Annotated in this window: 104 protein-coding genes, 1 tRNA gene and 4 pseudogenes (1 of these 109 only partly in view); 36 read left to right on the forward strand and 73 right to left on the reverse strand. The window is 61.9% G+C overall.

Features of this window, described 5'->3' with window-relative positions:
* Positions 1-1,360, forward strand: partial view of a threonine--tRNA ligase gene (gene thrS / locus E0E29_RS03365; RefSeq protein ID WP_130848631.1) — the 3' portion only. The gene continues 401 nt to the left of window position 1, outside the view; 1,360 of the gene's 1,761 nt are visible here — the last part of the coding sequence; the start codon falls outside the window, past its left edge; the stop codon is at positions 1,358-1,360.
* An 83-nt stretch (positions 1,361-1,443) separates the two neighbouring features.
* Positions 1,444-2,385 carry a CPBP family intramembrane glutamic endopeptidase gene (locus tag E0E29_RS03370; protein ID WP_130848632.1) on the forward strand — a complete coding sequence of 314 codons (942 nt, stop codon included), beginning with the start codon at positions 1,444-1,446 and terminating at the stop codon, positions 2,383-2,385.
* Between the two features lie 54 nt (positions 2,386-2,439).
* On the opposite strand, the gene E0E29_RS03375 is transcribed toward E0E29_RS03370, so the two are convergent.
* The 8 genes from E0E29_RS03375 to tnpA form a co-directional block, all read right to left on the reverse strand.
* Positions 2,440-3,123, reverse strand: a complete 684-nt coding sequence (locus tag E0E29_RS03375; protein WP_130848633.1) for an LrgB family protein — start codon at positions 3,121-3,123, stop codon at positions 2,440-2,442.
* Positions 3,123-3,482, reverse strand: a complete 360-nt coding sequence (locus E0E29_RS03380) for a CidA/LrgA family protein (RefSeq protein WP_130848634.1) — start codon at positions 3,480-3,482, stop codon at positions 3,123-3,125. The genes E0E29_RS03375 and E0E29_RS03380 overlap by 1 nt, the downstream gene beginning before the upstream one ends.
* Before the next feature lie 247 nt (positions 3,483-3,729).
* Complete coding sequence (locus E0E29_RS03385; RefSeq protein WP_130848635.1) at positions 3,730-4,872, reverse strand: acyl-CoA dehydrogenase family protein; 1,143 nt, start codon at positions 4,870-4,872, stop codon at positions 3,730-3,732.
* 250 nt (positions 4,873-5,122) lie between these two features.
* Positions 5,123-6,469 (reverse strand): GntP family permease, encoded by a 1,347-nt coding sequence (locus E0E29_RS03390; protein WP_130848636.1) that lies wholly within the window; start codon positions 6,467-6,469, stop codon positions 5,123-5,125.
* A gap of 108 nt (positions 6,470-6,577) precedes the next feature.
* Complete coding sequence (locus E0E29_RS03395) at positions 6,578-8,134, reverse strand: acyl CoA:acetate/3-ketoacid CoA transferase (protein ID WP_130848637.1); 1,557 nt, start codon at positions 8,132-8,134, stop codon at positions 6,578-6,580.
* Between the two features lie 245 nt (positions 8,135-8,379).
* Complete coding sequence (locus tag E0E29_RS03400) at positions 8,380-9,159, reverse strand: enoyl-CoA hydratase-related protein (RefSeq protein WP_130848638.1); 780 nt, start codon at positions 9,157-9,159, stop codon at positions 8,380-8,382.
* A 278-nt stretch (positions 9,160-9,437) separates the two neighbouring features.
* Positions 9,438-10,319: a MaoC/PaaZ C-terminal domain-containing protein gene (locus E0E29_RS03405; protein ID WP_130848639.1), complete on the reverse strand. Its 882-nt coding sequence runs from the start codon at positions 10,317-10,319 to the stop codon at positions 9,438-9,440.
* A gap of 246 nt (positions 10,320-10,565) precedes the next feature.
* Positions 10,566-10,718, reverse strand: a complete 153-nt coding sequence (gene tnpA, locus E0E29_RS19180) for an IS66 family insertion sequence element accessory protein TnpA (protein ID WP_423202428.1) — start codon at positions 10,716-10,718, stop codon at positions 10,566-10,568.
* A gap of 302 nt (positions 10,719-11,020) precedes the next feature.
* On the opposite strand from tnpA, the gene E0E29_RS03410 reads away from it, so the two are divergent.
* The 4 genes from E0E29_RS03410 to E0E29_RS03425 all read left to right on the forward strand — a co-directional run bounded on the left by E0E29_RS03410 (position 11,021) and on the right by E0E29_RS03425 (position 14,723).
* Positions 11,021-12,076, forward strand: a complete 1,056-nt coding sequence (locus tag E0E29_RS03410) for an IS30 family transposase (protein WP_130848640.1) — start codon at positions 11,021-11,023, stop codon at positions 12,074-12,076.
* Positions 12,077-12,299: 223 nt separating this feature from the next.
* Positions 12,300-13,382 (forward strand): PfkB family carbohydrate kinase, encoded by a 1,083-nt coding sequence (locus E0E29_RS03415; protein WP_130848641.1) that lies wholly within the window; start codon positions 12,300-12,302, stop codon positions 13,380-13,382.
* A 46-nt stretch (positions 13,383-13,428) separates the two neighbouring features.
* On the forward strand, positions 13,429-14,349 hold the full coding sequence (locus tag E0E29_RS03420; protein WP_130848642.1) for a pseudouridine-5'-phosphate glycosidase: 921 nt from the start codon (positions 13,429-13,431) through the stop codon (positions 14,347-14,349).
* Positions 14,350-14,456: 107 nt separating this feature from the next.
* Positions 14,457-14,723, forward strand: a complete 267-nt coding sequence (locus E0E29_RS03425) for a hypothetical protein (protein WP_130848643.1) — start codon at positions 14,457-14,459, stop codon at positions 14,721-14,723.
* A 207-nt stretch (positions 14,724-14,930) separates the two neighbouring features.
* Here E0E29_RS03425 and E0E29_RS03430 read toward each other — a convergent pair.
* The 4 genes and pseudogenes from E0E29_RS03430 to E0E29_RS17975 form a co-directional block, all read right to left on the reverse strand.
* Positions 14,931-15,578 (reverse strand): annotated as a pseudogene (locus E0E29_RS03430) (L-fucose/L-arabinose isomerase family protein); the annotation flags it as partial.
* A gap of 85 nt (positions 15,579-15,663) precedes the next feature.
* Entirely contained in the window at positions 15,664-16,428 is a 765-nt protein-coding gene (locus tag E0E29_RS03435; RefSeq protein WP_130848644.1) for an IS5 family transposase, read from the reverse strand.
* 52 nt (positions 16,429-16,480) lie between these two features.
* Positions 16,481-16,633 (reverse strand): annotated as a pseudogene (locus E0E29_RS19185) (ATP-binding cassette domain-containing protein); the annotation flags it as partial.
* Positions 16,634-17,170: 537 nt separating this feature from the next.
* Positions 17,171-17,986, reverse strand: a complete 816-nt coding sequence (locus E0E29_RS17975; protein ID WP_165449747.1) for a hypothetical protein — start codon at positions 17,984-17,986, stop codon at positions 17,171-17,173.
* Positions 17,987-18,271: 285 nt separating this feature from the next.
* Here E0E29_RS17975 and E0E29_RS03455 point away from each other — a divergent pair, with 285 nt between their 5' ends.
* The 3 genes from E0E29_RS03455 to E0E29_RS03465 are packed head-to-tail and all read left to right on the forward strand — an operon-like array spanning position 18,272 to position 21,122.
* Positions 18,272-19,369: a hypothetical protein gene (locus E0E29_RS03455; RefSeq protein ID WP_130848646.1), complete on the forward strand. Its 1,098-nt coding sequence runs from the start codon at positions 18,272-18,274 to the stop codon at positions 19,367-19,369.
* A gap of 12 nt (positions 19,370-19,381) precedes the next feature.
* Positions 19,382-20,653: a PrgI family protein gene (locus E0E29_RS03460; RefSeq protein ID WP_130848647.1), complete on the forward strand. Its 1,272-nt coding sequence runs from the start codon at positions 19,382-19,384 to the stop codon at positions 20,651-20,653.
* On the forward strand, positions 20,592-21,122 hold the full coding sequence (locus E0E29_RS03465; RefSeq protein WP_130848648.1) for an anthrax toxin lethal factor-related metalloendopeptidase: 531 nt from the start codon (positions 20,592-20,594) through the stop codon (positions 21,120-21,122). Before E0E29_RS03460 ends, E0E29_RS03465 begins: the two co-directional genes overlap by 62 nt.
* Before the next feature lie 376 nt (positions 21,123-21,498).
* Here the strand turns inward: E0E29_RS03465 and E0E29_RS17980 are convergent, their stop codons facing one another.
* Positions 21,499-21,636 carry a hypothetical protein gene (locus E0E29_RS17980; RefSeq protein WP_165449775.1) on the reverse strand — a complete coding sequence of 46 codons (138 nt, stop codon included), beginning with the start codon at positions 21,634-21,636 and terminating at the stop codon, positions 21,499-21,501.
* A gap of 280 nt (positions 21,637-21,916) precedes the next feature.
* Here E0E29_RS17980 and E0E29_RS03470 point away from each other — a divergent pair, with 280 nt between their 5' ends.
* Positions 21,917-22,990 (forward strand): C39 family peptidase, encoded by a 1,074-nt coding sequence (locus tag E0E29_RS03470; protein WP_130848649.1) that lies wholly within the window; start codon positions 21,917-21,919, stop codon positions 22,988-22,990.
* Between the two features lie 75 nt (positions 22,991-23,065).
* Here the strand turns inward: E0E29_RS03470 and E0E29_RS03475 are convergent, their stop codons facing one another.
* Entirely contained in the window at positions 23,066-23,386 is a 321-nt protein-coding gene (locus E0E29_RS03475; protein ID WP_130848650.1) for a type II toxin-antitoxin system RelB/DinJ family antitoxin, read from the reverse strand.
* Positions 23,387-23,775: 389 nt separating this feature from the next.
* Between E0E29_RS03475 and E0E29_RS03480 the strand changes: the two genes are divergently transcribed.
* The 4 genes from E0E29_RS03480 (at position 23,776) to E0E29_RS03495 (ending at position 27,007) form a co-directional block, all read left to right on the forward strand.
* Positions 23,776-23,961 carry a hypothetical protein gene (locus tag E0E29_RS03480; RefSeq protein ID WP_130848651.1) on the forward strand — a complete coding sequence of 62 codons (186 nt, stop codon included), beginning with the start codon at positions 23,776-23,778 and terminating at the stop codon, positions 23,959-23,961.
* 89 nt (positions 23,962-24,050) lie between these two features.
* Entirely contained in the window at positions 24,051-25,133 is a 1,083-nt protein-coding gene (locus E0E29_RS03485; RefSeq protein WP_130848652.1) for an S-layer homology domain-containing protein, read from the forward strand.
* Positions 25,134-25,358: 225 nt separating this feature from the next.
* The gene (locus E0E29_RS03490; RefSeq protein ID WP_130848653.1) at positions 25,359-25,925 is read left to right on the forward strand and encodes a Crp/Fnr family transcriptional regulator; all 567 of its coding nucleotides are present in this window, start codon (positions 25,359-25,361) and stop codon (positions 25,923-25,925) included.
* A 41-nt stretch (positions 25,926-25,966) separates the two neighbouring features.
* Entirely contained in the window at positions 25,967-27,007 is a 1,041-nt protein-coding gene (locus E0E29_RS03495; RefSeq protein WP_130848654.1) for a carbohydrate-binding domain-containing protein, read from the forward strand.
* A gap of 62 nt (positions 27,008-27,069) precedes the next feature.
* Here E0E29_RS03495 and E0E29_RS03500 read toward each other — a convergent pair whose 3' ends face one another.
* The 6 genes from E0E29_RS03500 to E0E29_RS03520 form a co-directional block, all read right to left on the reverse strand.
* The gene (locus E0E29_RS03500; protein ID WP_130848655.1) at positions 27,070-28,092 is read right to left on the reverse strand and encodes a D-cysteine desulfhydrase family protein; all 1,023 of its coding nucleotides are present in this window, start codon (positions 28,090-28,092) and stop codon (positions 27,070-27,072) included.
* Positions 28,093-28,119: 27 nt separating this feature from the next.
* The gene (gene lepB / locus E0E29_RS03505; protein ID WP_130849066.1) at positions 28,120-28,665 is read right to left on the reverse strand and encodes a signal peptidase I; all 546 of its coding nucleotides are present in this window, start codon (positions 28,663-28,665) and stop codon (positions 28,120-28,122) included.
* 164 nt (positions 28,666-28,829) lie between these two features.
* The gene (locus E0E29_RS18580; RefSeq protein ID WP_242622354.1) at positions 28,830-29,174 is read right to left on the reverse strand and encodes an ATP-binding protein; all 345 of its coding nucleotides are present in this window, start codon (positions 29,172-29,174) and stop codon (positions 28,830-28,832) included.
* Between the two features lie 104 nt (positions 29,175-29,278).
* A complete protein-coding gene (locus tag E0E29_RS18965) occupies positions 29,279-31,030 on the reverse strand; it encodes an AAA family ATPase (protein WP_278045143.1) in 1,752 nt (583 codons plus the stop codon).
* Entirely contained in the window at positions 31,027-32,127 is a 1,101-nt protein-coding gene (locus E0E29_RS03515) for a metallophosphoesterase family protein (RefSeq protein ID WP_130848656.1), read from the reverse strand. Before E0E29_RS03515 ends, E0E29_RS18965 begins: the two co-directional genes overlap by 4 nt.
* Before the next feature lie 17 nt (positions 32,128-32,144).
* On the reverse strand, positions 32,145-32,936 hold the full coding sequence (locus E0E29_RS03520; RefSeq protein WP_130848657.1) for a TIGR00282 family metallophosphoesterase: 792 nt from the start codon (positions 32,934-32,936) through the stop codon (positions 32,145-32,147).
* Between the two features lie 172 nt (positions 32,937-33,108).
* Between E0E29_RS03520 and E0E29_RS03525 the strand changes: the two genes are divergently transcribed.
* Positions 33,109-33,843 (forward strand): hypothetical protein, encoded by a 735-nt coding sequence (locus E0E29_RS03525; protein ID WP_130848658.1) that lies wholly within the window; start codon positions 33,109-33,111, stop codon positions 33,841-33,843.
* A 518-nt stretch (positions 33,844-34,361) separates the two neighbouring features.
* Here the strand turns inward: E0E29_RS03525 and E0E29_RS03530 are convergent.
* The 15 genes and pseudogenes from E0E29_RS03530 to E0E29_RS18970 all read right to left on the reverse strand — a co-directional run.
* A complete protein-coding gene (locus E0E29_RS03530) occupies positions 34,362-35,150 on the reverse strand; it encodes a DUF4358 domain-containing protein (protein WP_165449776.1) in 789 nt (262 codons plus the stop codon).
* Positions 35,151-35,226: 76 nt separating this feature from the next.
* Entirely contained in the window at positions 35,227-35,775 is a 549-nt protein-coding gene (lepB, locus tag E0E29_RS03535; RefSeq protein WP_130848660.1) for a signal peptidase I, read from the reverse strand.
* Between the two features lie 56 nt (positions 35,776-35,831).
* Positions 35,832-37,367, reverse strand: a complete 1,536-nt coding sequence (gene rny, locus E0E29_RS03540; RefSeq protein WP_242622355.1) for a ribonuclease Y — start codon at positions 37,365-37,367, stop codon at positions 35,832-35,834.
* Between the two features lie 320 nt (positions 37,368-37,687).
* A complete protein-coding gene (locus E0E29_RS03545; RefSeq protein ID WP_130848662.1) occupies positions 37,688-38,215 on the reverse strand; it encodes a deoxycytidylate deaminase in 528 nt (175 codons plus the stop codon).
* A gap of 78 nt (positions 38,216-38,293) precedes the next feature.
* The gene (locus tag E0E29_RS03550) at positions 38,294-39,721 is read right to left on the reverse strand and encodes a sigma-54 interaction domain-containing protein (RefSeq protein WP_130848663.1); all 1,428 of its coding nucleotides are present in this window, start codon (positions 39,719-39,721) and stop codon (positions 38,294-38,296) included.
* A gap of 139 nt (positions 39,722-39,860) precedes the next feature.
* Positions 39,861-41,231 (reverse strand): acyl-CoA dehydrogenase family protein, encoded by a 1,371-nt coding sequence (locus E0E29_RS18590; protein ID WP_242622356.1) that lies wholly within the window; start codon positions 41,229-41,231, stop codon positions 39,861-39,863.
* Positions 41,232-41,254: 23 nt separating this feature from the next.
* Positions 41,255-42,493, reverse strand: a complete 1,239-nt coding sequence (locus E0E29_RS03560; RefSeq protein ID WP_130848664.1) for a CaiB/BaiF CoA transferase family protein — start codon at positions 42,491-42,493, stop codon at positions 41,255-41,257.
* A 114-nt stretch (positions 42,494-42,607) separates the two neighbouring features.
* A complete protein-coding gene (locus tag E0E29_RS03565; RefSeq protein WP_242622357.1) occupies positions 42,608-43,924 on the reverse strand; it encodes a GntP family permease in 1,317 nt (438 codons plus the stop codon).
* 52 nt (positions 43,925-43,976) lie between these two features.
* On the reverse strand, positions 43,977-44,759 hold the full coding sequence (locus E0E29_RS03570) for an enoyl-CoA hydratase-related protein (RefSeq protein WP_130849068.1): 783 nt from the start codon (positions 44,757-44,759) through the stop codon (positions 43,977-43,979).
* 615 nt (positions 44,760-45,374) lie between these two features.
* Positions 45,375-46,478, reverse strand: coding sequence for a tyrosine-type recombinase/integrase (locus E0E29_RS03575; RefSeq protein ID WP_165449777.1), 1,104 nt, complete (start codon positions 46,476-46,478; stop codon positions 45,375-45,377).
* A gap of 145 nt (positions 46,479-46,623) precedes the next feature.
* Positions 46,624-46,866, reverse strand: coding sequence for a hypothetical protein (locus tag E0E29_RS03580; protein ID WP_130848667.1), 243 nt, complete (start codon positions 46,864-46,866; stop codon positions 46,624-46,626).
* Positions 46,859-47,953 (reverse strand): ADP-ribosylglycohydrolase family protein, encoded by a 1,095-nt coding sequence (locus tag E0E29_RS03585; protein ID WP_242622358.1) that lies wholly within the window; start codon positions 47,951-47,953, stop codon positions 46,859-46,861. Before E0E29_RS03585 ends, E0E29_RS03580 begins: the two co-directional genes overlap by 8 nt.
* Positions 47,954-48,108: 155 nt before the next feature.
* Positions 48,109-49,128, reverse strand: coding sequence for a hypothetical protein (locus E0E29_RS03590; RefSeq protein ID WP_130848668.1), 1,020 nt, complete (start codon positions 49,126-49,128; stop codon positions 48,109-48,111).
* A gap of 265 nt (positions 49,129-49,393) precedes the next feature.
* Entirely contained in the window at positions 49,394-49,582 is a 189-nt protein-coding gene (locus tag E0E29_RS18595; protein ID WP_242622404.1) for a hypothetical protein, read from the reverse strand.
* Positions 49,583-49,597: 15 nt separating this feature from the next.
* Positions 49,598-49,777: pseudogene (locus tag E0E29_RS18970) on the reverse strand (helix-turn-helix transcriptional regulator); the annotation flags it as partial.
* 163 nt (positions 49,778-49,940) lie between these two features.
* Between E0E29_RS18970 and E0E29_RS17985 the strand changes: the two are divergent.
* From E0E29_RS17985 to E0E29_RS03610, 3 genes are all read left to right on the forward strand, one after another.
* Positions 49,941-50,084 (forward strand): hypothetical protein, encoded by a 144-nt coding sequence (locus tag E0E29_RS17985; RefSeq protein WP_165449778.1) that lies wholly within the window; start codon positions 49,941-49,943, stop codon positions 50,082-50,084.
* A 346-nt stretch (positions 50,085-50,430) separates the two neighbouring features.
* Positions 50,431-51,450: a DNA polymerase gene (locus E0E29_RS03600; protein WP_130848670.1), complete on the forward strand. Its 1,020-nt coding sequence runs from the start codon at positions 50,431-50,433 to the stop codon at positions 51,448-51,450.
* Between the two features lie 2,672 nt (positions 51,451-54,122).
* On the forward strand, positions 54,123-54,512 hold the full coding sequence (locus E0E29_RS03610) for a hypothetical protein (RefSeq protein WP_130848671.1): 390 nt from the start codon (positions 54,123-54,125) through the stop codon (positions 54,510-54,512).
* A 40-nt stretch (positions 54,513-54,552) separates the two neighbouring features.
* Here the strand turns inward: E0E29_RS03610 and ggt are convergent, their stop codons facing one another.
* The 7 genes from ggt to E0E29_RS03645 form a co-directional block, all read right to left on the reverse strand.
* Positions 54,553-56,181: a gamma-glutamyltransferase gene (ggt, locus tag E0E29_RS03615; protein ID WP_130848672.1), complete on the reverse strand. Its 1,629-nt coding sequence runs from the start codon at positions 56,179-56,181 to the stop codon at positions 54,553-54,555.
* 344 nt (positions 56,182-56,525) lie between these two features.
* Positions 56,526-58,103, reverse strand: coding sequence for an oligopeptide/dipeptide ABC transporter ATP-binding protein (locus tag E0E29_RS03620; protein WP_130848673.1), 1,578 nt, complete (start codon positions 58,101-58,103; stop codon positions 56,526-56,528).
* Positions 58,100-59,077 (reverse strand): ABC transporter ATP-binding protein, encoded by a 978-nt coding sequence (locus E0E29_RS03625; RefSeq protein ID WP_130848674.1) that lies wholly within the window; start codon positions 59,075-59,077, stop codon positions 58,100-58,102. The genes E0E29_RS03620 and E0E29_RS03625 overlap by 4 nt, the downstream gene beginning before the upstream one ends.
* Positions 59,078-59,222: 145 nt before the next feature.
* Entirely contained in the window at positions 59,223-60,824 is a 1,602-nt protein-coding gene (locus tag E0E29_RS03630; protein WP_130848675.1) for an ABC transporter substrate-binding protein, read from the reverse strand.
* A 207-nt stretch (positions 60,825-61,031) separates the two neighbouring features.
* Entirely contained in the window at positions 61,032-62,633 is a 1,602-nt protein-coding gene (locus E0E29_RS03635; RefSeq protein WP_130848676.1) for an ABC transporter substrate-binding protein, read from the reverse strand.
* A gap of 63 nt (positions 62,634-62,696) precedes the next feature.
* Positions 62,697-63,614 (reverse strand): ABC transporter permease, encoded by a 918-nt coding sequence (locus tag E0E29_RS03640; RefSeq protein ID WP_130848677.1) that lies wholly within the window; start codon positions 63,612-63,614, stop codon positions 62,697-62,699.
* Between the two features lie 15 nt (positions 63,615-63,629).
* Positions 63,630-64,571: an ABC transporter permease gene (locus E0E29_RS03645; protein WP_130848678.1), complete on the reverse strand. Its 942-nt coding sequence runs from the start codon at positions 64,569-64,571 to the stop codon at positions 63,630-63,632.
* A 343-nt stretch (positions 64,572-64,914) separates the two neighbouring features.
* Here E0E29_RS03645 and E0E29_RS03650 point away from each other — a divergent pair, with 343 nt between their 5' ends.
* The 3 genes from E0E29_RS03650 (at position 64,915) to E0E29_RS03660 (ending at position 68,667) form a co-directional block, all read left to right on the forward strand.
* Positions 64,915-67,299, forward strand: coding sequence for a diguanylate cyclase domain-containing protein (locus E0E29_RS03650; RefSeq protein WP_130848679.1), 2,385 nt, complete (start codon positions 64,915-64,917; stop codon positions 67,297-67,299).
* 91 nt (positions 67,300-67,390) lie between these two features.
* Positions 67,391-67,828, forward strand: coding sequence for a LytTR family DNA-binding domain-containing protein (locus E0E29_RS03655; RefSeq protein ID WP_130848680.1), 438 nt, complete (start codon positions 67,391-67,393; stop codon positions 67,826-67,828).
* Positions 67,829-67,842: 14 nt separating this feature from the next.
* Complete coding sequence (locus tag E0E29_RS03660) at positions 67,843-68,667, forward strand: DUF3021 family protein (RefSeq protein ID WP_130848681.1); 825 nt, start codon at positions 67,843-67,845, stop codon at positions 68,665-68,667.
* 202 nt (positions 68,668-68,869) lie between these two features.
* On the opposite strand, the gene mnmE is transcribed toward E0E29_RS03660, so the two are convergent.
* The 11 genes from mnmE to E0E29_RS03715 form a co-directional block, all read right to left on the reverse strand.
* The gene (gene mnmE, locus E0E29_RS03665) at positions 68,870-70,264 is read right to left on the reverse strand and encodes a tRNA uridine-5-carboxymethylaminomethyl(34) synthesis GTPase MnmE (protein ID WP_130848682.1); all 1,395 of its coding nucleotides are present in this window, start codon (positions 70,262-70,264) and stop codon (positions 68,870-68,872) included.
* Between the two features lie 501 nt (positions 70,265-70,765).
* On the reverse strand, positions 70,766-72,166 hold the full coding sequence (locus E0E29_RS03670) for an NAD(P)/FAD-dependent oxidoreductase (protein WP_130848683.1): 1,401 nt from the start codon (positions 72,164-72,166) through the stop codon (positions 70,766-70,768).
* 163 nt (positions 72,167-72,329) lie between these two features.
* Positions 72,330-73,148, reverse strand: a complete 819-nt coding sequence (locus E0E29_RS03675) for a C40 family peptidase (RefSeq protein ID WP_130848684.1) — start codon at positions 73,146-73,148, stop codon at positions 72,330-72,332.
* 6 nt (positions 73,149-73,154) lie between these two features.
* On the reverse strand, positions 73,155-73,976 hold the full coding sequence (locus tag E0E29_RS03680) for a serine hydrolase (RefSeq protein WP_130848685.1): 822 nt from the start codon (positions 73,974-73,976) through the stop codon (positions 73,155-73,157).
* On the reverse strand, positions 73,973-74,896 hold the full coding sequence (locus E0E29_RS03685) for a S66 peptidase family protein (RefSeq protein ID WP_130848686.1): 924 nt from the start codon (positions 74,894-74,896) through the stop codon (positions 73,973-73,975). Before E0E29_RS03685 ends, E0E29_RS03680 begins: the two co-directional genes overlap by 4 nt.
* A 36-nt stretch (positions 74,897-74,932) precedes the next feature.
* Positions 74,933-75,871, reverse strand: coding sequence for an ATP-binding cassette domain-containing protein (locus tag E0E29_RS03690; protein WP_130848687.1), 939 nt, complete (start codon positions 75,869-75,871; stop codon positions 74,933-74,935).
* On the reverse strand, positions 75,858-76,919 hold the full coding sequence (locus tag E0E29_RS03695; RefSeq protein WP_130848688.1) for an ABC transporter ATP-binding protein: 1,062 nt from the start codon (positions 76,917-76,919) through the stop codon (positions 75,858-75,860). Before E0E29_RS03695 ends, E0E29_RS03690 begins: the two co-directional genes overlap by 14 nt.
* A 12-nt stretch (positions 76,920-76,931) precedes the next feature.
* On the reverse strand, positions 76,932-77,975 hold the full coding sequence (locus tag E0E29_RS03700) for an ABC transporter permease (RefSeq protein WP_130848689.1): 1,044 nt from the start codon (positions 77,973-77,975) through the stop codon (positions 76,932-76,934).
* Positions 77,976-78,917 (reverse strand): ABC transporter permease, encoded by a 942-nt coding sequence (locus E0E29_RS03705; RefSeq protein WP_130848690.1) that lies wholly within the window; start codon positions 78,915-78,917, stop codon positions 77,976-77,978. It abuts the gene before it with no gap.
* 134 nt (positions 78,918-79,051) lie between these two features.
* A complete protein-coding gene (locus tag E0E29_RS03710) occupies positions 79,052-80,977 on the reverse strand; it encodes a peptide ABC transporter substrate-binding protein (protein ID WP_130848691.1) in 1,926 nt (641 codons plus the stop codon).
* A 110-nt stretch (positions 80,978-81,087) separates the two neighbouring features.
* Entirely contained in the window at positions 81,088-82,176 is a 1,089-nt protein-coding gene (locus E0E29_RS03715; protein ID WP_130848692.1) for a dipeptide epimerase, read from the reverse strand.
* A 302-nt stretch (positions 82,177-82,478) separates the two neighbouring features.
* Here E0E29_RS03715 and E0E29_RS03720 point away from each other — a divergent pair, with 302 nt between their 5' ends.
* Complete coding sequence (locus tag E0E29_RS03720; protein ID WP_130848693.1) at positions 82,479-83,471, forward strand: helix-turn-helix transcriptional regulator; 993 nt, start codon at positions 82,479-82,481, stop codon at positions 83,469-83,471.
* Positions 83,472-83,763: 292 nt separating this feature from the next.
* On the opposite strand, the gene E0E29_RS03725 is transcribed toward E0E29_RS03720, so the two are convergent.
* The 5 genes from E0E29_RS03725 to E0E29_RS03745 all read right to left on the reverse strand — a co-directional run bounded on the left by E0E29_RS03725 (position 83,764) and on the right by E0E29_RS03745 (position 88,242).
* Positions 83,764-83,967, reverse strand: a complete 204-nt coding sequence (locus tag E0E29_RS03725) for a hypothetical protein (protein WP_130848694.1) — start codon at positions 83,965-83,967, stop codon at positions 83,764-83,766.
* 144 nt (positions 83,968-84,111) lie between these two features.
* Positions 84,112-85,098, reverse strand: a complete 987-nt coding sequence (locus tag E0E29_RS03730; RefSeq protein WP_165449779.1) for a PepSY domain-containing protein — start codon at positions 85,096-85,098, stop codon at positions 84,112-84,114.
* A 698-nt stretch (positions 85,099-85,796) separates the two neighbouring features.
* Positions 85,797-87,191, reverse strand: a complete 1,395-nt coding sequence (gene asnS, locus E0E29_RS03735) for an asparagine--tRNA ligase (RefSeq protein ID WP_130848696.1) — start codon at positions 87,189-87,191, stop codon at positions 85,797-85,799.
* A 343-nt stretch (positions 87,192-87,534) separates the two neighbouring features.
* A tRNA-Arg gene (locus tag E0E29_RS03740) sits at positions 87,535-87,611 on the reverse strand.
* A gap of 109 nt (positions 87,612-87,720) precedes the next feature.
* Complete coding sequence (locus E0E29_RS03745; protein WP_130848697.1) at positions 87,721-88,242, reverse strand: DUF6512 family protein; 522 nt, start codon at positions 88,240-88,242, stop codon at positions 87,721-87,723.
* Between the two features lie 293 nt (positions 88,243-88,535).
* Here E0E29_RS03745 and spoIVB point away from each other — a divergent pair, with 293 nt between their 5' ends.
* Positions 88,536-89,627, forward strand: a complete 1,092-nt coding sequence (gene spoIVB / locus E0E29_RS03750) for a SpoIVB peptidase (RefSeq protein ID WP_130848698.1) — start codon at positions 88,536-88,538, stop codon at positions 89,625-89,627.
* Positions 89,628-89,841: 214 nt separating this feature from the next.
* Entirely contained in the window at positions 89,842-90,609 is a 768-nt protein-coding gene (spo0A, locus tag E0E29_RS03755) for a sporulation transcription factor Spo0A (RefSeq protein ID WP_130848699.1), read from the forward strand.
* An 87-nt stretch (positions 90,610-90,696) separates the two neighbouring features.
* Here the strand turns inward: spo0A and E0E29_RS18605 are convergent.
* Positions 90,697-90,855 (reverse strand): annotated as a pseudogene (locus E0E29_RS18605) (helix-turn-helix domain-containing protein); the annotation flags it as partial.
* Positions 90,856-91,068: 213 nt separating this feature from the next.
* Between E0E29_RS18605 and E0E29_RS03765 the strand changes: the two are divergent.
* The gene (locus E0E29_RS03765; protein WP_130848700.1) at positions 91,069-91,302 is read left to right on the forward strand and encodes a hypothetical protein; all 234 of its coding nucleotides are present in this window, start codon (positions 91,069-91,071) and stop codon (positions 91,300-91,302) included.
* A 126-nt stretch (positions 91,303-91,428) separates the two neighbouring features.
* On the opposite strand, the gene E0E29_RS17990 is transcribed toward E0E29_RS03765, so the two are convergent.
* A complete protein-coding gene (locus tag E0E29_RS17990) occupies positions 91,429-91,575 on the reverse strand; it encodes a hypothetical protein (RefSeq protein WP_165449780.1) in 147 nt (48 codons plus the stop codon).
* Positions 91,576-91,702: 127 nt separating this feature from the next.
* On the opposite strand from E0E29_RS17990, the gene E0E29_RS03770 reads away from it, so the two are divergent.
* From E0E29_RS03770 to E0E29_RS03780, 3 genes are all read left to right on the forward strand, one after another.
* Positions 91,703-92,584, forward strand: coding sequence for a LysR family transcriptional regulator (locus E0E29_RS03770; RefSeq protein ID WP_242622359.1), 882 nt, complete (start codon positions 91,703-91,705; stop codon positions 92,582-92,584).
* 54 nt (positions 92,585-92,638) lie between these two features.
* On the forward strand, positions 92,639-92,881 hold the full coding sequence (locus tag E0E29_RS03775; protein WP_130848702.1) for a TIGR03905 family TSCPD domain-containing protein: 243 nt from the start codon (positions 92,639-92,641) through the stop codon (positions 92,879-92,881).
* Positions 92,882-93,015: 134 nt separating this feature from the next.
* A complete protein-coding gene (locus E0E29_RS03780; RefSeq protein ID WP_130848703.1) occupies positions 93,016-94,035 on the forward strand; it encodes a hypothetical protein in 1,020 nt (339 codons plus the stop codon).
* A 57-nt stretch (positions 94,036-94,092) separates the two neighbouring features.
* On the opposite strand, the gene E0E29_RS03785 is transcribed toward E0E29_RS03780, so the two are convergent.
* The gene (locus E0E29_RS03785) at positions 94,093-95,559 is read right to left on the reverse strand and encodes a D-alanyl-D-alanine carboxypeptidase family protein (RefSeq protein ID WP_242622360.1); all 1,467 of its coding nucleotides are present in this window, start codon (positions 95,557-95,559) and stop codon (positions 94,093-94,095) included.
* 147 nt (positions 95,560-95,706) lie between these two features.
* On the opposite strand from E0E29_RS03785, the gene E0E29_RS03790 reads away from it, so the two are divergent.
* The 5 genes from E0E29_RS03790 to E0E29_RS03810 all read left to right on the forward strand — a co-directional run bounded on the left by E0E29_RS03790 (position 95,707) and on the right by E0E29_RS03810 (position 100,522).
* Positions 95,707-96,066 carry a ComEA family DNA-binding protein gene (locus E0E29_RS03790; RefSeq protein ID WP_242622361.1) on the forward strand — a complete coding sequence of 120 codons (360 nt, stop codon included), beginning with the start codon at positions 95,707-95,709 and terminating at the stop codon, positions 96,064-96,066.
* Positions 96,067-96,093: 27 nt separating this feature from the next.
* Positions 96,094-96,780 carry a response regulator transcription factor gene (locus E0E29_RS03795; protein WP_130848704.1) on the forward strand — a complete coding sequence of 229 codons (687 nt, stop codon included), beginning with the start codon at positions 96,094-96,096 and terminating at the stop codon, positions 96,778-96,780.
* 19 nt (positions 96,781-96,799) lie between these two features.
* Positions 96,800-98,245 carry a sensor histidine kinase gene (locus E0E29_RS03800; protein ID WP_130848705.1) on the forward strand — a complete coding sequence of 482 codons (1,446 nt, stop codon included), beginning with the start codon at positions 96,800-96,802 and terminating at the stop codon, positions 98,243-98,245.
* Entirely contained in the window at positions 98,242-99,165 is a 924-nt protein-coding gene (locus E0E29_RS03805) for a GerMN domain-containing protein (protein ID WP_130848706.1), read from the forward strand. Before E0E29_RS03800 ends, E0E29_RS03805 begins: the two co-directional genes overlap by 4 nt.
* Before the next feature lie 73 nt (positions 99,166-99,238).
* Positions 99,239-100,522 carry an O-acetylhomoserine aminocarboxypropyltransferase/cysteine synthase family protein gene (locus E0E29_RS03810; RefSeq protein ID WP_130848707.1) on the forward strand — a complete coding sequence of 428 codons (1,284 nt, stop codon included), beginning with the start codon at positions 99,239-99,241 and terminating at the stop codon, positions 100,520-100,522.
* 67 nt (positions 100,523-100,589) lie between these two features.
* Here E0E29_RS03810 and E0E29_RS03815 read toward each other — a convergent pair whose 3' ends face one another.
* From E0E29_RS03815 to E0E29_RS03845, 8 genes are all read right to left on the reverse strand, one after another.
* Positions 100,590-101,108, reverse strand: coding sequence for an O-acetyl-ADP-ribose deacetylase (locus E0E29_RS03815; RefSeq protein ID WP_242622362.1), 519 nt, complete (start codon positions 101,106-101,108; stop codon positions 100,590-100,592).
* On the reverse strand, positions 101,101-102,996 hold the full coding sequence (ftsH, locus tag E0E29_RS03820; RefSeq protein ID WP_207303561.1) for an ATP-dependent zinc metalloprotease FtsH: 1,896 nt from the start codon (positions 102,994-102,996) through the stop codon (positions 101,101-101,103). The genes E0E29_RS03815 and ftsH overlap by 8 nt, the downstream gene beginning before the upstream one ends.
* A gap of 36 nt (positions 102,997-103,032) precedes the next feature.
* The gene (gene hpt / locus E0E29_RS03825; protein WP_130848708.1) at positions 103,033-103,578 is read right to left on the reverse strand and encodes a hypoxanthine phosphoribosyltransferase; all 546 of its coding nucleotides are present in this window, start codon (positions 103,576-103,578) and stop codon (positions 103,033-103,035) included.
* Between the two features lie 4 nt (positions 103,579-103,582).
* Complete coding sequence (gene tilS, locus E0E29_RS03830) at positions 103,583-105,004, reverse strand: tRNA lysidine(34) synthetase TilS (protein ID WP_130848709.1); 1,422 nt, start codon at positions 105,002-105,004, stop codon at positions 103,583-103,585.
* Positions 105,005-105,006: 2 nt separating this feature from the next.
* Positions 105,007-106,356 carry a replicative DNA helicase gene (gene dnaB / locus E0E29_RS03835; RefSeq protein WP_130848710.1) on the reverse strand — a complete coding sequence of 450 codons (1,350 nt, stop codon included), beginning with the start codon at positions 106,354-106,356 and terminating at the stop codon, positions 105,007-105,009.
* A gap of 36 nt (positions 106,357-106,392) precedes the next feature.
* A complete protein-coding gene (gene rplI / locus E0E29_RS03840) occupies positions 106,393-106,842 on the reverse strand; it encodes a 50S ribosomal protein L9 (protein ID WP_130848711.1) in 450 nt (149 codons plus the stop codon).
* A gap of 58 nt (positions 106,843-106,900) precedes the next feature.
* Positions 106,901-107,044, reverse strand: coding sequence for a hypothetical protein (locus tag E0E29_RS17995; protein ID WP_165449781.1), 144 nt, complete (start codon positions 107,042-107,044; stop codon positions 106,901-106,903).
* A 77-nt stretch (positions 107,045-107,121) separates the two neighbouring features.
* Positions 107,122-109,098, reverse strand: coding sequence for a DHH family phosphoesterase (locus tag E0E29_RS03845; RefSeq protein WP_479723850.1), 1,977 nt, complete (start codon positions 109,096-109,098; stop codon positions 107,122-107,124).
* A gap of 422 nt (positions 109,099-109,520) precedes the next feature.
* On the opposite strand from E0E29_RS03845, the gene E0E29_RS03850 reads away from it, so the two are divergent.
* Positions 109,521-110,585: a branched-chain amino acid aminotransferase gene (locus E0E29_RS03850; RefSeq protein WP_130848713.1), complete on the forward strand. Its 1,065-nt coding sequence runs from the start codon at positions 109,521-109,523 to the stop codon at positions 110,583-110,585.
* An 87-nt stretch (positions 110,586-110,672) separates the two neighbouring features.
* Here the strand turns inward: E0E29_RS03850 and E0E29_RS03855 are convergent, their stop codons facing one another.
* From E0E29_RS03855 to E0E29_RS03870, 4 genes are all read right to left on the reverse strand, one after another.
* On the reverse strand, positions 110,673-111,530 hold the full coding sequence (locus tag E0E29_RS03855) for an IS3 family transposase (protein WP_130848714.1): 858 nt from the start codon (positions 111,528-111,530) through the stop codon (positions 110,673-110,675).
* Positions 111,527-111,799: a hypothetical protein gene (locus E0E29_RS03860; protein WP_080907005.1), complete on the reverse strand. Its 273-nt coding sequence runs from the start codon at positions 111,797-111,799 to the stop codon at positions 111,527-111,529. Before E0E29_RS03860 ends, E0E29_RS03855 begins: the two co-directional genes overlap by 4 nt.
* 173 nt (positions 111,800-111,972) lie before the next feature.
* The gene (locus E0E29_RS03865; RefSeq protein WP_130848715.1) at positions 111,973-112,479 is read right to left on the reverse strand and encodes a GNAT family N-acetyltransferase; all 507 of its coding nucleotides are present in this window, start codon (positions 112,477-112,479) and stop codon (positions 111,973-111,975) included.
* A gap of 36 nt (positions 112,480-112,515) precedes the next feature.
* The gene (locus E0E29_RS03870; protein WP_130848716.1) at positions 112,516-113,409 is read right to left on the reverse strand and encodes a diacylglycerol/lipid kinase family protein; all 894 of its coding nucleotides are present in this window, start codon (positions 113,407-113,409) and stop codon (positions 112,516-112,518) included.
* A gap of 214 nt (positions 113,410-113,623) precedes the next feature.
* Here E0E29_RS03870 and E0E29_RS03875 point away from each other — a divergent pair, with 214 nt between their 5' ends.
* A complete protein-coding gene (locus E0E29_RS03875) occupies positions 113,624-114,334 on the forward strand; it encodes an AzlC family ABC transporter permease (protein ID WP_130848717.1) in 711 nt (236 codons plus the stop codon).
* 1 nt (position 114,335) lies between these two features.
* Positions 114,336-114,686 carry a branched-chain amino acid transporter permease gene (locus E0E29_RS03880; RefSeq protein ID WP_130848718.1) on the forward strand — a complete coding sequence of 117 codons (351 nt, stop codon included), beginning with the start codon at positions 114,336-114,338 and terminating at the stop codon, positions 114,684-114,686.
* Positions 114,687-114,808 lie beyond the last annotated feature (122 nt).

A 114,808-nucleotide genomic window follows, 5' to 3' on the forward strand; every position in this document is an offset into this window, starting at 1 on the left:
GGATTCCACCGGCCGGGTGAAGGGCAACGCCCTGAAGCTGACCGCCTGCAACGCCGCCTACTGGCGGGGCGACTCCGACCGGGAGACTCTCCAGCGCATCTACGGCATCGCCTTCCCCAAGAAGGACGAGCTGGACGAGTATCTGGCCCGGATCGAAGAGGCCAAGAAGCGGGATCACCGCAAGCTGGGCAAGGAGCTGGGTCTCTTCATGCTCCGGGATGAGGGTCCCGGCTTCCCCTTCTTCCTGCCCAAGGGCATGGTGCTCAAGAACACCCTGCTGGACTACTGGCGGCAGGTCCACAAGCGCTATGGCTACGTGGAGATCTCCACTCCCATGATGCTCAACCGTCAGCTGTGGGAGCGCTCCGGCCACTGGGACCACTATAAGAACAACATGTACACCACCGTCATCGATGATGTGGACTTCGCCATCAAGCCCATGAACTGCCCCGGCGGCATGCTGGTCTACGCCAGTGAGCCCCACTCCTACAAGGAGCTGCCCCTCCGGGTGGGCGAGATCGGCCTGGTCCACCGCCACGAGCTCTCCGGTGCCCTCCACGGCCTGTTCCGGGTGCGCTGCTTCAGCCAGGACGACGCCCACGTGTTCATGACCCGCGACCAGATGCAGGACGTCATTCAGGAGACCGTCCGCCTCTTTGACGAGGTCTACTCCACCTTCGGGCTCTCCTATACCATCGAGCTCTCCACCATGCCCGAGGACCACATCGGCACCGTGGAGGAGTGGGAGCGCAACCAGGATATCCTGAAAAACGCCATCACCGCCATGGGCAAGGAGTTTGTCATCAACGAGGGCGACGGTGCCTTCTACGGCCCCAAGCTGGACTTCCATCTGGCCGACTCCCTGGGCCGGACCTGGCAGTGCGGCACCATCCAGCTGGACTCCCAGCTGCCTGAGCGCTTCGAGCTGGAGTATATCGGTGAGGACGGCCAGAAGCACCGCCCCGTCATGATCCACCGCGTGGTGCTGGGCTCCATCGAGCGCTTCATCGGCGTCATCACCGAGCACTTCGCCGGCGCCTTCCCCGCCTGGCTCTCCCCCGTCCAGGTGAAGGTCCTGCCCGTCACCGACCGGGCCGCCGAGTACGCCGACCAGGTGGCCAAGGACCTGGATGCCCAGGGCTTCCGGGTGGAGGTGGACCACCGCAGCGAAAAGATCGGCAAGAAGATCCGCGAGGCCACCATGGAGAAGGTCCCCTATATGCTGGTGGTGGGCGACCGCGACATGGAGAACGGCACCGTCTCTCCCCGTCACCGCACCGGCGAGGACCTGGGCGCCATGTCCTGCGCCGACTTCGCCAAGCTGCTCCACGAGGAAGTGGACACCAAGGCCATCAAGTGATAAAATAATCGATATGCGGCGGGCCCCGGCTTGTGCCGGGGTCCGCTTTTTACCTATGATGTGGAAAAAGGGGGAGCGCCCATATGGAGGAGCTCTGGGAATTTTTTGTGGGGGAGGAGGCCAGGCGGTACCGCCGCACCTTCTCCCGGGTGGGAGTGGCGATGCTGGCCATGATCCTTCTTCCGGTGGGGGTCCAGCTCCTGCTGCAGTATCTGCTCCTGACACAGGCACCGGCCCTGCTGGAGGACACCATGGCCCTCTACCTCATCTCCGCCGTGACCACCTACGGTATCGGGTTCCCGGCGGCCATGCTGGTACTGCGGACCATCCCGGTGGAGCGGCCGGACCCGGACCGGCGGCAGCTGAGCATGGAGACCTGGGTGGGGCTGTGGCTGCTGGCCATGGGCTGGCTCTACATCGCCAACATGGTCACCCTCTCCCTGATGGATGTCCTGACCGGTCTGCGGGGCGGCACACCCATCCCCAACCCCGTGGACGCCATGGGTGACCTGCCCGTGGCCTTCAACCTGGTCTATAGCTGCCTGCTGGCTCCGTTGTGCGAGGAGCTGTGCTTCCGGGGCATGCTGCTCCGGCGGCTGCGGCCCTGGGGCGACGGCTTTGCCCTGTGCGCCTCCGCCCTCCTCTTCGCCCTGGTCCACGGCAACCTCTATCAGATGCTCTACGCCTTCGCCGTGGGCCTGGTGCTGGGAGGGATCTTCCTCTACACCGGAAACCTCAGAGGCTGTATGCTCCTCCACGCCGGGGTGAACTTCGTCTCCGCCGGGCTCCTGCCCCTGGCCGGGCTTTTTGGGGAGACGGGCAACCTGGCTCTGGCCATGCTGGTGCTGGTGTCCATGCTGTGGGCCCTCTACTGGACCTTCTTCCGCAGCCGCGCTGAGCTGATCGACTGCGCCGGACGGATCGGCTGGGGGGACGGGGAGAGCTGGGGACACTTTTGGGTGAACCCGGGCATGACCCTCTTCGTCCTGGTCCTCATCTGGGTCATGTGGCTGACCATGCGGTAAAACAAAAAGACCGCCCCGGCTGTTGCAGTGAACAGCCGGGGCGGTCTTTGCATGTTACGGGGCGATGAGCAGGGAGAAGAGCACGGTGAGGATGCCACACACGCCGATGGCCAGGCCGCTCATGGCGCCTTCGGTCTCGCCCAGCTCCAGGGCCTTGGAAGTGCCCACGGCGTGGGAACAGGCGCCGATGGCCAGGCCGGCGGCCACCGGGTCGCTGACCCGGAAGACCTTGACCAGCAGAGGGGCCAGAATGCTGCCCAGGATGCCGGTGATGATGACCGCCACCACGGTGATGGCCTGGATGCCGCCCAGGCTCTGAGACACGCCGATGGCGATGGGGGTGGTCACCGACTTGGGCAGCAGGGAGACCATGATGGTCTGGTCCAGCCGGAACAGCCGGCACAGGCCGTAGATGCTGCCCATTGAAGTGAGGGAACCCACGGTGCAGCCCACCAGGATGGGGAGCCAGTTCTCCTTGAGCAGCTGGATGCGGGTGTAGATGGACACCGCCAGGCAGGCGGTGGCGGGGGCGAGGAACATGTTGATGACGGCGCCGCCCTGGTCATAGGCCTCGTAGGGGATCCGGCAGACCAGCAGCACGGCGGATACCAGCACGATGGCGATGAGCAGCGGATTGCATAGCTCCAGGCCGGTCCGCCTGCGGATCTGGACCCCGATGAGAAAGGCCAGAATGCTTAGGGAGATACCGAAAAAGGGGGACGAAAACAGTTCAGACATCAGGCTTTCCTCCGATCCATGAGAAGGCGGGTGAGGCGGACGGCATAGGCGGTGACCGCAAAGGTGAGGACGGTGCTCACCACGCAGATCACCAGAAGCCGCAGCAGGGCGCTGGCCAGCACGTCAAAATAGTTGATGACGCTCACTCCGGCGGGGATGAAAAAGAAGGCCATGTTGGAGAGCAGGAAATCGGATTTTTCCCGGATGTGGTCCACACGCAGAACCCCGGACAGCAGCAGGAGCAGCAGCAGGACCATGCCGATGACGCTGGCGGGGAAGGCGATGGGAAGCAGGGCCTCAATGATCTGGCTGACCCAGCATATGGAAAAAATGATGGAAATTTGTATAATGATCTTCATGAGACCTCATCTCCGGATTTTGAATCTTGCACAAGATTGTAAAACGGTAGGACCAATTTGTCAAACCAAGATTCACCCCGTTTTTGACCATATAATCGTGCAATGTGTGCAAAGGCACGGGTGCGCCGCCACTTTGGGCGGGGCATAAAATATGGCCGGACGATCTGATCAGGATCGTCCGGCCATTGCGTTGGGGATAAAAGTGTGTTGGGTAAAGAATGGAAGGAAACGAAAGGGAAAAAGTGGATTAGCGGAAGATCTGGCCGCTGATGACCAGCTTCTGGATCTCGTTGGTGCCCTCGTAGATCTGGGTGATCTTGGCATCGCGCATCATGCGCTCCACGTGGTAGTCCTTCATGTAACCGTTGCCGCCCAGGAGCTGGACCGCCTCGGTGGTGACCTCCATGGCCACGTTGGTGCAGGTCATCTTGGCCATGGCGGCGGGCACGGTGTAGGGCTGGCCCTCCTCCTTGCAGATGGCGGCCTTGTAGAGCAGCAGCTCGGCGGCCTGGATCTTGGTCTGGAGCTCGGCCATCTTGAAGGCCAGGTACTGCTGCTTGCAGATGGGCTTGCCGAACTGCTGGCGCTCCATCATATACTTCCGGGCGATCTCGAAGGCGCCCTTGGCGATGCCCAGGCCCTGGGCAGCCACACCGATGCGGCCGCCGTCCAGGGTCTTCATGGCCAGCTTGAAGCCCTCGCCGGGCTGGGCGATCATGTTCTCAGCGGGGACGCGGACGTTGTCCAGGTGCATGTCGGACACGTGGGCGGAACGGATGCCCATCTTGTTCTCCACCTTGCCCACGGTGAAGCCGGGGGTGCCCTTCTCCACCACGAAGGCGGCCATGCCCTTGGTACCCAGAGCGGGATCGGTGAGGCAGTAGATGACGGTGTAGTCGGCCAGAGGGCCGTTGGTGTTGAAGCACTTGGAGCCGTTGATGATGTAGCTGTCGCCGTCCTTGGTGGCCACGGTGCGCTGACCGGCGGCGTCGGAGCCGGCGGTGTGCTCGGTGAGGCCGAAGGAGCCGATCTTCTCACCGTAGGTGATGGGAGCCAGGAATTTCTTTTTGATGGCCTCGGGGGCGGAGGAATTCATGATGCTGCCGCCGTAGAGGGAGGTATCCACGGAGAAGGCGATGCCGAAGGAGGCGTCCACCTTGGAGATCTCCTCCACGGCCAGGATGTAGCTCAGATAGCTGCCGCCCAGACCGCCCACCTCGGTGGGATAGGGGAGGCCGTAGATACCGGTCTTGCCCAGCTTTTTGAAGGCCTCCAGGGGGAACTCGCTGCTCTCGTCCCGCTCCAGAACGCCGGGGAGAAGATCCTTTTCCGCAAACTCGCGGGCGAGCTGCTGGATCTGCTGCTGGTCTTGTGTGAGGGTAAAGTTCATGGTCAGCACATCCTTTCATTTGACGATGGTTGATGGATACGTGTGTGGTGGGAAAAATGGATGGGTGGTCGAAGCAAGGGGACAGTAGTTCTCAATAAAAATAGTTTTGATACAGAACTATTGTGATTACAATGTAACACCCCGCGGCGACAATGTCAAGATGAAAATATCCACATTTTTGAAGCGGAAAATTTGTACAAAAAAACAGGAGACGACGTGTGTCGTCTCCTGTTTTTTGGCATAAAAGCTGTTACAGACCCATGGAAGCCAGAGCGATGAAGAGGAAGCAGGTGATGAAGGGGATGGCGATCTGGGTGATGGCGATGTCGAAGTAGGCTTCCTTGTGGGTGCACTTGCAGATACCCAGCAGGGTGATCTGAGCGCCCTGGTGAGGCAGGGTGTCCAGGGTGCCGGCGGCGATGGCGCCGATACGGTGGACGTACTCGAAGTTGGCGCCCAGAGCGGCGTAGACGTCCTTCAGAGCGTTGAAGGCCACACCCATACCGCCGGAGGCGGAGCCGCAGGCACCGGCGCACACGGCCACGGTGATCATGACGAAGATCAGGGGGTTCATCTCCAGCTTCTGGAGGCTGGCCACCAGGTCGGTGAAGCCCTGGGTGTTCTGGACCACGCCGCCGAAGCCGACGACGATAGCGGTGTTCAGGATGGACACGCCGGAATCAGCAGCTCCCTTGTTGAAGACCTTGATCCAGCCACTGATGCCGCCCTCGATGCGGGGGAAGAAGAGGATGACAGCCAGGACCACGCCGGCGAACACGGAGGTCTCAACAGGGAGACCAGCGCCGTTGAAGATGGGCACGTTGAAGAGGACCAGGATGACAATGATGGGAATCAGGGCCACGATGGGGTTGGGCAGGACCTCGTTGGGATCGTCCTCCTGCAGCTCCTCGGGGGAGAGCTGGGTCCGCATGCGGTCATCATGGAAGTAGAAGCCCCGCTTGGAGAAGGAGCGGGCACGGTACTCCAGCCACGCGAAGATCATCACGAGGGAGGCCACGGTGGCGATCAGAGAGGGCACGAAAGCGGCGGTGGGGGTGGTGCCCAGGATGTCGATGGGAATGACGTTCTGAATGGAGGGGGAGCCGGGTCCATACATGGACCAGGTCCAGCAGCCGGCGGAGATGGCGGCGGGGATCAGGCGGCGGGTCAGGTTGGCAGAGCGGAACATCTGAAGGGCGATGGGGTAGATGACGAAGAAGACCACGAAGCCGGAGATGCCGCCGTAGGTCAGCAGGCCGGTGATGCACATGATGATGGGAGCCACGAATTTACCCTGGCACATACCGGCCAGCCATTTGGCAATGGATTTCGCGGCGCCGGTAAACTGGTAGACGGCGCCGAAGATGGCGCCCACAAAGAACACCAGGAAGTAGCTGGAGACGTAGTTGGCGGCAGCGGGCATGAACTGCGTCTTCAGACCGTCCAGGATGGCGATGTTCTGTCCCGCGAAGATGGGGGCGAAGATCAGGACGAAGCAGGTGACCAGCGGAGCCAGGATCAGCGCGGAAATACCGCGGAAAGCCAGCACACCGAAAAGGATGATGGCGATGAATAGGATCAGGATTCCCCAGTTCAAAGGAAAGTCCCCTTTCTATCTCAGTCTCAATAATTGCAACGGTTTCGGGAACCGCTCTGTTCCCGAAGGGAAGGGGGGCTCCGGAGGCCGGAGCCCCTCATGCCGGAATTACTTCAGGCCCATGAGGCCGTCGTGGAAGATACGCTCGTCCATGAGCTTGGGGCCGCCCTCTTCCATCTTGGGGGTGAAGCCCATGAGGTCGATGACCTGAGTCTGCACGTCGATGCCGGGGGCCACCTCGGTGAGGTAGACGCCGTCGGGACGCAGCTCGAAGACAGCGCGCTCGGTGATGTACTTGACGGGCTGGCCGGTCTTGTTGGCGTAGGCGCCGGAGAAGGTGATCTGCTCCACGGTGTCGATCATCTTCTGCTCGCGGCCCTCCTGGTCGATGACCAGCTTGCCGTCCTCCACGTGGGTCTTGATGCCGCCGGCGGTGAAGGTGCCGCAGAAGAAGACCTTCTTGGCGTTCTGGGTGATATTCACGAAGCCGCCGCAGCCAGCGATCCGGGGACCAAACTTGGAGACGTTGATGTTGCCGTCCTTGTCGGCCTGAGCCAGACCCAGGAAGGCCAGGTCCACGCCGCCGCCGTCATAGAAGTCGAACTGATAGGGCTGGTCCAGGATGGACTCCACGTTGACAGAGCCGCCGAACTTGGGGCCGCCCTGAGGCACGCCGCCCACGGGGCCGGCCTCCACGGTGAGGGTCATGTAGTCGCCGATGCCCTCCTCGTTGGCCACCATGGAGATGTACTCGGGGATGCCGATGCCCAGGTTGACCACCTTGTCGGGCTCCAGCTCCATAGCGGCACGGCGGCCGATGATCTTCTTGGCGCTCATGGGAGGATACTCCAGGCTGCCCAGAGGCAGACGGAAGTCGCCGGTCATGGAGCCGTCGTACTCGCAGCCCTGGCACTGGGCGTGGTCTTCCTTGTTCTCGCAGATGACCAGAGCGTCCACGTAGATGCCGGGGATCTTCACCAGCTTGGGATCGAGGCTGCCGTTCTGGACAACCTTCTCAACCTGGACCACCAGCTTACCGCCGGAGTTCTTCACGGCCTGAGCAATGGAGGTGGCCTCCAGAGTGCAGCACTCGTGCTCCAGGGTCACGTTGCCGTTCTCGTCGGCGTAGGAGCCGCGGATGAAGCCAACGTCAAACTTCAGGGCCTTGTAGAGGAGCTTCTCCTCGCCCAGAATGTTCACCACTTCCACGATGTCCTCGGTGGTGACGGAGTTGAGCTTGCCGCCCTCGATCCGGGGATCGGCGAAGGTGTTCAGACCAACATGGGTGATGTGGCCGGGCTTGTGGCCGGCGATATCACGGTAGAGCTGGGACAGGGTGCCCTGAGGCAGGTTGTAAGCCTCCAGCTTGTTGGCGTTGATGAGCTTGCCCAGCTCGGGGACCATGTTGTAGTGGCCGCCGATGACACGCTTGAGCATACCCTCGTGGGCGAAATGGTCGGCGCCGCTGCCGTCACGGTTGCCCTGGGCGGCGGCATAGAAGAGGGTCAGGTTCTTGGGGGAACCGGTCTCCAGGAAGCGGGCCTCCAGAGCACGGTTCAGGGCCTCCGGCATGGCGCTGGCCACAAAGCCGCTGGTGGTGATGACGTCACCATCCTTGACAAACGCGGCAGCCTCTGCAGCGGAGATGATAGGTTTCTTGGACATGAGTGATCCTTCCCTTCCCATAGTGTAGACGACGGCGAAACCAACAACTTCCCGCCGCGTCTGTACGGTGAAAAAGCCCGGCCCGGAGCTCCTGGTTGAGGAACACCGGGCCGCCATCCCCCAAAGGGGAGGGCCGGTCCCGGATGTATCCTCTCGGCGGGAGGCTCCGGGCCGGGCACGGTCACAGGGATTCTTGTACCAGCGTCCTGACGCTTGCGCAGGACCTGTACGCCGGATGTAGCAGCTTACTTACCGGTGAAGTGCTTCTCCTTACGCTTCTCCAGGAAAGCGGTCATGCCTTCCATCTTGTCGGCGGTGGAGAAGCTCAGGCCGAACAGGTTGGCCTCCAGCTTCAGGCCGCTGTCCAGATCGGTGTCGGAACCGGTGTTGATGGCCTGCTTGGCCAGAGCAACGGCGTAGGGGCCGTTCTTCATGATGCGGCCAGCCATAGCCTTGCAGTAGTCGATGAGCTCGGCCTGGGGCACCACGTGGTTGGCCAGACCCATACGGAAGGCCTCGTCGGCGCTGATCATGTCGCAGGTGAAGATGAGCTCCTTGGCGCGGCCCTTGCCAACCAGACGGGGCAGACGCTGGGTGCCGCCGAAGCCGGGCAGGATGCCCAGGCCGCACTCGGGCTGAGCAAACTTGGCGTTCTCAGAGGCCACGCGGATGTCGCAGGCCATGGAGATCTCGCAGCCGCCGCCCAGAGCGAAGCCGTTCACAGCGGCGATGGTGACCTGAGGCATGTTCTCCAGACGACCAAAAGCCTCACGAGCCAGCAGGCCCATCTTGCGGCCCTCGGCGGGAGTGGCGTTGACCATCTCAGAGATGTCGGCGCCGGCCACGAAGGACTTCTCGCCGGAACCGGTGAGAATGACCACCTTGACGTCGTCGTTATTCTCCAGCTCGGCCAGGCAGGTGTTCAGCTCGGCCAGAGTCTCGCTGTTCAGAGCGTTGAGGGCCTTGGGACGGTTGATGGTCAGCAGGGCGATCCCGTTTTCCACTTCCAGAAGCAGGTTGTTCATAACAAATTACCTCCCACAAATTTGACCTTCGGATACTGCCTTTTGATGGTGTTGGATGACTCCAAAACCAGTTTCCGCCTTCAGGATATAGCATCTTTTGGCCAAAGTCAATAATGTTTTGGCACTATTGCACGTAAATATTTTTTGGAGCTGATTTGATTTTATCCAATATTTCTTTCCAATTCAATTATTTTTGTGAAAAAATAATTCGTTTACAATACTATTTAACGTAAAATGGGAATGGAAAAGGAACACCAATTTTTTCGACAAAATTTGGATTAAGCCCACTCGAAAACGCCGCGGTTGAGGACGGCCTTGCCGGTGTTCTTGTCAATGAAACGGAAGTAGGCGGTACCTTCGTCAATTTTCCAAATCTGGGTCTGGACCGGCGTGTCGGGGAGGAGGGGGCTGCTCATCTGGGCGGCCATGCGTTTGGCGCGCTCCGGCTGGCCGGGGATCAGCTTGTCGATGATCATGCGGCAGGCGAAGCCGAAGGAGCACAGACCCTGGACGATGGGCTGGTCGAACTTCATGTTCTTGGCGTACTCCGGGTCCACATGGATGAGGTTGGTGTCGCCGGTGAGGCGGTAAAGGAGGTTCTGCACCGGAGTCACATAGTCGTCCACGACGAAATCGGGCTCCCGCTCAGGGACGACCACGGGGCTCTTGGGCATGGGCTTGCCGCCGAAGCCGCCCGCTTCGTGGAAGAAGGTGGTGGAGTAGTTGGTACAGACCAGGTTGCCGGCCTCATCCCGAACGTCGATCTTGGTCTTGACCACGGCGCCCTTGCCCTCGCCGCGGTCGTACACGTCCACGATCTGGTCCTGCCACTGGAAGGTGCCCTTGATGGCGTCGATGGGCCGGTGCCAGATGATCTCGTGGTCCATGTTCAGGAATGCGATGGTGGGCTTGATGAGCTCGTCTGCCAGCATGGAGGCGGGCAGCGGCATCCACTGATAGGGGCGGACGTTGACGGTGGCCCAGTAGGGGACTGCGCCATAGGTGGGGATGGCCTTGAGGTACTTCTCGTAGTAATAGGCCAGATCCTCCTTGTGGGCGCCCACAGCCAGGTTATAGAGGGCCACATCCCGCCAGTTATACTCCACGTAGCGGGGCTCCATCTTCATACCGATGAGCTGATTGAGGTCGATCTTTTCCATAATACGCACCCTTTCCTTTCTGTCTCCCAAATGTTATTTGAGCAGCTCTCTGGCGATAACTNCCCGTGAGATGGTCACCATTTCCGGGGTGCTTGCGGCAGTCTTCTTCTCATTTCCCATAAGAAAATGATACCACAAAACGGGACAAAAAACCAGTGTTTTCAATGCTTTCCGGTATTATATTGCGCTCAGACCGCTCACTGCTTTGTTTGCCTTCGGCTGCTCTGTCTTCAGCCCCTCCATCAGTCAGCGGTACTGTTGAGGTGTTACTGCGATTCCATTCTCCTGGCACCATTGGCCTACCGACAGCCCACTGCTCCGGCAGGCCTCCACACGCCGGCTCCATTCCACCAACCGCTGTTGTTGATTGGCTCTCTGTAAACTTGCTGCCTTCTCCATGTCTGCACCTCACTATCTTGGAGTCTGGGACACTCTCTGGTACTACTTGGTACTACCATGCACTTCCTCAGACTCTTATAGTTTGGCAGAGGCATTTTACCCTGACAAGCCGCCGACTGTTTTTACGCTTACTTTTTCTCTCCTCAATTTTTCTTTATTTCCCTATTGACTTTTTATTTGCAGACTTTTTTGTTGGTTGATTGTAAAATCAAGTTGGGCACTTGAAGAGAAAAGTCCATAGTGATTTTTTCCCGTGGTAGAATGAAGTTGCTACACCAAATTCACTATGGGAGGCAATCACTATGGACTACCAAGATTATATCACAGTAGCAGCAGAACGCAAGAAGGGACAGCATCTCGGTATGGTAGAACGGGGTGCCATTAAGGCCCTCAAACAGCAAGGCCTTGGCATACGGGCCATTGCCAGAGAGGTGGGCTGCGCTCCATCCACCATTACAAACGAGCTGCGGCGTGGTACACCGGTTCGTAAGAGCACCAAGGGGAAAGCCCCCGGCTACTCCCCGAAATTGGGAGAGGCGGTGTACAAGGCAAACAGAGCAACCTGCCACAGGAACCCGAAATCGGACGGTTGCCAGGACTTCTCCAAGTGGGTGATCCGGCAGGTACAGGAACACAAGTGGTCGCTGGATGCCTGCTGCGGCTACGCCAAGCTGCACCACCTGTTTGAGCCGTCTAAGATGGTTTGCTCCCGCACACTCTACAATATGGTGTGGAGAGGATGTCTGCCCATCCATCCCACGGAATTGCCTGAAGCATTGAAGCGAAAGACGAAGAAGCACCGGGTTCGGGAGAACAAAAAGCGTTACGGCGCAAGCATTTCAGACCGTCCGGAGATTGCTTCTCTCCGCATGGAAGAAGGCCACTGGGAGGGCGATACCGTGGTTGGAAGGAGGTCTGGAAAGGAGTCCGTAGTCTTCTCTCTGCTGGAGAAGAAGACCCAGAACTACCTTGCGTTCCGTATCCCCGGCAAAACCAGCGAGGCGGTGATGGCAGCCATGACCGCCCTCCATGCCGAGTACGGCGAGCATTTCGACCAGGTCTTTAAGACGATTACTGTGGACAACGGCAGCGAATTCGCTGACTTCGCTCAGATAGAAAAATGGGGCACCAAGGTCTACTTTGCTCACCCGTACACCTCATGGGAGCGGCCCCAGAACGAGCGCCACAACGGCCTGTTTCGGGCCTTCCTCCCCAAGGGCAAGTCCATTGAGCAATTCACCGACGAGGATATCCTCGCCGCTGCTGACGAGCTGAACGGACGGCCCCGCAGAAAGCTCGGCTACCGCACCTCGGAGGAGTTGTTTGAATCGTTCCTGGACGCTGTATACGCAGCCTGACGGCTGCGGCACCCTCGGTCCCGGACAGAGCCTGCGGCTCCATCCGAGACCGAGGCTGTCTACCACGGCGTGTCCAACTTGTTATTGCAATTTGCGAGACTTTTTTGTTATGTTTTTAGACGCATGACGGAAAAAATCGTTCCCGCCCCCCTTGACTTTTCCACAAAAAGAAGTATCATAAGCACATGACGAAAAACTAAAGAAAAGTTTAGGAGTGAAGGCTATGACCCAGCGGGAAGCACAGATCCTCCAGTGGATCCGGGAAAACCCCATGATCTCCCAGCAGGAGCTGGCGGACAGGGCGGGGATCACCCGGTCGTCGGTGGCGGTCCACATCTCCAACCTGATGAAGAAGGGCTACATCGGCGGCAAGGGGTACATCGTCCGGGACCAGGCCTATGCCGTGGTGGTGGGCGGCGTGAACATGGACATCGGCGGCACCCCCTTCGCCCCTCTGGTGGGGCAGGACTCCAACCCGGGCAGGGTGACCATGAGCCTGGGGGGCGTGGGCCGGAACATCGCCCACAACATGGCCCTGCTGGACCTGGATGTGCGGCTCCTCACCGCCCTGGGGGACGACATGAACGCCCAGAAGATCACCACCTCCTGCATCGAGCTGGGGATCGACCTGGCTCCCTCCCTCCAGGTCCCGGGCGGCACCACCTCCACCTACCTCTTCCTCAACGACGAGAAGGGAGACATGGCCCTGGCGGTGTCCGACATGGCCATCTATGAGCATCTGACCCCCCGGTATCTGGCCACCAAGGAGGCCCTGCTGAACAACGCCCGGCTGGTGGTGGCCGACACCAACATCCCGGCGGAGAGTCTGGCGTGGCTGGCGGAGAACTGCAAGGCGCCGGTCTTTGTGGACCCGGTGTCCACCGCCAAGGCCGTCAAGGTAAAGCCGATACTGGGCAAGCTCCACACCCTCAAGCCCAACCGCATCGAGGCTGAGCTCCTCTCCGGGGTGGCCATCACCGACGATGAGAGCCTGGCCCGCTGCGCCGACGCCCTGCTGGAGACGGGCCTCCACCGGGTGTTCATCAGCCTGGGGGCGGACGGCGTCTACGCCGCCGACCACCTGGGTGGACGGGAGAAGGTGCCCTGCCTCCCCGCCCGGATGGTGAACACCACTGGCTGCGGGGACGCCTTCATGGCCGCTCTGGCCTGGGGCTGGCTGGAGGGCCTGGGGCTCCGGGAGGCCGCTCTGGCCGGTGAGGCCGCCTCCGCCATCTCCATGGAGGGTGCCGAGACCATCAATCCCGACCTGAACGCCGACGCACTGCGGAAGCGGGCGGGACTCTGAGCAAGTGTACGACAAACATTGATATAGATTTTTGGAGGTAACGATCATGTCTCTCAACAAGTATCTGGATGTATCCCCTGAGGTGGCCGAGGCCGTCGCCGCCGGCAAGCCCGTGGTGGCCCTGGAGTCCACCATCATCTCCCACGGCATGCCCTATCCCCAGAACGTGGAGACCGCTCTGAAGGTGGAGTCCATCATCCGTGAAAACGGCGCCGTGCCCGCCACCATCGCCATCCTGGGCGGTCGCCTGAAGGCCGGCCTCACCCCCGAGGAGATCGAGTACCTGGGCAAGAAGGGCCACGAGGTCACCAAGGCCAGCCGCCGCGACCTGGCGGTGCTGGTGTCCAAGGGTGCCGACGGCGCCACCACCGTCACCACCACCATGATGATCGCCTACATGGCGGGCATCAAGATCTTCGCCACGGGCGGCATCGGCGGCGTCCACCGGGGCGCCGAGACCACCATGGACATCTCCGCCGACCTGGAGGAGCTGGCTCAGACCCCCGTCATGGTGGTGTGCGCCGGCGCCAAGTCCATCCTGGACCTGGGGCTCACCCTGGAGTACCTGGAGACCCACGGCGTGCCCGTCATCGGCTACGGCACCAAGGAGCTGCCCGCCTTCTACACCCGCAAGAGCGGCTTTGCCGTGGACTATGAGCTGGACAGCCCCGCCGAGCTGGCCGCTGCCTTCAAGGCCAGCCAGGACATCGGCCTCAAGGGCGGCATGCTGGTGACCAACCCCATTCCCGAGGAGTTCTCCATGGACCCCGCCGTCATCAACAAGGCCATCGACGAGGCCATTGCCGAGGCCAACGCCCAGGGCATCCACGGCAAGGAGAGCACTCCCTTCCTGCTGGCCAAGGTGAAGGAGCTGACCGGCGGCGACAGCCTGGATTCCAACATCCAGCTGGTCTTCAACAACGCCCGTCTGGCCGCCCAGACCGCCGCGGAGCTGTGCAAGCTGTAAGCCTTTGAGAAAACCGATCCCCCGTCCGGCGCAGCCGGGCGGGGGATTGGACTTTTGGAGCGGCCTGTGGTATGATGGTGCCATGAAAAAGGAGAGGGCGGAGAATCGTGGGTAAAAAGAAAAAGCTGGGAGCGCCCCGAGAGGCGTATAACCCCTACTATGGAAAATTCAAGGACGAGTCCCAGATGGCCAAAAAGCCCTTTTTCACCTGGATTTTTGTCATCCCCGGGGCGATCATCGGCCTGCTGGTGGGGTTACGGGTCCAGGATGTGGTCCTGGGGCTCATCTTCGGCGCCATTATGGGCATCGCCATCGGCACCCTCCTGGACAAGTGGCTGGAGAAGCGGAAAGAGGAGCGGGAAGGGCAGAAGTGATGCCTGCCGCGGCGGAAGGAGCTGCAAGAATGAAAGCTGTCAAAAATGGCGGCGTCGAAGCGTCCTGCCATTGGGCCGGAGCCTTTTAAAGAAGAACGGGAGGGGGGAAGACCCTCGCCGTATGAATCAAAAGCGGCGGACCTCGATGAGGTCCGCCGCTTTTTGTGTCTGTGGGTCCGTTGGAAGGGAAAGGCCTGGAATAGAGGGTCAGCCCCAGGGGTTCTCGGTGGGGTAGGGCAGGCTCTTGGGCTGGTTGTAGGCAATGTCGGCGATGCCGAAATATTTGAAGACTTCGAAGAGGGCCTTGCCGCAGTGGGCGAAGGCCACAGCGCCGTGGTGGGGGTAGCCCTTCTGGATGAGCACATGGCGGTAGAAGCGGCCCATCTCGGGGATGGCGAAGACGCCGATGCCGCCGAAGGACCGGGTGGCCACGGGGAGGACCTCGCCTTGGGCGATGTAGGAGCGCAGGCTGCCCTGGCTGTCGCACTGGAGACGGTAGAAGGTGATCTCGCCGGGGGCGATGTCGCCCTCCAGGGTGCCGCGGGTGAAGTCGGGCTCGCCGCCGTTCTCCAGCAGGCGGTTCTGGATGAGCTGGTACTTCACGGCGCAGCCGCCGCACAGCTTGCAGCTGGGGGTGTTGCCGCAGTGGAAGCCCATGAAGGTGTCCTTGATGCCGTAGTCGAACCTGCCGGCGATGTCCTCGTCGTAGATGTACTGGGGGACGGAGTTGTTGATGTCCAGCAGGGTGACGGCGTCGCCGGTGACGCAGGCGCCGATGTACTCGCTCAGGGCGCCGTAGATGTCCACCTCGCAGGCCACGGGGATGCCACGGGCGGCCAGGCGGGAGTTCACGTATTAGCTTCGCATAGCTTGGTTTATTGTGCAACTTTTATTTTTCAAACAAGGCCTAGGGCTTGTTTGAAAAAAGGCGGAGATTGTGCTAAAGCAACAAAATAGCGATGGAGGCAAGATACACAAAGGCTAGGAAGGAAGCATCCGACTTGTCATATCTGGTGGCGATTCTGCGAAACCACTTGATTTTCTGGAAAAAACACTCCACCAGATGGCGTTCTTTATACAGATGCCAGTCAACCGGCCAGGGATCGGAAACGTTGCTTTGCGGCGGGATCACATAGCTGGCCCCGTGCGCTGAGATATATTCCCGAATCGTCCGGGCACCATAGGCCCGGTCTGCCAGCACGGCACTCCCGCCGATTCTGACCTTTTTCAGCAGTTCAACAGCGTGAACCGAATCGTGGTCATTTCCAGCGGAGAGAAGGAACTCCACCGGGTTTCCCAGACCGTCTACGACAGCGTGGAGCTTTGTGTTCCACCCGCCTTTGGTACGGCCAACCGCCTTATCCGCCGTTTTTTCCCCGCCATTTGCGCTTTCATGCACCTTTACGCAAGTGGAGTCCATGCTCAGGTTCTCCATATCCGCGTCCGCAGACAGTGTGTGGAATACCGCTTCCAGAGTGCCCTCATTCCGCCATTTGGCGAATCTTGCGTATATAGACTGCCAAGGACCATAGGTCGCCGGCAGCTCACGCCACTGCGCACCGCTCCGGACGATCCAGAGCATTCCGTTGAGCATGATCCCGTTATCCTTCCGGGGACGACCCCGCTTTCCCGTTTCTTCCGGTGGCAGCAGCGGCTTGATTCGTTCCCATTGTTCTTTTGTTAATTCATATCGTTTCATGCTCATAGCTTCGCATAACTTGGTTTCTTGTGCAACTTTTATTTTTCAAACAAGGCCTAATCTCATCCTGCGAGGAAGTCCTGGTAATTTCATCCACCGCACTGAAGGGCTTACACATCAAAAGAATATTCGGAGAAGCGGCAAGGGCTCTGGCGATCCCCACTCGTTGCTACTGTCCGCCGGAAAGCTGGTGTGGGTAGCGTTTGCGTAAATCACTGCCCAAGCCCACAAGCCAAAGGTGTCGATCTGTTCATCGGTCAGCCCCCGGACTTCCTTCAGGTGCTTCCGGTGTTCCGGGGACAGTGACAGCATGGACAGCAGCACAGAATAGGTCTGGTGAAGTACCTGAGCAGGCGCCCGCTCCGACTGTGGAGTGCTTTCTTCCACAAAAGGATTTTCACTGACCGAGTATTCCGGGGCAAAGTTTCCAGTCTGCAATTCATCGCAGATCTCCCGATAGGCCTCCGAATTGTTGATATGGTACACTCTGGCATACAGATTGAGCATACCGCCGCTTTCACCGCAGCAGTTGCTACACCATACATTCTTTGTGAGGTTGATACACAGCTTTCCCCGCCGGCTGCCACAGAGAGGGCAGTCCGCATAGATATAGCCCGCACCCCTCCGCCGGATATTCAGGCGGAGGAGGGCGGCCACATCCATGATGGTAAAGGGAAAATCCGATGCATTGTGATCCATCGGGCAGGCTCCTTTTCATCATGGCCCCACCGTGCGATGGGGCTCGGCGTTATCCGGCTTTGTTCTGGGTCATACCATCCAGCAACAGGGAGGCTGCGGCCTTCAGGACATTACCGGCCTCTTTGGCGGCAAACACATAGAACCGCAGGCTGGAGGGGCGGCGATCCAACACCTGGCCCAGCGTCCAGCCCTTACAGGTGCCAAAGTCCACTGTCACGGCCATCGCCTGCTCCACCGTGATGCGCTCCCGGATCTCCTCCACGGACATATCCTCGGTGTAGGTGACGGGAGCGACGGGCTCCTCCGCAGTTTGCTCCGGCTGGGGAACCTCTGAGGGGGGAACGGCATGGGACTCGGCCTGCACCTCTGGGGCAACAGTCTGGGGGATACCACCCAGCAGATGGAGAACATCGGCAGTCTCGTTCTTCGGGGTTTCCGCCGTGGCGGGAATCTCCCCGGCAGGAGTTTCTTCCGGGACATCGGTGACCGCCTCCACGGGCGTTTCCGCAGTGGGCGGAGCTGTTACGGCCTCCGCAGGCGGCTCACTTTGCTCCTGAATAGGGAGCTCTACGGTGGGCGGTGCGGAGACAGGCTCCGCAGGCGTTGGGGCAGTCTGGGGTGGAACTTCCGGCACAGCAGCAGGGGCAGAAGTTTCCTCCCGCTTCACCGGAACAGGCTGCTTGGCGCTGCCCACAGCGGCCTCTACCTGCACCAGTGGGATTTCCGAGCCATAACCGCTGCCACCACTGGCTTCCACCAGGTCGGCAAGCTGAATGCCAAAGCCGGCGCTGTCCAAAGCCTCGTTGAGTGCCTCGTCCTGGGCGGCCTGGATATAGCGGCCGCCGGGCACATCCTGCGCCATCATGGTAAGCTGCTGTTTGAAGCGGCAGAACGGTATGTACTGCTGGGCGTTCTAATTTACACTGCGCCTGTGGCCTTTGCCATGGGCGCGTCACAATCCACCGCAAATATTTTTAAGAGCTGGTGCCGGATGTTCGGCGGTCAGATATTTCTGCTGCTGATGAACGCATGGTGCCTTCGGCTGTTTATCACCATGGTCGGCACATTCATCTCAAATCCGCTTTCCATGTAGGAGGTCATTACCACGAAGAAATATCATAGAATCATTCCGCTGCTGAGTACCGTTCTTTTGCTTGCGCTCGCCCTGACGGTACCTGCGTTTGCTCTGGAGGAAATCGATGTCGAAGCCGCAGTCAGCAGTTCCAGCCGCGAGGCCGTGACAGGAAATGTCCTGGTCTGGTTTCTCTGCGCGGTTGGTTTTCTCAAGGTCTCGCAGAAAATCGACAGCTTCATGGCAAGCATCGGCGTCAACGTGGGGCATACCGGCGGTTCCATGCTGGGTGAGGCGATGGTCGCATTCAAGGGTGTCTCCCTCGCTGCCGGTATGGCTGGAAAAGTTGTCGGGAACTTTGCCGACAGAGCCTCCAGCCGCGCAGGCGCCACCGCATCCGGATCTTCCGGCTTTCTGCAAGGTGGTCTGGCCGGCGTTGTCAGTCGGAAAATCACCAATGATGCCGTAAGAACTGCGACGCAAACGACACAGAAAGCGTCTTCCTCCACCATGTCCGCCGCGCATCAGGCCACGGAGCGTACTGTAAATGCCGAGCAGCAGGCATCAAGCGTTGTTCACCAGGCAAAGCAGACGCGCAGCGAAAGCGCTTCTCAAAAGTCGCAGATGGGCGTGACCCATCAGCAAGTCGCTTCCAGCACCCGAACCGCCTCGGTTTCCTCACTCCGCAGGGAGTCGCAGCATTCCGTTGGTCTCGGCGGGCGTATTTTTACCAATTCCATGCTGGAGGGCGGACGTTTTGCCAACGATGTGATCGGTATGGTCGCAGCCGGAGACCTGCACTCCACCGGCTCCATCACCGGAGAGTTTGCGTCACAGGCGTTATCCTCCTACATGGGCATTACCGCTCAGGGAGACACCACACCGCAAATATCCTATTCCAACATTGAGATCGGCGGCGGGCGTATCACCGGCACAGAGTATTCTCCGGAGCATCCGGAGGGCATTTCCTTTGGAATGTACCATACCGGGCAATATGCCGCGCCGGACGGTGAACACCAGAAGGTCTTCTCTGCCGATGGCGCCCAATGGTACAAGCAGTATGCTGTTGATACTGTAATCAAGAAGCCATTTACCACACCGGACGGTGAAATCGACTATCATAAGGAGATCGTCAAGAAGATGCCCGATCCGCCGAAGCGGAAAGACCGGATGTAAGGGAGGCTGTCTATGAAACCGGAAGAATTTGAGGTTTATGTGATTCCCCCCAACTTTATGGAGGGCGGCACACTCTTCGGCGGGCTTTTGAAAACCCACAATACGATTGAGGCGGTCATCCTTGGCCTCGCGGTTGGTGTGCCGGTTTTGCACCTTCCGTTTTCCCTCACCGTCCGCGTCGTGATTTTATGCCTGACAGCTCTTCCGCTGGTGCTTCTCGCTTTGATTGGCGTATCCGGCATGAGCCTGTCCGCTTTTATCCGCCTGTTCTTTTGCTTTCTGCACAACCGCAGAATCCTTTCACGCGATGGGACGCAGGGCGGCAAAAACGGAAAAACGCTGCTGCCCAGCTGGGCGCAGCAGCGGAAAAGCGACTGCGAAGCAGAAGATCCTCCGCTCCCCAAAAGCCGCAGCCGGTTTTCTGTTGATCTGAAGCAGCGCAGTGTGACGCAGTTCAAGACCTTCTTGCAGGAGGAAGAAGCCGTTAAGCCGCTCAATGCCCTGGCGGACTATATCCCTATCGAGAAGATTGAGCACGGCGTCATTTATACAAGAGATCACCGCTATGTCAAGGTTGTAGAGGTGGTTCCCGTCAACTTCCTGCTGCGCAGCGCGAGAGAGCAGCGCAGCATCATTTACTCCTTTATTTCCTATCTGAAAATTGCCCCGGTCAAGGTGCAATTCAAGGCATTGACAAGGCGTGCGGACATTAACCGGCATCTGGATACCGTCCGCAGGGAGCTGGAGCATGAGCAGGATCCGCGCTGCCGTGTCCTGCAGGAAGACTACCTGAAGCTCATTCTGCAGCTTGGCTCCCGTGAGGCAATCACAAGGCGCTTTTTCCTCATTTTCGAGTATGAGCCGCTGCCCGGAACCAAACGCGGCCATGAGGAAGAGGATGCAATCGCTTCCCTGCAAACAGCCGCACGCACGGCGGCAAATTATCTGCGGCAGTGCGGCAACGAGGTCATTTCCCCTGAGAACGAGGACGACGCCACGGCGGAGATTCTTTATAATATTCTCTGCCGCAGGGCCAGCAGTGAGCCATTCTACCAGCGGGTGAAGTCCGTTTTGGCGGACTACATGGCCTCCGGACGGGACATCAACGCAATTCCCGTCAACGAGTTCTATGCCCCAGACAGCATCGACCTTATGCGAAGACACCTGTGCAGGGACGGACATCATCACACGGGGCGAGGCTGCGGATCTTCTCTATGCTCTTTTGACCGGGGAATTTACCGTTGCGCCGCCGCCCATTCTGGAGACGATCCCTCTGAACAATAAAGAGGGCGTCCATCTGAACAGCTATCTGCTGGAACTCCAAAAGATCCCAGAACCGATCCGGCAGGCATTTGCGGAAAGAGGTTGGCAGTACACCATTGACTATGAATACCTCGCAAGGCTGAGTGAAGAGCAAAATATGAGCTGTATTGGGGCAACCAATTACGGAAGCCGCCAAATCACTGTATCCTCGGCGGGGGCCACCGTCCACGAGTTTGGTCACTTTCTCGATGAGCTGATGGGCTTCCCGTCTCAGACGGAAGGCTTTTATCAGGAGGAGTCCGGAACCGCAGCAGCCATGCTCCGTCCATATGCGCTTACCAACGAGCGGGAGTATTTTGCGGACTGCTTCGTGTACTGGCTCACTTACCGTGATAACAGCAAAAAAATGGCGGCGCTTTGCAGCGCCGCACCAAAAACATACGCATATCTTTTGACATTGGAAAGTCAAAATTGGCAGCCGGCTGCATAGGCCTTCCTGCTTGGCTAGGGGTGTTTGAAACCCCACAACACTGTTATTATACTGTACCATGTCCTGCATCGTCAATCAAATTAACAGCAATCCGTCTAAAATCAGAGAGATGCACAGTTTGGATTATGGCTATTTCGTACAATTTGCGGATTGCAAACCAATAGAAAATCTGCTATTTTATAAACACAGAAAGAAAGGTGAGTCCGATGTACCAGTAATCCTCAAATCTGTAGAAATCGGAGGTAACCAGTGATGGTAGAGCCCAAGACTTACATAGAATGACCCTTGACTGCGGAACACGAAAGCAGTCAAGGGCCATTCTTATATGCTGGCTCCTGCGTGCAGCAGGGGCTTTTTTTCATGTCTGCGGGAAACCTCATTCATCGGAGCGCAGAAGTGCCTGTGTCTTGAGCAGCGCACTCATCAAGGCACGGTAATCTTCCCGCTCTTCCCACCAGAGCGGCTTTAGGGCGAGCAGCATTTGTTCGGCCCATTGCAGCTCCGATTTTTGCAAACAGCCCCGTTCCAATCCGACTTGAAACCGTGCGAACGCATCTCGGACATGGTCTGATGCAGAGTCACGATTCAAGTAACTGCTGAGAAAGCCGCCTAAAACAGCGGATTCTTCCTGCGTTTAAAACAATATTCTTCTCCCTCCTATCGCACACGAGGGGTATTCTACCACAGACTGTTCGGATTGAGAAGTGTGGATTTTTGAAGGCTCCGATCTGCCACGCAAAAAAGCCTGCCGCAAGCGATGCAGGCGCCACCTTTGGACTGGAAAGGATACGACCATGAGCGAACATAACCATACCGAACTGGATGAGGCAGCTTCTGTTGCATCCAATACCATGCAGGCAGTACGAACCGGCAAGGCCATTTCCGCCGCGGCAAAGGGCGCTGCGGCAGGCGGGCCCTATGGAGCTGCCATAGGAGCAGCATTGTCCGCACGAAAGCATATCGGGAAAATAGCGGTGGCCGCGCTGGTGTTACTGGCGCTGCCGCTGCTTTTTATTTTGCTCCTGCCGGGGATTATCTTTGGAAGCCTGACGGACAGCGGAGTGTCCGGAGCAGCTGGGCAGCCGATCCTTAACGATAATGCGGCCATTACGGAAAATATGAATCAGGCTGCCTTTGCAATCAATCAGATTCTCGGAGAAGGCATTGAGAATGTGCAGGAGCGCATCGCCAACGATTTTGCCGGAACAGGCGGGGATCACTATGAAGTAGTCAATCCCTATGAGGGGGATCTTATCAGCAATGCCAACCTGTTTATCTCTCAATACTGTGCGGCGAAAGAACTGGACTTTGCCTCCATCTCCCTCACCGACATGGAGCAGATCCTGCATGCGGGCCTCTCGCACCTTTACAGCTTCAGCCGAACGATGGAGGTGCGTACTGTCCCTGCGGAGGAGGACGGCGAAGAAGATACGGCGGAAACATGGTACATCTACACGATCCGCTATAATGGTGAAGCCTATTTTGCGGACACCATTTTTGCATTGACTGACGAACAGAAAGGCCTGGCAGAAAATTATGCGGAAAATCTCAGCATGTTTCTTGGCGACGGCCTGTTCCAATACGCTCCCTCCACCAACACCATTACAGCTCTTGGCGATGTGCGCTTTACCGATGGGGAAACGGAGGTCATCTACTTCAACCAGCTGGATGAACGCTATGCCAATCAGCCTTATGGCACCGACCATATTGGGGGGTATGGCTGCGGGCCAACTTCTATGGCTATTGTGGTTTCCTCGCTGACCAGTGAGACGGTTGACCCGGTCCAAATGGCACGGTGGGCCTATGAGCACGGCTATCCTCATGCAGCAGAGGAATTACACGCCCCGCAAGAGTTTCTTGCAGAATAATACCGGGAACGGAGGAAATGTTAAACAGAGCGGAAACCACTACATTCGTATCAAGTACAACATAGTATTTCATGGTTACGCTCCGTTCCGAGCATTTCTTGACGCACGGTCAGCCCGGGACGCTGCAATTTCAGCATTGATCTCATCCAGCGACATATCGGCCGTGCCGTTCTGCTGTGCGGCTTCACTCAGGCTTTGCACGGCGCGGATCGCCCGCTCAGCTCTGTATTCCTGCTTGGGCAGCGTCATGGAAAAGGGAACGCCATTTACCACGACAGAGCGTTTCAAAAACATTCGGATAGCGGTGGGAAGGTCGATGCCGAGTTCATCGTAGACAGCGGCAGCCTTGGCGCGGAGATCATCGTCAACACGCACCTGCATAACACTTGTAGACATAAAAGCATCCCTTTCAAATACAATTGTATTAGTTTACAATGCAATTATATTCTATTATACGCAAAAAGTCAAGCGTTAGTCCTTGCGTATTCCCTAATGCGTTTTAATGCGCACAAAAGAAGCAGACTATGCAAGGAAAGCCGTGTGCAGCCGCTTCGGCTATTTATAAAATGTGGTCTTCTTGAATCAGCAGAATATCATCCCGTCCCTCGGCCTGATCGAGCATCCGCTGCGTGAATCCGCTCTTGGAAAACAGACCGTACAGCACCTTATACCCAGGGAAAGCCGTGCGCAGCTCCGCAGACTTTTTTACCTTCTCCTCAAATTCATAATATGAGGACTCCCTGGCCCTATACTGGTGGGAGGACGGGGTCCATTTCTCCATCGATGTGGACGAAGATGCGGTATGGAACCTGCCCTCTCTGGGGCCGGGGGAGGAGCCGCCGGAGCTGGTGGCCTTTGACGCCCAGAAGTGGCGCTCCGGCCTGGGTGCCTACTTCTTTGGCGACTGCGTGGGCCAGCGCAGCGAGGACGGCACCTGGACCTACACCGTGGGGACGGAGATGATCTCCTGAACAGGCGGGGCTGTGGTTTGCTTGACAAGGCTCCCTTTAAAAAATATACTATTTGTATACTAGAAAGTATAAAAAGGGGGATGGACTCTGTGAAAAGAACGACGGCGTTTTTCCTGGCGCTGCTTCTCATTGCCGCCACAGCCCTGGCGGCGGAGGAGGCGTTCCCGTACCATACCTCCGACTGGGCCCGGGAAGAGGTATCCCGGGCGGCGGAGCTTGGCCTCATTTACGACCCCTATGACTACCTTTGGGACCTGGAAGGCCCCATCACCCGGGGAGACTTCGCCTCCAACGCCGCTGCCCTGGTGGCCAAGGGCTTCGGCATCAATTTGGAGGGCTATGTCTTCGTCATGAACTACCGAGGGCAGGCGGAGGACGAGAATTTCACCTGCTCCGCCGTGGATGCCGCCGTCGAGTTGGGCATCCTTCAGGGAATAAGCGCGGGCGAGCTGGACCTGTACCGCGCAATCACCCGGCAGGAGGCTGCCGCCATGCTTGCCCGGACCTATCGGGCCTACCAGAGCGAGGAGCCTGATGTGCTGGAGCCGGTCTCCTTCACGGACCGGGCGGACATCGCGGACTGGGCCCTGGAGGACGTGGCTCTGATGAACCAGCTTGGGATCATGAACGGCGTGGGGGATGGACGGTTCGACCCTCTGGGGGAGTATACACAGGAGCAGTGCATCCTCTCTCTGCTGCGGCTGTATGAGGCGGTCCCCTTTGACGGCGCGGGACGGGAGAACCCCTTCTCCATACTAGAGCCGCAGCCGGGCTTCCGCTGCACATTCCCCAATTCAGGGTATTACGTTTTCGCCCTGGAGAGTGAGGACTACTACATATTCTCCAGGATTTATCCCTCCCAGGGCTGGAGCAACACGACCTATGATATCTATGTGATCGAACGGGACCTCTCCGTCCGGAGATATGAGACCCCAATCCTGAAGTTTATCGGTTTCCGTGGCGCGGAGCACGGTAAGCCCGAAAATCCCATTCTATCCCATGATGGAACCAAGCTGACCTATACCGTCACCCTGACAGAGGATGCCTATCGCTATGATTTCTATGGCGAGACATACTCGGACCTTTTGTTTGAGAAGGGCATCTACACCGTCACCATGGACCTAGCCACCGGAGAGAAGACCTGGACCTGGGCGGAGCTGGGCACCGGCTGAACTGGCCCTGCGACGGCGGGCATCTTTTCAAGTACTCCGGCGAAAAGAGCGGTGTGGAAGCGTTTTGCGCTTCCACACCGCTCTTTTTCTCTCTCTGTAAAAGCCCTCCGAATAGGCGAGGCCTACCTTGGTATTCTCTCTGCCCAGAGTCTGTTATCATACGATATTGCGCCGGACATGCCCCTGGGATATACTGGTTTTATATTGTGCGCGGGAGGCAGACTCATGGACCCCAATACCTTTTTTACCAAAATCCTGCCCATTCAAGACGAGGCCCTTCGGGCTCGGGTGGTATCCCTGTCACAGGTTCGAAAGCTGGACAAGGGGGCGTTTCTGGTCCGGGAGGGGGAGACGATGAGCCAGATCTCCTTTCTCCTCTCCGGTATCCTGCTGGGCTTTTTTCTGGACTACAACGGGCGGGATATCACCGACTGCTTCGGGGTGCGGTGCGGAGCTCCGGCGGTCTCCAGCTTCCGGCCGGACGCCCCCTCTCCCATCTCCATCCAGGCTCTGACAGACACGCGGGTCCTGAGTATCCCCATGGTGGAGGCACTGGACCTGCTGGAGCATGACGTGCGTCTGGTCTACATCTACAACCATCTGCTGCAGGCCTCCATGGAGGAGCACTGGCAGCTTAAGACCGTCCTCCACAAGCGGACCGCCATGGAGCGCTACCAGTGGTTCCCGGAGGCCTACCCCGGCCTCATCGACCAGGTCACCCACCGCTATGTGGCCTCTTTTCTGGAGATGTCACCCGTCACCCTCAGCCGTCTGCGCTCGGCTCTGCGGTGAGCCTTTGCCTCCCACGCAGTCAAAGAAAGGAATGTTGCACCATGCACCCTGGCAAGAAGCTCCTCTCCCTGCTGTTGACCCTGGCTCTGTGCGCCGGGCTCACCGTCCCCGCCCTGGCCGGCGGCATCGCCCCCACCCTCCACGACGGCTCCGGCGAAGTGGTCCTGGACCAGTCTGGCTCCGGCGCCGGCTGGACCTATGACGCGGACACCAACACCCTTACCCTCAACGGCTTCAACGGCGCCTACATCTCCTACGCCGATGAGTTCTCCGACCTGCCTCTGACCGTGGTGCTCCAGGGCCAGAACACCATCACCGGCAGCGTGGCCTCCCCCACCGGGGAGGGCGCTCTGGTGAGCTGGGGCGGCCTGGTCCTTCAGGGCGACGGCTCCCTCACCGTTAGCGGCGGCCTCAGCGCCATGGAGCTGACCGTCAGCGGCGGCACGGTCTCCGTCACCGGTGATGCGGCCAACGGCAACGCGGTGGCCGCTGAGAATGTCACCGTCAGCGGTGGTTCCCTTACCGCCGTCCCCGCTGCCGGGGACGCCTCCACCGGAAAGCTCTATTACGGCATCCAGTGCACCGGCTCTCTCACCATGACCGGCGGCGCCATCCGGGTGGACCAGCCCGCCGGCGGCAGCGACGATTCGGCCATCCGCTGCAACGGCACCCTGACCCTCACCGGCGGCTCCCTCACCGCCTCCGGAGCCGTCTTTGCTGAGAGCCTGACCCTGGGCGACGGCATGTCCGCTGTGGGCGGCTTCCAGGCCGGGGACGACCTGCCCCTGACCTTTGAGGACGGCCGCTTCAAGGCCGCCACCAACGAGGGCAACGTGCAGAGCAGCTTTGTCTCCGTGACCGGCTCCGGTGCCGCCCCCTTCACCGGCGACCAGACCTACGTCCCCAACTCTGCCGCCGTGGTGGTGGACGGCGCCGACGCCGGCCTGGAGGCCATCTCCATCTACGACGCCGCCGGCAATGGCTACACCTACTTCAAGCTCCGTGACCTGGGCGACGCCCTGGGCTTCGGCGTGGACTGGGACCAGACCGCCGGTGCCATCGTCATTGGCACCAAGGGCTGAGCCCTCCCCTACAGCGCAAAAAAGTTCCCCCTGCCTCATGGCAGGGGGAACTTTTTGTCTGTTTAGCGGAAGAGCTCCGGGTGGGCGAAGTTGGCCACGCCGCCGCCGGTGTGGAAAAAGACCACGGTGTCCTCCTTGGTGAGGACTCCCTTGCGGATGAGGTCCACCATACCGGCAAAGGCCTTGCCGGCGTAGGTGTGGCAGAGGATGAGCCCCTCGGTGCGGGCGGCCATGGACACCGCCTCCAGGGCGGTGTCGGTGACGGCGCCGTAACCGGCGCCGATGTAGTCGTAGTTGACGGAGATCTGATCGGCGGTGAACCGCTCCCCACAGCCCAGAAAGTCCATGGTGGCGTTGCACAGCTCAGCGACCTCCTCCTCCTTGGGCCGGGTGTGGTAGCTGACGCTGATGCCCAGCATCTTGGTGTCCATGCCGGAAAGGCGCAGGCCGCACTCGATGCCCGCCTGGGTGCCGCCGGTGCCGGTGGCGGCGATGACATAGTCCGCCTTTACGCCCAGCTCCTTCAGCTGGTCACCCAGCTCGTCCACGGCGTTGATGTAGCCCAGGTTACCCACGGGGGTGGCACCGCCCAGGGGCATGAGCACCGGGTGCCGGCCCTTGGACCGGTACTCCTCGGCAATCTTGCCGGTGATGGGGAAGACCCCCTGGATCTCCAGATCCTCCACGTCCTGGGGCACATTGGGCTCGTAGCGCAGCTCGGCCCCCATCAGGTGGTCCAGCAGCAGGTTGCCCTGGAGGTCTCCCTTTGGGGGTTCCCCCTCCAGCACCACCACCGCCTCCATGCCCAGCTTCCGGGCGGCGGCCACGGTCTGCCGCACCCAGTTGGACTGAAGGCCGCCCAGGGTGATGACGGTGTCCGCCCCCTCTGCCGCCGCCTGGGGCAGCAGGAATTCCAGCTTCCGGGTCTTGTTTCCCCCGAAGGCCAGGGCGGTGAGATCGTCCCGCTTTACATAGATCCTGGGTCCCCCCAGCAGCGCGGTCAGGTTGGGGGCGAACTCCAGGGGCGTGGGCAGCGGCGTCAGATGCAGCCTGGGCTGTTTCGCCACGATCGCTTTGATGTCCATATCAGCACCCCCGGTCAAAATGTGGGCTTACGCTCTGGGCTGGGAGATGGATTCCACCACTCCGGCGTCCTGGAAGGGCAGCAGCACAAAGAGGGCCCGGCCCAGGATGCACCGCTCGTCCACCACCCCGATGCTGGGGGAGCGGCCGTCGGTGGAGTTGTTCCGGTTGTCGCCCATGACGAAGACGCAGCCCTCGGGCACCTCAATGTGGGTGGCGTACTCCGCGGGCAGCTCCCGCATGGGCTCCAGGATATAGAGCTCGTCCAGGGCCACACCGTCCACGTAGACGGTGTTGGTATCGTAATCGATGTCCACGGTCTGGCCGCCCACGGCGATGATGCGCTTGACGATGGGCGCGCCGTCCCGGAAGGTGTTCTTGCTCAGCACCACCACGTCGCCCTGATCGGGCTCGTAGCCGATGGACTGGAGCAGGAGCATGTCCTTGTTGTGGAGGGTGGGCATCATGGACTCGCCGTCCACCCCGATGATGCGCCCCACGAAGGTAAAGACCAGGATGAGACCCACCAGAGCCATCACCAGGGCCTGGAGCCAAAAATACATGTCCACCTTCATGGCGTCGCTGTCGGAGAGCTTGACGCCCTCCTCCTGTTCCTCCTCCGGCTCCTGGGCCGGGTCCAGCTTCCGTTCCTCGGACAAGTGGGATCAACTCCAAATCAAGATAATTATGGTCATTATACCCCTTCAAAGGGGGGATTGCAAGGGAAAGGGCGCATGCTTCACCCTTCCAGGCAGGCCTTCTCCCGGCCGTGGCAGGTGAAGAGGAGGATCTGCCGCTCCCGGGCGAGGTCCTTGAGGCAGTCCAGGGCCAGGGCCATGCGGCCGTCGTCAAAATCGGTGAGGGCGTCGTCCAGCACCAGGGGGGAGGGGTCCTCCGCAGGCAGGGCCAGCTCGCACACCGCCAGGCGCACCGCCAGGTAGAGCTGGTCCACCGTGCCCTGGGACAGGGTGATGGCCCGCCGGGGCAGCACCGCCCCCGCCTCCCGGGCGGAGGCCTCCAGCTCCCGGGTGAGGGTGACCTCCTGGTACTTTCCGCCGGTGAGGGCGGAGAAGAGCTCCCCCACCCTCTGGTTGAGCCTGGGAGAGAACCGGGACTGGAGGGCGCTGTTGGTCTCCCGGAGGACCTCCAGGGCCGTCTCCAGCGCGGCGTACTCCCCCTGCCGCCGGGTCAGCGNGGGAGGAGCTCTCCCACGCCCAGGGCGGCGCGCTGCCCCTGGGCGTGGGAGAGCTCCTCCCGCACCCGCTGGAGCTCCCCCGTCACCGCCGACAGGGCGGCGGCGGTCTGCTGGGGGCTGTGCTCCACCGGCGGCGGCTCGGGGCAGTCGGTCTCGCCGGTGCGCTGGACCCGCTCCAGGATCACGTTGTTCTCCACCGTGGGGGCGGGGAGGGAGTCTACCAGCTTCTGGGCGCCCTCCACCTTCACCCGGGCGGTGGAGAGCCGCTCCTCCCGGGAGAGGCCCCGGGACAGGGCCGCCGACACCCCGAAGGCGTCAGTGACCTCGGGGGCGAAGCCGTGGACGAAGGTCAGCAGCTCCTGCCACAGCTCAGCCCGCTGGTCCTCCAGGTCCCGGATGGACTGCTCCAGCTGCCCGGCACATCGCCGGGCCTCCTCCGCCGCCGTCCACTTCTCCCGAAAGGCGTTGGCCTTCTCCAGGATATCGTCGGGGAACTGAGCGCCATACCGCTCCAGCAGGGCGGCCCGCTCCTCCCGCCGCTTGGCAGCGGTCCGGCGGGCGGTGAGCAGAAAGAGGACCCCGGCCACGGCGAAGCCGCCGGCGGCGGCAAAGAAGGGGACCGTCTCCAGCAGCACCGCCGCCGCGGCAAAGCCGGCGGCGGCCAGGAGGCAGACCGCCCCCGCCCCAGTGAAGCCGGCGGCGCCGGACTTCTCCAGGTCCCGGACCTGGGCGGCATCACCGCTGGCCTGCTTCCAGGCCTCGTCGGGATTGAGCCCGGGGAACAGCGGGTCCACGGCGGCGGCCTCCGCCGCCTCCACCTGGGCCCGCACCGGTTCCCGCTGGCCCTTGGCCTCCTTGATGCTGAGGGCCAGAGTGTTGTAATAGGTCAGGTCCCCCTGGGCCTTTCGCAGCTCCTCCCGGCTGGGGAGGTGTTCCCCCTCCAGGGCAGAGAGGGCCTCCTGGGCCTTCCGCAGTTCCTTCACGGCGGAGCTGTACTGCTCCAGTACCGCCCAGTCCCGCCGGGCCCGCTGGGCGTCCCGCTCGGCCTCCAGCTCCTCTTTGCGCTTCTCCAGGGCCTGGGACTGGACCTGGGCCTCCCGCAGCCGTCGCTGATTCTGGACGGCGGCGCTCCTGGCCCCCTCCAGGGCGGAGAGCTCCTCCTCCAGCTGGGGGATGAGCCCGGTTTTGTTGTGTTTGCGGCGATTGAGCCAGCTCTTCAGGGTCTGCTCCGTCTCGGAGAAGGAAACGTCCTCCTCCCCGGAGGACACCAGGGCGGCGATACGCCGCTCCAGCTCCGGGTCGGCGTCTACCCCCAGGCCGGACTGGCCCACGAAGGCGCTGCGCTGCCACACCTCCCGGCTGACTCCCAGCAGCACCTCGCCGCAGTTCTCCCCGGTGAGGCCGGGGACGGTCTCGCCGGTGGTGGCGTCCACCGCCTCAAAGCCCCCGAAGGGGGCGGCTCCCTTGGCAAAGCGCCGGATCAGGATGTCCCGCCCTCCCCAGGTGAGGAGGACCTCCCCCGCCATGGGAGAGCCCGACCAGGGGGCGTACCGGTTCTTCTCGGCCAGGGTGGTGCGGGTGTCCCGCTCCCGGGTGGGGATGCCGTAGAACATGGCCCTCAGGAAGGCACACCAGGTGGATTTGCCCCCCTCGTTGGGGAGCTGGAGGACGTTGAGGCCCTCCTTCAGCTCCAGCACGGCCCCCTCCAGCTTGCCGAAGGTGGCCGTCATTTTCTTGATGATCATGCCATGGGCTCCTCTCTGTGCTCCAGGGCGGCCAGGCCGAAGCGGACGGCCTCCTCCAGCCGCCCCCGCTCGTCCTCGTCCGCCGCGCTCTCCAGCCGCAGCCGCATCTGCCGCAAGAAGAGCCCGGTGAGGGTGTCCTCCTCCGCCCGGCTCCACAGGTCCCGGCGGACGGCGGTGCGGTCCAACACCTGGGCGCTCCAGCACTTCGTCTCGGCCAGGGTCTTCAGGGGGGCGAGGTCCAGCCCCTCCACGTCGCTCTCCCCGGTGAGGATTACACGGAGAATGTCGTCTCCGGCATTGGCGGGAAGGGCAGTGCGAAGGGCATCCTCGGGGGATACCGCCTGGGAGACATCGGCCTCTACCAGGCGGTAGCGGCGTCTGGCCAGGGGGAGGAATTCCGCCTCCACCGAGGTGTCGTCCACCGTCACCCAGAGACAGCCCTTCTCCCCCAGCTCGTCAAAGCCCCGGCCCTCAGGGCAGCCGGGGTAGGCCCAGGCGGTCTCCCCGGCCTTTTGGAGGCCGGAACAGGCGTGGATGTGGCCCAGGGCCAGGTAGGTGAGGCCGGATGCGGCGATGTCGCTCTCCGGCAGGGGGGCGTAGCGCCCCTTGCCCTCCACGTCGGCGTGGAGGATGCCGATGTGGACGCCCCCGTCCCGGGGAACGGTGAAGCCGTCCAGGGGGGAGTCCTCCCGGCTCACGCCGGTGAAGGCGGCGCCCCAGACGGTGCAGCCCAGCTTTGGCAGGGGGATGGCCTCCATGGCGGCGGTCCGGAAGATGTGGACGTTCTCCGGCCAGGACAGCAGGGCATAGGGGGACCGTGGCCCATAGGGGTCGTGGTTGCCAGGAGAAATGAATACGGGACAGCCGGTCTGGCCCAGGGCCCGGGCCAGGGCCTGGGCAGTCTCGGCGTAGGGGTCGGAGCCGTCAAAGAGGTCCCCGGAGAGGAGGACCAGGTCGGCCCCCCGCTCCCAGGCCAGCTCAGCCAGGCGGCGGGGCAGCTCCCGCAGCTCGGCCCGGCGCTGCCGGGCCTGTTCGGCGCTCAGGCCGGTGAAGGGGGCGTCCAGATGGAGGTCGGCCCCGTGGAGGATGTGCAGCATGGGTGGCTCCTTTCGGTCTACCAGGTCTCGTGTTCGCCGATGTCGATACGAGTGACCGACTGGCAGCGGCCGGTGGCGGTGTCAATGGCAAAGACGGCCCCCTCCAGCTTGCAGGGGCCCTCGGCGGGCTCAAAGCGCATGGGGAGCCCGCCCAGAAAGCGGTTGATGGCCTGGCTGCTCTTCATGCCCAGCACCGAGTCGGCGGGGCCGGTCATGCCCAGGTCGGTGAGGAAGCCGGTGCCCTTGGGCAGCACCCGGCCGTCGGCGGTGGGCACATGGGTGTGGGTGCCCCACACCGCCTGGACCCGGCCGTCCAGATACCAGCCCATAGCCCCCTTCTCGCTGGTGGCCTCGGCGTGGAAGTCCACCACCTTGATCTCGGCGTCCACGTCCCGCAGGAGGCGGTTTGCCACAGTGAAGGGATTGTCGAAGTTGGGGTCCATCTCACACCGGCCGATGAGGTTCATGACGGCGATGCGCAGGCCCTGGGGACCCTCATAGATGCCCAGGCCCCGGCCGGGGACCCGGTTGGTATAGTTGGCGGGGCGGAGCAGCCAGGGCACCTCGTCCAGCAGGTCCTTGATCTGGATGCGGTTCCAGGTGTGGTTGCCCAGGGTGACCACGTCGGCCCCGGCGGCGTAAATGGCCTTGGCCTGCCGGGGCAGCACCCCTACCCCGGAGGCATTCTCCCCGTTGACCACGGTGAAGTGGATGTTATGGCGCTTTTTCAGCCGGGGCAAGTTGTCTTCCAGAAAGGCCAGGCCGGGCTCTCCCACCACGTCACCGATGGCCAGAAGATTTAAAATCATCGTTTTTCTCCTCCTCAAAAAAAGGACCGCCCACGGGGATACAGCCCGTGGGGCGCGGGCAATATTATATACCATATCCGACGTCCTGGCAACGTGAGCCGTCTCCTTTTCCCGGGCTTGACCGGCCGGGCGGCCCACGGTATACTGATGGAAAGAAAAGGAGGTCTTACCCATGCCGGAACGTGTCTCCCTGCCGCTTTTGTGCGCCGGTCTGCTGCTCCTGGCCGGGTGCGGCGGCACCCCTGCCGCCACGTCCGCCCCCGTCTCCTCGCCGCCGGTGGAGACCGTCCAGGCCGCGCCGTCGCCCTCGCCCGTGGTCACGCCCACTCCAACGCCGGCGGCCACCCCTACGCCGACGCCGTCAGAGACCGCCGCCGCGGCGGAGACGGAGCTGCCCGCCGAGACTCCGGCGGAGGAGGACGTCTGGACCGCCTTGGACACCGGGTCCTCCTTCGGCCGGGCCTCGGGCACCGGCGGTGCCCTGGTGGTGTACGATGTGCAATCCGGTGAGGACGGCCTCACCGTCACCCTGGCCCCACTGCCCAATGAGGCCGACGTCACCGCCTTCCAGGAGGCGGAGGAGGCCCTCCCCGCCGGCAATATCGAATACTGGACCGACGCCGGGGCCCTGGTGCTCAAGCTGGAGAACACGGTCCTCTCCAGCGGCGAGATCGGCGGCGACGACTGGCTCCACGACTTTCTCCGGGAGCAGGGTCTGGAGTACCCCATGAGCACTCCCACAGGAGCAGTTCCCGGGAGCTGCCCCGACTTTGAGAAGGCGGCCATCTCCTCCGATGGCACCAACACCACCATTTCCCTCCTCCCCCTGGGCGGCATAACCGAGTACCAGGTCACCCCCCTGGGGGTGGACGGGCTCACCGTCTCCTTCCGTTTGGCCCTGCAATAAAAAATGACGGCTGTCAGCCGCCCGATGAACCTTCCCCCTGGAAGGGGGAAGGTGGCATTTGCGGAGCAAATGACGGATGAGGGTGCGTTGGTATGGCGGATATGGCTTTCCCTCCTATCCAGCCCCCCTCATCCGCCCCTGCGGGGCACCTTCCCCCTGTGGGGGGAAGGTCTGCTTGAGCGCATGGGGCCTTTCTCGTGTGGTATCCTGGTCTGCCCTGATCCTTCAAAGGCACAAAAAAGCCCGCCTTTCGGCGGGCTTTCAGGTTGTCGAAAAAGGGCATATACGTCAGATTTTGTGCAAGAGCCTCGCAGAGTTCCGTCGTCCGCAGACGACGGAATCAAGTACAGTCTGTTTTTTCCGGGGACATGTGCCTCGGAAAAAACACTGCTCAGGCCGCAAACGTGCGAGCGAAGCGAGTGCGATGCAGCGGCCTGCATTTTTGAGAGAGCCTGTCGACTTTGTCGACAGGCTCAAAGCCCGCCTTTCGGCGGGCTTTTTTCTTGGTTGTGGCGCTCTTACTTCACGCCGTCCTTGAACATCTGGATGGCGGTATCGTTGTCGCCGGAGATAATGAGCATGATGTAGTCGCCGCTGGTGACGATCTGGCCGTTCTTGGCCCGCTCCAGGGGCTCGGGCAGGTACTGCTCAAAGTTCTGCTGGGTGAGGGCACGCTGGGCCTCCAGAGCGGCCTTGGCGTCGTCCATCTTACCGTCGGCCACCTTGCCGATGACAATGGTGTCGGCGCTGACGATCATGGGGAAGAAGCCGATGGCTTCGGTAAAGCAGTCGGCTGGGATGTTATAGCTCTCTTCCATACCGGCGGCATCCAGCTTGATGGACGCGCCCATCTCCACCTTGTCGATGATGCTCCGGGCCAGGCTCACCAGCTCATCCCCGTTGGGGGTGGTGATGGTGACGTCGCTGCCCTTGACCTGGGCGGAGTAGCCGTCCAGCTTGCTCAGGAGAGAGGCGGGCACGTAGGTGGTGCCCTGGACAAAGGTGGCCTTCATGTTGGAGAGGGTCTCACCGTTGACCTCGATGGCGCCGGTGGCGCAGTCCACATAGATGCTGTTGCCGTCCAGGGAGAAGAAGGACCGGTTCTCGTCAGCGTACCAGTCGGCGAAGCCGTAGTCGGCCTCGGCCACGGTGCGCAGAGGGATGGCAGAGCCGGCGGGGGCGTCGGGCAGCTTGGAGGTGTCCAGTTTGGTGCCGTTGAGGGTGATGGTGCCGGAGTAGGCCAGGGCGGAGGCGCCCAGGGAGAGGGTCAGGGTCATGGCCACGGCGGCGGTGAGCATTCGCTTCATAAGATGTGCGCTCCTTTTCCTTTTAAAGTTCATACAGCACTCTTAGACGGCACTGCAAAAGGAAAGTTCCCGTTTTTCAGGAAATCGCACCGAAATTTTGGAAGGGGAAAAGCACCGCCACCGCCTGGCCCAGGATATATGCCTCCTCCACTGCTCCCAACGCCGGGTTCCGGCTGTCGTTGGAGATGTTGCGGTTGTCCCCCATGACAAAGACACAGCCCTCCGGAACGGTGAGGGTGGTGACGCTCTGCCAGCTCCGCTGGACCATGGGCTCCAGGATGTAGTCCTCGGTGAGGACCGTCCTATCCACCGCCACAGTACCGGTGGCGTAGTCGATCTCCACGGTCTGCCCGCCCACGGCGATGACCCGCTTGACGATGGGGCCGGTCACATTTTCAAAGTCCTTCCGGAGGACCACCACGTCCCCTGGCTGCGGATCATAGCCCGCCTGCCGGACCAGCATGAGCTCCCGGTCCCGGAGAGTGGGCAGCATGGAGTCCCCGTCCACCATCACGGGCCGGGCCACGAACACAAAGAGCAGCACCAGGGCCACGATGGCGACCACAAAAGTCTGGAGCCAGATATGGGCCTCCCTCGCGGCACGGATGGCAGGCCTCTCTTCCATAAAAGCACGCTCCTTTTAAAAATGCCGCTGCCTCTTTGGAAGGCAGCGGCATTGGGTTATTTGGCGTATTCGATGACCTTGGTCTCGCGGAGCACGTGGACCTTGATCTGTCCGGGATACTCCAGCTCCTCCTCGATCTTCTTGGCGATATCCCGGGCCAGCAGGACCATCTGGTCCTCGGAGACCTGATCCGGCTTGACCATGACCCGGACCTCGCGGCCGGCCTGGATGGCGAAGGACTTCTCCACCCCGGGGAAGGAGGAGGTGACCTCCTCCAGCTTCTCCAGGCGCTTGATATAGTTCTCCAGGTTCTCACGCCGGGCGCCGGGCCGGGCGGCGGAGATGGCGTCGGCCGCCTGGACCAGGCAGGCCACCACGGTGCGGGGCTCCACGTCGTTGTGGTGGGCCTCGATGGCGTGGATGACGGCCTCAGACTCCTTGTACTTCCGGGCCAGCTCCACGCCGATCTGGACGTGGGAGCCCTCCACCTCGTGGTCGATGGCCTTGCCCAGGTCGTGGAGCAGACCGGCCCGCTTGGCCTCGGCCACGTTGGCGCCGATCTCGGCGGCCAGCAGCCCGGCCACATGGGCCACCTCGATGGAGTGGTTGAGAACGTTCTGCCCATAGCTGGTGCGGTACTTCATGCGGCCCAGGAGCTTGACCAGCTCCGGGTGCAGGCCGTGAACGTTGGTCTCGAAGACGGCACGCTCGCCCTCGGCCTTGATGGTGGCGTCCACCTCCCGCTTGGCCTTCTCCACCATCTCCTCGATGCGGGTGGGGTGGATGCGGCCGTCCTGGATGAGCTTCTCCAGGGCCAGGCGGGCGATCTCCCGGCGGACGGGATCGAAGCAGGAGACCGTGATGGCCTCCGGTGTGTCGTCGATGATGAGGTCCACACCCGTCATGGTCTCCAGAGTGCGGATGTTGCGGCCCTCACGGCCGATGATGCGGCCCTTCATCTCGTCGTTGGGCAGGGGCACAACGGAGACGGTGGCCTCCGCCACATGGTCGGCGGCGCAGCGCTGGATGGCGCCGGAGATCAGCTCCCGGGCGATGTTGTCGGCCTCTTCCTTGTAGTGGGCCTCGATCTCCTTGAGCTTCATGGCGGACTCGTGGGTGACTTCCTGCTCCAGCTGGGAGATGATGTAGTTCTTGGCCTCCTCGGCGGTAAAGCCGGAGATCCGCTCCAACACCTCCATCTCGGAGCGCTTGAGGGTGGCGACCTCCTCCCGGGCGTCCTCCAGCTCGGAGAGCTTGCGGGCGAGGGTCTCTTCCTTTTTCTCGATGTTCTCGGTCTTGCGGTCCAGGTTCTCCTCCTTCTGCTGGAGACGGCGCTCCTGCTTCTGGAGGTCGGAGCGGCGCTCCTTGACCTCTTTCTCATACTCGTTTCGGGCTTTCAGGATCTCTTCCTTGGCCTCCACCAGCGCCTCGCGCTTTTTGCTCTCGGCGCTCTTGATGGATTCATTGATGATGCGTTTGGCCTCCTCCTCGGCACTGGCGATCTCCTTTTCCGCCACTTTCTTGCGGTAGAGGACTCCCAGTGGGAAGGCGGTGACAAGCCCGATCACAATTCCGATCAGGATAAATAGCATAGGTTCTCGATACACCTCCATTTGAATCATTTTGGTTACGTCCCGGGGCCTGTCCGCAGGCAGCGGACAGACTCCGGCACATAAAATGACTCGTGTGGGTCCCCGAGCATCAGACGGTCCTGGACTGTGATGCTCACCCACACGATCTCGTGAAAAACATCCCCTGAAGTTCTTCAGTTTTGTCCTTTTATATTGTAAGTCCCCCTCGCTTTTCTGTCAAGAACATTCGCAGGCGAAATGACGAAAACACAGGGGGCGGCGCCCCTTTGGTATGTGAAAAGGACCGCCCATCGGGGGCGGTCCTTCAGACTTTTGGGTGTTCAGCAGCAGCAGCCGCCGCAGCCGCCCGGCTCACCGGCGGCCTCTCCCAGGGCGCCGGGCAGGCTGTCGTCCTCCCGGATCCAGTCCTCCACGTGGACCACGGTGTACTGGTCCGGGGTACGGCGGATGACCACCCGCTGGATACCGGCGTTGATGATGAGCCGCCGGCACATGGAGCAGGAGGTGGCGTCGGGGAGGAGAGCGCCGGTTTTGGCGTCCCGGCCGGCCAGGTACATCGTGGCTCCCAGGGTGGCGCTTCGGGGGGCGGAGATGATGCAGTTGGCCTCGGCGTGGACGGATCGGCACAGCTCATACCGCTCCCCCGAGGGGACCCGCAGCTCCTCCCGGGTGCACCGGCCCAGGTCGGTGCAGTTCTTCCGGCCCCGGGGAGCGCCGTTATAGCCGGTGGAGAGGATCTCGTCGTTCTTCACGATGATGGCGCCGTAGCACCGGCGCAGACAGGTGGAGCGCTTGAGCACCGTGTCCGCAATATCCAAATAGTAGTTTTCCTTGTCGATCCGGGCCATGTCGCCGCCTCCTGTGTTTTTTCCACCAGTATACAGGCTTTGCCGCCCCGGCGCAAGCAAAATCGGCAATGGCGGCCCTCAGCGCTTTCGGCCCCGGCAGTCGGCGGCGGGATCGATGCCCAGCTTGGCCATCTTTTTGTAGAGCGCGCTGCGGTGAATACCCAACTCCTCCGCCGCCCGCTGGCAGTTGCCCCCCTTGTCCCGGAGGACAGCCAGAATGATCTCCCGCTCGTAGTCGTTCATGAGCTCGGTGAGCTGCTTGCCTGATCCGGCACCCGGCACCGCCGGTCCCCGTGGCAGGGACATCTTGCCCGGCAGGTCACGCATATCGATGGTGAAGCCGTCGCAGGTGGCGTAGGCGCCCTTGATGACGTTGTCCAGCTCCCGGATGTTGCCCGGCCACTGGTAGCTGGCAAAGCACTGCTTGACCTCCTGGGAGAGGACGGTGGTACGCTGGAACTCCTGGTTGAGCCGGGCCAGGAAGAAGTTGGCCAGCTCCAGGATGTCCGCCCGGCGGCAGCGCAGGGGCGGCATCTCGATGTTGATGACGTTGAGCCGGTAGTAGAGGTCCTCCCGGAACTCCCCCGCCTCGATGAGGGCGGGCAGGTTGCGCCGGGTGGCCGAGATCACCCGCACATCCACCGACACCGGCCCCGATCCGCCTACCGGCTCCACCTCCCGCTCCTGGAGGGCGCGGAGGATCTTGGCCTGCATATTGAGGGGCATGTCGCCGATCTCGTCCAGGAAGAGGGTGCCGCCGTTGGCCAGCTGGAACTTGCCCGGCTTGCCCCCCTTCCGGGCGCCGGTAAAGGCCCCGTCCACATAGCCGAACAGCTCCGACTCCAGCAGCTCGTTGGGGATGGCGGCGCAGTTGATGCTCACCATGGGCTTGTCCGCCCGGCTGCTGGCGTTGTGGATGGAGCGGGCAAAGACCTCCTTGCCGGTCCCCGTCTCCCCGGTGAGGAGGACGGGAAAATCCGTGCGGGCCGCCTTGAGCCCCAGGCGCTTTTTCTCCAGAAAGGCCTCGGTACTGCCCACGATGGAGTCAAAGCTGGCCCGGCAGCCGCCGGTCTTGTGGTACTCTTCCTTATAAAATTCCAGCTCGGCGTACTCGCTCATAAGCCGCTTGGCCGAGTCCAGAGTCTGAAGGCGGAACTTGACCTGGGCCACCCCCGCCACCACCTGGTCCTGTTCATCGCAAACGCAGGAGCGGCTCACCAGCAGGAAGTTGTTGTCGTTCTCCTTGCTCTGTCCGGGCAGGAACTTGTGGAGGGCCAGCTCCTCGCTGTACCGCCGCTTCACGATGTCCACCATCTTAGAGTTGCTGATGGTCTTCTGGATGGGATAGCCCACGATCTCCTCCTTGGGCTTGCCCAGAAAATCACAGTACTGGTCGTTGATGTCCGTCACGATGCCGTTGGTGTCCACGACGATGAAGCCGTCGTCGGTCATCCGGAGGATCTCGTCAAAAATGTGCTTGTAGCGTGCGATGTCCTGTTCCGACATGTCCGTCCTCCTTTCGCACACTCCTCCTGTGCAGTCCATCATACCATAAATCGAAAAGCGGGAAAACCGTCATTTCGGTCGCAGACCAAAATGACGGTTTCCACTGTATGTGTTGGGGTAGGGAGGGATCTCGTAAAAATTACTTGAGCAGTTCTCTGGCGATGACCACCTTCTGGATCTCGGAGGTGCCCTCGTAGATGGGCACGATGCGGGCGTCGCGGTACATGCGCTCGATGGGGTAGTCCCGCATGTAGCCGTAGCCGCCGTGGATCTGGAGGGCCTTGTTGGTCACCCACACCGCGTTCTCAGAGGCGTAGTACTTGCACATGGCGGCCAGCTTGGAGAGGGGCTCACCGCTGTCGGCGGCGCAGGCGGCCTCGTACACCAGGGCGCGGGCGGCCTCGGTGCGGGTGGCCATGTCGGCCAGATACCACTGCAGGCCCTGCAGCTTGGCGATGGGCTTGCCGAACTGCACGCGCTCCTTCATGTACTTGATGGAGGCCTCGATGGCGGCATCGGCGATGCCCAGGCCCTGGGCGGCCATGCCGATGCGGCCGCCGTCCAGGGCGGCCATGGCGATCTTGAAGCCCTCGCCCTCCTGGCCGATCAGGTTGCTGCGGGGCACGCGGCAGTCCTCAAAGATCAGCTCGGAGATGTCGGCGCCGCGGATGCCCAGCTTCTCCTCGCGCTTGCCCACGGTGAAGCCGGGGGTGCCACGGTCCACCACGATGGCGGACATGCCCTTGGTGCCCTTCTCGGGATCGGTGAGGGCGATGACCACCACATAGTCGCCCTCGGTGGGACCCATGTTGGAGATGAAGCACTTGCTGCCGTTGATGACGTAGTCATCCCCGTCCACCACAGCCTTGGTCTTGGCGGAGGCGGCGTCGGATNCGCGGATGCCCAGCTTCTCCTCGCGCTTGCCCACGGTGAAGCCGGGGGTGCCACGGTCCACCACGATGGCGGACATGCCCTTGGTGCCCTTCTCGGGATCGGTGAGGGCGATGACCACCACATAGTCGCCCTCGGTGGGACCCATGTTGGAGATGAAGCACTTGCTGCCGTTGATGACGTAGTCGTCCCCGTCCACCACAGCCTTGGTCTTGGCGGAGGCGGCGTCGGAGCCGGCACCCGCCTCGGTGAGGGCGAAGGCGCCGATCTTACCCTCCACGGCGGCGGTCAGATACTTCTGCTTCTGCGCCTCGGTGCCGTGCTTGAGGAAGATGTCGTTGACCAGGGTGTGGACGGAAATGACCTCGGCGGTGCTGGCGCACTGCTTGGCCAGCTCGGAGACCACCAGCACCTTGCACATGGTGTCCAGCTCGGGGCCGCCGTAGGCCTCGGGCACGTTCAGGGCGGTGAAGCCGATCTCCGCCATCTTGGCGATGATCTCCTTGGGAATCCGCTCCTCCTGGTCGATCTGGGCCGCGATGGGCGCCAGCTCACTCTCGGCAAAGTCCCGGGCCAGCTGCTGAATGGTGGCCTGGTCCTCAGTCAGATGAAAAGTCATGGAAAAAACTCCTTTCCGAAGCCTTACAGCTTGTCGATGTAGATCACCTTGTCATCCAGGAACTTCTGGATCTCCTCATCGGAGTAGCCGTACTCCTTCAGGATCTCGGCGGAGTGCTCGCCCACCAGGGGAGCCTGACGGTCCATGGTGGGAGCGATGTCCTCGATGCAGGTGGGCTCGGCGGTGGCAAAACGGATGGGGGTGGCGGGCTGCTTGGTAATGGTGCCGTCCCGGTTGGCCATGGGGACAATGTACATGTTCTCCAGAGCCTGGGGATCGTCCAGGACCTCCTTGATGTGCTGCACACGGTCATAGGCGATGTCGGCCCGGGCAAACATGGCGGCGATGTCATCCATGGTGTGCTTGGCAAACTCGGCGCTGAGGATCTCCACCAGCTCGGCGCTGTGAGCCTTGGAGGCGGAAGCGGTGGAGTAGTCGGGGTGGTCCACCAGGTCCTCACGGCCCAGCTCCTTGAAGAGGGCGTTGTTGTAGCGGTCGGGCTCCAGGATGCTCATGTAGAACCACTTGTCATCGGAGCTCTTGAAGGTATCCATGACGGGAGAGCCGGGGTTCTTGCGGGTCTTGGGGTACTCGTCGCCGTACTGGGTGGACACCATGCCGGCGCTCTCGCTCCAGATGGCCTGGGAGAAGAGGGAGACCATGACCTTGCAGCCCTTGCCGGTCTTGGCCTTCTGATAGAGGGCGGCGCAGATGCCGCCGGACAGGGAGCAGGAGGTAGTGGCGTCACCGAAGCCGATGAGGGGGTTCACGGGGGAGGTCTCCTTCTCGGTGATGTCGATCATGGCGCCGGAGCGGGCCCAGAAGGCCACGGTATCAAAGCCGGCGTTGTCCTTGGCGGGGCCGAAATCACCGAAGCCGTTGATCTGGGCCCAGATGAGGTGGGGGTGCTTCTGGCTCAGGGTGCCGTAGTCCAGGCCCAGTCGCTTGAGGGCGCCGGTGCGGTAGCTGGAAACAAAGACGTCGGCGGTCTCCAGGAGCTTATCCAGGATGGCCTTGCCCTCCTCGCTCTTCAGGTTGAGGGAGAGGCCACGCTTGTTGGCATTGTAGGCGGTGTAGAAGGGGTTGCAGTCCTTGACGATGGGGCAGGACATGGTAGCGCCGGTGCCACGGCCGGGATCGCCGAAGCTGGGCTCCACCTTGATGACGTCGGCACCCCAGTCGGCCAGGATACGGGCGGCGCCGGGGCCGGCCACGAAGTAGGTGAGATCAATGACTTTCACGCCCTCTAAGGGTTTGAACATAGGTCAGGCACTCCTTTCGGTCAAAGGGCGGTCAGAGGGGACGGCGCGCGGAAGGTAAGCGCGCCGTCCCTCAGCCCGCATGTATGGATGATGGCAGTTATCCACAGATGAAGGTTAGGGCAGGTTGGGGAAGATCGTAAACAGGGCCACGCCCACCAGGGAGCCCACGAAGGGGATGATGACGGTGAGCACGAAGGTGAGGCCGTAGGAGTCCTTGTGGGTCTCCCGGCACAGGCCGTTGGTGACAGTGACGATGTAGCCGTTGTGGGGCAGGGAGTCCAGCGCGGAGGAGGACAGAGCCATGACGCGGTGGACGATGCTGGGGGAGATACCCATCTGGGTGTAGACAGGCCCCAGGATGGGCACGGCGATGCCCAGGCCGCCGGAGGCGGAGCCGCAGATACCGGCGATGACGGTGGTGCCGATGACCAGGCCCAGCAGCTTGGGACCAGGGATGTTCACCATGGCGTCGGTGATGGTAGAGAACACGGGGCTGTTGGAAGCCACGCCGCCGAAGCCGTTGACGGCGCAGGTGTTGGTGATGGAGATGAGGGCCATGGCGGCACCGTCAGCAAAGTGCTTGGGCAGCTCCTTGGGGTCGATGTACTTGATCATCAGGACCACGGCGGACACCGCACCGGCCAGCACGCCGGCCTCCACGGGGGCGATGGCCACGCCGTTCACCTTCACATTGACCAGCACGATGGTGACCACCAGGGGGATCAGGGAGATCACGAAGTTGGGCAGGTGCTCATCGCCCTCGTCACCGAACTCGTCGCCCTCCTTGGCGATAAAGTGCTCGCCGTTCTTCTTGGCCTTGTTGAGCCAGAAGTGGAGATAGATGATACCAACCACCAGCATGAAGCCGCAGGCGATGAAGCCGTTGACAGCGCCGGCCATGTAGGAGGTGCCCAGCTCAGTGGAGGGCACGTTGTTGTGGATCTGCACGGCGCCGGGGGCGATCATGGCGAAGGTGGAGCAGCCGAAGCACAGAGCGCCGGGAATGCCGCGGCGGGGCAGGTCGGCGGCACGGAAGACCTGCAGGGCGATGGGGAAGACGGCGAAGGAGCACACGAAGGCGGAGACGCCGCCGTAGCAAAGCACACCGCAGGCCACAGGAACGGAGATAAAGGCCCACTCGGTACCCATGACACGGATGATGGTCTTGGCGATGGACTTGGCCGCGCCGGTGATGTCCATGGCCTTGGCCATCAGGGTGCCGGTGAGGAAGATGAGGTAGTTGTTCTTGAAGAAGGTGGTAAAGCCGGTCATAAAGTGGACCTTGTACGCCTCATAAATATTCATCTGGCTGGTAATGGCCACCACCAGGGTGCAGGCAAACACCGTCAGATAGATATTGAAGCCCTTCATGATCATGTACATCAGCAGGGCAAAGGCGACAATCAGGCCGATGATTCCCAAAGCAGTCACGAGCAATCCTCCAGTCTTTCAAATTAAGATTTGCGCACAGCAGCGGGAATGATTACTTATTGTGGAATTCCGCGGGCCGCTTGGCCAGGAAGGCATCCATACCCTCCTGCTTGTCCTCGGTACCGAAGGTGATAGCGGCCAGGTCCTTTTCCAGCTCCAGGCCGGCGCGGAGATCCACGTCCATGCCGCGGTTGATGGCCACCTTGGAGTAGCGGATGGCCAGGGGAGCCTTGGCGGTGATGACGGCCAGCATGGCCTTGGCCTCGTCCAGCAGGGACTCGGCGGGGACCACCTTGTTCACCAGGCCGATGGCCTTGGCCTCGTCGGCCTTCACCTGGCGGCCGGTGTAAATGAGCTCCTTGGCAATGCCGGTGCCCACCAGACGGGGCAGGCGCTGAGTGCCGCCGAAGCAGGGGATGACGCCCAGGTTGGCCTCGGGCTGGCCGAAGATGGCCTTCTCGGAGGCGATGCGGATGTCGCAGCTCATGGACAGCTCGCAGCCGCCGCCCAGGGCGTAGCCGTTCACCGCAGCGATAACGGGCTTCTCCAGGGCCTCAATCTTATTAAAGAGGGTCTGGGCACGGTTGGCGTAGTTCCGGCCCTCCTCGCTTCCGTAACTCTGCATCTGGGAGATGTCGGCGCCGGCCACAAAGCCCTTGCCCTCTCCGGTGATGATGACGCCCAGGACCTCGCGCTCCTCCTCCAGGCAGGTGAACACGCGATCAAGCTCCTCCAGCGTCTGGTCATTGAGCGCGTTGAGTGCCTTGGGGCGGTTCATGGTGATCACCACAAGGTTGCCATCCCGCTCGACACGGATATTTTCCACTTCGTACATTACCTTCTCAAAGCCCTCGCTCAAAAGAAAGACCTCCTTTGTTTCTCAATGGGCCGCACCGTCAGGCGCCGTGCCGGCAACGCCGCCCGGTCTGCCGCCCGCCCAGTAATATTGCAAGTCATATGCCAATTTTCTTTTTTGTGAAAATTGTCGGATTATCGCGTATTTTGCCGTTTTCTTTCACCATTTTTCCTTTTTGCCTCTTTTTCCGTTTAACCTTCATTGTCTCCAAACAGAGAAAACGTCTCCGCTCGGAGACGTTTTCTCTGCCGCTTCTCGGGCTCATTCTGCCCGTTTGTACTTCTTCTTTCCTTACCGTCTGGTCATTTTTCCTGTTATTTCTAGTTTAAGTCATTCTTTTCCGCTTTTCAGCACCGCTTGTGGGCTGCCCGAAACCAGGCTTGTCTCCAAAAGTGGTCACATCAAAATATACGGCCGCTATACCGGCCCGTGACCCGGCTTTTCCCCCGTTTTTGCGGTGTCCACGGTACAATTCACACTTTGTTTACGGAAGTGCAGAAAAAACCCCCTATCCGCTGTGGCGCAGCGGATAGGGGATCGTTTAAGTCCTGATTGTGCAACAGGTGTGCAACAAGCGGGTCGGGATACTGCCTGTCACAGCACCATTGTGAGACCCGGGAGGGCGGCCTCCACCTTCTCGGCGGTGCTCTGCTGGCGGCTCTTTCGGTCGTAATGGGTGTAGATCCGGAGTGTCATCGCCGGGGTGGAGTGCCCCAGGAGATACTGCACCTCTTTGATGTCCAGGCCGCCCTCGAACAGCCGGGTAGCGTAGGTATGCCGCAGCAGATGGGGATTGCAGTGGAAATCCAGGGGCGCGCTTTCCGAGGTAGGCTTCCCACCGGCGGTAAATTTGCAGAGATGATCCAGATTGTGCCAGATGCGCTCCACGGAGTTTCGGTCTTTGATCTGAAACACGCTCACACCGTCGGTACGGTCTTTCCGGAGCCTGAGATACTCTCCCAGAACGAACGGCATCGGCAGCACACGATAGGAGCCCTTGGTCTTGAGGGTCTCCGTGAGCTCCACTCCCTTTTTGGCACGCAGAGCGAGTTGACGCCGGACCTGGATCTTGTGCGCGTCGAAATCCACACAGTCCCAGCACAGGCCCAGGATCTCCCCCCGCCGCATCCCGGTATACAGCCCCAGGAGCACGAAGGCATACAGGTCGTCCGAGTGGTTCTTCGCCGCGTGCAGCAGTTCCGCGCACTGCTCGGGCGTGAGGGGTTCACGCTCCTTGACGCCGCGTCCGCCCGCTTTGATGGTGCTCACCGCAGGGGAGCGCATGATGACGTGGTTCTCCTCCGCGCTGCGGAAAATGGCGCGCATGATGTTCAGTACAGACATCTGGACACCGTGGGACCGGTCTTTGACGGCGGCCATCACTGCCGCAACGTGGACCGGTTTTATATCGCGCATCCGCATTGCCCCCAGGTGAGGGATGATATGCGTGTTGAGCGCGATGAGCAGGGTTTCGAGGCTCTGGGAGTTCAACTTCGGGCGCTTATATACATCCACCCAGGTCTGCGCGTACTCCACAAAGGTCGTGTTGTCATTGATGTTCACGCCCATGCCCAGCTGCATCCGGGCGGCCTGGACCTTTGCCTCCAACTCCTCCTTGGTTTTTCCACGGATGTACTTTCGGCTTCCGTCGGGGCAGCGGAGGGCCTTCGTCAGATATTTTGTTTTTCGGGTTGCCATAGTGACCTCCTTGTCAGAGGGCACCATCCATGCTAAAATGTAGGTGCCCGGTTGTCGGTTTGTCGGTTTGTCATTCATCACGACTGTATTTGAATCGCAGCTTTGGGCATCCGCCGGTCCCTGTTGCCGCAGGGGCCGGTTTTTTTTATGCCTTGGGCGCGTCGCAGGCGGGGCAGAACCGCCCGCAGGACCCGCAGAGGTTCGCCGGGTAGCTGCCTACCTTGTCCCGGCGCTGCATACTGCAATAGGTGCAATGCTGCTCACCGGCGCGCGCCTTTTGCAGCTCCTGGAAAAGGTCGTTGATCTTGCAGTGCCAGGGGTCCTGACCGCACATCCGGTCCGGGCCGCCGAAGGGGCAGCCGTTGATGCAGAATTTACGCTCACTCATGGGTCATCTCTCCTCTCTCAGTGGCCAGGCGGAGCTCTTGCAGAAGGACGATGGCGGGCACCCGGTCGAGCATGGCCTGTTCCGTCTGCCACTCCTCCCGGATATGCTGTTCCTCCGCCTTCCGGGCCTCTTCCTGCCGGGCCATTTTCTCCGCCAGGGCCTTCCGGTGTGCCTTCCGCCGGACCGGGCCCACAGCAGGCCCCTCCTCCTTGTATCCGCCGAACCGGAACTTCACCACATCGTCGTACAGGACGTGGAAGGCATGGGCGTACAGGTTTCGGAAGGTGCGGATGATCCGGAGCTCGTTGGCGTCCATGTCCCGGCGGAGGAAGGCTTTCACATAGTCCTTGATCTCCTTGGGGATACCGTAGTACGCCTCCGCGATGCCGCCGGTGATGGCCGCCAGGGTGTCGCTGTCCCCGCCCAGGGAGATGGCGTTCCGGATGGCGTCCTCAAAGCTGGAGGATTCCAGGAATGCCTCGATGGCCTCCGGGACCGTACCCTGGCAGGTTTCGTCAAACCGGTAGACGGGGCGGATCTCGGAGAGCTTCTTCTCCAGAGGATAGTAGTGCAGGCGGATGTAGTCCCGGATCTCAGACCGGGTTTTTCCCGTCCGGGCCAGGTAGATGGCCGCCGCTGTGGCCTGCGCGCCTTTGACCCCTTCCGGGTGGTCGTGGGTCACCTCTGCGGAGAAACGGGCCATAAGCTCCGCCTCCCACAGGCTGTCCGCAGCGAAGGCGCAGGGGGAGACCCGCATGGCCGAGCCATTTCCGCAGCTGTGGTAGGGCTGACGGCTCCGGCGTAGCAGCCATTTATGGAACCTGCCGCCGTACCCCTTATCCGGGTAACGGTTCCCGATCCGGTGCATCTCGCTGATGAGCGCGTCCTTGAAATCCTGCGCGTCCCGCTCCAGAGTCTCCATGCGGTGGTGGTCCTTCCAGTAGATGCAGGCGGATGCCACGGCCACGGTCATAAAACTGTCATCCGTGGGGAAGCAGCTCTTTTTGAACAGGGGAAACTGCTTGGTCTTGATGTTGTTCCACTCGTAGATGGAGCCCACAATGTCTCCGGCAATCGCTCCGTACATATCTGATCCTCCCTGTCGATGTCTGATTCCGGCGCTTGGCCTACTTCTATTATACGGAAAATCCCGGTTTGCCCACGTCAAGGTGGAGACTCTATATACAGAGTATATAGAGTTCTACCTTGACGTGGGTGCGCGCGTACACGTGCGTAAAAGGTTCAAGCCCCCGGGCGGCATATCGGACAAGGTTCTAAACCCAAACTATATGCATCTAAAATATCATAAATATAATAATAATCACCAGCTTCCTCAAGTTCAGGGCAACCGTAGGAGTGATATACACCCGTAGGGCCCGCAGAAATTACAGCAGAATTTGCCCAGAATTGGCTCTCAGCTTCGAGTTCTTGAACTTTATTTTCAAGAAAACTGACCCTGCCGCTCAAATAAGTCTCTTGGCGGGATTTCTCCGTAAGCTCCTCTTCCAGCCGCTCTGTGGTTCCGGCCTGGTGGACGCAGCAGAGCAGGAGCACGACACATGCGCAGGCGAGCCCACCACACAATAATTTTAGACCAGTAGGGGAACGGCTGGATGACTTGGAGTCCAGGATCTCCGGTTGCTGCTGGGCGGTCTGCTCCGCTTCACATTCATTACGCAGCTGCGCAAGGAGATCAACGCTGCTGGTCTCTAACGCCATACCCGGCTGCCCGATGGCAGCCGGTGCGTTGACACGAGAGGGAAACGGAGAGAAAAGTAGACGCCGCTTCTTATAATAAATTCTGTTCGGGAAGAAGTGTATAATACCCCATAAAATAGATAAAAGGTTGTCCATTAAAAACTTGCCAACAATGCTGTTCGAGGACAAACTACCCCCGGCCAGCGTAGCCAACAACTGATCGTAATGACCTACTAGAGCAAGCCCAGCGGCACCGAGGACCACCTGGAGTACGTTCCACAGCAGCAATATAATCACGCCGAACCATTTCCGTTTCAGCAAACCGACAAAAAAGATAGTCGGGATCAATACGTTGACCGCGCAAGCGATGATATCCCACAGGTAGGTCCAACCTCCTCCGGCGGCTTGTATGGCGGCATTGATATCGGCGGAAGTAGTGGCAAACGTATACACTGTGGAAGTCAGCGCGAGTAATATCCGAATTGGGGTAATAACAAGCAAAAATTTGTGCCACTTTAAGGGAGTTTCTTCCCAGCGGGTATAAAGGCTGTGCTCTCTTTTCATATTCCTCGCCTCTTCTAGTTCTTCATACACAAGAGTTTGACAGTCCAACAAAAGGACCTTTTCCGAAAAATTTATCCATTGACATTATCGAACATATGTTCTATTATGCAACCAAGGAATTTCGCCCCATGCGGGGAAAGGATTGCGTATGGTCGAGTGTATTGTGAAGCTGCTGAGTAGGTTGAATGAGCGCGAACTGAGGATTGTATATCGCTTCATACTGGGACTCCTCAAATGAGGATGAAGAGGACTGAGTCGGGAAGGCTCAGTCCTCTTTTTTATCCCCTCGCTCCTCCAGAAGCAGTTCCGCAAAGTGCTCCATGGCGGACCAGTCATCGTCATTCATGCGGGAGAGTACAGAGATCATACGCCGTTTGATGCCGTCTGACTTACCGTTCAGCGCCTCGCCGACGAACTCTGCAATTCGCTCATCGCGCGTTACCTCATTAAACATCTGACCCTCACCTGTACGAAGCCAGGTCTCATTCACATTAAATGTGCGGGAGATAAGAGTGATAACCGAATCCAGTGGAACTCGCGCCCCGGTCTCGTAGGAAGCGATGCTGTTCCGGCTCGCCCCAATTCTGGCCGCAAACTCTTGCTGCGTCATACTTAGGGATTTCCGCAAGTCACGAATTCTATCTCTCACTATGTGCCACCTCCTTCTTAATCAACGTCATTATATCCTACCTAGCGGCACTCGTCAAGAGAAAAATGTCTCGAAGAATCAAAAAACGCTTTACAATAGTCTCGAAGAGCCATATAATTGACTCGAAGAAACCGGCCAGCGATTCTACGAGGAGGTGACACACATGTACGCCGCCAACACCGATACGCGAGAGCAGGACCTGGAAAAGGCAAAACTCCTGATCCAGCAACTCTCTGAGCCAGAGCTCACCAGGCTGATGGACTTCCTGGAAGGACTTGTATTCCGGGCTTCCGCGAAAACCACCTGACGCATTATTGACAGATGACAGGCGGACGGAAAGGAGGCGGTGCCCTTGGACTGAGCTGCACTGAGCCGTGATGAGTGACAAACCGACAAACCGACAAGGAGGTGGCAATCGTGTCCCGCTATTACACCCCGCGCACCCTCTCGCAAACCTGGGATTGTAGCCCAGACGTGGTGTATGACCTGCTCCGCACCGGAAAGCTGAAGGGCTTCCGAGTTGGACGCCACTGGCGCGTCAGCGACGAGGCCAGGCTGGAATACGAACAGAGGAAGTCTGATACACGACCACGACCAAGCAAAACGCCGACCTGGTGCAGGCGTTGGCCGTCACATCGGGCCTGAGCGCCACCTTGGTCGAGAAGCCCCGGGATAACGAACGCTGGAGTACGGCGTACGCCGTCAACATTTGGCTCAATCCGGGGAGGGTTTCCCGAATCACGGGACGGCAGACCGAAACCACCGGGTTTTCCGGGGTTGTGTACTGCGCCGAGACCCCCACCGGGTACTTCATGGTCCGACGCGGGGGCAAGGTGTGGATCACGGGCAATTCCGGTAGGCGCGTTCAATTGCAAAACCTGGCCAAGAACAAAATGCCGGACCTGACCGCCTGCCGGGCGCTGGTACGCTCCGGGGACCTGGAGGGAGTGAAGCTCCTCTATGGGGACGTGGCCTCCACGCTGTCGGAGCTGGTCCGCACCGCCCTCATCCCAGAGCCAGGGCACACCTTCATCGTCTGCGACTACTCCGCCATCGAGGCCCGGGTACTGGCCTGGATCGCCGGGGAGGAGTGGGCTCTGGAGGAGTTCCGGGGGAAGGGCCAGATCTACGAGGCCACCGGGGCCATGATGTTCCACGTCCCCAAGGAGACCATCGCCAAGGGCGGGTGCAACCACCACCGGCGGCAGGCGGCCAAGACCGCCGTGCTGGCCTGCGTCGCGGAAGGGCAGCTCGTTCTGACAGACCGGGGGCCAGTCCCCATCGAGCGGGTGACCACAAACGACATGGTGTGGGACGGCGATTCCTGGGTCCGGCATGAGGGCCTCATCAGGAGAGGCCGGAAACAGGTCATCCGCGTAAACGGCGTGGAGATCACCACGGATCACAAAATACTTACCGAGAAAGGAATGGTCGCCTGTGGCAAGGCTGGTGGACTTAACTGGGCGCACATTCGGTTAAGGGCTTTGAGACGCTCCTGCACGAGTGGCGCGCAAAGATCGACTCTGGTGTGCGGCTGGACAAGACCGACATCGTCATGGCGGAAAAGCTGTACGTGGAGGCGGCCAACAACAAGGATACCGCCACGGCCATGCAGCTCCTCTCCGAGATCGCCATGGCGGGTACCCAATCCGGCCAGATCGTGCAGGCCATGACCATGCTCAAGAACATGACACCGTCCGGGCAGCTCTACTACCTGCAAAAAACGGTGGATCGTTTCAACACGGAGCACAAAGACCTGCGCCTTCTGGGGAAGGAAATCACCATTGACCCCGCACTGGCGAGAAAGCTGCTGGAGGCCAAGACCCAGGAGGAGATCGACGCGGCGATGGGTGAGCTCATCCAGAACATCGCAGACCAGCTCCCCGTGACGCTGCTCGACCGCTGGAACGCCTGGCGGTACCTGTCCATGCTGGGCAACCCCAGAACGCACGTCCGAAATTTCATGGGAAACGCTGTCTTTGTTCCCGTCCGGCTGGCCAAGGACGTGCTGGCGACCATAACGGAGAGCCAGCTCCAGCGCGCCGGTATCATCTCCCAGGAGGAGCGGACCAAGGCGTTCAGCACGAAGGAGACCCGGGACTTCGCCAAGGCGGATGCAGTCGAAATGGAACGAATCCTGCGTGGCGGCGGAAAGCAGAACATCGCCGACCAGATCCGGGACGCACGGAAGATCTTCGGCGACACACCCATCGAGTGGCTGAGCCGGAAAAACTCTGAGCTGCTGGAGCGGGAGGACTGGTTCTTCCTGCGCGGTGCCTACGAGCACGCGCTGGCCGGATTCCTGGCCGCGCGGAAGGCGGACGTCAGTACCCTCAGCGGCGCTGACGCCACCCGAGAGGGCCGGGCCCTCCTGAACGAGGCTCGGGCCTACGCTGTGCGCGAGGCGCAGAAGGCCACCTACCGCGACGCCAGCAAATTGGCTTCCAACCTGAACCACCTCAAGCGGACGGGCGGCCCTGCCGCGCAAATCTTCCTGGACGGCATGGTCCCCTTCACCAAGACCCCCATCAACATCATCAAGCGCGGCGTTGAGTACAGCCCCGTGGGCCTGATCGTGAATATTATCCGGGACCTGAAGCGGGTCCGAAAGGGTGAGATCACTGCCACGGAAGCTGTGGACAACATCTGTGCGGGCCTTACCGGGACCGGTGTTTCCGCTATGGGGTGGTTCCTGGCCAGCAGTGGGTGGCTGGTCGGCGGCCTCGGAGATGAACCCGAAGACGAGTTCCAGGAGCTCCAGGGGGAACAGTCGTACTCCCTGCGGATCGGAGACGTGAGCTACACCATTGACTGGACCGCCCCCGTCGCGCTGCCCCTATTCGTGGGCGTGGAGGCATATCGGGCCAGGGCCAGTGAGTTCAGCGCCGGTGACCTGCCGGACGCCATCGCCACACTACTGGAGCCGGTTCTGTCCCTCTCCATGCTGGACGGCCTTAATAAGACTCTGGCATCGGTCCGCTACGACAGTGCGGACCAGGCTCTCGCGAACATCCTTAAAACGGTGGGCGGCAGCTACCTGACGCAGGGCGTTCCCACGCTCTTCGGGCAGGTCGCGCGCACCATGGACGACAGCCGCCGGACCAGCTTCACCCCCACAGGGATGGGCAGCCTGCAAAGCTGGGCATCCCGGACCTACCAGACCTCTGTTCTCGGTAAGATCCCGGTTGCCTCTGAGCAGCGTATGCTCTACATCGACGCATGGGGGCGGAGCGACACGGAGCCCAACATCGCGTTGCGGGCGCTGGAGAACTTCCTGTCCCCCGGGTACGCGAACACGATCCAGACCACCAGCGTGGATCGTGAGCTCATCCGGCTGGCAGAGGAAACGAAGGACACCGGTGTGTTCCCGAAGCGGGCCGCGAAATACTTCACGGTTGGCGGAGAGCAATACGCTATGACGCAGGATGAGTACGAGGACCACCTCATCGAGCGCGGGCAAATGTCCTACCAGCTGGTGTCCGACCTTACGAGCACCCCGGACTACGCCAGGCTGCCGGATACTGCAAAGGTGCAGGCCGTGCAGGCGGCGTACACCTACGCATCTGAGCTGGCCAAGTACCACACCAATTCCGGTTACGACGCCGACTCCCGGGTGCTTCGGCTGAGAGCCGCTGAGGATGAGCTGAACCTCGACCCCAGCGACTACTTTATCGCCAAGGCGCTCTCCAAGCAGAGCGGGGGGTCGCTCCGGGAAGCTGCCCTGGGCGCTGGCTTCGACCCGGCCACGACCGCATCCGTCATCGCCGCAGACTTTAGCGCGCAGGGTTCCTTCACAGACCCGTACACGCCGGGATATGAGTATGTCCTGAGCAGCGCGCAGAAGGAGCGGTATGAGTCCATGTTCCGTGAGAAGTTTGTTACCGCCTACACCGACTACGGGCTGGAGGGACTGACTGGAACGGAACTTTCCGACGAGGTATCCGATCTGGTGTCGGAGGTTAACGCCGAGGTAAAGCGCGAGATGTCTGACTGGCTCTACGGGCAGGGCATCAGCCCGACCCAGAAGAAATGAGAATGGCCGCTGCGGATAAACACCGCAGCGGCCTTTTTTATTGCCTGAAAAGTGTGCAACAGGTTGCAACAGCACAGGGCATAAGCCCTCTTTTATGGCCACTTTTCAGCCCTAATAGGCCGAAAAGCACACCGGGTCAAAAATCCTCCTATCCGCCGTGCCGCAGTCGATTGCGGCGTTTTTTATCCTACTGCCTCCCAACTATTCACACTTTGTTTACGTTTGCTTTCTTGACGAGTACACATCCTACGGCTATGATAAATACATGAAAATCAAGGCGTATCAGCACCTGAACGGAAGGAGGCAACGGCCATGAACTTCATACAACGGCTCCTTTATGGCCGGTATGGCTGGGATCAGCTCAACTTCTGCCTCACCGGAGTTGCACTGGTCCTCTATCTTTTGGACCTGTTCCTGGACGCTTCCCCCCTCTATTTCCTCTATCTCCTGTGCATCCTAGTGGTGCTCTTCCGGGTCCTCTCCCGGAACTACGCCCGGCGCCGGGCAGAGAACGCCAAGTTTCTCACCGTGGCGGGACCGGTCATCCGCTGGTTCAAACTCCAGCGCACCATCCACCGGGATAAGGAGCACCGCTATTTCAAGTGTCCCAACTGCGGTCAGCAGCTCCGGGTCCCCCGGGGTAAAGGCAAGATCTCCATTACCTGCCGCAACTGCGGCGTATCCTTTGACGAAAAGACATAAAAAAGGCCTGCACCTTTCGGTGCAGGCCTTTTTATGCTTTTTAGTAGCAGGCGATGTTGCTGTCGGTACGGGACTCGGTGCCGCCCACCAGCACGCCGTTGTCCAGCCGGACGATCATCTGGCCCCGGCCGAAGCTGGGGGTGGACAGGTCGGCCCGGATGTCATGGCCCAGGCGCTGGAGCTTGCGGGCCATCTCCATGCAGAACCGGGTCTCCACGGTGACGGTATTGTCCCGCATCCACTGCCAGCGGGGAGCGTCCAGGGCCTGCTGGGGGTCCAGATGGAAGTCCACGTAGTTCATGACCACCTGGACATGGCCCTGGGGCTGCATGTAGCCGCCCATGACGCCGAAAGGACCCACGGCCTTGCCGTCCTTCATCAGGAAGCCGGGGATGATGGTGTGGTAGCTGCGCTTGCCGGGCTTGAGGGCGTTGGCGTCCTTCTCATCCAGGGAGAAGTCGTGGCCACGGTTCTGGAGGGAGACACCGGTGCCGGTGACCACCACGCCGGAGCCGAAGCCCATATAGTTGGACTGGATGAAGGAGACCATGTTGCCCTCCCCGTCGGCGCAGCAGAGGTAGACGGTGCCGCTCTTGGGGGGGATGGAGTGGGTATAGACCTGAGCGGTCTCCCCGATCTCGGCAGCGCGCTGGGCGCCGTAGGCGGGGTCTAAGAGCCGGTGGTAGTCCAGCTCCATGTGGTCGGGGTCGGTGACATAGTGGAAGGCGTCGGCAAAGGCCATCTTCATGGCCTCCAGCTGGCGGTGGTAGGTGAGGGCGCTCTCCTTCTCGGGGAAGTCGAACTCCTTGAGGATGTTGAGGGCCATGAGGGCCACGATGCCCTGGCCGTTGGGGGGGATCTCACAGACCTGGTAGCCGTGGTAGTCCACTTTGATGGGCTCCACCCACTTGGCCTGGTAGGCGGCCAGGTCCTCATACCGCAGGTAGCCGCCGAACTTCTTGCTGTCGGCGTCGATTTTTTTGGCGATCTCCCCGGTGTAGAAGGCGGCAGCATCGGTCTCACCGATGGCCTCCAGGGTGTCGGCGTGGTTGGGCAGGCGGATCAGATCGCCCGCCTCGTAGGGCTTGCCCTCGGGGGTGAAGGTCTTGTACCACTCGTCAAAGACGGGGCCGGTGCAGGTTTTTTGGAACTTGTCAAAGGCCCGCTTCCACATGACGGCCAGGTTGGGGGAGCAGGGGTAGCCCTCCCGGGCGTAGCGGACGGCGGGGGCCACGTTCTGGGCCAGGGTCCGCCGGCCGAAACGGCGTGTCAGCTCGGCCCAGGCCATGGGGGCGCCGGGCACCGTCACCGGAGTCCAGCCGTAGGTGGGCATCTTGCCGTTTTCATCGCTGCCGTCGGCCAGCAGCTTCTCGATGGAAGCAGCCATAGGGGCGGGGCCGCTGGAGTTGAGGCCGTAGAGCTTCTGGTCCTTGGCCGACCAAACCAGGGCGAAGGCGTCGGAGCCGATGCCGTTGGCGGAGGGCTCCACCACGGTGAGGGCGGCGGCGGCGGCCACGGCGGCATCCATGGCGTTGCCCCCGTTTTGGAGGGCCTCCAGACCGGCGGCGGCGGCCTGAGGACTGGAGCAGTTCACCATACCACCCCGGGCATAAATGGGGTAGCGCTGAGAGGAATAGGGCTGGTAGACGGGGTCGAAGGGCGTATACATAGGTCGGCCTCCTTATTTTTTCTGAATAACGTGCCATTTCCTGGGGCGCAAAGCGCCCCAGGAAATGAAATGTATCAAAGAACAATCAGCGTTGTTTTTTATAGAAAAGCCTCGCAGAGTTCCGTCGTCCGCAGACGACGGAAGGAAGTGCAGTCTGTTTTTCCCGGCGACATGTGCGTCGGGAAAAACACTGCTCAGGCCGCAAACGTGCGAGCGCAGCGAGTGCGATGCAGCGGCCTGCATCCCCTTCGAGCACGTGCTTGCACGTGCGAGAGAGTCTGTCGACTTTGTCGACAGACTCAATTTCCTGGGGCGCAAAGCGCCCCAGGAAATGAAAAAGGTCCTTATTTGTTGTCGTAGAGGTGGCAGGCCACAAAATGGCCGGGCTCCTTCTCCACGATAGGGGGCTTCTCTTTGGTGCAGATGTCCATGCACTTGGAGCAGCGGGTGTGGAAGGGGCAGCCCTTGGGGGGATTCATGGCGCTGGGCACGTCGCCCTCCAGCACCGACTCGGTGGAGTGCTCCTGGCCGATCTTCAGCCGGGGCACAGCGGCCAGCAGGGAGTCGGTATAGGGGTGGAGGGGGTTGTGGAAGAGCTCCTTGCTCTCGGCCAGCTCGCAGACGTTGCCCAGGTACATGACCACGATGCGGTCGCAGAAGTGCTTGACCACGCCCAGGTCATGGGTGATGAAGAAGTAGGTGAGGTGCTTTTCCACACTGAGCTCGTTGAGCAGCTGGAGGATCTGGGCCTGGACGGACACGTCCAGAGCGGAGACAGACTCGTCCAGCACTACGAACTTGGTGTCCAGGGCGATGGCGCGGGCGATGCCCACACGCTGCTTCTGACCGCCGGAGAGGGCGTGGGGGTAGGAGTAGTAGTGCTCCCGCTTGAGGCCCACCTTTTCCAGCAGCTCCATTACCTTTTCCTTCCGCACATCGGCGGGGTAGTCGGTATTGATGACGTAGACCTCTTCGATGGACTTGCCGATGGACTGCCGGGGGTCCAGACTGGCGGCGGGGTCCTGGAAGATCATCTGCATCTCCCGGCGCATGTCCCGCATCTCTTCCTTGGTGAGCTTGCCCAGGTTGATGCCGGTCTCATAGTTGCCGTCCAGCTTGGCCTGGTAGGCGGGGTCCAGGGTGCGCTCGGTGATGGGGAGGACGTCCTTGCCTTGGTAGTCCTGCCACGCCTTGACCCGGAAGCCCTTTGCGGCCTCCACATGGCTCTGGGCCTCCTTGCGGGCGGCCTCCATCTTCTCCTTGAGGGCGGCGTCGGCCTTGCCGGCCACTCTGCCCTCCTCGTACTGCTTCTCCAGGTCCCGGAACTTCCGGATGGACTCGGCGGCCTGTGCAGTCTCCTTCTGGGCCTTGTCGTAGAGGGCCTGGATGGCGGGCAGATCCTTGCAGAGGATGAGGGAGCCCACGGTCCGGGAGCCCTCACGCAGCTGCCGGGAGGCGTCCTTCTTCAGCTCCTTGGACTTGAACTCCAGGGCGCTGAGCTTCTTCTGAAGGGCGGCCTCCTTCTTTACCTCCTTGTTGGAGCCCAAGGCGGAGAGGGCGTCGATCTCCTTCTTCAGGACCTCCGCCTTCTTGTCCACCTCCAGGGACTTCTGATAAAACTCCCCAGCCTTCTTCTGGTACTCGGGCAGCTTGGCCACCTCTTTGGCCAGATATTTGGGGCACATCTCGTCCCGGGTGCGGCCGTGGTAGATACACGCACCGCTGGTCTGGGGGTAGAGCTGGAGGATGACGCGGCCCAGGGTGGACTTGCCGCAGCCGGACTCGCCCACCACGCCGAACTTCTCCCCCTCGTAAATGGAGAAGGACACGTCCTCCAGGGCCTTGATGCTCACGCCCCGGCGGACGGGGAAGTATTTTTTCAGCTTCTTGAGCTCAAGAAGCACCTTTCTCTCGTCACTCATTTCCCGCGCTCCTCCTCCACTTTATGGCAGCAAACCGTATGGCCGGGCTCGATCTCCAGCTCGGCAGGGACCTCCGTCCGGCACCGCTCGGTGGCGTAGGGGCAGCGGGGGTGGAACCGGCAGCCGCCGATGTCCTCGGTGATGTTGGGGAAGGTGCCGGGGATGGGCTGGATGTCGAAGTCGTCCTCGTCCACGTTGGGCACCGCCTTCATCAGGCCCACGGTGTAGGGGTGGAGGGGCTTGGCGAAGATGGTCTCAATGCTGCCCTCCTCCACCTTCCGGCCGGAGTACAGGATGATGACCCGGTCGGCGATCTCGGCCACCACGCCCAGGTCGTGGGTGATGAAGAGGACGCCGGTGCTCACGTCCTTCTTGAGCTTGTTAAGGAGCACCAGCACCTGCTTCTGGATGGTCACGTCCAGGGCGGTGGTGGGCTCGTCGGCGATGAGCAGGCTGGGCTCCACCGCCATGACCATGGCGATCATGATGCGCTGGCGCAGGCCGCCGGAGAGCTGGAAGGGGTACTGCTTCATCCGGTCCTCCGGGTTGGCGATGCCCACCTTCTCCAGGTAGGTGACGGCCACCTTCCAGGCCTCCTCCTTGCTGAGGCCCTTGTGGAGCCGCAGGCCCTCGGTGAGCTGACGGCCGATGGTCAGCAGGGGGTTGAGGGCGGTCATGGGCTCCTGGAAGATCATGCCCATCCGCTTGCCCCGGAGCGCGTTGCGCTCCTTGGGGGACATGGTGGTGAGCTCCTGGCCGTTCAATTTGATGCTGCCTGAGACCACCCGGCCGTTGTTGGGCAGCAGGTCCATGATGGACAGGGTGGTGACGCTCTTGCCGCAGCCCGACTCACCCACCATGCACACGGTCTCGTTCTCGTTGATGTCGAAGGAGATACCCCGCAGCACCTCGTATTCCTTTTTACCGATCCGGAAGGTGGTGACCAGATCCTTCACCTCAAGCACTTTTCCCATAGGAAGATCTGCCTCCTTGCTGTGTCCTAAGGTCCGGTCTCCGCCCGGAGGCGGGGAACAGACCTTAAGACACATGTCCATGTGTCTTAAGTCCGGTGGACCCGGCGGGCAGCCGCCCGCCGGGGACCGGAAATGTACCAATCAATTACGCGGCGTACTGGAAGTCGCAGATGTAGAAGGTGCCGCCGGCGTCCAGGGTGACGTTGGTGTACTCATTGCTGTAGCAGAAGAGGTTGGTGGAGTTGTAGATGGGCTGGATGTAGGCCTCATCCATCAGCACCGCGTTGCAGTTGAGGAGGTTCTCGGTACGCACGGCGGTGTCGGAGGTGGTCTTACTGGCGTCGATGTAGCCGTCCACCAGGGCCCAGTCCTCGGCGCTCAGGCGCACGCGGCGCTGGCCGTTCACGGAGTGGAAGTTGGGCTCCATGAGCTCGGTGCCGTCACGGGTCACGTTGGACCAGGCGGCCAGGGTGATGTCGAAGCGGCCGTCCACCTTGCTCTCGGTGAGCCAGGCGGACCAGTCCATGGTCTCGATGTTCACGTTGTTGAAGCCGGCGTTGGTCAGGCTGGACTGGAAGTACTCGCCCATCTTGGAGTAGACGGGAGTGGAGGGCACCAGGAAGGTGATCTCCTCGTCGGCCCAGCCGGGATGCTCGTCCAGGATGGCCTTGGCACCCTCGGGATCGTAGGCGATGTTGTGCTCCTCAGCGGAGGGATCATAGCCGAAGATCTTGGGACCAATGACGGAGTTGGCCACCTCGGCGTAACCCTGCATCATGTACTCCACATAGCCTTCCTTGTCGATGCCCTTGGCCAGAGCGATACGGAAGTCCTTCTCGGCCATGATGGGGTTGACGGAGGAGTCACCGCGCAGGGCCATGTAGTAGATCTGGGCGGCCTCAGAGGTGGTGACGGTGAGAGCGGAGTTGTTCTCCACGCGGGAGAGCTGCTCCACGCTGATCTTGGGCATGAAGTCGGCCTCGCCGGTCTCCATCCGGGACACGGCGGTGGACTCATCGGTGATGATGGTCATGGTCACGTCCTTGATGGCGGGCTTTTCACCCCAGTAGTCCTCATTCCGGGTCAGCACCACGTTGGAGCCGGACACGGAGGAGACGAACTTGTAGGGACCGGTGCCGCAGGGCTGAGTCATCAGGTCCTGGTTCTGCTGGGCAGTGGGGGAGACGATGGCGGAGTTGGTGTGGGCCAGCTTGGCGGTGAACACACCGTCCTCATAGAGGAGATGGAACACGATGGTGTAGTCGTCGGGGCACTCCATGGTGTCGATAGAACCGGCGATGGAGGCGCGGGCGGAGCCGAAGTCGGGGTCCTTGATGAGGTCAAAGGTGTACTTCACGGCTTCGGAGTTGAAGGGGGTGCCGTCGTGGAAGGTGACGCCCTCACGCAGCTTCACGGTGACGGTGAGGCCGTCCTCGGAGTACTCAGGCATCTCGGCAGCCAGCAGAGGCATGTACTCATCGGTCTCAGGATCGATGCGGTACAGCGTCTCATAGATCTGGGCGTTGACATAGGTGGAGGCGGAATCGTTGGTCCGCAGAGGATCAAAGCCGGTAAAGGCGGCAGTCAGGGCCACGTTGAACATCTTGCCGTCGGTGGCGGCGGCATCGCCGCTGCCGGAGGCGGCAGGCTCGGTGGCGGGGGTGGTGGTGCCGCTGCAGCCAGCCAGCAAAGAGACAGACAGGGCGCAGGCTGCGGTCAGGCTGAGCAGCTTTTTCCAGGATCTCATTTCTACTTTTCTCTCCTTTTGATTTTGTTATATGTCACCGCAGTGGGTGTGCATATCAAACGCAAGAGCGGGGAGACGGGGCTGCCGGAACGGCACCGGTCTTCTCCCCCATGTCAGGCGCCGCCTTTTTAAGGGGTGTCTTAGGCTGCAGAGCGGTCCCCGGCGGGCGGAGCGGCCCGCCGGGACCTACACGCGCCGGAGCGGCACTCAGCTGGCGTACTCAAAGTCCATGACATAAAACGCGCCGCCGGGGTCACGGGTGATGTTGGTGTACTTGTTGTTGTAGCAGAAGATGTTCACGGAGTTATAGACAGGCTGGACATAGCCCTCCTCCATGAGCATGTTGTTGCAGGCCTGCAGGTTCTCGGTGCGGACGGCAGTGTCGGAGGTGGTCTTGCTGGCATCGATATAGGCGTCCAGCTTGGCGGCATCCTCCTCGGTGGCCCGCATGCGCTTCTGACCGTTGACGGAGTGGAAGTTGGGCTCCATGAGCTCGGAGCCGTCACGGGTCACATTGGACCAGCCGTACACGGTGATGTCAAAGCGGTTGTCCACCTGACTCTCGGTGAGCCAGGCTGTCCAGTCCAGGGTCTCGATCTGCACGTTGTTGAAGCCGGCGTCCTTCAGGCTGGCCTGGAAGTATTCGCCCATCTTGGCGTAACCGGGGGTGGAGGGCACCAGGAAGACGAGCTTCTCATCGGCCCAGCCGGGATGGGCGTCCAGGATGGCCTTGGCACCCTCGGGATCATAGGCGATGTTGGCCTCCTCAGCCTCGGGGGTATAGCCGAAGATCTTGGGACCCAGGACAGAGTAGGCGGTCTCCGCGTAGCCCTGCATCATGTACTCCACATAGCCCTCCTTGTCAATGCCCTTGGCAATGGCGATGCGGAAGTCCTCTTCGGCCATGATGGGATTGGCAGAGGAGGAGGCGCGCATGCCCACATAATAGAGGGCGGCAGCCTCAGAGGTAGCGGCGGTGAGGGAAGCGTTGCTCTCTACGCGGGAGAGCTGCTCCACACTGATGTTGGGCATGAAGTCGGCCTCTCCGGTCTCCATCCGGGACACGGCGGTGGACTCATCGGCGATGTAGGTCATGGTCACGTCCTTGATGGCAGGGGCCTCACCCCAGTACTCGTCGTTCCGGGTGAGAACCACGTTGGAGCCGGAGACGCTGCTCACGAACTTATAGGGGCCGGTGCCGCAGGGGTCCACCATCAAATCCTGGTTCTGCTGGGCGGTGGGGGAGACGATGGCGGAGTTGGTGTGGGCCAGCTTGGCGGTGAACACGCCGTCCTCATAGAGGAGGTGGAACACAATGGTATAGTCATCGGGGCACTCCATGGTGTCAATGGAGCTGGCAATGGAGGCACGGGCGGAACCGAAGTCGGGGTCCTTGATGAGGTCGAAGGTGTACTTCACGGCCTCGGAGTTAAAGGGAGTGCCGTCGTGGAAGGTAACGCCCTCACGCAGCTTCACGGTAACGGTGAGGCCATCCTCGGAGTACTCGGGCAGTTCGGTGGCCAGCAGAGGGTCATACTCGCCGGTCTCAGGATTGATACGATAGAGGGTCTCGTAGATCTGGGCATTGACATAGGTAGAGGCAGAGTCGTTGGTCCGCAGGGGATCGAAACCTGTGAAAGCGGCGGTGAGAGCGATGTTGAACATCTCTCCCCCAGCGGTCTCATTGCCGCTTTCGGTACCGGCGGGCGCAGTTGTACTGGAAGTCGTCGTACCACTACAGCCGGCCAGCAGAGAGACAGACAGAACGCAGGTCACGCTGAGGGTAAGCAGCTTTTCCCATAACTTCATTTTTCTTCTCTCCTTTTGTTGGTTTTATATGACGCTGCCTTTGGCTGACATATCGGTTGGCAATCAGTCCTTCAGACTGGGGTCCAGAATGTCGCGCAGCTTGTCGCCCAGGATGTTGAAGCAGATCACGGTGATCATCACGGCGATGCCGGGGATGAAGATCAGGCTGGGGGCATCCCACAGGTACTGCTTGCCGGTGGCGATCATGCCGCCCCACTCAGGCTGGGGCGGGACCACGCCCATGCCCAGGTAGCTCAGAGTAGAGATGGAGATGATGGAGGTGGCCATACGCATGGTGGCGATGACGATGATGACGGGCAGGCAGTTCTTGAGGATGTGGATGAAGATGATGCGGGAGTCCTTGGCGCCCAGGCTGCGGGTGGCCATGATGTAGTCCTCCTCTTTGACCTGGAGGACCTTGCCGCGGACCATCCGGGCGAAGGAGGGGATGGACCAGATGCTGATGGCCAGCATGGCGTTGAAGGTATTGACACCCAGCATGGCGATGATGAGCATGGCCAGCAAGATGCCGGGGAATGTAAACAGCAGGTCCATGATGCGCATGATGGGGTTGTCCAGCCGCTTATAGTAGCCGGCCAACAGACCGCAGATGACGCCGGCCACCAGGCCCATGGCGGTGGAGACAAAGCCCACCATCAGGGAGACCCGGCCGCCATAGAGGAGACGGGACAGCACATCGCGGCCATACTCATCGGTGCCCAGGATGTGGCCGGGGACATACTGCTTGTTGGGATTATAGTCGGGGTCGTTGGGGTCTGTGACCACCGTCCACTGGGCCCAGAAACCGGGCCGCAGGCGGATGGAGGGGTCCTGCTCGTCATAGCCGTAAGGGGCAATGACGGGGGCCAGAGCCACCAGGATGATCTCCAGGATCAGGATGATAAAGCAAAGTGTGGCCAGCTTGTTCTGGAAGAGCTTCCGGAAGGCCACGCGGATGGGGTTCCCGTGCTTGTTGTCCATCGTGTGAGTCCCTCCTTATTCGTAGCTGATCCGCGGGTCGATGACGCAGTAGAGGATGTCCACGATCAGGTTGATGATGATGAAGATCGTGGCGATGACCAGCACCGTGCTCTGGACCACGGGGTAGTTGCGGTTGTTGATGGCGGTGATGAGGTAGGTACCCACACCGTTGATGACGAAGACCTGCTCGGTGATGATGGCGCCGCCCAGCAGGCCGCCGAAGCTGGTGCCGAACTGGGTCACCAGAGGGATGAGGGCGTTGCGCAGGGCGTGGCCGAAGATGATGGTGTTCCGCTTCAGGCCCTTGCTCTTGGCGGTGCGGATGTAATCGGACTGGAGCACATCCAGCATGGCAGAGCGGCCGATGCGGGTGAAGCTGGCCACGGTGGCGGTGCTCAGTGCGATGGCGGGCAGAATGGCCTGCTTAAAGCCGGTGGGTGTCCAGAAGAAGTGGGTCATACCGCCGGTGGGCAGCCACTCCAGCTTCACAGCAAAGACGTACATCAGCAGGGTGCCCAGCAGGAAGTTTGGGATGGAGATGCCCACCAGAGAGCCGGTGGTCAGGATGTTGTCGGCCAGTTTGTCCTTCTTCAGGGCGGTGATGATGCCGCAGGGAATGCCCACCAGCACCGCGATGATGATACTGGCGGTGGCCAGGTTCAGGGTGTTGGGCAGACGAACCAGGATCTCATCCAGAATGGGCTGCCGGGTGGTGTACGAGGTGCCCAGGTTCAGCGTGAGCAGGTTCCTTAAATAAATGAAATACTGCACAAAAAACGGCTTGTCCAGTCCCAGGCTGGCCCGTACCACTTCAATGTCGGCTTCCGTAGCACTGGGACCGGCCACCATGGCCGCCGGATCGCCCGGAGCAATGTAAAGACTGGCGAATACGATAAAGCTCATGCCCAGCAGCAGCAGGAACATCAGCAGGATCCGCTTGATGATGTATCTTCGCATGACGACGCCTCCCGAGAGATGAGCACCCACGGTCCGTCCCTGGCGGTCAACCGTGCGGCAATAATTGCTTATTATGATAAATCGCGCAACGAAATTTTGCAACACTTTACAGTGGCATATTGTTAAAGTTTCTATTTTCTACAATTTGAGACTGTATAAAATAAATATTTTTAGCAGATTAGCTCATAATTTGGAATTTAATTTCATCCGTTTTTTCTCTTTCCTGTCCGCCGTTTAGGACTTTTAAACAAATTAGTCCTTCCATACAAGGCCGAAATCGTTTATAATACTACCAACGAAGGAAAGAGCAGGCCGCATTTCCCGCGGCCGAGAGGAGGTTCCCATGGAGGCACTTCGGCGTGAGGCGTTGGGTTTTATGCGGACATTCCAGCGTATGTATCTGGAACAGCGGGACATCCAGGGTTTGTTGTCCATTATGGACCCGGAGGTGACCTGGATGGGCAGCGGCGGCATGCTGCCCCGTCATGGCTTGGCGGAGACCGGCGCCGATCTGGAGGCGGAACTGCGTGAATATCCAAGTCCTTTCCTGATCACAGAGTCCAAAATGGACGCCATCCCTCTCTCATCAGACGCCTGCATCGTCACGGGCAGGCTGTGCGCCCGGCCGGTGGAGGGAGCCGCCGTGGCCGGCCTGCGCTGCCGCATCACCCTGGTATGCGCCCGGGGCGAGGGCGGCATGCGCCTGATGCATCTGCACATATCGGCTCCCGACCGGGACCAGGTTTGGGGCGAGCACTATGTCCGGGAGCGCACCCTGCGGGAGCAGGAGGCCATCCGCCGTCAGATCGACCACGTCCGCACACGGCTGGAGGAGCGCAGCGCGGAATTGGAGGATCTGATGGAACACATCTCCGGCGGTATGCATCAGTGCAGCATCGATGGAGGCCTCACCCTTCTCAGCGTCAGCCCCAGTTTTTTGAATCTGTGCGGTTACAGCCGTGAGGAGCTGCGCACCCGTTTTCAGGACCGGCTCATAGATCTGATCTGCCCCCAGGACCGGCCTCAGGTCCTCCAACAGCTCCACGGCGCCCTGGCGGCCGGCGAGAGCGTGGAGCTGGAATACCGCATCCAGCGGGGGGACGGCCAGACGGCATGGCTGCTGTCCCGCGGTACGATACATACCGGCGCCGACGGCCAGGAGAGCATTTACAGCGTCGTGCTGGACGTCACCCGCCGCAAGCATATGGAGGAAGACCTCCGTCTCTCCCTGGAGCGCCACCGCATCATTATGGACCAGTCCACCGATGTGATCTTTGAGTGGGACCTGGCGGCAGACAAGCTCTTTTTCTCCTCCAACTGGAAGAAAAAGTTCGGCTACACACCGGCTTCCGACCACCTTTCCCAGCGTCTCGGTACCTCCGTCCATATCCACCCCGACGACAGAGACGGTTTCATGGCTGCCGTGGGCGCCCTGACCACCGGCACCCCCTACGTCGAGCTGGAGCTGCGGCTGCAGGGCCGGGGTGACCGGTATTTCTGGTGCCGCATCCGGGCCACGGTACAAAATGACACATCCGGCACCCCCATCAAGGTGGTGGGCATCATTGCCGACATCGACGCCGACAAGCGCCATCAGCAGCAGCTCATGGACCAGGCCTCCAAGGACGCCCTCACCGGACTCCTGAACCGCTCCACCCTCCAGGCCCGGGTCGAGGCCCACCTGATGGAGAGCCTCGGCCCCCACGCCCTCATGATTATGGACCTGGACGGCTTCAAGTCCATCAACGACTGCTTTGGCCACATGTGCGGCGACGCCGTCCTCTCCGACACCGCCGCAGCCCTGCGGCGGGTCTTCCGCCGGGGGGATATCCTGGGGCGTATCGGCGGCGATGAGTTCCTGATCTTCCTCCCCGACGTGGGCAGCCGGGAGACCGCCGCCCGAAAAGCCCAGGAACTGTTGGCCGCCATCTCGGGCATCCTGGTCAACGACACCGCCCGGCTCTCCTGCAGCTTGGGCGTGGCCATGTCCCCCGCCGACGGCACTGACTATGAGCAGCTCTTCCAGCTAGCCGACCAGGCCCTCTATCAGGTGAAGAAGGCGGGGAAGGGGAGCTTTGCCTTCTCCCAGAGCGACGGTCACACGCCTGCCCCCCAGACCCCCGCCGCCTCCGCCGTCAACCGCACCATCGACTCCGAAGTGGGCGCGCTGGACCAGCTCCTCTCCCAGTATGCCATGCGCATGCTCTACACCTCCTCCGACATCCACACCTCCATCCGAAAGATGTTGGAGATCGCCGGCCGGGCCTGCGACGTCAGCCGGGCCTACATCTTTGAAAATGCCCCCGACGGCCAATCCTGCCGCAACACCTTCGAGTGGTGCGCCGAGGGGGTGGAGCCCCAGATCCACAACCTCCAGAACTGTGTTTACGCGGACATGGTGGACTATCCCCAGAACTTTGATGAAAACGGCATCTTCTGCTGCCGGGACATCCGTGAGCTGCCCCAGCAGAATTACAACGACCTGGCCCCTCAGGGCATCGTGTCCATGCTCCAGTGCGCCATCCGGGACGAGGGCAGGATGATCGGCTTTGTGGGCTTCGACGAGTGCCGGGTCAGCCGGATGTGGACCGATGGGCAGGCCCGCGCCCTCTCACTGGTGGCCAACCTGCTGGGCAACCAGCTGGTCAAGGAGCGGCTCAAGGAGCGCCTTGCCCTGCTGGAGCGGGAGCTGGCCCAGTGTCAGAGCGCCGCTTCCTCTCAGGAGTGACCATTTATCTGCCTTTTTGGACCGTCTGTCCCATTTTCATGGACAGGCGGTCCTCTTTTTCGTATACTGAGGGCGAAAGGAGGGAGCTTCCATGGACGTAAAGGTACGCATTGACCCCGCCGCTCCAGGTCTCTCGGTGACCATCACCACCCCCGCCATGACCGACGAGGTCCGGGCTCTGGCCGCCCGGCTCTCCAATCGGGACGCCCTCCTCATGGCCTGGGACGGGGAGACCGCCGTCCCCCTCCGGGCGGAGGACATCCTCCGGTGCTACGGGGAGGACAAGGGGGTGAAGGTCCAGACCATTGGGGGTATCTATGACCTGCGGGAGCGGCTCTATGAGCTGGAGGGCAGGCTGGACCGGCACGTCTTCGTCCGCATCTCCCACTCGGAGATCGTCAACCTCAAAAAGGTCACCGCCCTGGACCTCTCCCTCACCGGCACCATCCGCATGACTCTGTCCGGGGACACGGTGTGCTATGTCTCCCGGCGGTATGTCAAGAAGATCAAAGAGGCCATCGGTCTCTGAAGGGAGGAACAACCATGCTGTTCGACAACAGACCACAGGCCCTGCGCCGTGCCCTCGCGGGAGGGCTGGTGGGCGTGGCCGCCCATCTGCTGCTGGGCTATCTGCTGGGCTCCATCCCCCTGTTCGGGCCCGCCCATTTTACCGGCTTTGTATTCCCGAACTGTAATTTCCACTTTCAACCGGAGTGGTTGGGGGTGCTTGTGTCCTTCGCGCTCTTTGCCCTGTTCGGGGCAGAGCTTGGGATCGCCACCCTGCCCTTTGCCGGAACCGGACAGGCGCTGGTGAAGCGCACTCTGGCCCACTTCCTGACCATGGCGGCTACCGTGGCCCTCTGGGTAGGTCTCAACGCCGGTGCGGAGCGGGTGCTGTTGCCCCTGGTCCTGCTGGCGGTGTTCTACGCCCTGATCTGGCTGGGGCGCTGGGTGGGCTGGTACGCCGAGGTGGCCGCTATCCGGGAAAAGCTGGGTCTCTCCCCGGGCCCCTCCCCCCTGAAATGGAAAGAGACCCTGCCCTATGCGCCCTTCGCCCTCCTCCTCTGCCTTCTGCTCCCCGCCGGCCTCTCTTTCTTCGACGCCCCAGACGTACCGGTGCTCACCGGCCTCATCTACCTCTACCTGCTCCTCCCCGTGGGCAGCTTTTGCTCCGGCCTCTCCCTGGCCCGGCGTCAGGGCTTCTGCCCCCTCTACCCCCTCCTGTGTGCCCTCTGCTTCCTGGCCGCCGTCCCCTTGGTCTACAACGCCAGCGCCCTCCCCTTCTGCGCCGTGACCCTCTGTGCCGCCGGGCTAGGGGAGCTGACCGGCTGGCTGCTGGGCCAGGGACGGCGCAATCCGGCCCCGTGACGTTCCCTTTATCCCATACCTTCGTTTACTCAAGCTGAAAAAACAGCGGGCGCTGCCGATGGCAGCACCCGCTGTTTCGTTTCTCTATCCTATTCTTACCGTCACCGGGCGCAGACGATGCCGCCTCTACCCAGTCACAGAGCGGTACCAAAGTTCTTCTTGGTTCTTTTTCTTACAAGAAAAAGAACCAAGAAAAAGGACACTACTTTCCGATGCAGAAGCGGGAGAAGATGCGCTCCACCACATCCTCCCGGACAGCCCGGCCAGTGAGCTCCGCCAGGGCCTCCAGCGCCCCCTCCACGTCAGTGAGGACGGCGTCGGGTGTGACCCCGGCCAGGAGTCCTGTCTCGGCCTCCCGCAGGGCGGCCAGCGCCGTCTGGGCCGCCTGGGCCTGCCGGGCATTGGTGAGCATGGCCCCGGCCTCTCCGCCGCTCCCCTGGGGGAAGAGCCGTGCCACCGCCGCCCCCAGGTCCTCCAGCCCGGCGCCGGTCTTGGCGCTGAGCCGGACCATCGGCGGGGCCTGCTCCCCGTGGGCGAAAAACGCCCTGTCCCGGCCATGGGGCAGATCGGCCTTGGTGAGCACAAGCACCACCCGGGGACAGTGGGCGGCGGCCTCCTCCCAGAGGGCCAGCTCAGCCAGGAGCCGGTCCGGGTCCTCCCCTGGGTCAGAGCCGTCCATGAGCACCAGAGCCAGCTCGGCCCCGGCCAGGGCCGCCCGGCTCCGCTCCACCCCCAGCTGTTCCACCGGATCGTCGGTGTCCCGGAGCCCCGCCGTGTCGATGAGCCGCAGCAGCACGCCCCCCACTACACACCGCTCCTCCACGGTGTCCCGGGTGGTGCCCGGAATGTCGGTGACGATGGCCCGCTGGTAGCCCAGCAGGGCGTTTAAAAGGGAGGATTTGCCCGCGTTGGGCAGGCCCACGATGGCGCAGGGCACCCCTCGGGTCAAAAACTTCCCCCGGTCATAGGTGGCCAGCAGGTCCTCCAGCCCCCGCTCCGCCATCTCCAGAGCCTCCTCCAGCTCCTGGGCGCGGAAGGGGTCGATGTCCTCGTCGGGGTAGTCCAGTACGGCGTGGAAGTGGGCCAGCAGGTCCACCAGACCGCTGTAAATGCCCTCCACCCGCCTGGACAGGGCGCCGGTGAGCTGGCCCGCCGCCGTCCGGACGGCCTGGGGCGTCTCCGCCTCCAGCAGGTCGGCCACCGCCTCCGCCTGGGTCAGGTCCAGCTTGCCGTTCAAAAAGGCCCGCTGGGTGAACTCACCCGGTCTTGCAGGACGTGCCCCGGCGGCGTACAGGGCCTCCAGGCCCAGGGAGAGGACCACCGGCGCCCCATGGCACTGGAGCTCCGCCGTGTCCTCCCCGGTGTAGCTGTGGGGCGCCCGGGACACCGTGGCCAGCACCTGGTCGATGACGTTTCCCTCCTTGTCCAGCAGGGAGCCGTACACCAGACGCCGGTCCTCCGTCCCGGCCAGAGGCTTCCCGCTTCTGGCCCGGAAAACCCGGTCGGCACACTCCGCCGCCCCCGGGCCGGACAGCCGCAGGACCCCGATGGCGGATGGCACCGCCGGTGTGGAGATGGCCGCGATGAGCTCTGACATGATCCAAACCTCCCTTACATTTCCGTGTCTTTGTGGTCTTTTGTAAATTTGGCGAAAATGCCGCGCAACTTCCCCTTGACAGTCGTTTTATGTCTACCGATGTGAATAATCCACTTTTCCACGTTTACATAAACATATGTGGATAACCCTGTGGAAAATGTGGAAAACCCTTGTGGAAAGCCGCTTTTTCTCTGGGGCGCAATATGGACTGCGAATGAATACCACCCGAATATTCAATGTAGAAAAAAGCGCCGCCGTTTGGCGGCGCTCTGAGCCTGCAGGCAGATGCCGGCAGGCTCTTTCAAAAATGCAAGCATTTTTTCGAAGAGATGCAGCCTGCTGCGTCGCACTTCGTCGTCGCAAAGTCCGCACCGTTCAAAATGCCCTGCCGGGCATTTCTCACTCCGCTCGCTTGCTCCTTCTCTCCGGAGCAGACCCGCTGCGCTGGGCTCTGCTCCGGTTCCCGCCTTGGGTGGCGGGTCTTGGGCGGCCTGGCCCGCCTTAGACCTTCTCACGCAGACGCTGGGAGATCACCTGAGCCACCTTCACGCCGGAGGCGCCGGCCTGGGCCAGGCCGCGGGTGATGCCGGCGCCGTCGCCGATGGCGAACATGCCGGGCAGCTTGGTCTCCAGCTCAGGGGTGAGGGTGAGGCGGGAGGAGTAGAACTTGACCTCAGCGCCGTAGAGCAGGGTGTCGTAGTTGGCGGTACCGGGGGCGATCTTGTCCAGCTGGAAGATCATCTCGATGATATCGTCCAGCTGCCGCTTGGGCAGAGCCAGGCTCAGGTCGCCGGGGACGGCGGCGGTGAGGGTGGGCCGGGTGAAGGACTTGCTCATCCGGTGGGCGTTGGTGCGCATGCCCTTCACCAGGTCGCCGAAGCGCTGGACCAGCACGCCGCCGGCCAGCATGTTGCTGAGGGAGGCGATGTGCTTGCCGTAGCGGTAGGGCTCGTTGAAGGGCTCGGTGAACCGGTTGGACACCAGCAGGGCGAAGTTGGTGTTCTCGCTCTGGAGGGCGGGGTCGGCGTAGGAGTGGCCGTTCACGGTGTTAATGCCCTCCACGTTCTCGGCCACCACGTGGCCGTAGGGGTTCATGCAGAAGGTGCGGACCTGGTCGCCGTACTGCTTGGTACGGTAGACCAGCTTGGACTCATAGACCACATTGGTGATGTGCTCGAAGACCCGGGCGGGCAGCTCCACCCGCACGCCGATGTCCACCTGGTTGTTGATGAGGGGGATACCCAGGCGCTTGCACTCGTTGGCAAACCACTCGGCGCCGGAGCGGCCGGGCGCGGCGATGAGCCAGTCGCAGCACACCTCGTCCCCCTTCTCCAGCCCCAGGCGGTAGCCGCCGTCAGCGGCGTCGATGGTCTTGACGGAGGTGTTGAACCGGAACTCGATGCCCCTTTTCAGGTCCTCATAGATGTTCTGGAGGATCACCAGGTTCTTCTCGGTGCCCAGGTGCTTGCACCGGGCCTGGAGCAGATGGAGGTCGAACTCCAGGGCCTTCTTCTCCAGAGCCTTGGCCTCAGGGGTGGAGGTGGAGAACATCTCGGTGGTGGCGCCGTGGGCCACATTGATGGAGTCCACATACTCGATGAGGTCCATGACCTCCTTGGCGTCCATGAAGTCGGTAAGCCAGCCGCCGAAGGCGGTGGTAAAGTTGAATTTGCCGTCGGAGAAGGCGCCGGCGCCGCCGAAGCCGCACATGGTGTCGCAGACCTTGCACTGGATGCAGTCCTTCACCTTCCCCGCCACGATGGGGCAGCTCCGGCTGTAGATGTCCCGGCCCTGCTCCAGGACCACCACCTTCAGTCCGGGGTTCTGTTTCATCAGCTCGTAGCCTGCGTAGATACCGGCCTCTCCACAGCCAATGATGGCAACGTCGTATCTCTCGCTCATGATGCGCTCTTCTCCTTTGTCTGTTCTGTCCATCCCATATCCATGGGGGCATACTACTTCTAGTATAGTATAGCATGTTTTGTCAAGTCTACGCCACCCCATCCTCAAAAAAATGCCCCTCCTGGACAGGAGGGGCATTGAGCATGCTCAGGTGTTTCCAGCCTTAAAAGATGCTGCCCACGGCGGTCATGCCCTGGTCCAGGTCGGCCCGGTAGTCCGGGTCCGCAGGATTGAGGCTGTTGATGACCACGCCGTCGCTGCCGTTGTGGGCGGTGGAGTGGAGATACTTCCCTTCGCCCAGGTACATGGCCACGTGGCCGGGGAAGAAGAGAAGGTCGCCGGGCTGCATGTCGGCCCGGGGGATCTCATGGACGGGGAAGCCCTCCACAATGCCGGCGTCCCGGTAGATGACCACCCCGTTGAGGAGGTAGCTCATGGAGACCAGGCCGGAGCAGTCGATACCCATGGGGGTCTTGCCGCCCCAGCGGTAGTGGGTGCCCTGGAAGGTGAGGGCGGTCTCCACCACCGCCTTGCGCAGCTGTTCCGGGTCCTCAAACCGGGGCTTTTCGTAATATTCCCCGAGAAAACTACATTTCGTATAGCCCTCCCGGCCGTCGGGCAGCTCCACCCGGAGCCAGCCGTCGGCGTTGGGGTTCCCCACCGGGGAGACAAGCGCGCCCCGGGTGAGGGTGGCCAGGGGGAAGCAGGTCACGGCGGGGCCGGAGAGGACGTCGCAGATGCCCTTCAGGACCACCTGCTTGGGCCGCTCGCTCCAGCGGCGGACCAGGTGGTCGCCGGTGAGGACGTGCTCGGCCTGAAGATAGCCCTCATAGCGGTAGGGCGCCCGGGCCAGATACCAGCCGGGCTTGACCTCCTCCAGGAGCTCCACCACCATACCGGCGAGGACCTCATCGGCCCGCTCGCACTGGAGCTGGGGGCGGCTCATGAGGGGACAGACAGGTTCGATGACAATGGCTTTCATATCCGTTCAGCCTCCCGTGCAGAATGCCGGCGCCGGGGCGCCGTAGGTGTCATAGATGGCCTTGCCCAGCCGGCCGATAAACTGCTTTTGGCGGTTGTCGCCCTCGGCGCTGGGGCCGTCCCAGGTGAAGATACCCAGGAACCAGTCGCCGCCGGGCTGGAAGAAGACGCCGGCATCATGACTCAGGTAGTCCAGACCGCCGGTCTTGTGGGCGAAATCCACGGGGTAGGGATTGTAGCGCAGGATGTCGTCCATGGACCGCTGGCGGCGGAGCATATCCAGGGCCACAGCGGTGAGGGACTCGTTCAAAATCTCCCCCCGGCACAGCTTGCGGTAGAGGGCAAACTGGTCGGCGGCGGAGGTATAGTTGTTCCGTCCGGCGGCGATGGCGTCCCAGTCCAGCATCTGCCGCTGGCACACCGTGTGCCGGAGGCCCAGCGCGTCCCGGGCGTAGGCGTTGATGGCGTCGTAGCCCACAGTGGAGATCACCCGGTTGGTGGCGGTGTTGTCGCTCTCCACGATCATCCAGTAGAGGAGCTCCCACAGGGAGCGGCTGGTGGGGCCGTACTCAAAGACCTGGGAGTCCTCCAGCAGCACCTCGGCGGGCAGGTCCAGGGTCTGGTCCAGGGAGAGCCGGCCCTGCCGCACCTCCTCCAGGGCGGCCAGAAGCACCGGCACCTTGATGGTGGAGGCCGACACCACCTGGGTGTCCGGCTCCAGGGCCCAGAGGACCTTACCGCTCTCCACCTCACCCACCAGCACGGCGGTCTTGCAGGGGAAGGCGGCGATCTCTTGTTTCAAAAACGTATCCAATGCTTGCTCCGTCATGACGGGAGCACCTCCAGTCGTCCGGTATCGGCGTCCATGGCGGCCATGGCGCCTAAGGGCAGGGATAGGGTGGGCAGGGTGTGGCCGCAGGCCAGGCCGGACAGGACCGGCTTGCCCGCGGGGACGATGAGCTCCCGGAAGACCTCCTCCAAAGTGAGGGAGCGCTCCGGGTCCTCGGGGGAACAGTCGGTCCACTCCCCCAGGATCACCCCGGCGCAGTCCCGGAATTTCCCGGCGTTCCTGAGCTGGGTGAGCATGCCGTCAATGCGGTAGACCTTCTCCCCCACGTCCTCCAGGAAGAGGAGCTTTCCCTTCGTGTCGATCTCCCAGGGGGTGCCCAGGGAGGCGGCCAGGAGGGAGAGGTTGCCGCCGCACAGCCGTCCCATGGCGCTGCCGTGGGAGAGGGCGGTGAGGGGCCGCCCGGCGGGGTTTTCCACCGGCCCGGCCAGGGGGCCGAAAAGGCACCGCCGCAGCTGGGACATGGTGAGCTCGTCCACCGGCTGGTAGTAGTCGGAGGCAGGCATGGGGGCGTGGTAGGTGACGAAGCCGCACACCTGATTGAAGGCGGTGTGGAGGGCGGTGACGTCGCTGTACCCGGCAAACAGCTTGGGCCGCCGGGCGATGGCGTCCAGGTCCAGCAGTGGGAGGATGCGGTGGGCGCCGTAGCCGCCCCGGAGGCACAACACACCGGCGATGGAGTCATCGGCAAAGGCGGCCTGGACATCCCCGGCCCGCTGGGCGTCGTCGGCGGCAAAGTAGCCGTGGCGGCTGGTGGCGTAGCAGGAGGGGTAGGGCACCGGCTCCAGGCCCAGGGCCTTCACGGCATCCAGGGCGGGACCCAGCCGGTCGGCGGCCACGGCGGAACTGGCGTTCACCAGGGCCACCCGGGCGCCGGGGTAGAGAGGGTTGGGAACGATCATTTCCTGGTCACATCCAATGTCTGATGAGATGTCGGCTCACAGCTTGGCCCGGTAGGCGTCCAGCTCGGCCCGGCTGCCCCGGACGAAGTGGCCGGGCTCCACCTCCTCCCACAGGGGAGGATTCTGGTCGGAGTAGTTGTGGCAGCTGGGGTCGTAGACCTCAAGCACCTTCTGCCGCTCGGAGATGGGGTCGGGCTGGGGGATGGCGGAGAGGAGGGCCCGGGTGTAGGGGTGGAGGGGGTGGGCAAAGAGCTGCTCGGTCTCGGCCAGCTCCTGGAGCTCTCCCTTGTAGATGACGGCGATGCGGTCGCAGATGAAGCGCATCACAGAGAGGTCATGGGCAATGAAAAGATAGGTGAGGCCCCGCTCCTTCTGGAGCTTGGACATGAGGTTTAGGACCTGGGCCCGGATGGAGACGTCCAGAGCGGAGATGGGCTCGTCGGCGATGATGAACTCGGGGTCCAGGATCAGGGCCCGGGCGATGCCGATGCGCTGGCGCTGGCCGCCGGAAAACTCGTGGGGGAAGCGGCTGGCGAACTCGGGCAGGAGGCCCACGTCGCTGAGGGCCTTGGCCACCTTCTCCTCCCGCTGAGCCTCGGTGAGGTGGAGCTTCTGGGCGTAGAGTCCCTCGGAGATGATGTAGTCCACCTTGGCGCGCTCGTTGAGGGAGGCCATGGGGTCCTGGAAGATCATCTGGATCTTCCGGGTGACGGTGCGGTCCACCTCGTGGCTCACTTTTCCGCTGATCTTCTCTCCCTGGAACCACACCTCGCCGCCGGAGGCGGGATGGATGCGGATGATGGCCCGGCCGATGGTGGTCTTGCCGGAGCCGGACTCGCCCACCAGGCCAAAAGTCTCTCCCTTATGGATCTGGAAGGAGACATGTTTCACGGCGTGGAAGGGCTTGCGGCGGGAGCCGAAGTCCACGCACAGGTCCTTGACGTCCAGCAGGACGTTGGTGTCAGGCTTGACCACGCAGACGCACCCCCTGTTCTCTGAGCTGTTTGATATGCTCCGGCGGCTCCACCTTGGGGGCCCTGGGGTCCAGGAGCCAGGTCCGGACCTTGTGGGTGGGGCTGACCTCAAAGTAAGGAGGCCGCTCCACAAAATCGATCTTCAGGGCCTGGGGATTCCGGGGGGCGAAGGCGTCGCCTTTGACCTCGTTAAAGAGGTTGGCGGGCGTGCCGGCGATGGAGTAGAGCGGCTCTCCCTTGATGCCCAGCTGGGGCAGGGAGGACAGCAGCGCCCAGGTATAGGGATGGCGGGGATCGTAGAAGACCTCCTCACAGGTGCCGATCTCCACAATATCCCCGGCGTACATCACGGCGATGCGGTCGGCCACGTTGGCCACCACGCCCAGGTCGTGGGTGATGTAGATGGTGGTGAGGCCGTACTGCTTCTGAAGGGCCTTGATGAGCTCCAGGATCTGGGCCTGGATGGTCACATCCAGAGCCGTGGTGGGCTCGTCACAGATGAGGATCTTGGGCCGGCAGGCGATGGCGATGGCAATGACCACCCGCTGGCGCATGCCGCCGGAGAATTCATGGGGGTACTGCTTGTAGCGGCGCTCCGGATCGTCGATGCCCACATGGGTCAGAGTCTCCAGCACCACCTTCCGGGCCGCCTCGCCCTTGAGACCCTGGTGGAGGACCACCGCCTCCTCGATCTGCTTGCCGATGGTCTTGAGGGGGTTGAGAGAGGTCATGGGGTCCTGGAGGACCATGGCGATCTCTTTGCCACGGATGGCCTGCCACTCCTTTTCGGTGCGCAGCTGGGCCAGATCCATGCCGTTCTGATACTGGATGGTGCCGCTTTCAATGGCGCCGTTCTGGTCGGTGAGGCCCATGAAGGTTTTGGTAAAGACGCTCTTGCCGGAGCCGGACTCGCCCACGATGGCCAGGGACTCCCCCTGATAGAGGTCCAGGGAGACGCCGCGGATGGCGTGAAGGGTGCGGCCGCGGAGGGTGAATTTCACATTCAGGTCCCGGATCGACAAAATGACGTCATGTTCTTTTTGTTCCATCTGCCCACCTCCTCAGCTGACGTGATTTTTCGGGTCCGCCGCGTCGGCAAAGGCGTTGCCGATGACATAGAAGCAGACGGTGACGAAGGACAGGGCCACACAGGGGATGATGAGCTGATAGCTCAGGGAGGGCGTGGTCATCAGGGCCTTGCCGGCGATGATGAGGGTGCCCAGGGAGGGCGTGTAGACGGGCAGGCCCAGGCCGATGTAGGTGAGGAAGACCTCGTCGGTGATGGCGGTGGGCACTGCCAGGGCGGCCCGGAGCATGATGATGGACACCAGATAGGGCAGCAGGTTGCGGTAGACGATGCGGGGCGTGCTGCTGCCCAGGCAGCGGGAGGCCAGGTTATAGTCCCGGTCCCGGATGATGACCACCTGGTTGCGGACATACCTGGCCATCTTCAGCCACCCCACCAGACACATGGACAGGATGATGGTGCTCATGGAGGGCCGCAGGATGTAGGAGATAAGGATGAGGATGATGGTCCGGGGCACATTGTCCACGATATTGTAGGCAGAGGTGAGGAACTGATCCAGCCGGCGCACATAGCCCCACAGCACTCCTAAGGTGATGCCGATGATACACTCGGAGAGGGCCACCACGAAGCCGATGAAGAGACTGGTCCGGGTGGCGTACCAGGTCCGGGACCACAGATCCTGGCCCAGGTTGTTGGTGCCCAGGATGAAGCCTTCCACCTCACCGGGCTGCTTATTGGAGAGGGGCATGCCCGTCTCCTCGTTGTAGAAGATCTCCGTGGGGTCCTTCTGGTTGGGGAGGAAGGGCTGGATGAAGGTAAAGAGGAGCATGATCCCCAGCAGGATGATGAGCAGGCGGGCAACCTTGTTGCGCCAGAAAATGCGCAGGGTGGAGCGCCAGTAGGAGTAGTTGGAGTAGCCTGTCCGCTCGGCGGCGGCGGCGTCATAGTCGGCCAGCGTAAAGAGCTGGGGGTCCAGGGCGTCGATCTCGGCCTGGGTGAGGCCTTTGGCCTTCTTTGCCAGGTCCTCCTCCAGAGAGGCGGCCAGCTTGTCCAGCTTGCGTTTTCCGATCTGCGGCATTCAGCGTCCCCCCCTTTCCTGACCCAGCTTGATGCGCGGGTCGGCCAGTGTCATAAAGAAATCGCCCAACAGCAGTCCCAGAATGCCCACACTGGCAAAGATGAGCACCAGGGCCTGGACCATGGCGTTGTCCTGTCGCTTGATGACGTCCACCAGCAGTCCGCCCATACCCGGCACCGAGAACAGGGACTCCACATAAATGGAGCCGATGATGGTGTTGAGGAATGAGGTGGGCAGCAGCTGGATGATGGGCACGAAGGCGTTGCGCAGGACGTGGTGGTACATGATGTCCCGGCGGGAGACGCCCTTGGCCATGGCCAGCTTCACATAGTCAGAGTTGAGCTGGTCTACCATATACCGGCGCATCCACATGGCGTACTCGGCAATGTTGGCCAGAGAGAGGCACAGGATGGGCAGGATCCAGCTGGTGGGGTTAGAGCGGCTGTACAGCATGGGCAGTGCCAGAGAGCGGGAGCCCACCATCTGGATGACCAGATAGTAGACCACCACAGGCACGGCGTTGAGCAGCACGATGAAGCCGGTACCCAGCTTGTCGGGCAGACGGCCCTTGTAGCGGCTCATGACCACGCCAAGCGGAATACCCACCACCAGGGAGAGGACCATGGCCATGCAGCCCAAGGTGAGGGAGACAGGGATCTTCCGGGCCAGGATCTCCGTGACAGGCACGTTGGGCTGGTAGATCCAGGAGGTGCCCAGGTCGCCGTGGAACAGATCCCGATAGAACCGGAACAGCTGCACCGGCAGAGGATCGGTGAGTCCCAGGTTCTCCAGGCCGTTCTGAATCATCTCCGGGGTCATCTTGTCGAAGTTGGGGAAGTAGCCCTCAATGGGCATGAGGCGCATGAGGGAGAAGATGACAGCCGTGATGATGAAAAGTGCCACCACAGCGAAGGCCAGGCGTTTTAATATGTATTTCAGCATGGGGGCGCTCCTTTCGGGATACAGATTGTATGTTGAGACGAGAGCGCTGAAAACGCTCTCGTCTCAACATACAAAGCCCGGGCGGCGGGGACGTGTCCGGGTACGGACACGTCCCCCTTGCCCGGCGCGGGGGATCAGCTCTCGGCGGCAGCGGCCTCCAGGGCAGCCTGGCGGTCGGTCTCCCACTGCTCATACTGGGCGTAGTACTCGTCCATGCTGATGGGGGTATCCAGCAGATGGGCACCCTCATAGCGATAGCTGGACACGCCGAAGGGGGAGAAGGGCCGGTCGAAGACGGACAGGTCAGAGACCACGTAGCCGTTGTCGGCCTGGCGGTGGAAGGGGATGACGATGGCGTGCTTGATGAGGAAGGCCTCGGCGTTGGCAAAGGCGGTGTAGCGCTTCTCGATGTCCAGCTTCTCGTCCTTGCCCTCCTGGACCATCTTGATGTAGACGGTCTCTGGCGTACCGATGAACTTCTCCTCGTCGAAGACGCCGGCAGCCATATCTTCCTCGGTGTAGATGTAGCCGGTCAGCAGGTCAGACTGCGTGGTGAGCTCGGGCCAGCTGTAGGTGTAGCCCAGGCTCCAGGGGTCGGAGTAGGTCTCCGGGTCGGCGTAGTCAGGACCCCAGTTGCACAGCATGAGGGAGTACTCGCCGCTCTTACGGACCTCGGCCAGGAAGTTGGTGGAGGGGCCGGCTTCCACGGTGATGTCGATGTAGTCGGTGCCCAGCAGGCTCTCCAGCTGCTGCTCAATGATCTGGCAGCTCTCGCCCCAGTAGGGGGTAGCGGGGTTGTAGGGCATGAGGATCTTGATGGGGAAGGTGGCGCCGGCGGCGGTGAGCTCCTCCACGGCCTGCTCCTTATACTGCAGGGCCTGCTCCTCGTTGAAGGGATCGGTGTTGGAGATTTCGGCCAGATCGCCCATCTGGGTGTAATCCACACCGTTGTAATCCACAAAGCCCTCGGGGGTGATGGTGCGGATCAGGTTGGCCTCGGTGTTGTAGGGCTCGTAGGGGTACTCGGCCTTCTGACGGTCAATGCCGTAGGCAATGGAGAGGCGGAAGGCCTCGTTGTTGACGGCGATCTTCCAGTTGTCGGGCTCAAAGGCCTCGTCCATCTTGGGATCGAAGTTGAAGAGCCACCAGTAGGTGTAATAGGAGCTGCGGGTGGGACGGACCATGTCCTTGGTGCTGTCGTCCTCCAGCCAGGCCTGCAGCAGCTCGGCGGGGATCTTGGCCTGGTCCACGGAGCCCTGCTTGTACATGTCGGGGGCCAGCTTATTGGCCTCGGTGTTATAGGTGCGCTCGATGCGCTCGATGTAGACGTTGTCGGCGTTCCAGTAGTTGGGGTTCTTCACCCACAGCTGGCTCTCCTGGGGGTTAAACTCCTGGCAGATATAGGCGCCGTTGTAGAGCAGGGTGTCGGCGCTGGTGCCGAAGCGATCACCCACCTCAGCCAGGAAGTCGGCGTTCACGGGCATGAAGCACACATAGCTGAGCATGGACAGGAAATAGGGGGTGGGAGCGTTGAGGGTGTACTCCACCGTCATGTCGTCCACCGCGCGGACGCCGATCTCATTGGGATCGGTGATGGCGCCGGAGTAGTACTCCTGGGCGTTCTTCACCACGCTGGAAACGATGTCGAAGGTCTTGGAGTCGTTGGCAGGGTCACAGACGTACCGGAGACCGGTGACGAAGTCCTGGGCAGTGAGGTCGGCGTACTCGGAGCCGTCGCTGCGGTACCACTTCACACCCTCCCGGAGGGTAAAGGTCCAGGTGAGGCCGTCCTCGCTGGTGGTCCAGTCGGTGGCAAGACCTCCATGGGCCACGCCGAATTCGTCGTACTGGACCAGGGTGTCCACGAAGTTGGCGCACAGCTCAAATTCGGTAGCCTGAGAGGTCACCAGATAGTTGAGCGTGGTAGCCTCAGAGGCGTACAGCTCACGGAAGGTGGTGGAGGCCTGTCCGTCTCCGCCTTCACCGCCGCCGCAGGCGGCCAGACTCAGGGTCATGGCACCGGCCAGCAGGAGGGCCGTCCATCGGGTGGTTCTTTTCATGCTTTCTCCTTCTCTCCTCTTGTTTTTTGGGCGGTTCGTCCGCCCGCGGGGTCCATCAAAAGCCGCCCACGCGGCGCTGATGCGGGAGAAAGGGGTCTTGCCGGTCTGGCTTACTGCCAGTCTTTACAGGGGATATTGGTCACGCCGATGCCGGGATCGTCGCTCATGCGGATGACGGCCTCGTCGAAGACCGGCCCGCCGGTGAAGGGGTCCTCGGCACACAGGGAGGGGCCGTCCAGGTCGCAGCGGGTGATGACGCTCCGGCCCGCCGCCAGGTGGGCGGCCGCGGCCACAGAGAGCCGGGACTCCAGCATACAGCCGATCATACACTCCACGCCGTAGATCTCGGCCACATCGCAGATCTTCAGGGCCTGCCAGATACCGCCGGTCTTCATGAGCTTGATGTTGATGAGGTCGGCGGCCCCCCGGCGGATGATCTCCACCGCGTCGGCGGGGGAGAAGACCGACTCGTCGGCCAGAATGGGGGTCTGCACCCGGCTGGTCACATAGACCATGCCCTCCAGATCGTGGGCGGGCACGGGCTGCTCCACCAGGTCGATGTCCAGTCCCTTGTCCTCCATGGCCGAGATGATGGCCACCGCCTCCTTGGCCCGCCAGCCCTGGTTGGCGTCCACACGGAGCTTCACGTCGGGGCCCACCGCTTCCCGGATGGCGGCCATCCGTTCCACATCGGCCTTGGGGTCCTTGCCCACCTTAATTTTCAGGATGCGGTAACCGCGCTCCACCGCCTCCAGGCTATCCCGCACCATCTCCTCCACCGGATTCACCGAGATGGTGAGATCGGTCTCCAGCTCCCGCTGGGCGCCGCCCAGGGCCCGCCACACCGGGATGCCGTACCGCTTACCCCAGAGATCGTAGATTGCCATGTCCACCGCCGCCTTGGCGGTGGTGTTCTTTACCATGCAGGCCTGGAGCTTTTTCATCACCCCGTCCAAATCCTCCACCTCCATCCCCACCAGGGCGGGGCGGATGAAATCCCGGACGGCGCACTCCACGGAGCCCATGGTGTCGCCGGTGATGACAGCGGTGGGAGGCGCCTCGCCGTAGCCCACCTGGCCGTCGTCAGCCACCACCATGACAACCACGTCCTCCAGATGGGTGACGGTGCGCAGAGCCGTCTTGAAGGGGTGGCGCAGCGGAAGGGAAATGCGCCCGGTTCGAATATCCTGAATCACCATGGGTCATACCCCCTGAAATGAAATTTCAAAATTTCCAAGTTTCATAGTCTGAAAATTTGTTTCACTCTAGGACTTCACTTAGGTGAATTGTACCATGTCTTTCCCGGCTTGTAAAGAGACAAACTGGCCGCAGTCCGCCTGCCCGCCCCTTCTCAGCTCCCGGCACATGCAATTTTTACTTGGCAAAGCTGCATTGTTGGGCAGCACGCCCCAAAAACAATTTTCTTCCAAGTTTTATAAAAGTCCTTTTTTTAGGACTTTATTTCTGGTAAGATGAAGAGACAGAGAGGAGGCGATGTCCGATGGCCAGAGGCGCAGGACAAAAACAGAAGCTGCTGGTGCTCCAGAAAGTGCTGCTGGAACAGACGGATGAGGAGCATTCCATGACCACCCAGTCTCTCATCGACACCCTGGCGGCCCAGGGGATCCCGGCGGAGCGCAAGAGCATCTACAACGATATGGAGGTGCTGCGGCAGACCGGCCTGGACGTCCAGAGCCGAAAGGGAAAGGACCCGGGCTGGTTCGTGGGGGACAGGGCCTTCCAGCTCCCGGAGCTCAAACTGCTGGTGGATGCGGTGCAGTCCTGCAAATTCATCACCAAACGGAAAAGTGACGACCTCATCCGCAAGCTGGAGGGCCTCACCAGCGTCCACCAGGCCCGGCAGCTCCAGCGGCAGGTCTATGTGGACCGGCGGGTCAAGACCATGAACGAGAGCGTCTACTACTCCATTGACAAGCTCCACACCGCCCTGGCCGCCGGAAAGGCCGTGACCTTCCGCTACTTTGATTACGACGTAACAAAGCAGAAGGTCTTTCGCCGGAGCGGCCGGCGGTACACGGTCTTTCCCCACGGGCTCATCTGGAACAGCGAAAATTATTACCTGGTGGGCTGGGACGGCACCAAGAAGGAGGTGCGCCACTACCGGGTGGACAAGATGGCGGAGCTGGCCGTCACCTGCTTGAAGCTGGAGGAGGGGGAGGACCTGGACCGCTCCAGCTTCGACATGGCGGCCTATGCCGCCAAGCACTTCGGCATGTTCAGCGGCCGGGAAGGCAAGGTGCGCCTGCGCTGCGCCAACAGCATGGTGGGGGTCATGCTGGACCGGTTCGGCCAGGAGGTCATTCTGGTCCCCGACGGCCCCGACCACTTCACCCTCACTGTGGACGCGGTGGTCTCCCCCCAGTTTTACGGCTGGCTCTTCGGCCTGGGGGAAGAGGTGACCCTCACCAGTCCCGACTGGGCGGTGGAGGACTACCGGCAGCGGCTCCGGGCCGCTCTGGGGCAGGGACAATAGACAAAAAGGGCGGGCGCTCCCGGTGGGAGTGCCCGCCCTTTGTTGTAGAAAAATAGGAAATGCCTTAGATTTTGCACAAGAGCCTCGCAGAGTTCCGTCGTCCGCAGACGACGGAATCAAGTTCGATCTGTTTTTTCCGGCGACATGTGCGTCGGAAAAAACACTACTCAGCCTGCAAGCGTGCGAGCGCAGCGAGTGCGACGCAGCAGTCTGTATCTCTTCGAAAAAATGCTTGCATTTTTGAGAGAGCCTGTCGACATTGTCGACAGGCTCAGGTGGGAGCGCCCGCCCTTTATTGCGCCGCCTTCAGCTCCTCCGGCCAATACCACTGGCGGCTGCCGTCCGGGAAGAGGACCCGAAAGAGTCCGCTCTCCCCCCGCTCGATGACCTTTCCCTCCGGGGATACCACCGGACGGCACCCCACAGAGGTCCTGCCCCGGACCACCACCCGGCTCAAAAGCCCGATGGCAGCCGTTTCCACATCTGCTGTGCACATGTTCGCTTCTCCTTTCCGCATAGGGCATTCTTCCACAGCCTATGTGCAAAAGCCGGCCCGCATGCGAAAAAACCGGGAGAGTCCCGCCGTTTGATCGTCGGGACCCTCCCGGTTCTTCCACAATTTCCGTTTTCCTGTGCGGTCTTAGTCCACGCTCCACTCCAGCACGGTGCCGGTAGAGGCGTCGATCTCAAAGTCGTACTCGGTCCAGCCCACACGGTACTCGCCCTCGTACACGGACCGGCCGTCGTCCCGGTCCAGCTTGAACTCCCGGAAAGTGCCAGAGGTGGAACCGGCCCGGTCCTGCACAATGGCCTTGGCCTGGGACTCGGTGATGCTGGTGCCGGTGCTGGTAGAGGGGGCATAGTACTCGGCGTCGTAGTCATAGCTGCGGACGTCGCCGGTGATGGCATCGATCTCGTAGTCGTACTCCTTGCCGTTGGTGTAGAACTCCACCTCATACTCGGGACGGCCGTCGTCCCAGTCCAGCTTCACCTGGACGAAGGTGGCAGCGCTGCTGGAGACGCCGGCGTGGTCCAGGGCGATCTCCTTGGCCTTGGTCTCACCAATATAGTCTCCGGTGTCGCCAGAGGGGACGGTAAAGTTCTCGATGTCAAAATCCACACTGGTGATCTTGCCGGTCTTGGCGTTGATCTCGTAGTCATACTCCTTGTTTCCGGCGTAGAACTCCACCTCATACTGGGGCTGGCCGTCGTCCCAGTCCAGCTCCACCCGGACGAAGGACACGTCACTGTAAGTGAGGCCGGCGTGGTCCAGAGCGACCTCCTTGGCCTTGGCTTTGCCAATGTAGTCGCCGCTCACATCGTCCACACCGCCGGTGAGGGTAACGGTGTTGGTATTGCCGTTCCAGCTCACGTCCATGCCCAGAGCGTTGGCCACCGCCCGGACGGGGAGGTAGGTGGTGCCGTCGATGGTGAAGGGCTCCACCACGTTGCCGTCTCCATCCTTGGGGGTGACGGTCTCGCCGTTGATGACCAGCTTGATATCGGAGTAGTCCACCCGCACGTTGCGGCTGCCGGTGGCGGCCAGAGCGGGCACGGCCAGACCGGCCACAGCGGTCACCACCAGGGCGCCGGCCAGCATATCTTTCCATCTGTTCTGATTCTTCATTGTCATTTCCTCCTTGTAAAGTAAAATACGTTTTATTGACGCTCCGCGGACCGTCCGGCCCGCCGGTTCTCGTCCCTTTCTGCCTCTATAACGGACGGCGTCCCGGTTTTATCGCAGGGGTACAAAAAATTTTTTGAAAAATTTTTAGAGGCGTCCCCCGGTCGCCCCTAAACAAAAAGAGGCCCGCCCATTCGGGCGAGCCTCTCTGGTCACATTCCTGATTTGATTTTAGAAGTCGGCGCTGCCCACCGTTCTGGGATGGGGCAGGCCCCAGACGATGTCCCATCGTCCGGGGACCCCTTTGGACTTCACTTCCTCGGCGGGAGTGAATCCCGCCTGCGGCAAGGTCCCGTGCCAACAGCACAGGTCCTTGTACGGCGCTGACGCGCCGCCCCATCTCCGATGGGGCCCCCGACGTCCTGCCCGGGGCGGGCTCTGCCGGTCCGGCGCGTATTTCTTCTCTTTAGAAGTCGGCGCTGCCCACCGTTCTGGGATGGGGCAGGCCCCAGACGATGTCCCATCGTCCGGGGACCCCTTTGGACTTCACTTCCTCGGCGGGAGTGAATCCCGCCTGCGGCAAGGTCCCGTGCCAACAGCACAGGTCCTTGTACGGCGCTGACGCGCCGCCCCATCTCCGATGGGGCCCCCGACGTCCTGCCCGGGGCGGGCTCTGCCGGTCCGGCGCGTATTTCTTCTCTTTAGAAGTCGGCGCTGCCCACCGTTCTGGGATGGGGCAGGACGTCGCGGATGTTGCCCACGCCGGTGAGGTACATGACCATCCGCTCGAAGCCCAGACCGAAGCCGGCATGCTTGCACCCGCCGTAGCGGCGCAGGTCCAGGTACCACCAGTAGTCCTTGGGGTCCATGCCCAGCTCCTTGATGCGGTTCTCCAGCACATCCAGCCGCTCCTCACGCTGGGATCCGCCGATGATCTCGCCGATGCCGGGCACCAGGCAGTCGGCGGCGGCCACGGTCTTGCCGTCGTCGTTGAGGCGCATGTAGAAGGCCTTGATGTCCTTGGGGTAGTCGGTGACGAAGACAGGCTTCTTGTAGACCTGCTCGGTGAGGTAGCGCTCGTGCTCGGTCTGGAGGTCGCTGCCCCAGTCCACCTTGTAGTCGAACTTGTCGTTGTTCTTCTTGAGGATTTCCACCGCCTCGGTGTAGCTCACCCGGCCAAAGTCGGAGGAGGCCACGTGCTCCAGCCGCTCCTTCAGGCCCTTGTCCACGAAGGAGTTGAAGAAGTTGATCTCGTCGGGGCACTGCTCCAGCACGGTGGTGATGATGAACTTGATCATGGCCTCGGCCACGTCCATATCGCCCTTCAGGTCACAGAAGGCCATCTCAGGCTCAATCATCCAGAACTCGGCGGCGTGGCGGGTGGTGTTGGACTTCTCCGCCCGGAAAGTGGGACCGAAGGTGTAGACATCACCGAAGGCCATGGCGAAGTTCTCTGCGTTGAGCTGGCCGGACACGGTGAGGTTGGCGCTCTTGCCGAAGAAGTCCTGGCTGTAATCCACGGTGCCGTCGGGGTTCTTGGGCACGTTCTCCAGGTCCAGAGTGGTCACCCGGAACATCTCACCGGCGCCCTCGCAGTCGGAGGCGGTGATGATGGGGGTGTGGACGTAGACGAAGCCCCGGTTCTGGAAGAAGGTGTGGATGGCGTAGGCGGCCACGCTCCGCACCCGGAAGGTGGCGGAGAGCAGATTGGTCCGGGGACGCAGGTGCTGGATGGTCCGCAGGTACTCCACGGTGTGGCGCTTCTTCTGCAGGGGGTAGTCGGGGGTGGAGGGACCCTCCACGGCGATGGCGGCGGCCTTGATCTCCAGGGGCTGCTTGGCCTCCGGGGTCAGGACCACGGTGCCGGTGACCGACAGGGCGGTGCCCACGTTCTGTCCGGCGATCTCCTTATAATTGGCCAGGGAGTTGGCGTCCATGACCACCTGAAGGTTCTTGAAGCAGGAGCCGTCGTTGAGCTCGATGAAGCCAAAGGTCTTCATATCGCGGATGGTCCGGGCCCAGCCACAGACGGTGACCTTCTGGCCGCCGAAGCGCTCCTGGTCGGCGAAAATCTGTGCGATCTTTGTGCGTTCCATTGGGTTGATTCCCCTCTCAGCGTCATTAGTGGTATTACACAGTACCTTATATTATAACTCCTGGGACGCAAAGCCGCAAGTGCGCAGGCCGTTTTCCGCGGTCAAAACCAAAAGAAAAGTCCGCCTCCGGCGGCTGGGAACAGAACAAAAGGCAGCTGCTTTCGCAGCTGCCCCTTATTTCGGATTGGCACTGATGTAAAACGCACTGCCTCACAAGGCTGCACCCAAAACCAAATCGAAGCCCAGCGAAGCGGGTTCGATTTGGAAAGGAGGAGCAGCGGCATGAGCGCGCTCTGACTTTTGAAAAAAAGTCGGAGCAAGCGATATAAAGCTTGCTCCGACGTGGTACGCCTGAAGGGACTCGAACCCCCAGCCTTCAGAACCGGAATCTGACGCTCTATCCAATTGCGCTACAGGCGCGTACCTGTGCACCCTTTTAAGTGCCTAGTTATTATAACAACCTTTTCCTTGTTTGTAAAGGGGTATTTTTGCAAAAAACAAGGCGAGCGTCTTTTTCCGGCGGGCGTTGTCAGTATGGAATGGTGCTCCAGGTGTTAACGCCGGAGAGGTCCAGAAACAGGGGGTGATCCGGGGGCAAAAAGGTGAAAAGAATCATGGCCGCGGCCAGGGCCAGCACGGCCAGGACCGACATTGTACCCAAAAATGGGTGTTCTGAGGCATCGGAGAGGAGCTCCGGCAGCAGGAAGCCCACCGCCATGAGCACCACATAGAGCCCGATGTCCACCGCCAGAGCCTCGCCGCCCATGGTCATATGGTAGAGACAGCCGAAGCCCAGCATGGCCGCCGAGAGCACCAGCGCCGTCAGCAGCCAGGGAGTACGGCACCCCGGCGGGCCGTTTCTGGTGCGCAGGAACATGGCGGCCAGATAGGGCCAGATCAGGATCTTCAGGTGCTCCCACAGGCTCTCATTCACCGGCGAGAGCACCGCCGTCACCGGATTGGGCAGCAGCGTATACAAAAAATGCAGACAGGCGCCCGCCAGCGTGGTCACCACAAAGGTCACCAGCAGTCCCCTCGACAGCTTGGGCATATGCCATCTCTCCCTCCCGCAGCCGCCCGGGGTGGGACGGCCTTCTGAGATATGGTATGCGCCCAAAGCCCGTTTATGAACCCGTCCGCCTTTTTTCTGAAAAACCGGTAAAAACCGCCGTGGCCGCCGCCGCCGTCCCCCGTCATTCGGTGCTTTCCACCTCTTCCCATGCCAAAGGTGTGTTTCATTGCCAGTCCCGGGGCGGCGTTTTTCCCGTCCATGGCGGCCATATTAGCTCTGACGGCTGTTTTTTGATCGCCGTCGGCGTTATTTTTTGCAAAAGGGGTGGTTTTATGAGAGAAGAAGAGCAGGGGCGGCCATGGACCGGCGCCCTTCTGCTGCTGCGGAGCCTGGTTTTGGTGGCGGCCATTGCCATGACGCTGCTGGGGCTGAGCGTCCGGCCGGCCGCGGCGGAGGCCCTGCCCGCCATGGCAGCCGCGGAGGGCGCCCACATGGTGATCCCCATGGGACGTGCGGTGGGTATCAAGCTCTTTTCTGACGGCGTGCTGGTGGTAGGGCTTTCCGACGTGACCGGCCAGGCAGGGGAGTGCTCCCCGGCCCGCTCCTGCGGGCTCCGCCAGGGCGACATCATCACCCACATCAACAACACCCAGGTGGACACCATTGAGGAGGTCCGGGCGGTGCTCCAGAAGCTGGAGGGAGATCAAATGAGCATCCGCGCCATCCGGGACGAGGAGCAGGTGCAGTTCACCGCCCAGGCCACCGCCTGCACCGACGGCACCTACCGTCTGGGGGCGTGGATCCGGGACTCCATGGCCGGTATCGGCACCATGACCTTCTATGAGCCCTCCACCGGGCTCTTCGGCGCCCTGGGGCACGGCATCAACGATGTGGACACCGCTCTCCTCATGCCTCTGGAGTCGGGGGCCATTCTGTCCGCCTCCGTCTCCGACGTGAAGAAGGGGGCCGCCGGCGACCCCGGCGAGCTCCACGGCACCTTCCAGACCGACCGGGACCTGGGTGAGCTGTGGGCAAACACCCCCGGCGGTATCTTCGGCACGCTGGAGGACACCTCCCTGGTCCCCACCGGCGAGTCCATCCCCACCGCCCTCCGGAGCCAGGTGAAGGTGGGCCCCGCCACCATCCTCTCCAACATCGACGGAGACGAGGTCAAATCCTACGATGTGGAGATCGTCCGGGTCTTCCCCGAGGGCAGCCACGACACCCGGGATCTGATGGTGAAGGTCACCGATCCCGAGCTGCTGGAGGCCACCGGCGGCATCGTCCAGGGCATGTCCGGCTCTCCCATCCTTCAGGACGGGCGGCTGGTGGGTGCCGTCACCCACGTGCTGGTCAATGACCCCACCCAGGGTTACGGTATTCTGGCCGAGACCATGCTGAACACCGCTCAGTCCAGCGTATAAGCCCCTTTCAGCACCCAAAGTGCTGGCCGGGACGGTCATTGACCGCCCCGGCCAGCACTTTTTAAGACCGCTCTCAGTTAGACGGCAAAAAAAGTCGAAAGAAATTTGGCATTTACTGGTAAAACAGGGTTGCGTCCGCTGTCAATTTGTGGTAAATTATGGTTACGGAACAAAGGCAGGGGCCGCCGCGCCTCTGTGGAAGGGGAATTTGCACATGGACAGCAAAAAGCGCATTCTTTTGGCCGACGCGGACGACGTCTTCCGGGACCTGCTGCGGGAGACCCTGCTGAACGAGCCTGACTTTGAGATCGTGGGAGAGACCGGCGACGGGGAGGAGGCGGTGGAGCTGTGCCGCCGTCTGTCCCCGGACCTTTTGGTCATGGACCTGATGCTGACGCAGATGGACGGTCTGGACGTGCTGGACGCCCTGAACAGCACGGAGAAGCCGCCGGTTCTGGTGCTCTCGGCCCAGGTGCGCGGGAACATGGCGGAGGCGGCTCTGGCCAAGGGAGCCAGCTACTGCCAGATGAAGCCCTGCAAGCTCTCCTCGGTGGTGGACCGGGTGCGGCTGCTCTCCGGCGCCGCCAAGACTGAGGAGGACCCAGCGGAGCGCTCCGCCCGCATGCGCCAGAACCTGGAGAGCTCGGTCACCGCCATCATCCACGAGATCGGCGTACCCGCCCACATCAAAGGCTACCAGTACCTGCGCTACGCCATTATCATGACGGTGGAAAATATGGAGGTCATCAACGCCGTGACCAAGATCCTCTACCCGGAGGTGGCCAAGCACTTCAACACCACCGCCTCCCGGGTGGAGCGTGCCATCCGCCACGCCATTGAGGTGGCCTGGGACCGGGGTGACCTGGAGACCCTGCAAAAGTACTTCGGATACACAGTCAGCAATGCCAAGGGCAAGCCCACCAACTCGGAGTTCATCGCTATGATCGCCGACCGGCTCCAGCTCCAGCGCCGGGAAAACTGAATCTTTATCCATAAAACCTCACAGAGGGCGGGGGCGCGGCCTGTGGCCGCACCCCCGCCCTCTGTCCTTTTTCAGCCCGGAGACAAACTAAAGCTCCTCCAGAAACTTGCTCACCGGCACCTCCAACACATCCGAGATGCAGAACAGGGTGTCCAGAGAGATGCCTTTTACAATGGCACCGTTGTTGGCCTCTACCCGACTGATGAAAGACCAGCTCTTGCCGATCCGCTCGGCAAACTGCTCCTGCGTGTAGCCTTTACACTTTCAATAGTAAGCGATGCGCAGCCCCAGGAGCCGGTAGCGCTCTCTGTATTCCTCGTGCAATATGCCCACCCCGATATTATCCTACCGTAAATCGTTGTGGATTGTTGCCGACTATCAGAAACTTATTATTTACTGTCAGCGAAGAATATGTTATTATGAGCGAGAGAGAGAAATCTGTCGAAACCGGAGGCAGCTATGCTTACTTTATTGGAAACCCTTCAAAAACACCTGGGCTGCCTGTATCTATCTGACCTGCATACAGACAAATTCCGGCGGCAGGCCCTTCAGGAGGCACTGGACCTTCCCGCAGACGCCTACCCCCTTGAGCAGTGGCAGGAAGCGGTCAGCTACCTGTTGGGCTGGACCCCACCCTCCGCCTCGGTCCAGGAGCTCCGAACGCTGCTGGCCCAGTGCGCCGCCGACCTGTGACGGCATCCCCCGCCGCACATCACAATGAAATGATATGCAAATATGGAAAGGCCCGCCGCGTAAGCGGCGGGCCTTTCCATGCTCGGCACAATATATGGAGGTTGGGAAGTGCAGCTCAGGTGCGGCTCAATGCCGGCCCTCGTTGTGGAACATCTCCCCGACGGCGCGCCAGGGGCTCCCCTTCCAATAGTTCTTCCGCGCACCCAAGGAGTACAGATCCTTTTGCAGCAGCTTTTCCTCACGTGCCTCGACCATACGCATCATTTTTTTCATTGTTCTCTACTCCTTTCCCGGAAACTGGCTCTTGCCTTCCTTGTGACCTTATTATACAATGGCATTAGACATTACGCAAACGACTCTTTTGCATGCCTCACATTCCAAAACAGAATGGATGGTGCCGATGGAAACGGGAAAATACCGGGCGCTGCTGCGGACGGCGGAGCTGGGCAGCATCACCCGCGCGGCGGAGGATCTGGGCTACACACAGAGTGCGGTGAGCCGTATCATCTCCGACCTGGAGCAGGAGTGGGGGGTGGCGCTCCTCATCCGCGGTCGGTCGGGCGTGGCCCTCACCGCCGCCGGGGAGGCGCTGCTGCCCGGCCTGCGGGCGGTGTGCAACGCAGAGCGGGAGCTTCAGGAGGAGGTAGCCGAGCTGCACGGCCTCACCCGGGGCACCATCCGGGTGGGCACCTTCAACAGCATCTCGGTCCACTGGCTGCCACGGCTCATGAAGTCCTTTCTGGAAAAGTACCCCGCCATCCGCTTTGAGATCCTCACCCACATCGAATACCGGGAGATTGAGGACTGGGTGGCCTCAGGCCACGTGGACTGCGGCTTCATCTCTCTGCCCTGCGCCCTGGACCTGGACACGGTCTTTCTCCGCCGGGACCGGCACATGGCGGTGCTCCCTGCCGACCACCCCCTGGCCGGAGCGGAATGCTACCCCATTGACCGGTTCGCTCAGGACCCTTACATCAAGCTGGAGGATGATCGGGATCGGGAAGTCATCCAGATCTTTGAGCACTGCGGCGTAAAGCCCAATCTCCAGTACCTGGTCAACGACGACTACGCCGCCATCTCCATGGTGGAGAGCGGCCTTGGGGTGAGCGTGCTCACCGAGCTGGTCCTCCGGCGCACCCCCTATCATGTGGTGGTCAAGCCCCTGGACCCGCCCCAGTTCCGGGACATCGGCCTGGCCGTCCGGGACCGCGAGACCGCCTCTCCCGCCACCGCCCGCTTCCTCTCCCACGTGGTGGAGACCCTGGCCGCAGGAGAGATTTGACAGGGGACGTCCCTTGTTATATCATAATAGGCACTGTGCAAAGGAGATGTTTTCATGACCATCGATTATAAGACCAAGGGCACCTGCTCCAGCCGCATGCTCATCGAAGTGGAGGACGGCGTGGTAAAGTCCCTCCAGGTGACCGGCGGCTGTAACGGCAACCTCCAGGGCCTCTCCAAGCTGGTGGCCGGCATGAAGGTGGAGGACGTCATTTCCCGGCTGGATGGCATCCGCTGCGGCTTTAAGCCCACCTCCTGCCCCGACCAGCTGGCCCAGGCCCTCAAGCAGAGCATCTAAAAAATGCCATTGCTTTGTACCTCGCTGAAAGACCGCCGGAAGGCGGTCTTTTTCTTTGCCCATATCGCAAAATACTATGCAGCCAGCATATTGGTTTAAACGTCCATTCGTGGTAAACTTTAGGCAGCGCTTCTGTGTTCATTTCCACAAAGAGGAGGAGTCCAAACCATGAAAAAACGCATCCTGTCCCTCTCACCGCCGCGCCCAGCGCCCCCAGCGTCTCCGCCTCCACCAAGAAGTTTGACGGCATGCTCACCGCCGACGACCTCCAGGGCGTGTGGTACGCCCACCGGGACCCCTCCACCACCAGCATCGTCTCCAGCTTCCAGTTCGACAACGAGGAGGAGTGGACCTTCAACGGAGATCAATTTATTTATGCAGTCCACCGTCTGAAGAACGACACCTACTACTATCTCACCGGCACCTTTACCATGACCTCTGCGCCCTATAACGGCGACTCCAATATCTGCGAAGTCACTCTGAATCTCAAGTTCGGCGACTGCTACATGAACGACAGCAGCGGCGAGCCGTTCTATCTCCATGAGGTCTATTCCAATACCACCGCCACCCGCACCTTCAACGCCAACCTCACCTTCCCCTATGACTGCTTTGTCTACGACGGCAGCACCTTCACCCGTGCGGATGCCCAGACGATCTATCCCGCCTATGTGACGGTCTTCAACGAACTGGGCGTCCAGGAGCCCGAGCCCGACATGCCCGACACCGACTACGTCCTCTATGACGGCCTGCCCGTTCCCGACTTCGGTGCCCTCTACGGCATCGAGCCTCTGCCCGAGGATGACAGCGACATCCGTCTGCCCGGCGAGTGGCAGGCGACCATCGACGCCGCCGAGGCGCTCACCGCCGACATGATTACCTTCCATTACAGCGGCCCCGAGGCTCAGGAGGCCACCGGCGGCGCCTTCCCGCCCTCCATCGACCCCTTCTTCTTTACCGACTACGAAGCAGTGCTGGAGGAGTGCGGCTTCAAGGGCGAGTACCGGGACACTTACGGCGGCAGACAGTTCTTCTATGTGGGCTACGGCTATCTGGTCTCCTACGACGTAATCCACATCCCGGAGAATTACCACACCTTTGACCTGCCCCAGCGCTACAACAGCGACGAGGTGGTCATTTACATCCAGCCCGACTGATCCATGAAAGCAAAACAGCCCCTCCGGCATTGGCCGGAGGGGCTGTTTTTTGTGTTTTTATCTTCTTCTGCGGCGGCCGCTGTAATGGCTGCCGCGGTAGGCCCGGCGGTGGCTGCCACCGTAGCGGCGGCGGCGTCCGAAGAGGAGCCAGCGCAGCAGCAGCACCACAATGAGCACCGCCAGCACGATGAGCACCACCCGCACCCAGAGCTGACTGAAGAAGGTCTCGATCTGGTCCAGGCGGTAGAGGAGCTCGGAGCGGGACACGTCGTCCACCGCCACCAGGTCCAGCTGGCCATACACCGTGTCGCCGTTGGAGGCGGTGACGTGGCCCACCACCTGTCCTTTGGTCACCGGGGCGTCCAGGCTCTCGGTATCATAGACGGGGGTGAGCTGGAAGTCGGCGGGGTCCAGGTCGTTGGGCAGGATGGCCTCCAGCTCGCCGGTGGCCTGGACGCCGATGCGGTCGGTCTCCCGAGAGAGTCTCACCGGGATGGTACCGGCAAAGTAGGTGGAGTCCAGCAGGGTCTTGGTGGAGAAGCTGTTGAAGCCCCAGTCCAGCAGGCGGCTGGACTCGGAGAACTGGAGCCGGTTGGTGGAGCCGTCCTCATTCTTGGGGTTCTCCGCCCCCAGCACCACGGCGATGAGGTCCACTCCGTCCTTGCTGGCGGAGGAGGCCAGGCAGTAGCCCGCCTCCGGGGTGGAGCCGGTCTTGATGCCGGTGGCGTACTGGTAGTAGTAGCCCGTGATCCGCCAGGTGGACACCAGGGCGTTGGTCTCGTGGAGCTCCCGGGCCTCGTGCATGTTGGTGGCCGGGACGGTATAGCTCTTGGAGGTGACGATGGTGCGGAAGGTCTCGTGCTTCATGGCCTCCATGCACATGAGGGAGATGTCATAGGCGGTGGTGTAGTGGTCCGGGTCGTGGTAGCCGTGGGTGTTGACGAAGTGGGTGTCCTCCATGCCCAGCTCCTTGGCCCGCTGGTTCATCAGCTCCACAAAGCTGTCCACACTGCCGCTCACCACCTGGGCCAGCACGTTGCAGGCCTCATTGGCCGAGGCGATCAGGGCACAGTAGAGCACATCCTGCAGGGTGAGCTGCTCCCCGGGCTTGATGTCCTGGGTGGAGCTGCCGTCCCCCACGTCCCGGTTCACCTCATCCCCCACGGTGATGACCTGGTCCAGAGAGAGCTCTCCCCGGTCGATGGCCTCGATGGCCAGCAGGGTGGTCATCACCTTGGTGATACTGGCGGGGTAGCGCTGCTCATGGGCATCCTGCTCGTAGAGCACGGTGCCGGTGGCGGCGTCCACCAGGATGGCGGCGGTGGCCTCAATGTGCATGTTGCTGAGGAGCTGGCTCTCCACCGGCGTCTTTTCCTCCACCACCGGTCCCGGCGGCGTGGTCTCCACAGGGGCCTCGGTGTCCTCCGGCGCCGCGGAGGAGGCCAGGGCCCACGGGGTGGTCAGGGAAAGGCTCAGACTCAGAGCCAAAAGGAGCGAAAGCAGGCTGCGTCGATATTTTTTCATGGGAAACTCCTAGCAAATATGTTATAATCGTTTTTGTGACCTACTGTGCCACAATGTCTTTGGCACATATTATATCAGACCCGACCGTCGGGCGCAATCGGTTGGAGGTGGGTAGACATAAAAATTTCCACACTGGAAAAAGTCCTGTTGGCCGGCACCGCCGCCTTCCTGCTCCTGGCGGCGGGCTACTTCCTGGGCGCCCGCAGCGGCGCGGAGCCCTACCGGGTGGAGGCCCTGTCCCCCGCGGCGGAGACCGTGGCTCTCCCGCGGCCCTCCGAGACGGCAGCCCCTGAGACAGCGGAGGACACACCGGACAAGGTGAACATCAACACCGCCTCCGCCGGGGAACTGGACACGCTGCCCGGCATCGGGGCGCAGCGGGCCGCCGACATCATTGCCGACCGGGAGGCCAACGGCCCCTTCCGCATCCCGGAGGATCTGACCCGGGTACCCGGCATCGGCGAGGGCATTCTGGAGGGGCTCATCGACTACATCACGGTGGAGTGAGGCTCCGCCCGTCAATAGGAGGACAATATGGCAAAGATCCTGGTGGTAGACGACGAAAAGGTACTGGTGAAGGGCATCAAATTCAACCTGGAGAACGAGGGCTACCAGGTGGAGGTGGGCTACGACGGGGAACAGGCGGTGGAGCTGGCCCGGAACGGCGGCTTCGACCTCATCATCCTGGACCTGATGATGCCCAAGATCGACGGACTCCAGGCCTGCATGCGCATCCGGGAGTTCTCCAACGTGCCCGTCATCATGCTCACTGCCCGCAGCGAGGACACCGACAAGATCATCGGCTTCGAGTGCGGCGCCGACGACTATGTGACCAAGCCCTTCAACATTCTGGAGCTCAAGGCCCGTATCCGGGCCATGCTCCGCCGCTCCGGCACCTCCAGCCAGAAGGAAAAGGCGTCCCGGCTCTCCCAGGGCCACATCGTCCTGGACACCGACGAGCGCTCCGCCTTCCGGGACGGCACCCCGGTGGACCTCACTGCCAAGGAGTTTGACCTCATGGAGCTCCTCATGCGCAACCCCGGCCGGGTCTACTCCCGGGAAAACCTCCTCAACATCGTGTGGGGCTACGAGTATGCCGGAGAGTACCGCACCGTGGACGTCCACATCCGCCGTCTCCGGGAAAAGCTGGAGCTGGACCCGGCCAACCCGGAGTATATCCTCACCAAGTGGGGCGTGGGCTACTACCTGAAAAACAGCTGACCCCAAGGAGGTGGATACCATGGCCCATACCCCCGGGGCGGACAAGATCCCCTTTCGCCGCTCCATCCAGCTCAAGTTCGCCCTCACCTACATCATCATCATCGCAGCGGTGCTCATATTGCTCAACACCTACCCGGTGCTGGTCTCCCAGGACCTGGTCTTCCGGTCCAAGACCAGCCTCCTGCAATCCCAGGCCTCGGTCATCGCCGACACCATCGCCCGCACCGAATCCCTTACCAGCGAGGCCGTCCGGGACTACGTGGAGCCCCTGGGCTACACCGGCCAGTTCCGGGTGCTGGTCACCGACGAGTTTGGTCTCATCCTCTACGACAGCGACGAGCTCCGCTTCACCGAGGGGCGCTACGCTATGCTCAGCGAGGTGGTCACCGCCCTCAAGGGCTACGACGTGGCCACCTGCTCCTACCAGGACGGCGCCTTCCACAGCCGGGCCGCCGTCCCCGTCATCTACCGGGATATGACCATTGGCTGCGTCTACCTCTATGAGCGGGACGCCGACCAGGGCGGCCTGCTCACCGACATTCAAAACAACCTGCGCTCCATCTCCCTGGTCATCTGCGTGGTGGTGCTCATCATGAGCGTGGTCTTTTCCAAGGCCCTCACCCGGCGCATCGGCGACCTGCTGCGGGCCATCCGCATCGTCCGGGAGGGCGAGTACAGCCACCGGGTGAGCATCCGGGGCAGCGACGAGCTCAGCCAGCTGGCGGGGGAGTTCAACCAGCTCACCGACCGGCTCCAGACCACCGAGGAGGTCCGCCGCCGCTTCGTCTCCGACGCCTCCCACGAGCTCAAGACCCCCCTGGCCTCCATCCGCCTGCTCACCGACTCCATCCTCCAGACCGACGGCATGGACCTGGACACCGTGAAGGACTTCGTCTCCGACATCGGGGAGGAGGCCGAGCGCCTCACCCGCATCTCGGAAAAGCTCCTCACCCTCACCCGCATGGACAGTGCCGTCCCCGTGGAGCGGCTGCCGGTGGACGTGGCCGCCGTGGTGGAGAAGGTGGAGCACATGCTCCTTCCCCTGGCCCAGGAGCGGGACATCACCGTGGAGGCCAACCTCCAGTCCGGCTGCGTGGTCAAGGCCACCGAGGACGACCTCTATCAGATCGCCTTCAACCTCATGGAGAACGCCGTGAAGTACAACGTGAGCGGCGGCCGGGTCATGGTGGGCCTGCGGTCTATGGGGGACCTGGTCCTCCTCACCGTGGAGGACACCGGGGTGGGCATCCCCGACGAGGACCTGCCCAAGATCTTTGACCGCTTTTACCGGGTGGACAAGGCCCGGTCCCGGGCCGCCGGCGGCACCGGCCTGGGCCTGTCCATCGTCCGGGACACCGCCCGTCAGCACGGCGGCGCCGTCACTGTCCGCCGCCGGGAGGAGGGGGGCACCTGCTTCCAGGTGGCCTTCCCCCGCTGGGACGAGGAAGGGGGCGACCTGCTGTGAGAAAACGCATTCTGAGCATGCTCTGCGCCCTTCTGCTGCTCACCGGCTGCACCCCGGGCGGGGACGCTGAGAGCGGCGCCTATGAGGTCTACTTCGCCGCCGCCCTGCCCGACGGCGGTGCCGACGATTCCGTCCAGGGTCCCGCCGTGCAGTGGGAGACCCGGCGGCTCCCCCAGGATGCCGACGTACTCAGCGCCCTGGTGGAGTGCCTCCTCTCCGGCCCCCTCAGCGACGGCCTGCGATCTCCTTTCCCCGACGGGGTCTACCAGGTCTCCGCCCCCACCCTCACAGACGGGGTGTGCGAGGTGGATCTCTCCGAGCGCTACGGCGGATTGTCCGGGGTCGATCTGACCATTGCCGACTACTGCATCGCCCTCACCCTGTGCCAGGTGGAGGGGGTGGAGACCGTCTCCATCCTGGTGGAGGGGGAGCCCATCTCCTACCGGGACCACCAGCTCCTCCGGGAGAGTGACGCCGTTCTCTCCAGCGCCGAGGACGAGCCGGTCTACCTCTCCGCCGACCTCTGCTTCCTCCGGGAGGAGGGAGGCCTGGCGGTGGAGCACCGGGAGCTGCTGGTGCCCAGCGGCTCCGCCCCGGAATCCGTCCTCCTTCAGGCCCTGCTGGCCGGTCCCGAGACCGAGGGCCTCAGCGCCCCTCTCTCCGGTGAGGTACGGGTCATCGACCTGTGGGTCAACGACAGCGGCATCTGCTATGTCAACTTTGACGCCGCCTTCCTCAGCAATCAGCCCACCTCGGCCAGCCACGCCCGGCTCACCCTCTACGCCATCGTCAACACCCTCTGTCAGCTCCCCAACGTGGACGCCGTGGCCTTCCTGGTGGAGGGCGAGTCCATCTCCGACTACGGCGGCGTGGCCGCCGACGTCCCCCTGGAGCCCAATCCAGACCTGGTGGTCTCCTGATTTTTCATTGACAAATCCGCCGGGAGCGAGTAGCATTATCTTCAATTAGCTACTCCAGAAAGGAAGATGTCCCATGTCCGACTACCGTCCCAGCACCAACTGCCTCCACGCCGGCTACGTGCCCGGCAACGGCGAGCCCCGCAACATCCCCATCGTCCAGTCCACCACCTTCCGCTACGCCACCGGCGAGGCCATGGGCGCTCTCTTCGACCTGGAGTCCGCCGGCTACTTCTATACCCGGCTCCAGAACCCCACCAGCGACGCCGTAGCCGCCAAGATCTGCGCCCTGGAGGGCGGCACCGCCGCCATGCTCACCTCCTCCGGCCAGGCGGCCAACTTCTTCGCCGTCTTCAACATCGCCTCCTGCGGCGACCATGTGGTGGCCTCCTCCGCCATCTACGGCGGCACCTTCAACCTCTTCGCCGTCACCATGAAGCGCATGGGGGTGGACTTCACCTTCGTGGACCCCAACTGCTCCGACGCCGAACTGGAGGCTGCCTTCCGGCCCAACACCAAGGCCGTCTTCGGCGAGACCATCGCCAACCCCGCCCTCACCGTGCTGGACATCGAGCGCTTTGCCAAGGCCGCCCATGCCCACGGGGTGCCCCTCATCGTGGACAACACCTTCCCCACCCCCATCAACTGCCGTCCCTTTGAGCACGGCGCCGACATCGTGACCCACTCCACCACCAAGTACATGGACGGCCACGCCAACGCCGTGGGCGGCGCCATCGTGGACTCGGGCAAGTTCGACTGGACCGCCCATGCCGACAAGTTCCCCGGTCTCACCACCCCCGACGAGAGCTACCACGGCATCACCTACACCGAGAAGTTCGGCCTGGGCGGCGCCTACATCACCAAGGCCACCGCCCAGCTCATGCGGGACTTCGGCTCCACCCCCGCCCCCATGAACGCCTACCTCCTCAACGTGGGTCTGGAGACCCTGCCCCTGCGGATGGCCAAGCACTGCGCCAACGCCATGGAGGTGGCCCGCTACCTGGAGGGCCACGACAAGGTGGCCTGGGTCAACTATCCCGGCCTGGAGAGCAGCCCCTACCACGCCCTGGCCCAGAAGTATATGCCGAACGGCACCTGCGGCGTGGTCTCCTTCGGCGTGAAGGGGGGACGGGAGGCCGCCTCCAAGTTCATGGCCGGGCTGAAGCTGGCCTCTATCGCCACCCATGTGGCCGACGCCAAGACCTGCGTCCTCCACCCCGCCTCCACCACCCACCGGCAGATGAACGACGCCGAGCTGGCCGCCGCCGGGGTCTCCCCCGACCTCATCCGCCTCTCCGTGGGCATCGAGGACGCCGCCGACCTCCTGGCCGACCTGGAGCAGGCCCTGGCCGCTCTGTAAGCCCTATCCTCTGAAAAGCAAAATGCCGCCGTCTCCCACGTGGGAGACGGCGGCATTTTTTCTCGGTTCAGTTGTCGGCCAGGGCCAGCTCGTAGGCGGCTCTGCTGGTCTCATCAAAGCACACGAAGCGCACCCAGTCAAAGTCCTCCGGGTGTTCGGTCAAAAACGCCCGCACCGTCTTGACGGCGATGGGAGCGGCCAGATTGAGCGGGAAGTGGTAGACTCCGGTGGAGATGGAGGGGAAGGCCACCGTCCGGCAGCCGTGGGCTAGGGCCAGCTCCAGGCAGGAGCGGTAGCAGCCCGCCAGCAGGGCGGGCTCCCCCTGCCCACCCCCGTGCCAGATAGGTCCGGGGGTATGCAGAACGTATTTTGCGGGCAGATGATAACCTTTTGTGATCTTTGCCTTGCCGGTCTCACAGCCGTGGAGGGTGCGGCACTCGGCCAGCAGCTCCGGCCCGGCGGCCCGGTGGATGGCGCCGTCCACGCCGCCGCCCCCCAGCAGGGAGGTGTTGGCGGCGTTGGCGATGGCGTCGGCCTCCACGGTGGTGATGTCTCCCAGGGTGACCTGGATGACAGGTTTACTCACTGTCCTCCGCCTCCTCAGGCTCTTCCGCCTGCTCCGGTTGGGCCAGGCGGGCCTCCACGGCGCCGGGATCGTCAAAGACCTGCTGGAAGGTGGCGCCGTCCATGGTCTCGAACTCCAGCAGATACCGGGCCACCAGCTCCAGGGCAGAGCGCTGCTCGGTGAGGATCTGGCGGCAGCGGGCATAGGCGTTGTCGATGAGGGACTTGACCTCCTCGTCGATGATGGCGGCTACTTCCTCGGAGTAGTTCTTGGTCTGGGCCATGCTCCGGCCGATGAAGACCTCGTCGTGGCCGGAATCGAAGACCACGTTGCCCAGGCGCTGGCTCATGCCGTACCGGGTGACCATGTTCCGGGCGATGTCGGTGGCCCGGCGGATGTCGCTGCCGGCGCCGGTGGAGATATCCCCCAGCACCAGCTCCTCGGCCATGCGGCCGCCCAGCAGGCTGGAGAGCTGCTCGGTGAGCTCCAGCCGGGACCGGTAGCCCCGGTCCTCCTGGGGCAGGGAGATGGTCATGCCGCCGGCGCCTCCACGGGGGACAATGGTGATCTGGTGGACCGGGTCGGCGGTCTCCAGGGCGTGGCCCACCACGGCGTGGCCGGCCTCATGGTAGGCGGTGAGCTTCCGCTCCCGCTCGATGACGGTCTTGCTCCGTTTCTCCGGGCCGGCAATGACCTTGATGACCGACTTCTGAATGTCGGAGAGGGTGATGAAGGGCTGGTCCTTCCGGGCGGCCAGGAGGGCGGCCTCGTTCATTAGGTTCTCCAGGTCGGCGCCGGTAAAGCCGCCGGTGGACTTGGCCACCTCGTGGAGGTCCACATCCTCGGCCAGGGGCTTTTTCCGGCAGTGGACCTTCAAAATGGCCTCCCGGCCCTTCATATCGGGGTAGCCCACGTAAACCTGCCGGTCGAACCGACCGGGGCGCAGGAGGGCAGGGTCCAGAATATCCACCCGGTTGGTGGCGGCCAGGACGATGACCCCCTCGTTGGCGGAAAAGCCGTCCATCTCCACCAGTAGCTGGTTGAGGGTCTGCTCCCGCTCGTCGTGGCCGCCGCCCAGACCGGCGCCGCGCTGACGGCCCACGGCGTCGATCTCGTCGATGAAGACGATGGCGGGGCAGTCCTTCTTGGCCTGGTCAAAGAGGTCCCGGACCCGGCTGGCACCCACGCCCACATAGAGCTCCACGAAGTCGGAGCCGGAGATGGACAGGAAGTTGACCCCGGCCTCGCCGGCCACGGCCTTGGCCAGCAGGGTCTTGCCGGTGCCCGGCGGGCCCACCAGCAGCACGCCCTTGGGGATGCGGGCGCCCAGAGCCACGAACTTCTTGGGGTCCCGGAGGAACTCCACGATCTCCTGAAGCTCCTCCTTCTCCTCGTCGGCCCCGGCCACGTCCTCGAAGGTGACCTTCTTCTCCCCCTGGTCGGAGAGGGTGCGGGTTCGGGCCCGGCCGAAGCGGGCGGTCTTGTCGCCGCCGCCGGCCCCGTTCTGCCGGACAAACATGAGGTAGAACATGAAGCCAAAGGCCAGCAGGATACCGACGTAGGGCAGCATGGACAGCCAGGGGGAGGGGGTGGGATCATCGGGGTACTCGTAGTCGGTGATGATGCCCGCCCGCCACTGCTTCACCACAGTGTCATTAAAGTCCTGGTAGAAGAGTTCGAAGGAATAGAGCTCATAGGTGAGGGTGGAGCCGTCCTTGAGGCCCAGGATCAGGTTGTTGTTCTTGTCCACCAGCACGGTCTCCACCTGCTGCTGCTCCAGGGCCCGGCGGACCTGGGCATAGGTGGTCTTCTCCCCGGTGTTCATGTTCTGGAGGGTCCACAGGGTACCCACCAGAATGACCAGGATGAGGGCGTAAAAGGCCGCGTCGCGCAGCGTGAATTTTTTCAAGAATAAACCACGTCCTTTATGTGGAGTGGGGCGTGCTCAGCCCTTTTCGTAGACAGCCGGCTTGAGGATCCCGATGTAGGGCAGATTGCGGTACTTCTCCGCGTAGTCCAGGCCGTAGCCCACCACAAAGAGATCGTCCACGGTGAAGCCGGTGTAATCGGCGGTGACGGCCTTGGTGCGGCGGGAGGGCTTATCCAGCAGGGTGCACAGCCGGACGGAGGCCGGGTGCCGGGCCTGGAGGAGCTGGAACAGATAGGAGAGGGTGTTGCCGCTGTCCAGGATGTCCTCCACCACGATGATATCCCGGCCCTCGATGCTCTCAGAGAGGTCCTTGGTGATCTTCACCTGGCCGGAGGAGGTGGTGCCGCTGCCGTAGGAGGAGACGGCCATGAAATCCACGGTGCAGGGGAGGGTGATGGACCGGACCAGGTCGGCCATGAAGATGAACGAGCCCCGGAGCACACTGATGAGCATGGGCTCCTTTCCGGCGTAGTCCTTGTCGATCTGGGCGGCGATCTCGGCCACCCGGTCCTTCAGTTCCTGTTCGGTAAACAAGACCCGTTCGATATCCTGTTCCAGCATAAGCTCAGATCCTTCCTTCTTTTGAATGAGTCCCCGTGGTCGGGGCGGTTTCATACTGGGTCGCTGGGGCAAGGGGTACCGCCCGGAGCTCCAGGGCGGGTGCGCCGGGGGCGGCCAGGCGGGTGGCGTCTGGGCCGAAGCCCCCCAGCCATACCGGACCTCTTCGGTCGGCCACCACCGGGAGCCGTTCCCGGTCCGCCCGCGGCACCTTGGCGTCGATGAGGAGCTTTTTTACGCTCTTGTGGGGACGGCCCGGCAGGGTGATGCCGTCTCCCGTCTCCCTGGGCCGGACGGTGAGGGGTCCGTCCAGGACAGAGGGGTCCAGATAGCACACAAAGGGGTCCGTGGGCGGCTCCGCCAGAGCCTGGGCGGGGCGGCAGACCAGCTTCCAGCCCAGTTGGGGCAGGGGGGTCTCGCCGGGGACGTTCAGGGGGACCGGTGTCCAGCCGCTCTCCGCCGCCGAAGGTTCCAGCACCAGCAGGCCGTAGGCCCGCCGGGCGGTGATGCCGTGGGGCAGGTCCACCGAGCCGGAGGGGTGGCCGCTCCGGGCCAGGTCTACCACGCTCAGCAGGTGGGCGGAGCGGTACTGGTGCTCCCCCAGACGTCCCAGCAGGGTACTCACCGCGCGGACGGCGATGGGGTCGGGGCTGCGGGCGATGGCGTCGGCGGGGAGGACCAGGCCGCCGGTGACGGTGGGCTCGGCGCCCCGGACGGCGGCCATGGCCTGGGCGGTGAGGTAATCGTTGTCGGCGCGGAGGTAGCCCACTGTGTCCGAGAGCCGGGAAATAAGCGCCGGATTGAGCTCTTCCAGCAGGGGGATGACCTGGTGGCGGAGCCGGTTCCGGGCGTAGGCGGTGTCGGCGTTGGTGCTGTCCTCCACGTGGGGGAGACGGTGCTCCTCCAGGTAGGCCAGGATCTCGGCCCGGGTGGTGGTGAGAAAGGGGCGGATCAGCTTCCCCCGCCGGGGGCGGATACCGGTGAGGCCCTGGAGGCCGCTGCCCCGGATGAGGTGGAGGAGCATGGTCTCCACGTTGTCGTTGGCGTTGTGGGCGGTGGCGATGAGGCCAGCCCCCAGCTTTTCCGCCGTCTCTTCCAGAAAGTCATAGCGCAGGGCCCGGGCGGTCTCCTCGATACCGGCCCCACGGCGCTGGGCCTCTCCGGAGACATCTCCGGTGCCCACCACACAGGGCACCTTCCACTCCCTGCACAGCTTTTCCACAAAGGCGGCGTCCCGGTCGGACTCCGCCCCCCGGAGACGGTGATTGAAATGGGCGGCGGTGAGGGTAAAGCCCTGCTCCGCCGCCTGGCCCTTTAGCCAGTGGAGGAGGCACACCGAGTCGGCGCCGCCGGAGACGGCACAGAGGATATGGTTCCCCGGGGCGAGCATGGCGTATTCCCTTGTGAGGGCCTGAGCCTCGTTCAGCATGTTCAATACTCCTGATGGGTGCGGTCGATGGAGGAGAAGGTGGTATACTCGGGCAGCCACTGGAGCTCCACCTTCCGGGTCTCGCCGTGTCGGTTCTTGGCGATGATGCACTCGGCCAGGTTGCGGCTCTCGCTGTCCTCATTATAATAGTCGTCCCGGTAGAGGAACATGACGATATCCGCGTCCTGCTCGATGGCGCCCGACTCACGCAGGTCGGAGAGCATGGGCCGCTTGTCCTGGCGGCTCTCGGGTCCGCGGGAGAGCTGGGAGAGGCAGACCACCGGCACGTTGAGCTCCTTGGCCATGATCTTCAGGGCACGTGAGATGTCGGAGACCACCTGCTGGCGGTTCTCGCCGGCGTATTTCTGCTTGCCTCCCGCCGACTGCATGAGCTGGAGGTAGTCGATGACCACCAGTCCCAGGTCCTCCACCCGGCGGCACTTGGCGTTCATGTCGGCCACCGAGAGGGAGGGGTTGTCGTCGATGAGGATCTTGGACCGGCCCAGGGCGGCGGCGGCCAGGGCCACCTTGTCCCAGTCCTCGTCGGTGAGGCGGCCGGTGACCAGCTTTTTGTTGTCCACAAAGGCCTCATTGGAGATGAGGCGCATGGCCAACTGCTCCCGGCTCATTTCCAAGGAGAAAAAGACGGCCGTCTTGCCCGAGAACTTGCCCACCTGGAGGAGGACATTGAGGGCGAAGGAGGTCTTGCCCATGCCGGGCCGGGCGGCCAGGAGGATGAGGTCGGAGTTGTTGAGGCCAGAGATGGCGCTGTCCACGTCGGGCAGGCCGGTGGACAGTCCCGGCACGGCGGAGTCGGACTTGGAGAGCTCCTCCAGCCGGTCCAGCACATCCAGCACCACGGAGGAGAGGGGGGTGAGGCCCTGGGCGGCACGGCCCTGGCGGATGGAATAGATTCGCTGCTCGGCGGCGTCCAGCACCTCCTGTCCGGCGGCGGTGCCCTCCTGGACCATGGCGGTCAGATCCCCCGCCGTCTCGGCGATGCGCCGGAGGAGGGACTTGTCCTTGACGATGTCCATATACTCCCCCACGTTGGCAGCGGTGGGGGTGACCTCCATGAGCTGGAGGATGTAGCCCCGGGAGGTGTTCTCGTCAAAGACGCCGTTTAAGCGCATCTTGTCCAGCACCGTCACCGGGTCCACCGTCTCGGAGAGAGAGAACATGGAGTAGATGGTCTCGTAAATGTCCCGGTTCTGCTTGAGGTAGAAGTCCTCGGCCCGCAGCTTCTCGATGACCACGGGGATGCACCGGGCGTCGATGAGCATGGAGCCCAGCACCGCCTGCTCGGCCTCCACAGAGTGGGGCATCTGCCGGGTCAGCAGCTCCTCATCCATGTTGTCCCTCCTCTCCGGTCTCTGCGTTCAAACGGATTACTGCTCCTCAGCCACCGTCACAGTGAGGGTGCCGGTGATCTCATAGCCCAGCTTGCACTTGAGCTGGTAGGTGCCGAAGGCCTTGATGGGCTCGTCCTGGACGATCTTGGTCTTGGCGATATCCAGGCCGAACTGCTCCTTCAGGGCGTCGGAGATCTCCTTGCTGGTGACGGCGCCGAAGAGACGGCCGCCGGAGCCAGCCTTGGCGGTGAGCTTCACCACAACGGCCTTGAGCTTCTCGGCCACGGCCTGAGCCTCCGCCTTCTCGGCGGCCTCCTGGGCCTTCTTGGCCTTCTCCTGCTGCTTCATGGTGTTCAGGTTCTCGGCGGTGGCCAGCACGGCCAGCTTCCGGGGGAGGAGGAAGTTGCGGGCGTAGCCGTCGCTGGCGTCAATGAGCTGGCCCTTCTTGCCCTGGCCCTTCACGTCCTGCTGCAAAATCACTTTCATGGTCATTCATCCTTTCAGGGTGTTAATTTTTCATATCATCATTTTTGGGGGGCGGCGCTCAGTCCTCCTCAAAATACTGGTCAATGGCCCGGAGGAGTTGCTGGAGCACCGCGTTCACGTCCGGGTTCGGCACCTGGGCGCCGGCGGTGGCGGCGTTGCGCCCCCAGGCGGCAGGCCGCCCGGGGACCCCGGGACTGCACATCCTCGGGCGGAATGAATCCGCCCTGCGGAAATTCTCCGCTGCGCTCCGAATTTTGCGGCGGCAGCGCCGCCCGCCGGTCAGTCCTCCTCAAAGTACTGGTCGATGGCCCGGAGGAGTTGCTGGAGTACCGCGTTCACGTCCGGGTTCGGCACCTGGGCGCCGGCGGTGGCGGCGTTGCCGCCGCCTCCCAGCTTTTCCAGCACCACCTGGACGTTGGTGTTGCCCATGCTGCGGGCGGAGATGATGGTCCGCTCCCCGTCGGCGTCGGGGAAGAGGACGAAGGAGGCGTCGATGCCGCTGATGTTCAGCAGCTCGTCGGCGGCCTGGGCCGCCGTCACCCGGCCCACCGTGTGGTCCACCGCCGTGACGGCGATGTCCCCGTGGTACATCCGGGCGTTGCGGATGATGTCATAGCGGGAGATGACCCCCGCCAGGTCGTTCTGGAAGAGCTTCTTCACGTCGCCGGTGTCAGCGCCGGAGCGGCGGAGGAAGGCCGCCGCCTCAAAGGTGCGGGTGCCGGTACGCATGGTGAAGTTCTTGGTGTCCAGCACGATGCCGGCCAGCACCGCCTCGGCCTCGATCTTGAGGAGGTCGGTGGGCTCCAGGATATACTGGAGCAGTTCGGTGACCAGCTCGCTGGCCGAGGAGGCGTAAGGCTCGTGGAAGTTGAGGGCGGCGTTGGAGATATAGGAGGCCGCCCGGCGGTGGTGGTCGATGACGGCCACCCGGGTGCAGCATTCCAGCAGATCCTGGCTCATGACCTGCTCGGGGCGGTTGGTGTCCACCACCACCAGCAGGGTCCTGGGGTCGGCCAGGACGATGGCATCCTGGGGGGAGAGGAAGGCTTCCTTGTACTCCGGCACCTGGGAGAGCTTCTCCGCCATGTCGGCGGCGGGGTTGGCGCCCCCCTCCTTAATGATGCGGACGGGGACCCCCTTCTTCCGGGCGATGGCGCACACACCGGCGCAGGCGCCGATGCAGTCCAGGTCGGGGAACTTGTGGCCCATGACGAAGACGTAGGAGGAGTCGGCGATGAGCTCGGCCAGGGCATTGGCCATGACCCGGCTCTTGACCTTGGTGCGCTTTTCCATCTCCTTGTTCCGACCGCCGTAGAACTCGAAGTTGAATTTGTTCTTCACCACCGCCTGGTCGCCGCCCCGTGAGAGGGCCATCTCGATGGAGAGAGAGGCGTACTCGAAGAGCTCGTGGAAGCCGGGGGCGTCCTTGCCCACGCCGATGGACAATGTGGCGGGCACCGCGCCGGCGGCGGGGATGTCGTGGATGGCGTCCAGCACGTCGAACTTGGTCTCTTGGAACCGCTTGAGGTAGCGCTCCTCAAAAATAAAGAGGTAGCGGTCCCGGTCATAGCGGATGAAGAGGCCGCCGGTGGGGTGGACCCAGGCCGAGAGCCGCTTGTCGATCTCGCTGCGCAGAGCGGCCCGGGCGGCCTCGTCGGTGTTCTTCATGGCGTCCTCGTAGTTGTCCAGCAGCAATATGGCCACCACGGGCTGAGAGGCGAAAAACTCCTCCTTTACCTGGGCGTACTCGGTGATCTCCACCCAGTAGGTGGTAGCCAGCATGGCCGTCCGGCTGCGCTTCTCCTCGGAGCGGACCAGGGAGCCGTAGACCAAGAACCGCCGGTCATCCAGCACCACCTCGCCGGGGCAGACGCTCTTGCCCTCCAGGAGCCACCGGGTATCGAAGCCGGGGACCAGGGCGGAGAGACTGGTGTCGAAGAGATGCTCTTTCCCGTCGGTGAGCTGGAGGAACCGCTCGTTGGACCAGATGATCTCATCGGTGTCCGGGTGGAAGATGACCATGGGCAGGGGGGAATTGATCATGGTGTCCCGGGTGGCCACGTCCATGTTGGCGGTGACCGACTCGATATAGCGGAGCATCTCCCGCTTGCGAATGCTGTTGCTGCGGCGGAGGTAGAGGTAGAGGATGACCACCACCACCAGCTCGATGACCGCCAGAGGGATGGAGAATAAGGCGGAGGCCAGGGCAAAGAGGACCAGGCAGGCCAGATAGAGGCCCAGACTGGGCTCCAGCATCCGGGATAGCTTGTTGTTCTTCAAAGGCACACCTCCTTGCACGGACACGGTGGAAAGTACAGAAGGCGCAAGACCTCCTGGGCCCTTCCGCCCAAAGGCCTTACGCCCACAGCGCAGGCAGGCCCCGCAAGCCACTTCCCGCATCGCGTCCGGTTTCATTCCGTGCCCAACATTATAGCAGATGGCACGGTAGATTACAAGCACAGCGGCACAGGCTTTGTCCCGCATCCCCGGATATTTTTCCACACGCGGTGGAAGGATGACGGCATCCGGGGGTAAAATTCCGGGGATTTCCGTCAGATTCTCTATTGCTTTAAAGTAGTAATACTGCTATAATCATCCTAATATCGGTCCCGGCGAGACCGGCGGGCCTCCGCCCGTTCCCCTCGAGACCCACTGCATTTTTTAGGGAGGCATCCACCATGGAGGAGATCAAGATCCAGCGCACCGAGCACCCCGCCGCCAAGCCTGACGCCCACACCCTGGGCTTCGGCAAGGTTTTTTCCGACCACATGTTCCTGCTCAACTATGACAAGGGTCAGGGCTGGCACGACCCCCGGATCGTACCCTACGGCCCCTTTACACTGGACCCCTCCGCCATGGTGTTCCACTACGCTCAGGAAGTTTTTGAGGGCCTGAAGGCCTACCGCACCGCCGACGGCACCGTCCAGCTCTTCCGCCCCATCGACAACGCCCGCCGGCTCAACGACTCCTGTGAGCGTCTGTGCATCCCCCCCATCCCCGAGGAGGATTTTGTGGAGGCCGTGAAGGCCCTGGTGACCGTGGACAAGGACTGGGTGCCCGATCTGCCCGGCACCAGCCTCTATATCCGGCCCTTCATCATCGCCACCGACGCCAGCCTTGGAGTTCACGCCTCCCACAGCTATATCTTCTGCATCATCACCGGCCCCGTGGGCGCCTACTACGCCGCCGGCATCAACCCGGTGAAGATCTACGTGGAGTCTGACGACGTCCGCGCCGTCAAGGGCGGCACCGGCTACACCAAGTGCGGCGGTAACTACGCCGCCTCCATCCGGGCCGGTGAGCGGGCCGAGGATCAGGGCTACGCCCAGGTGCTGTGGCTGGACGGCGTCCACCGCAAGTACATCGAGGAAGTCGGCTCCATGAACGTCATGTTCAAGATCGACGGCAAGATTGTCACCCCCATGCTCACCGGCTCCGTGCTGCCCGGCATCACCCGCCGCTCCTGCATCGAGCTTCTGAAGAGCTGGGGCTACGAGGTAGAGGAGCGGCTCATCACCGCCCAGGAGCTCTTCGACGCCGCCCAGGCCGGCAAGCTGGACGAGGCCTGGGGCACCGGCACCGCCGCTGTGGTCTCCCCCATCGGCGAGATGGGCTGGGAGGACCAGCACGTGGTGGTCAACGGCGGTGAGATCGGCCCCGTCACCCAGAAGCTCTACGACACCCTCACCGGCATCCAGTGGGGCACTCAGCCCGATCCTCACGGCTGGGTGGTCAAGCTCTAAGAGATGGCAAAAAGGCCGCGGACCTGTGAACCGCCCCAAATTGTGCGGACAGCACAAAAAGGCCTCAATGTAGGGAAATATGAAGTTTTAAGCGGAGTGGCGCAGCGTGAGCGGCGCCACTCCAGTTTTTAGCTGGATGCGCTCGTGGTTGTAAAAATTGATATAGCGGTCAATCATCTCATTGGCCTCACAGAATGAGGCCGGTTTATGGCGGTAGATACACTCTGTCTTGAGGATGGAAAAGAAATTTTCCGCCATAGCGTTGTCGTAACAGTTTCCGCGTCTTGACATGGAAGGCGTAATGCCATAAGATTTTGTCAGGTCGAAGTATGCTTGCGAGGTGTACTGGAACCCCTGGTCGCTGTGGAGCTGCAACTCCGCAGCGGCCCTCTTTTTCTCCTTGCGCATGGCCAGGCGAATGGTGTCCAGCACCAGGTTGACTGTCTGCTTTGTGCCGGTCTTGTAGGCAACAATGCTGTTGTCGTAAAGGTCCCGGATCATGGACAGGTACAATACGCCCTGCTTGGTGTGGATGTAGGAGATGTCCGTCACCCATTTGCTGTTGGGCCTGTTCGCATAAAACTCCCTATTCAGCAGATTCTTGTACTTGTGGACTTGCTGCCCCATCTGCTGCCATTTTCTGCGTCTCCGGATCTCCGCAAGCAAACCATATTTCTCCATGATACGCAGGATGGTCTTGGGATTACGGTGGATGCCTCGCTTCTTCAGCACCAGCCACATTCTGCGGTAGCCATACGTACGAAAGCTGCGCTCTCGCTGTTCCGCGATGATTTCTGCAAGGGCCGCGTCTTTCTCCGGCCTGCCCAAACGATGGACGAAATCATAGTATCCGCTGCGGGATACCTGAAAGAAGCGACACATAACGGTTACCGGATATTCGTTTCTGTGCCGGTAGATTACTGCGTATTTTGCCCTTGGCCTCACTTCCTTCCTGTGGAGCGCAGAAAATCCCGCAACAGCTCGTTTTCCATCTTTAGCCGTTTGTTCTCATACTTGTACTCCGCCAGTGTTTTTGCGGGTTTACGCCCCCGCGCTTTTGGAAGGACAGGCTCCTTTAGCCAGCACTGAATAGCCCACCGGCTGATCCCATACTCCCGACATAAAGCACGCTGGCTTTCTCCTCCACGGATTCGTGACACCACTTCTTCTCGTATCCCTACCGGATACTTTTTCATCCCTTTTTTTCCGGACATAGCAAGACCCCCTAATGTAGCTTTATTTTCCTACATTAGGGGGCCTTTTGTCTATTGTCCGGTTTTACTGGAGCTGTTCACTGAGGTCCGCGGCCTTTTCCTGTCCAGATTGGAACGGGCGGATGGTGTCTGTCCCTACGCGCTGTTTTGCCCCATGCGGGGGCGCGCGGCGATCAGCCGCCCACCCCCGGCCGGATACGTGCCATGAGAAGCTCGTCGGCATACCGACCGTTCCGGACGCAGGACATCCGCTTGCGGCCCTCAGTCTCAAAGCCCAGCTTCTCATAGAGTTGGATGGCCCGCTGGTTGTCGGCAAAGACCTCCAGCTCCACCCGCACCAGCATGAGCCAGTTGTCGGCCAGGTCCAGAAGGGTCTTCAGGAGGGCGGTGCCCACCCCCATGTTCTGGTACTCTGTATGGACGAAGAGCCCCACGCTGCCCACGTGGCGCATCCGGGGGCTGGGGCACACACGGAGACCGGCGGTCCCGATGACGGTGCCGTCGGCCAGCACCGCCACGAAGTTGTGGTCGTCCGGGCCCATGGCCTGGAAGCCGTCGATGTTCCGTTGGACCCGCTCGGAGGGGAGGCCCAGGGTGTTTTCAAAGACGCCGGGCATCCGCCGCAGGGCGTTGAAGCCCTCCATATCCTCCAGCCGGGTGGGACGGATGGTGTACTCCATATCCGCGTGCTCCTTTCTCTCTGACGTTGGGAGACTTTACTTCCCCCAGACCAGGGTGATGGCCTTGTGGAGGTTTTCGATCTTGGCCACCTCCGGGTTGCCGCCGTATTCGCCGTCCAGAGTCCAGGGCAGGGCCTCGGCGGCGGTGACCTTCAGCTTGCTGGTGTGGAAGGCCACCACCTGGCGGCTCTCCTCGTGGTTCTGGCGCACCAGGCTCACCAGGGCGTCCTGGAGGTCGGCCACGTTCCGGGGCTGCCGGACCAGCACCACCTCAAAGACCCCGTCGTCCAGGGAGACCTGATTGGCCGGAAAGACCTGGAAGCCTCCCACCGAGTTGGTGTTGGTGACCATGCCGTAGATAAAGTCCCCCTCCAGGGTGCCGCCGTCGTGCTCCACCGTCAGGTGGTAGCCCCGGCCCAGATCCCCCAGCTTGGTGGCCCCCTCCAGCACGTAGGCCAGGTGGCCGAAGGCGTTTTTGAACTCCTGGGGCGTATCGTAGCTCACATCGGTAAAGATGCCGAAGGCGGCCACATAGACAAAGGTCCGGTCGTTGAAGCGGCCCATGTCGCAAGGGCGGGGCGTCCCCTCCATGGCCGTGGCCGCCGCCTTCTCCACCCCCCGGGGCAGGCCCAGATTCTTGGAGAAATCGTTGGTGGTACCGGCGGGAATATAGCCCAGCACCGGCGGCGTGTCCAGGGTGAGCAGCCCCGACACCGTCTCGCTGAGGGTCCCGTCTCCGCCGCAGCAGACCACCCGGTCATACCACCAGCCCTGCCGGGCGGCCACACGGGTGGCGTCCTCCTTGCCCTGGGTGGGCCACACCGTCACCAGATAGTCCGCCTTGGTGAAGGTGTCCACCACGTTGGCCAGGTGGGCCTTGATGATCCCCTTCCCCGCCTGGGGATTGTAAATGAAGAGCAGTCGTTTCATGTCTCGTTCCTCCGCAGGGTTTGATCTTCCTTAGATGAAACGCGCCGCTTTCGCGAAATCGCGCAGCGGTTTATTCTGTAGACATTATGATACAAGCCCTCCCCAAAAGGCAAGTCTAATTTTGTGAACAAAAGCCGTCGGATACTCTTGCATTTTTATGCACACAAGTCTAAACTACTGTTCTGACAGTGTATGACACAAGGGAGTGTTTTTCATGTACCGCCGTGCCTTCCGCGCCGCCTTTCCGGCCACCGTGCCGGTGCTCATGGGCTATCTGGCCATCGGCATGGCCTTCGGGCTCATGCTCCAGGCCATCGGATACAATTTCATCTGGGCCTTCTTCATGTCGGTCACCATCTACGCCGGCTCCGGGCAGTACCTGGGGGTGGAGCTGCTGGGCACCGCCGCCACCCTGGGCAGCGTGGCCCTTCTGACCTTCATCATCAACTTCCGCCATCTGGTCTACGGCCTGAGCCTGCTGGAGAAGTTCAAGGGCATGGGCATCCGGAAGCTCTACATGATCTTCTCCCTCACCGACGAGACCTACGCCCTTCTCTCCTCGGCCCGGGTGCCGGAGCGGGTGGACCCCCACACCTACTACTTTGCCATCGCTGTGCTGGACCACTGCTACTGGATCGCCGGATCGGTGATCGGCAGCGTAGCGGGTGCCCTGCTGGGCTTCGACACCACCGGCATCGACTTCGCCATGACCGCCCTCTTCATCGTCATTGCCGTGGACCAGTGGAGCGCCTACCGCGAACACCTGCCCGCCCTGCTGGGCTTTGGGGTCACCGTGGTCTCCCTCATCCTTCTGGGGGCTGACGCCATGCTCATCCCCGCCCTGTGCGCCATCGTGGTCATCCTGCTCCTCCTCCGGGTCCGGCTGGACGCCCAGGAGGAGACCGCTCAAAAGGAGGAAGTCTGACATGCCCCTCACCACCGGTCAAGCCATCGCCGCCATCGCCGTCATGTCGGTGGTCACCTTTCTCACCCGGGCCCTGCCCTTCCTCCTCTTTGACCGGGGCGGTACGCCCCCCAAGGTGGTCCTCTACCTGGGCCGGGTCCTGCCCCCCGCCGTCATCGCCATGCTCATCATCTACTGCCTGCGCAATATCAGCTTCGGCTGGGGCACCGACCTGGCCGCCTTCGCCGGCTGGGCGCCTCAGCTCATCTCCGCCGCCGTGGTGGTGGCCCTCCACCTCTGGAAGCACAACAACCTCCTGAGCATCTTCGGCGGTACCATCCTCTATATGGTGCTGGTCCAAGCCGTCTTCTAGTCCTTTTTCTTGAAAGAAAAAGGACCAAAAAGAACTTTGGCAGCGCTTCGGAACAAGTACGAAACGAACGCTTTCGCCCGGTAACGAGAGCAGAAACAGAATAGAAACGTCAAGCGGGCGCT

This window comes from Intestinimonas timonensis, from assembly GCF_900626145.1.
Taxonomy (GTDB): domain Bacteria; phylum Bacillota; class Clostridia; order Oscillospirales; family Oscillospiraceae; genus Intestinimonas; species Intestinimonas aquisgranensis.

Bases quoted from the DNA above. Each gene is read 5' to 3' on its own strand.
- E0E29_RS03850 (WP_130848713.1), top strand. From the start codon at position 109,521: ATGGAGGAGATCAAGATCCAGCGCACCGAGCACCCCGCCGCCAAGCCT.
- rny (WP_242622355.1), bottom strand. From the start codon at position 37,367: ATGCTATTTATCCTGATCGGAATTGTGATCGGGCTTGTCACCGCCTTC.
- E0E29_RS03765 (WP_130848700.1), top strand. From the start codon at position 91,069: ATGCTTACTTTATTGGAAACCCTTCAAAAACACCTGGGCTGCCTGTAT.
- E0E29_RS03590 (WP_130848668.1), bottom strand. From the start codon at position 49,128: ATGAAAAGAGAGCACAGCCTTTATACCCGCTGGGAAGAAACTCCCTTA.
- E0E29_RS03865 (WP_130848715.1), bottom strand. From the start codon at position 112,479: ATGGAGTACACCATCCGTCCCACCCGGCTGGAGGATATGGAGGGCTTC.
- E0E29_RS03730 (WP_165449779.1), bottom strand. From the start codon at position 85,098: ATGAAGAATCAGAACAGATGGAAAGATATGCTGGCCGGCGCCCTGGTG.
- E0E29_RS03610 (WP_130848671.1), top strand. From the start codon at position 54,123: ATGAACTTCATACAACGGCTCCTTTATGGCCGGTATGGCTGGGATCAG.
- E0E29_RS03720 (WP_130848693.1), top strand. From the start codon at position 82,479: ATGGCCAGAGGCGCAGGACAAAAACAGAAGCTGCTGGTGCTCCAGAAA.
- mnmE (WP_130848682.1), bottom strand. From the start codon at position 70,264: ATGTCAGAGCTCATCGCGGCCATCTCCACACCGGCGGTGCCATCCGCC.
- E0E29_RS03575 (WP_165449777.1), bottom strand. From the start codon at position 46,478: ATGGCAACCCGAAAAACAAAATATCTGACGAAGGCCCTCCGCTGCCCC.
- spo0A (WP_130848699.1), top strand. From the start codon at position 89,842: ATGGACAGCAAAAAGCGCATTCTTTTGGCCGACGCGGACGACGTCTTC.
- E0E29_RS03705 (WP_130848690.1), bottom strand. From the start codon at position 78,917: ATGCTGAAATACATATTAAAACGCCTGGCCTTCGCTGTGGTGGCACTT.
- E0E29_RS03415 (WP_130848641.1), top strand. From the start codon at position 12,300: ATGACCCAGCGGGAAGCACAGATCCTCCAGTGGATCCGGGAAAACCCC.
- E0E29_RS03785 (WP_242622360.1), bottom strand. From the start codon at position 95,559: ATGAAAAAATATCGACGCAGCCTGCTTTCGCTCCTTTTGGCTCTGAGT.
- E0E29_RS03435 (WP_130848644.1), bottom strand. From the start codon at position 16,428: ATGAGCATGAAACGATATGAATTAACAAAAGAACAATGGGAACGAATC.
- E0E29_RS03845 (WP_479723850.1), bottom strand. From the start codon at position 109,098: ATGCTGGAGCCCAGTCTGGGCCTCTATCTGGCCTGCCTGGTCCTCTTT.
- E0E29_RS18595 (WP_242622404.1), bottom strand. From the start codon at position 49,582: ATGTTTAATGAGGTAACGCGCGATGAGCGAATTGCAGAGTTCGTCGGC.
- E0E29_RS03585 (WP_242622358.1), bottom strand. From the start codon at position 47,953: ATGTACGGAGCGATTGCCGGAGACATTGTGGGCTCCATCTACGAGTGG.
- E0E29_RS03580 (WP_130848667.1), bottom strand. From the start codon at position 46,866: ATGAGTGAGCGTAAATTCTGCATCAACGGCTGCCCCTTCGGCGGCCCG.
- E0E29_RS03860 (WP_080907005.1), bottom strand. From the start codon at position 111,799: ATGTCCGGAAAAAAAGGGATGAAAAAGTATCCGGTAGGGATACGAGAA.
- E0E29_RS03405 (WP_130848639.1), bottom strand. From the start codon at position 10,319: ATGGAAAAGATCGACCTCAATCAGCTCATCGGTATGAAGATGGAGCCC.
- E0E29_RS03795 (WP_130848704.1), top strand. From the start codon at position 96,094: ATGGCAAAGATCCTGGTGGTAGACGACGAAAAGGTACTGGTGAAGGGC.
- E0E29_RS03470 (WP_130848649.1), top strand. From the start codon at position 21,917: ATGAGCGAACATAACCATACCGAACTGGATGAGGCAGCTTCTGTTGCA.
- E0E29_RS03715 (WP_130848692.1), bottom strand. From the start codon at position 82,176: ATGGTGATTCAGGATATTCGAACCGGGCGCATTTCCCTTCCGCTGCGC.
- E0E29_RS03545 (WP_130848662.1), bottom strand. From the start codon at position 38,215: ATGGCCCGGATCGACAAGGAAAACTACTATTTGGATATTGCGGACACG.
- E0E29_RS03725 (WP_130848694.1), bottom strand. From the start codon at position 83,967: ATGTGCACAGCAGATGTGGAAACGGCTGCCATCGGGCTTTTGAGCCGG.
- E0E29_RS03420 (WP_130848642.1), top strand. From the start codon at position 13,429: ATGTCTCTCAACAAGTATCTGGATGTATCCCCTGAGGTGGCCGAGGCC.
- hpt (WP_130848708.1), bottom strand. From the start codon at position 103,578: ATGCTGGAACAGGATATCGAACGGGTCTTGTTTACCGAACAGGAACTG.
- E0E29_RS03475 (WP_130848650.1), bottom strand. From the start codon at position 23,386: ATGTCTACAAGTGTTATGCAGGTGCGTGTTGACGATGATCTCCGCGCC.
- E0E29_RS03410 (WP_130848640.1), top strand. From the start codon at position 11,021: ATGGACTACCAAGATTATATCACAGTAGCAGCAGAACGCAAGAAGGGA.
- tilS (WP_130848709.1), bottom strand. From the start codon at position 105,004: ATGCTGAACGAGGCTCAGGCCCTCACAAGGGAATACGCCATGCTCGCC.
- E0E29_RS03500 (WP_130848655.1), bottom strand. From the start codon at position 28,092: ATGGACATCAAAGCGATCGTGGCGAAACAGCCCAGGCTGCATCTGACG.
- E0E29_RS03810 (WP_130848707.1), top strand. From the start codon at position 99,239: ATGTCCGACTACCGTCCCAGCACCAACTGCCTCCACGCCGGCTACGTG.
- E0E29_RS03525 (WP_130848658.1), top strand. From the start codon at position 33,109: ATGCCGGAACGTGTCTCCCTGCCGCTTTTGTGCGCCGGTCTGCTGCTC.
- lepB (WP_130848660.1), bottom strand. From the start codon at position 35,775: ATGGAAGAGAGGCCTGCCATCCGTGCCGCGAGGGAGGCCCATATCTGG.
- E0E29_RS03385 (WP_130848635.1), bottom strand. From the start codon at position 4,872: ATGAACTTTACCCTCACACAAGACCAGCAGCAGATCCAGCAGCTCGCC.
- E0E29_RS03570 (WP_130849068.1), bottom strand. From the start codon at position 44,759: ATGTACGAAGTGGAAAATATCCGTGTCGAGCGGGATGGCAACCTTGTG.
- E0E29_RS03460 (WP_130848647.1), top strand. From the start codon at position 19,382: ATGAAACCGGAAGAATTTGAGGTTTATGTGATTCCCCCCAACTTTATG.
- E0E29_RS03560 (WP_130848664.1), bottom strand. From the start codon at position 42,493: ATGTTCAAACCCTTAGAGGGCGTGAAAGTCATTGATCTCACCTACTTC.
- E0E29_RS03710 (WP_130848691.1), bottom strand. From the start codon at position 80,977: ATGAAAAGAACCACCCGATGGACGGCCCTCCTGCTGGCCGGTGCCATG.
- E0E29_RS03370 (WP_130848632.1), top strand. From the start codon at position 1,444: ATGGAGGAGCTCTGGGAATTTTTTGTGGGGGAGGAGGCCAGGCGGTAC.
- E0E29_RS03380 (WP_130848634.1), bottom strand. From the start codon at position 3,482: ATGAAGATCATTATACAAATTTCCATCATTTTTTCCATATGCTGGGTC.
- E0E29_RS03670 (WP_130848683.1), bottom strand. From the start codon at position 72,166: ATGAGCGAGAGATACGACGTTGCCATCATTGGCTGTGGAGAGGCCGGT.
- E0E29_RS03775 (WP_130848702.1), top strand. From the start codon at position 92,639: ATGACCATCGATTATAAGACCAAGGGCACCTGCTCCAGCCGCATGCTC.
- E0E29_RS03640 (WP_130848677.1), bottom strand. From the start codon at position 63,614: ATGGACAACAAGCACGGGAACCCCATCCGCGTGGCCTTCCGGAAGCTC.
- E0E29_RS03520 (WP_130848657.1), bottom strand. From the start codon at position 32,936: ATGATTTTAAATCTTCTGGCCATCGGTGACGTGGTGGGAGAGCCCGGC.
- E0E29_RS03620 (WP_130848673.1), bottom strand. From the start codon at position 58,103: ATGAGTGACGAGAGAAAGGTGCTTCTTGAGCTCAAGAAGCTGAAAAAA.
- E0E29_RS03695 (WP_130848688.1), bottom strand. From the start codon at position 76,919: ATGGAACAAAAAGAACATGACGTCATTTTGTCGATCCGGGACCTGAAT.
- spoIVB (WP_130848698.1), top strand. From the start codon at position 88,536: ATGAGAGAAGAAGAGCAGGGGCGGCCATGGACCGGCGCCCTTCTGCTG.
- E0E29_RS03650 (WP_130848679.1), top strand. From the start codon at position 64,915: ATGGAGGCACTTCGGCGTGAGGCGTTGGGTTTTATGCGGACATTCCAG.
- asnS (WP_130848696.1), bottom strand. From the start codon at position 87,191: ATGGAACGCACAAAGATCGCACAGATTTTCGCCGACCAGGAGCGCTTC.
- E0E29_RS03625 (WP_130848674.1), bottom strand. From the start codon at position 59,077: ATGGGAAAAGTGCTTGAGGTGAAGGATCTGGTCACCACCTTCCGGATC.
- E0E29_RS03675 (WP_130848684.1), bottom strand. From the start codon at position 73,148: ATGAAAGCCATTGTCATCGAACCTGTCTGTCCCCTCATGAGCCGCCCC.
- E0E29_RS03635 (WP_130848676.1), bottom strand. From the start codon at position 62,633: ATGAAGTTATGGGAAAAGCTGCTTACCCTCAGCGTGACCTGCGTTCTG.
- E0E29_RS03685 (WP_130848686.1), bottom strand. From the start codon at position 74,896: ATGATCGTTCCCAACCCTCTCTACCCCGGCGCCCGGGTGGCCCTGGTG.
- E0E29_RS03395 (WP_130848637.1), bottom strand. From the start codon at position 8,134: ATGTCCAAGAAACCTATCATCTCCGCTGCAGAGGCTGCCGCGTTTGTC.
- dnaB (WP_130848710.1), bottom strand. From the start codon at position 106,356: ATGGATGAGGAGCTGCTGACCCGGCAGATGCCCCACTCTGTGGAGGCC.
- E0E29_RS03700 (WP_130848689.1), bottom strand. From the start codon at position 77,975: ATGCCGCAGATCGGAAAACGCAAGCTGGACAAGCTGGCCGCCTCTCTG.
- E0E29_RS03530 (WP_165449776.1), bottom strand. From the start codon at position 35,150: ATGAAGCGAATGCTCACCGCCGCCGTGGCCATGACCCTGACCCTCTCC.
- E0E29_RS03655 (WP_130848680.1), top strand. From the start codon at position 67,391: ATGGACGTAAAGGTACGCATTGACCCCGCCGCTCCAGGTCTCTCGGTG.
- ggt (WP_130848672.1), bottom strand. From the start codon at position 56,181: ATGTATACGCCCTTCGACCCCGTCTACCAGCCCTATTCCTCTCAGCGC.
- E0E29_RS03645 (WP_130848678.1), bottom strand. From the start codon at position 64,571: ATGCGAAGATACATCATCAAGCGGATCCTGCTGATGTTCCTGCTGCTG.
- E0E29_RS03770 (WP_242622359.1), top strand. From the start codon at position 91,703: ATGGAAACGGGAAAATACCGGGCGCTGCTGCGGACGGCGGAGCTGGGC.
- E0E29_RS03875 (WP_130848717.1), top strand. From the start codon at position 113,624: ATGTACCGCCGTGCCTTCCGCGCCGCCTTTCCGGCCACCGTGCCGGTG.
- E0E29_RS17985 (WP_165449778.1), top strand. From the start codon at position 49,941: ATGTACGCCGCCAACACCGATACGCGAGAGCAGGACCTGGAAAAGGCA.
- E0E29_RS03375 (WP_130848633.1), bottom strand. From the start codon at position 3,123: ATGTCTGAACTGTTTTCGTCCCCCTTTTTCGGTATCTCCCTAAGCATT.
- E0E29_RS03515 (WP_130848656.1), bottom strand. From the start codon at position 32,127: ATGCTGCACATCCTCCACGGGGCCGACCTCCATCTGGACGCCCCCTTC.
- E0E29_RS03745 (WP_130848697.1), bottom strand. From the start codon at position 88,242: ATGCCCAAGCTGTCGAGGGGACTGCTGGTGACCTTTGTGGTGACCACG.
- tnpA (WP_423202428.1), bottom strand. From the start codon at position 10,718: ATGGAGAAGGCAGCAAGTTTACAGAGAGCCAATCAACAACAGCGGTTG.
- E0E29_RS17995 (WP_165449781.1), bottom strand. From the start codon at position 107,044: ATGTGCAGTCCCGGGGTCCCCGGGCGGCCTGCCGCCTGGGGGCGCAAC.
- E0E29_RS03680 (WP_130848685.1), bottom strand. From the start codon at position 73,976: ATGACGGAGCAAGCATTGGATACGTTTTTGAAACAAGAGATCGCCGCC.
- E0E29_RS17990 (WP_165449780.1), bottom strand. From the start codon at position 91,575: ATGAAAAAAATGATGCGTATGGTCGAGGCACGTGAGGAAAAGCTGCTG.
- E0E29_RS03630 (WP_130848675.1), bottom strand. From the start codon at position 60,824: ATGAGATCCTGGAAAAAGCTGCTCAGCCTGACCGCAGCCTGCGCCCTG.
- E0E29_RS03490 (WP_130848653.1), top strand. From the start codon at position 25,359: ATGGACCCCAATACCTTTTTTACCAAAATCCTGCCCATTCAAGACGAG.
- E0E29_RS17975 (WP_165449747.1), bottom strand. From the start codon at position 17,986: ATGATGGCGCAGGATGTGCCCGGCGGCCGCTATATCCAGGCCGCCCAG.
- E0E29_RS03400 (WP_130848638.1), bottom strand. From the start codon at position 9,159: ATGAACAACCTGCTTCTGGAAGTGGAAAACGGGATCGCCCTGCTGACC.
- E0E29_RS03550 (WP_130848663.1), bottom strand. From the start codon at position 39,721: ATGTCGGAACAGGACATCGCACGCTACAAGCACATTTTTGACGAGATC.
- E0E29_RS03880 (WP_130848718.1), top strand. From the start codon at position 114,336: ATGCCCCTCACCACCGGTCAAGCCATCGCCGCCATCGCCGTCATGTCG.
- E0E29_RS03870 (WP_130848716.1), bottom strand. From the start codon at position 113,409: ATGAAACGACTGCTCTTCATTTACAATCCCCAGGCGGGGAAGGGGATC.
- E0E29_RS03800 (WP_130848705.1), top strand. From the start codon at position 96,800: ATGGCCCATACCCCCGGGGCGGACAAGATCCCCTTTCGCCGCTCCATC.
- E0E29_RS03660 (WP_130848681.1), top strand. From the start codon at position 67,843: ATGCTGTTCGACAACAGACCACAGGCCCTGCGCCGTGCCCTCGCGGGA.
- lepB (WP_130849066.1), bottom strand. From the start codon at position 28,665: ATGAAGGTGGACATGTATTTTTGGCTCCAGGCCCTGGTGATGGCTCTG.
- rplI (WP_130848711.1), bottom strand. From the start codon at position 106,842: ATGAAAGTGATTTTGCAGCAGGACGTGAAGGGCCAGGGCAAGAAGGGC.
- E0E29_RS03495 (WP_130848654.1), top strand. From the start codon at position 25,967: ATGCACCCTGGCAAGAAGCTCCTCTCCCTGCTGTTGACCCTGGCTCTG.